The following is a 113,743-nucleotide window of genomic DNA, read 5'->3' as shown; positions in this document are numbered from 1 at the left end:
GCCTGGGGGCTTTTCGACTTGGCCGTGATGGACGCTGAACCCGCAACGACCGGAGCGGCCGGGCTGATCGCGCGGCTGCGCGGCAAGCTGACCGGCGGCTCGAGCGAGGCATCGCTGACGCGGCGGCTGGCCGGCACCATCTTCGTCATCCGCGTGATCAGCGCGGGGCTCGCCTATGTCTCGCAGGTCCTGCTCGCGCGCTGGATGGGAACGTCCGACTACGGCGTCTACGTCTATGTCTGGACCTGGGTGCTGCTGCTCGGCAGCATGATGGACTTCGGCATCTCGGCTTCCGCGCAAAAGATCATTCCGGAGTATCGCACCGGCGGCGAGCATGCGCTGCTGCGCGGCTTCCTCTCCGGCAGCCGCTGGCTGACCTTTGCCGTGTCCACGCTGGTGTCGCTCGCCCTTGCCGGCATCGTGAGACTGCTGTCGCCCTGGATCGATCCGGCCGAGGTGCTGCCGCTCTATATCGGCTGCATGACGCTGCCGGCCTTCGTCGTCGCCAACACCCAGGACGGCATCGCCCGCTCGCACGACTGGATGCAGCTCGGCCTGATGCCGCAATTCATCATCCGCCAGGCGCTGATCATCGGCATCACCGCCTGCGCCTTCCTGCTCGGCTACCATCTCGGCGCGGTCGCCGCGATGGTCGCGAGCGCCGCCGCGGTCTGGATCGCGATGACCGGGCAGATGGTGGTGCTGAACCGCAAGCTCGCCGATCACATCGAGCCGGGCCCCAAGGCCTATGACATCAGTGGCTGGCTCGCGGTGTCGCTGCCGATCCTGCTGGTGGAGAGCTTCTACCTGCTGCTGTCCTACACCGACGTCCTGGTGCTGCAGCAGTTCCGCCCGTCCGACGAGGTCGGCGTCTATTTCGCGGTGGTGAAGACGCTGGCGCTGGTCTCGTTCATCCACTACGCGATGTCGGCGACGACAGCGCATCGCTTCGCCGAATACAACGCCAGCGGCGACAAGGCGCGCCTGTCGGCTTACGTGGCGCACGCCATCAACTGGACGTTCTGGCCGTCGCTGGCGGCGACCATCGTGCTGCTCGCGCTCGGCAAGCCGCTGCTCTGGCTGTTCGGGCCGCAATTCACGGTCGGCTACGACATCATGTTCGTCGCCGCGATCGGACTCGTGGTCCGCGCCGCGATCGGTCCGGTCGAGCGGCTGCTCAACATGCTCGGCCAGCAGAAGATCTGCGCGCTGGCCTATGCGCTGGCCTTCGTGATGAACGTCGTGCTCTGCATTGCGCTGGGCCCCCGCTATGGCGGCCACGGCGCCGCGGCCGCGACCTCGATCTCGCTCACCTTCGAGACGGTGCTGCTGTTCTGGATCGTGCGGCAGCGTCTGGGGCTGCACGTGCTGGCGTTCGGACGTTAGCCGCTAGACGCGAATAGAACGAGACGCGGCGGTCCGATATGCTTCAGACCATGGCGAAGTCTGACCAGACATTCACTTCTCAAGAGGAGCCGAACGTTGGCGAGTACCATGCCACCGCGGACGAGTTGATGGCCATCGATGCCGCCATGGCTTCCATTGATCGTGGCGAAGTTGCTTCTGAGAGCGAGGTCAGAGCAGTCTTCGCAAAATTCCTCCGCGAATGAGCCTCGCCCTTCGTCTGCGCGGACGGGGCGAAACGTCCATTTCGCGCGAGAGTGGCCGCTTGGACGGAATGACTACCGTTCTCCTGTCCGCAGCATGATTTTTCTTATTCCATCCAAACAGTTGCACGCCAGGGAAAGTTTATTCTACCTCGTATTGCCCAACCGATGAGATCAACCTAAGATTCCCCGGACATGTTCGATCCCCTCTACGTCGCCTCTGGATTTGGCGTCGGCCTGCTTGTCGGGATGACCGGCGTGGGCGGCGGCTCCTTGATGACGCCGCTCCTGATCCTGCTGTTCGGCGTACATCCCTCCACGGCGGTCGGAACCGACCTGCTCTATGCCGCCGCCACCAAGACCGGCGGCAGCGTGGTGCATGGCTGGTCGCGCAGCGTGCACTGGCCGGCGGTGCTGCGGCTCGCCTGCGGCAGCATCCCGGCGAGCGCGCTGACGCTGCTGGTGCTGTGGAAGCTCGACCTCAAGAGCGACTCCGAACGCAGCCTGGTCAATCTGGTGCTGTGCTTCGCGCTGCTCTTGACCGCGACCTCGCTGATCTTCCGCAAGACGATCATGGAGCGCTACCGCAAGACGCTGGAGGGCATCGACGATCGCACCACGGCGATTGCGACCATCATCACGGGCGCCGTGCTCGGCGTGCTGGTCTCGATCTCGTCGGTCGGCGCCGGCGCGGTCGGCGTGACCGTGCTGCTGCTGCTCTATCCGCGCCTGCCGATGGCGACCATCGTCGGCTCCGACATCGCCCACGCCGTGCCGCTGACGCTGGTCGCCGGCATCGGACACTGGGCGCTTGGCGACGTGGACTGGGCCCTGATGGGCGTGCTGCTGGTGGGCTCGCTGCCCGGCATCATCGTCGGCAGCTTCAGCGCGACGCGCGTGCCCGAGACGGTGCTGCGCCTGACGCTCGCCTGCGTCCTGTTCGTGGTCGCCGGCAAGATCATGTTCGCCGAATTGAACCTGTCGTCGGCGTTCGTGACGGCGCTGGCCCGGGGGCATTGAGCGAGAAGCGACGCGCCTTTCGTAGGGTGGGCAAAGCGAAAGCGTGCCCACCGCTTTCTTCAATCGAAAAGGATTGTGGGCACGGCGCTGACGCGCCTTTGCCCACCCTACGGCATCGAGCCCCTACTCCGCGGTCCAGCCGCCGTCGATGGAGAGATTGGTGCCGGTGATCTGCGCGGCATCGTCGCTGCACAGGAACAGCGCGAGGGCTGCGACCTGCTCGGAGGTGACGAACTCCTTGGTCGGCTGTGCGTCGAGCAGCACGTCGTTGATGACCTGCTCGCGGGTCAGATTGCGCGCCTTCATCGTGTCGGGGATCTGCTTCTCCACCAGCGGCGTCCAGACGTAGCCTGGGCTGATGCAGTTGCAGGTGATCTTGTGGGTCGCAACTTCCAGCGCCACGGTCTTGGTGAGGCCGTTGATGCCGTGCTTGGCCGAGACGTAGGCCGATTTGAAGGGCGACGCCACCAGCGAGTGCGCCGACGCCGTGTTGATGATGCGGCCCCAACCCTTCTTCTTCATGCCCGGCACTGCCGCGCGGATGGCATGGAAGGCCGAGGACAGGTTGATCGCGATGATCTGGTCCCACTTCTCGATCGGGAATTCCTCGATCGGGGAGACGAACTGGATGCCGGCATTGTTGACGAGGATGTCGACCGAGCCGAAGGTCTTCTCGCCGAGCGCGATCATCCCGGCGATCTCGGCGGGCTTGGTCATGTCGGCGGGCGAGTAGATCGCCTTCACGCCGAAATCGGACTCGATCTTCGAGCGCTCCTTCTCGATGTCCTCGGGCGAGCCGAAGCCGTTGATGACGACGTTGGCGCCGGCCCCCGCGAAGCCGCGCGCGTAAGCGAGCCCGATGCCGCTGGTCGAACCGGTCACGACGGCATTCTTGCCTGACAGACTACCCATGCTATTCGCTCCTTTTTGCCGGGGGCGCAGTGACGTCCCCCGTGAGATCGTAGGCCACCATGGTCTCGCCGGACTGCGGCTGCTCGAGCCAGTCCTTGTGGCGCATCGACAGATGCACGTCGCGCACGCCGGCTTCCCAATGCTCGACCATGGCGACATGCGAGAAGTCGTAGTCCTTGGACGAGGATTCGTAGTTCTTGCTGCGATAGATCAAGTGCACCACGGTGACGGTGCTTTCGCACGCCGCCTTGGAGAGGAATTCGACGGACGGATCGTTCTTGAGGTAGTCCGGCAATTTGCTGATGAGATCGCGCACGGCCCGGCGGGCGTTGTGGATTTGCTTGTTCTTGTCCGTGTTCATCCGCGTACGGCTGGAATAGCGGATGTCCTTCTCGCGCTCGGCGGCCTCCAGCAGCGAATTCGGCAGATCGCCGCGCGCGGAAAACAGGTCGACCTGGAAGATCAGCATGTCGCGCGCGAGCTCGGCATCGAGCACGTAGTCGAGCGGCGTGTTGGAGGCGATGCCGCCGTCCCAATAATGCTCGCCATCGATCATGACGGACGGAAAGCCCGGCGGCAGCGCGCCGGAGGCCATGATGTGCTCGGGGCCGATCCTCTTGCCGAGCTTCTTGAACTCGTAATTGTCGAAATACTTGAAGTTGCCCGAGGTGACGCCGACCGCGCCGACCGACAGCCGCGTCTTCACATCGTTGATGCGGTCGAAATCGACCAGCCGCTCCAGCGTCTTCTTCAGCGGCGCGGTGTCGTAATAGCTCTCGGCTTCGGGATGGCCCGGCGGCCATAGCGGCGCGGGCGGGACACGCGGGACGAAGAAGCCGGGCACGCCGAAGGTTGCGATCAGCGCGGCACTGGTGGAGTTGAACAGCTCGCGGCTGTGGTCGCTCTTGCCGATCGGCTTCCACGGCACCGGCGCCGAGACCATCTCCCAGAACTCCTTGAGCCGCTTGACGCGGGTGTGGCCCTCGTTGCCGGCGATGATGGCGGCATTGACCGCGCCGATCGAGATGCCGGCGACCCACTCCGGCTCGAAGCCGTAGCCGCACAGCGCCTGATAGGCGCCGGCCTGATAGGAGCCGAGCGCGCCGCCGCCCTGGAGAACCAGGACGCGCTGCGCATTCGCGGGGACGCTGGCGGATTCCGGGCGATGATCTGTCATGAGGGAACAATAGCAAAAGGGAGCAATAGCAAAAGGCGAGCCACCGTGGCGACAGTCCGCCGCGGCGTCAATGCATCCCGGGATCAAGTCTGGCTTATCGGGGCTCCGTCGAAGCCAGGATCATGGTCCAGAACACCTTGTACTTGGTGCCGGGAGCATAGCCCGCTGCGATGCCCAGTTTTGTGACACCGCCCTTGAGCATGTTGGCACGGTGCGGAGGCGAGTCGCGCCAGCCGGAAAACGCTTCTGCCAGCGTATGATAGCCGGCCGAGACGTTCTCGACCGCCACGGTGGCGGGATAGCCGCCGGTTGCCAGGCGCTTGGCCAGGGGCGCGCGAACGTCATGATCCATCTTGTTGGCCGCCGCCATGGCCTGGGATTGGGATTCGGCGAGCCGCATCAGATCGGGGTCGATGACGACGGTGCCGAGGGCGTTGTTCTGGCGATATTGCGAGATCATCACCGCGGCTGCCTGGGCGTCGAGCTTGGCGCCCGGCACCGCCATGTCGGCATACATCGACGGCTGCTGGACCGGTGCCTCATTGCCCGCACAGCCGGCGAGCAGCAAAGTGATGAGTATTGCGGCCGCGGCGCGCATGAATCAGGCCCCCAAATGAGGGGCCGTTGTTGCATACCAACCGTGGCTGAAAGGTGAACTTTGAGGAAAATCTGAGCTGTCATTCCGGGGGGCAGTGCGCAGCACTGAACTCGGGTGCGCAATTGCGCACCTGAGAATCTCGGGGTTCCGGGTTCGATGCTCCGCATCGCCCCGGAATGACGGTGCCTTACCCCGCAAATATCCGGTAGCGGCGGGGCTCCAGGCCGATGGTGTCGCCGGCGCGCAGTTCCCGGTCGCGGGGGGCGTCGATCTCGATGGTCTCGCCGCCGGACAAAGCGACCTCCGCGCGCTGCACGGGACCGAAATTGCGGACATGCTGGACCGCGCCCTCGAAGGCACCGCTGCCGGGCGGGCCGACCAGCATGTCATGTCGCCGCACGAACAGTTTTGACGCGCCGGGCACAAGCCCGTCCGCGGCGAGCGGAAGCTGCCGGTCGCCGAGCCTGACCACGCCGCCGTCGACCTGGACCGGCAGCTCGATGGATTCGCCGATGAAGCCGTGGACGAACGCACTCGCGGGGCTTTCATAGACGTCATCGGGCGAGCCGATCTGCTCGATCCTGCCCTTGTCCATCACCACGACGCGGTTGGCGACTTCCAGCGCTTCCTCCTGGTCGTGGGTGACGAAGATCGAGGTGACGTTGATCTCGTGGTGCAGCGAGCGCAGCCATCTGCGCAGCTCTTTCCGCACCTTGGCATCGAGCGCGCCAAAGGGCTCGTCGAGCAAGAGGATGCGCGGCTCGATCGCGAGCGCGCGGGCGAGCGCGATGCGCTGGCGCTGGCCGCCGGAGAGCTGGCTCGGATAGCGGTCGGCGAGCCAGTCGAGCTGGACAAGGTCGAGCAGCTCTTTCACCCGCGCACGGATCGTCGCCTCGTCCTTGCGGACGGCGCGCGGCTGCACGCGCAGGCCAAAGGCGACGTTCTCGAACACCGTCATGTGGCGGAACAGCGCGTAGTGCTGGAACACGAAGCCGACATGCCGCTCGCGCGCACCCTGCGCCAGCGCATCCTCGCCGTTGAAGGAGACGTCGCCGGAATCGGGCCAGTCGAGCCCGGCGATGATGCGCAGCAGCGTGGTCTTGCCGGAGCCGGACGGGCCGAGCAGCGCCAGCAGCTCGCCATTGTCGACCTTGAGGTCGACGCCGTCGAGGGCTGCAAAACTGCCGAATTTCTTGATGAGATTCCTGACTTCAATGGTCATTGACGTCTTGTCCTTCGTCGAGGTGACGTTCGAGAACGGTCTTGGCAATCAGCGTGATCAGCGCCAGCATAGCGAGCAGCGAGGCGATCGCGAAGGCGGCGACGAACTGGTATTCGTTGTAGAGAATCTCGACCAGCAGCGGCATGGTGTTGGTCTCGCCGCGGATGTGGCCGGAGACGACCGAGACCGCGCCGAACTCGCCCATCGCGCGGGCATTGCACAGCAGGACGCCGTAGAGAACGCCCCATTTGATGTTGGGCAGCGTGACGCGGAAGAAGGTCTGGAGACCCGAGGCGCCGAGCGAGATCGCGGCCTCCTCCTCCTGCGTGCCCTGCTCCTGCATCAGCGGGATCAGGGCGCGCGCCACGAAGGGAAAGGTCACGAAGGTGGTCGCAAGCGCGATGCCGGGCACCGCGAACAGGATCTGGACGTCGTGATCCCTAAGCCAGCTGCCGAAATAGCCCTGCGCGCCGAACAGCAGCACGAAGACGAGGCCCGAGATCACCGGGCTGACCGAGAACGGCAGGTCGATCAGCGTGATCAGGAAGGTCTTGCCCTTGAAGTCGAATTTGGCGATGGCCCAGGCGGCGACGAGACCAAAGACGAGATTGAGCCCGACCGAGATCGCCGCCACCAGCAGCGTCAGCCTGATCGCGGCCAGCGCCTCCGGCTCGGCGAGCGCGGCGAGATAGGCCAATATGCCTTTCGAGAAGGCTTGGGCGAACACCACGACTAGCGGCAGCACGACGAAGACAGAGAGAAAGGTTATCGCCAGCGCGATGATCGTAATGCGCACCGCGCGCGGCTCGGTGCGGAGGCTGTCCCGCGCCGCAGCCGCGTGCGCCCTTGCGCCGGAGGCCGAAAGCGAAACCGAGTCTGCGATCTGCAGCGTCATGGTCCGCCCCTCAACGCGCCGGAATCCGGCTCTGCGCCCAGCGCTGGAGCCGGTTGACGGCAAAGATGATGAGGAAGGAGACGACGAGCATCACCACCGCGATGGCGGTCGCGTCGGCGTAGCGGAATTCCGACAGGCGGATCACGATCAGGAGCGGCGCGATCTCGGAGACGTTCGGCAAGTTGCCGGCGATGAAGATCACCGAGCCGTATTCACCGACCGCGCGGGCGAAGGCGAGCGCCAGGCCGGTGAGCAGCGCCGGCGCGAGTGAAGGCAGGATCACGCGGATGATGGTCTGCCAGCGGCTGGCGCCGAGACTGCCCGCGGCCTCCTCGATTTCGGGATCGAGATCCTGGAGCACCGGCTGCACGGTGCGCACCACGAAGGGAATGCCGATGAAGATCATGGCGACGAAGATGCCGACCGGCGTGAACGCCACCTTGATGCCGAGCGCCGCAAGCGGCGCGCCGAGCCAGCCCTTCTCGGCGAACAGCGCGGTCAGCGCAACGCCGGCGACTGCGGTGGGCAGCGCAAACGGCACGTCGACGATGGCATCGAACAGCCGCCGGCCGGGAAAGCGGTAGCGCACCAGCGCCCAGACGATGATGCTGCCCATCACCAGATTGACGCAGGCCGCCGCAAAGGCGAGGCCGAACGAGACGCGAAGCGCGTTCAGCGTGCGGCGGCTGGCGAGGATGGCCCAGAACTGTTCGGGGCTGAGCTCGAACGATTTCAGGAACAGGCCCGCAAGTGGAATCAGAATGATGACGGACAGCCAGGACAGCGTCAGTCCCATCGTGAGACCGAAGCCCGGCAATGTCCGACGTCGTGCTGCGAGTGCGCTCACCAGGCCCCCTGCTAAAGCCTCCTACGACAGCGCCCGATCAGTTCTTGTAGATCTGATCAAAGACGCCGCCGTCGGCAAAATGTTCCTTCTGCGCCTTGATCCAGCCGCCGAAAACGTCGTCAATCGTGAACAGCTCGACCTTGGCGAAGGCGTTTTCGTACTTCTTGGCGATTTCGGCGTCGCGTGGACGGTAGAAATTGCGCGCGGCGATTTCCTGACCTTCCTTGGTATACCAATATTGCAGATAGGCATCGGCGGCGTTGCGAGTGCCCTTTTTATCGGCAACCTTGTCGACGATGGCGACCGGCGGCTCGGCGAGGATCGATTGCGGCGGCGCCACGATCTCGAACTTGTTCGCGCCGAACTCCTTCAGAGCCAGGAACGCCTCGTTCTCCCAGGCCAGCAGCACGTCGCCGACGCCACGCTCGACGAAGGTCACGGTGGCGCCGCGCGCACCGGTGTCGAGCACCGGCACCTGCTGATAGAGCTTGCCGATGAAGTCTTTGGCCTTGTCGGCCGAGCCATATTTCTTCTGGGCAAAGCCCCAGGCCGCCAGGTAATTCCAGCGCGCGCCGCCCGACGTCTTCGGGTTCGGCGTGATCACGGCGACGCCCGGCTTGATCAGGTCGTCCCAGTCCTTGATGGCCTTGGGATTGCCCTTGCGCACCAGGAACACGATGGTCGAGGTGTAGGGCGATGAATTCTGCGGCAGCCGCTTCTGCCAGTCGGCCGTGGTGAGGCCCTTGTTCGCGATGGCGTCGATGTCGTAGGCGAGCGCGAGCGTCACCACATCGGCCTGCAAGCCGTCGATCACGGCACGTGCCTGCGAACCGCTGCCGCCATGCGACTGCTTGATCTCGACGCTCTTGCCGGTTTCCTTCTGATAGGCGTTCGCGAACGCCTTGTTGAACTCGGCATAGAGCTCACGCGTCGGATCGTACGACACGTTCAGCAGATTGATGTCAGCGGCGAGAGCCGAGCCTGCCCAGAAACTCGTCACGAGAAGTCCTGCAGCGAGCGGAACGATACGGCGCATCATGTCCATCTCCATTCACTTCGATGACGTCGGTGTCAGCGAAGGCGTGCAGGCATAACTCGGGTCGAAACGCTCCTAAGTCAACGGAACCGGATTTCCTTGTTCGCGGTGTCGCAGCCTGACTGTGCTACGAAATCTTCATCGTGTGAATGCCGCATTCTGTTTTGGCCCGGCCGCGCCAGCGACCGGCGCGGGAATCCTCATCTTCGGCCGTTCTGCTCGTGCAAGGCATACACCCAACCGACCGGAAACCGGAGGCAACGAGAGGATGACGCGGCAATTTGGCGCGGACGAACATCGCCTCGAGTTCCTCGCGCGTGACGTTGGCGAAGGGATTGAACTTCAACCGCGCGCCGTCGTCCTCGACGACCGGAATATCGGCGCGCGCGTTGCCCTGGAAACGCTTGCGGCCATTGAGCCAGGCCGAGAACGGCTTGAGCGCGCGCGACAGCGGTTCCACCTTGCGGATGCGGCAGCAGGCGTCGGGATCGGAGAACCAGAGGTCGCGATCGGGATCGTCGCGCGACAGCGTCTCCTCCGCCGGCTTGATCGAACGGACGTCCTTGAGACCCAGTGTGGCGATCAGCGTGTCGCGGTAGGCGAGCGTCTCCTCGAACAGCCAGCCGGTGTCGAGGAAGACCACCGGGATCGCCGGATCGACGTCCGCCATGACTTTCAGGAGCGTCGCCGATTCCGTGCCGAAGGACGACACCAGCGCGAGCTTCTCGCGGCCGACCGTCTTCAGCGCCGCGGCGATGACCTCCGCGGGCGAGGCATCGCGCAGCGCGCGGTCGAGCTCGCTCGCCGAGGGCAGCGCAGAGACGGGCGAAATCCGAGGCGCGACCGCGTTCACGTGCCGACACCTTCCGAATGGCGCAGCTGCATGCGCCGGTGCAGCGCCGTGATCCGGCCGTCGCCGGTCGGCTGGTAGAACACCGAATAGCGCTTCGCGGTCTGCATGAAGGCTTCCGCGTCGGCCTGCTTCTTGACCTCGAAGGCATCGAAGCCGGCGCGCAGCATGAACACGAACTGGTCGCGCAGCACCTGGCCGGTGGCACGCAACTCGCCGCGATAATTGTGGCGCTCGCGCAGCAGGCGCGCCTGGCTATAGGCACGGCCGTCGCGGAAGGTCGGGAACACCAGCGCGACCGTCGCGAGCTTGCCGAGATACGGCACGAGTTCGCCGATGTCGCGATTGTTCGGCCAGATCACACCGACCTTGCCGGCACGCTTGAGCAAGCCTTCCGCTTCACCGAGGAAACGTTCGGCCGGCACCAGGATGTCGCCGCCCTCGGGCAGCGGCGTATCGACGGCCAGCTTGACGAAGCCGTCGTCGACGATCTTTCCGCCGTTAACGAGTGGCATAGACGCGCTCCTTGAAGGGTTCGACGCCGAGGCGCTTCACCGTGTCCATGAACAGCTCCTCAGGCCGCTCGCGCAGCGCGAGATAAGCTTCCACGACGTCTTCGATGACATCGGCGACCTCGTCGAACTTGACACCGGGTCCGATCAGGGTCCCGAGCGCGGCGTTCTCGTCGGCACGGCCGCCAATGGTGATCTGGTAGACCTCCTCGCCGTTCTTCTCGACGCCGAGAATGCCGATATGGCCGACATGGTGATGGCCGCAGGCGTTGATGCAGCCGGAGATGTTGATGTGGAGGCGGCCGATCAGATTGGCGAGCTCGTGGTTGGCGAAGCGGCGCGTCAGCTCCTGCGCGATCGGGATCGAGCGCGCATTCGCCAGCGAGCAATAGTCGAGCCCGGGGCAAGCGATGATGTCGGTGATCAGGTTGACGTTCGGCGTCGCGAGCCCGAGCTTGTCGAGCGCCTTCCACAGCGCCGGCAGGTCGCGCTTGGCGACGTGCGGCAGCGCCAGGTTCTGCTCATGGCCAACGCGAATCTCGCCGAACGAATATCTGTCGGCGAGATCGGCCAGCGCGTCCATCTGCTCGGCGGTGGCGTCGCCCGGAGGCCCGCCGATCGGCTTCAGCGAGATCGTGACGATGGAGTAGCCCTGCACCTTGTGCGGGGCCACCGAGTTCTTGCGCCACGCCTCGAAATCGGGATCGGCCGCGGCCTGCCGCAGCTCGTCCGGCATGTGCGGTAGTTTCTCGTAGGCCGGATAGGTGAAGCGCGAGCGGATGTCCTCGATCACCTCGTCGTCGATCTGGAGCGAGGAGTTGCGGATGTGCTGCCACTCCTCCTCGACCTCGCGCGAGAACTTCTCGATGCCGAGCTCGTGCACCAGGATCTTGATGCGCGCCTTGTAGATGTTGTCGCGGCGACCGTACTGGTTGTAGACGCGGAGAATCGCCTCGATGTAGCTGAGGATGTCGCGGCCATGGACGAAGTGCTTGATGGTCTTGCCGATGAACGGCGTGCGGCCGAGACCGCCGCCGACAAGCACCTCGAATCCGGTCTCGCCCTTCTCGTTCCTGATCAGCTTCAGGCCGATGTCGTGGATCTTGATCGCGGCGCGGTCATGGTCCGACGCGGTGATCGCGATCTTGAACTTGCGCGGCAGGAACGAGAATTCCGGATGCAGCGTGGTGTGCTGGCGGATCAGTTCCGACCAGATGCGGGGATCCTCGATCTCGCCCGGCGCAACCCCGGCCCACTGGTCCGAGGTGACGTTGCGCATGTTGTTGCCGGAGGTCTGCATCGCGTGGATGCCGACATCGGCGAGATCGGCCAGCGCGTCCGGCAGCTCGGCGAGCTTGATCCAGTTGAACTGGATGTTCTGCCGCGTGGTGAAATGGCCGTAGCCGCGGTCGTATTTGCGCGCGACATGGGCCAGCGCCCGCAGCTGGTTCGTCGCCAGCGTGCCGTAGGGAATCGCGACGCGGAACATGTAGGCATGCAGCTGCAGATAGACGCCGTTCTGGAGCCGCAGGATCTTGAACTCGTCCTCGGTGAGCTCGCCGGAGAGACGGCGCTTCACCTGGTCGCGGAACTCCGAGACGCGCTCGTTGACGAGCGTGCGATCAATTTCGTCGTAAGCGTACATAAGTGCGTGCCTTAAACCTGGGCCGGCTGTCCGATGGTGACGCCGGTGCGGCGGATTTGTTCGCGCAGATTGCCGGGAACGATCTTGCCGTCCGCGCCGATCTGTACCGGCGCGATATAGGGACCGATCGCGCCGACGTCATCGGCCACGGACTCCGCAAGCAACGCTTTCGCCTCGTCGGAGTTTCGCACGATCGCGGCTTCCGAGAGGTCGGCGGACCATCCCTTGGCGGCGGTGCGGTAAACCACGATGCCGTCCCAGGTGCGGTTGGCGGTCACCACCGAGGGGCCGGCGATTTTGATCTTCTTCTGTTCAAGCGGAGAGGTCATTCGGCTGCTTCCAGGAGGTCAGAGATGATTTGCTTTGGGGTTTGGCGACGAAGCGAGCCGGCATGCCGGACCACCTCGCCGATGATGAGGATGGCGGGACCGCCTTGGGTCCGCCGCACCAGCTCGGGCAAGTTGCGCAGCGTACCGATCGCGCCTTGCGCATCGGGACGCGTGACGCGCGCGAACACGCCGACCGGCGTCTCCGGCGAGCGGCCGGCCGCGAACAGGCCGGCGCGTATGGCGGGCGCGGCGGTCATGCCCATGTAGACCACGACGGTCATCCTGGCGTCGGTCAGCGTCGACCAGTCCACGACTTCCGCATCGCGCGCCTTGTGCGCGGTGAGGAAGGTGATGCGGGTCGCTTCGTGACGATAGGTGAGCGGCACCTCGAAATCGGCGGCACCGCCGAGTCCCGCGGTGATGCCGGGAATGATCGAATAGGCAACGCCGGCTGCACGCAACGCTTCGACTTCTTCACCGCCGCGGCCGAACACGAAGGGATCGCCGCCCTTCAGCCGCACCACGCGCTGGCCAGCTTGCGCGGCTTCGATCATGCGCTTGTTGATGGCGTCCTGGCCGATGCCGGGCTTGCCGACGCGGCGGCCGACCGCAACGCGCGTGGTGTCGCGGCGGATGCGGTCGAGAATCTCGGGCGAGACCAGCTCGTCATGGAAGACGATGTCTGCATCCTGCAACGCGCGCAGCGCCTTGATGGTGAGGAGATCGGGATCGCCGGGCCCGGCGCCGACCAGCGCGACCGAGCCCTCCGGCTTGTCGGCACGCGCGAACGCGGAGGGATCGGCAATAGCCTTGAGCGATGCATCCGCCTCGCCCTTACGGCCGGCGAGCACGGCGGCGCCGATCGGGCCGTCGATGACGCGCTCCCAGAAGCGGCGGCGCAGCGGAAACTCGGCGATGCGCTCATTGATGGATTTGCGGAAGCCGCCAATGAACTCGGCGAGCTCGCCGATGCGCGCCGGCAGCAGTGCCTCGATCTTCTCGCGCACGCGCCGCGCCACCACCGGCGAGGTGCCGCCGGTGCCGACCGCGACCACGACATCGCCGCGATCGACGATCGCCGGGAAGATGAAGCTGGAATGCTCGAGATCGTCCATGACGTTGACGGGAAGGCCGAGCGCCTTGGCGCGCACCGACATCGCCACGCCGACATCGACCGCGCCGGCGCAGACGATGGCGATGACGCCTGAGAGATCGGCCGTCAGGGGATCGTCGGATGCGATTTCAACGCGCGCAGCGTCCTCGGAGCTGAGGCTCAGATCCTGATCGCCGTCGATCGCATGCACGCGGAGGCGCGCGCCGGCGGCAGTGAGCACGCGCAGCTTGGCGCGCAAAAGCTCTCCCGCGCCGATGAGGACCACCGGACCGGCCTTGAGATCGAGAAACACCGGCAAGAACCGCATGCGATACTCGCTTCCCCACAAACGGGGTTGACTGGAATTATTTTCTATATATGTCTCGTTTCGAGCGCGCAAAGAGAAAATTTTTTCTTCTCTTGCGCACTGCAACTATAGAATTTTCGCCTCCAAACGCAAAGTGGCAGAGATGCATCTTCTCAAGGACGATTCCGCTGCTGATCGGCTGAGCAATCCGGCGCTGGCCGAGCGCGTGCGCGCGCAAGAATTTTCTGCCGAGCTTGCCCCGTCGATGGACCATCTCGACCAGCTCGAGGCGCAGAGCATCTACATCTTCCGCGAGGCCTTCGCCCGGCTGAAGAAGATCGCCCTGCTGTGGTCGCTCGGCAAGGACTCCAACGTCATGATCTGGCTGGCGCGGAAAGCGTTCTTCGGACGCATGCCGTTCCCGGCCCTTCATGTCGACACCGGCAAGAAGTTTCCGGAGATGTACCGCTTCCGCGATCACTACGGCAAAGAGTGGGATCTCGATCTGCGCGTCGAGCCCTGCCCGCCGATCGATGCCGTCGACCCGACGCTGCCGCCGGCTGCGCGTTCCGCCGCACGCAAGACCGAAGGTCTGAAGTGGGCACTCGCCAAATATGGCTTTGACGGCCTGATCGCCGGCATCCGCCGCGACGAGGAGGCGACGCGCGCCAAGGAGCGCGTGTTCTCGCCGCGCGGGTTAGAAGGCAATTGGGACGTGCGCGACCAGCCGCCGGAGTTCTGGGATCATTTCAATGCGTCGCCGCCGCAAGGCGCGCATCTGCGCATCCATCCGATCCTGCATTGGACCGAGGCCGACATCTGGGCCTACACCAAACGCGAGAACATCCCGATCATCCCGCTCTATCTGTCGCAAAACGGCAAGCGCTATCGCTCGCTGGGCGATCAGGACATCACCAATCCGGTCGCATCGACAGCATCGAGCATCGACGAGATCCTGATCGAGCTCGAACAGACCAAGGTGCCGGAGCGTGCCGGACGCGCCCTCGACCACGAGACCGAAGACGCTTTCGAGCGCCTGCGCGTCGCCGGCTATCTCTGATTTCCAAGGACGCGAGCGTCGCATGAACATGATCGTCACCACGGCTTCGCCGGCCACTCCGAACGGCACCACGTCGATGCCAAATGGCACGACGCGACCGCAAGTGCGCATCGTCATCGTCGGCCATGTCGATCACGGCAAGTCGACGCTGGTCGGCCGCCTCCTGCACGAAACCGGCAGCCTGCCCGAGGGCAAGCTCGAAATGCTGAAAGCAGTCAGCGCGCGGCGCGGCATGCCGTTCGAATGGTCGTTCCTGCTCGACGCGCTCCAGACCGAGCGCGACCAGGGCATCACCATCGACACCACGCAGATCCGCTTCCGCACCAATTCGCGCGACATCGTGCTGATCGACGCGCCCGGCCACGCCGAATTCCTGCGCAACATGATCACCGGCGCCTCGCAGGCCGACGGTGCGGTGCTGATCATCGACGCGCTCGAAGGCGTACGCGACCAGACAAGGCGGCACGGCTATCTCCTGCATCTGCTCGGCGTGAAGCAGGTCGCGATCGTCGTCAACAAGATGGACCGCGTCGATTTCTCCGCCGAACGTTTCAAGGACATCAGCGACGAAATCTCGGCGCATCTGAGCGGCCTCGGCGTGACGCCGACGGCCGTGATCCCGATCTCCGCGCGTGACGGCGACGGCGTCGCCGCGCGCACCGACCGCATCTCCTGGTACAAGGGACCGACCGTGGTCGAGGCGCTCGACCAGCTCGAGCCGGCGCGGCCGCTCGAAGCGCTGGCGCTGCGGCTGCCGGTGCAGGCGATCTACAAGTTCGACGACCGCCGCATCGTGGCGGGCCGCATCGAATCCGGCAGCCTGATTGCCGGCGACGAGATCGTGATCATGCCGGCCGGCAAGATCGCGAAAATCAGGACCGTCGAAAGCTGGCCGGCGACGCCGGTCGCGGGACGGCAGGGCGCGGGCCGTTCGGTCGGCATCACGCTCGACCGCGAGCTGTTCATCGAGCGCGGCGACATCATCGCGCATGCCGGCAGCGCCCCGCGCGAGACGCGGCGGCTGCGCGCGCGGATCTTCTGGCTGCACGACAAGCCGCTCGCCAAGGGCGACCAGCTGCTGGTGCGCTGCGGGCCGAAGGAAAGCCGCGCCACCGTCGTCGCCATCGAGAAGGCGGTCGATCCCGGCGAGCTGTCGAGCACCGAGAACAAGGCGATCGGCCGCAACCATGTCGGCGAGATCGACATCTCGCTGTCGAACCCGATTGCCGTCGACCCCTATACCGAGAATCCGCGCACCGGACGCCTCGTGATCGAAGTGTCCGGGCGCATCGCCGGGGGCGGCCTGGTGCTGTCGGTCGATGCCGGCCAGCGCGCCGTGCCGGTCGACATCGTGCCGGTGGAATCGGCGCTGCGACCTGACGAGCGCTCGGCACGCTACCATCACAACGGCGCCGTGGTCTGGCTCACCGGCCTTCCCGCCTCCGGCAAGTCGACGCTGGCCAAGGCGCTGGAGCGGCGGCTGTTCACCAATGGCGGCTCGCCGATCCTGCTCGACGGCGACACGCTGCGCGCCGGACTCAACAGCGATCTCGGCTTCTCCGCCACTGATCGCAGCGAGAACATCCGCCGCCTCGCCGAGGTCGCAACGCATCTCGCCCGCAACGGCCACATCGCGATCGTTGCGGCGGTCTCGCCGGCCCGCGAGGACCGTGCCACCGCGCGCCGCATCGCCGACACCGCGTTCCGCGAGATCCATGTCGCGACGCCGGCTGAAGTGTGCGAGGAACGCGACCCCAAGGGCCACTACAAGAAGGCCCGCTCCGGCGCACTGACCTCGTTCACCGGCATCGGCGACGACTACGAGAAGCCCGAGGCCGCCGAGCTCGTGATCGACACCTCGACGCGGACGGTCGCCGAGGCGGCCGACGAGATCGAGCAGATGCTGAAGACGACCGGCGTGCTGTTCGACGAGGTCGTGGATCTCGCTGCGAATATTTGAGGCTGCCCTACTCTCCACTGTCGTCGCCCGGCTCGACCGGGCGACCCAGTATTCCAGAGACAGCGTTGGGATACGGAGAAGCCGCGGCGTACTGGATTCCCCGCTTTCGCGGGGAATGACACCGGGCGTGGGCCTCTACACCTCGTCTTGACATTTTGACAAACCCCTGGGGTCTTCTCACCGCCCCGATTTTGGGGCTAATAGGCCTCCGAAAGCCGCTCCCTTGGAGCGCATTTTGCTGCTGTCGGGTCAAAAGCAGCCAAAAACAGCCATTTCCAACAAGAAAGCCCAGCATGAAACGCGTCGACGCCCACGGATTGAAGATCGCTCCCGTCCTGTTTGACTTCATCGCCAAGGAAGCGGCCCCGAAAACGGGCATCGCGCCGGATGCATTCTGGGCCGGGCTTGCCGCCATCATCAAGGATCTGGGGCCGAAGAACCGCACGCTGCTGGCGGTGCGCGACACGCTGCAGGCCAAGATCGACGATTGGCACCGCGCCAATAAGGGCAAGGCGTTCGACCTCGACGCCTACACCGCCTTCCTGAAGGAGATCGGCTATCTCGTCCCGGAGCCGGCGACGCAGAAGGTCGAGACCGCCAATGTGGACGAGGAGATCGGCAAGATCTGCGGCCCGCAGCTCGTCGTGCCTCTCACCAATGCGCGCTACGCGCTGAACGCGGCGAATGCGCGCTGGGGCTCGCTCTACGACGCCTTCTACGGCACCGACGCAATTCCGCACGATCCGTCCGAGAGCGGCAAGGGCTACAACAAGGCGCGCGGCGACAAGGTGATCGCCAAGGCCAAGGCGTTCCTCGATGCCACCGCGCCGCTCGCGACCGGCAGCCATACCGACGTCACCGCCTACAGCGTCGTCGCAGGCCAGCTTGCGGTGAAGCTGAAGAGCGGCAACGCCACCGCGCTGAAGAACGCGGCGCAGTTCGCCGGCTTCCAGGGCGATGCCGCCGCGCCGTCCGCCGTGCTGCTCGTCAACAACGGCCTGCATGTCGAGGTGAAGATCGACCGCAACAGCGCGATCGGCAAGGACGATCCGGCCGGCGTCGCCGACATGATCATGGAGGCCGCGGTCTCGACCATCCTAGACATGGAGGATTCGGTTGCCGCGGTCGATGCCGACGACAAGGTGCTGGTCTACCGCAACACGCTTGGCCTGATGAACGGCACGCTATCCGCCGATTTCGAGAAGGGCGGCAAGACGCTGACGCGCTCGCTCAATGCCGACCGCAGCTACAAGACGCCGGACGGCAAGGGCGAGCTCAAGCTGCACGGCCGCAGCCTGCTCTTGATGCGCAATTGCGGTCACCACATGTTCACCGACGCGGTGCTGGACGACAAGGGCGAGGAAATTCCGGAGGGCCTGCTCGATGCCGCCGTCTCGGGCCTGCTCGCCATTCACGACCTCAAGGGCAATTCGAAGGTCAAGAACAGCCGCACCGGCTCTGCCTATATCGTCAAGCCGAAGATGCATGGCCCGGACGAGGTGTCGCTGACCTGCGAGATCTTCGACCGCGTCGAGAAGATGCTGGGCCTGCCGGAGAACACGCTCAAGGTCGGCATCATGGACGAGGAGCGGCGCACCACCGTCAACCTCAAGGCCTGCATCCAGCGCGCCTCCAAGCGCATCATGTTCATCAACACCGGCTTCCTCGACCGCACCGGCGATGAGATCCACACCTCGATGGAAGCGGGTCCCATGATCCGCAAGAACGAGATGAAGGCGCAGGCCTGGATCAAGGCCTATGAGGACTGGAACGTCGACATGGGCCTGATCGATGGCCTGCCCGGCCACGCCCAGATCGGCAAGGGCATGTGGGCCGCGCCCGACAAGATGGCGGACATGCTGGCCCAGAAGCTCGCCCATCCGCAGGCCGGCGCCACCACCGCCTGGGTGCCCTCGCCGACCGCGGCGACGCTGCACGCGCTGCACTACCACCAGGTCAACGTCATCGCGCGCCAGGAAGAACTGACCAAGGGCGGCCCACGCGCGAAGCTCGCAGACATCCTCACCATTCCGGTGTCGAAGTCGAACTGGGCGCCCGACGACGTCAAGCAGGAGATCGACAACAACTGCCAGGGCATCCTCGGCTATGTCGTGCGCTGGATCGACCAGGGCGTCGGCTGCTCCAAGGTGCCCGACATCCACGATGTCGGCCTGATGGAAGACCGCGCCACCTTGCGCATCTCCAGCCAGCATCTCGCCAACTGGCTGCACCAGGGCGTGATCACGGAAGCGCAGGTGATGGAGTCGCTCAAGCGCATGGCTGTCGTCGTCGACAAGCAGAACGCCGGCGATCCCATCTACAAGCCGATGGCGCCCGCCTTCGACGGCACAGCCTTCAAGGCCGCCAGCGACCTGATCTTCAAGGGCCGCGAGCAGCCGAACGGCTACACCGAATACATTCTCACCGCGCGGCGCCGCGAGGCGAAAGCGGCAGGCTGAGCCCTGTCACTCGAACGTCAAAAGCCCCGGCACCTGCCGGGGCTTTTTGCTGGATGCGCGCGTCGTCCTGTGGCTGCGGCGATCAAAACAAAGGCGGGATCTGGCCGACCTTGACGGGGCCGAGCAGCACGGCGCCGTCGACGAATTTCAGCGGGAAGCTTCTCGCCTTCTTGCCCTCGAGCGTGCTCTCGGTGCCGATCGAATTGATGCCGGCGGCAACGCCGGCATTGGCGTTCTGCTTGATGACCTTGCCGAGACCGGGAACGGCGCGATCGAGCGCGCCGAACAGATTGTTGAGGTCCTGCGACTTCACACCGGGCGCAACGCGGTCAAGCGTTGCCTGCGGCACGCCCTCCTCCAGCATCTTCTCGATGCCGAGCGCCGGGATCACGCGCTCGAGGCCGGTGACCGTCATCTGCAATTCGCCGTCGAGCCGGCCATTGGCCGACAGGCCGAGCGTGCCGGCCGCCACCGCGATCATCTCGCCCTGCTGGATCCGCGACTGCACGATCTCGATATGGCCGCCGGCGGCCTGGATCTCGCGGAAGCGCTGCGGCCACGGCTTTGGCGTGAGGTCGGAAAGGCCGGTCACCTTGGCGCGCGTGTCGGCCTCGAACGGCTCGGCGAGCAGCGGATGAACGCCCTGGATACTGCCCTGCGCGACATGAAGCACAGTCTCGATCACCGGATGATCGGACGGCGATCCATCCGCGAGGCGGGCATGCAGCTCGACCTGCCTGGCGCGCGCGAGCGGCACCTGCACGCTGCCATCGAGCCGGTTGATGGTGGGATCGTCGAACACGATGGAGGCGCGCTCCGGCACGGCCGGCAGGCCGACGACGCTGCTGCGGCCCTTGCTCCAGTTCACCACGAAGGAGTTTTGCGTGACGCCGTCGGTCAGCGTCGCGGGCGCGGAGAATTCGGCGATGACGAGCTTGGGGTCGTAGACCTGGGCAACGACCAGGATGTTGTCGAGCTTCGCCGTGAACGGCGTCTTGCTCGCGTTCTGCGAGACCAGGGCGACGCTGGCGCCGGAACACTGGACCTCGAAGCGGAACGGAAAGCCCGTGATCGAGCGCTTGGCGCAATCATAGATGCGGCCGGACTTGGCCTCCTGCGCGCGCCAGGCGTCCGCGGCGATCTCGGCCTGCGAGGCGGCATAGAACCAGAAGCAGGTCCACGCGGCGGCGAGGATCAGCAGGAGAACGGGTGCGATGAAAAGGCCCCAACGGGAGCGACGGCCTGCGGCAACGGTCATATTGGACATGCGGCGACCCTTTGACCCCGGATTTTGTCAAATGTAAGCGAGGTTCGCCCGCCCCGAAAGGCGGAGAATTCGCTTCGCTTGGGACCTCGGTTCTGGTAGCCGTGCCCGAAATGTCGGAAATCACCCTCCCCTCCGTCACCACAGCCCAAGGCGACCTCTGGGTGTTCGGCTACGGTTCGCTGATGTGGCGGCCGGGCTTCGAATTCGAGGAACGTGTCCCGGCGCGGCTGGTCGGCGAGCATCGCGCGCTTTGCGTCTATTCCTTCGTGCATCGCGGCACGCCGGAGAAGCCAGGCCTGGTGCTCGGGCTCGATCGCGGTGGCGCCTGCCGCGGCATCGCCTTCCGCGTCGCCGAGAGGAACCGTGCTGACGTGGTGGCATATTTGCGGGCGCGCGAGCAGGTCACGTCGGTCTATCGCGAGGTGATACGTTCGGTGTGGCTGGAGGACGATGCGCGCCAGCGCGTCCCCGCGCTCGCCTATGTCGTCGACCGCGGTCACGTGCAATATGCCGGCCGCCTGTCGCTCGCCGAGCAGCACCGCCACGTGCTTCAGGGTCACGGCCAGTCCGGCGCCAACCGCGACTACGTCACCGCCACGGTGAAGGCGATCGAAGCCGAAGGCTTTCGCGACACGCAGCTACATCAGCTCGCGACCATGCTGCATGGTGATGCGCATTCCCTGCGCACGCCGGCTCCCACAGAAGATCGCGAGAACCGCTAGCTCTCCGACGACTCGTAGCTCGGCGAGGAGCCGATCAATTGCTCCTGCTCCTTGCGGCCCGCTTCGACGATGCGCCCGGTCGCGTCTTCGATCGCCCTCTGCACCCGGGACAGAAACTCCTCCTTCGGCAGACCCGGCGGCAGCGGATCGAGAAATTCCACCACCAGCGTGCCGGGATAGCGCATGAAGGTGCGGCGCGGCCAGAACAGGCCGGAATTGAGTGCGATCGGCAGGCACTGCACGCCGCAGGACGAATAGATTTGCGCAAACCCGGTCTTGTAATCCGGCGGCGCACCCGGCGCACGGCGCGTGCCTTCCGGAAAGATCACGAGCTGGCTGCCGCCACGCACCGCCTCGCGCGCGCGCCGCGTCATGTCCAGCAGCGCCTTCACGCCGGCATTGCGGTCGATGGCGATCATCCCGGTCTTGATCAGGAACTGACCGAACACCGGAATCTGCATCAGCTGGCGCTTGAGGATGAAGATCGGGCGGTCGAAGAACCCCGGCAGCACGAACGTCTCCCAGAACGACTGGTGCTTGGCCACGATCACCAGCGGTCCTGCCGGAATCTTTTCGACGCCGCGGAATTCGACCCTGATGTTGCAGATCACGCGCATCAGGACCAGCGTGGCCTTGGCCCACCACTGCGCGACCGTCAGCATCGCGCGCGGCGGCAGGGCGAAGGTCGGCAGCGCCACGATCGCAAGGCACACCAGCACGGCGTAGAACAGCACGTTGAACAGGAGCGAGCGCAGGAAAATCAGAAACATCGACATCCGATCAATTGGCCTGGGCGGTGGCGGGCCGTTTCGGCGCCGGCCCGGGAGGCTGCTCCGACACTTCGGGTGAAAGGTCAATCCCGAAATTCTCCAGCCGTACCCGGAGCTCGGCCGCGATGTACTTGACATATTCCGACAGCAGGAGCCGCAACGTCGACGCCGAGGTCCACCACGGCTCCTCGCGCCATTTCTCGCCGACCACCGCGAACGGGATCAGCGTGGTCCCCGGCATCGCATGCGAGAACTCCACCAGCGCGCGCGGCATGTGGTAGTTCGAGGTCACCACGATCAGCGACTTGAAGCCGCGCCCCTCGGCCCAGCGCCGTGCTTCCGCCGCGTTGCCGCGGGTCGAGACCGCGGTCCGGTCGAGATCGACGCAGCAATGCATGAAGGACTGGTTCTCCGGCAGCGTCCGCGAGATGTCGCTCGCCGTCGAGGTCGGATGCACCCCGGAGATCAGGAGCCGCTTGCCGTAGCCGGCAGCCAGCAGCTCCATCGCATCCGACACCCGCGAGGAGCCGCCGGTGAGGACCACGATGCCGTCCGCCTTCTGACCTGGTGCGATCTCGGCGCCGCGCAATTGCGACAGAAACCCGACGAAACCCGCCGCAGCGCCGACGAAGGCGAGCGCGATCGTCGACACGATTGCCGCGCGCAGCCAGCCGCGCGGCAGATTCGGCGATCGATCGTCGGTCGGCGAGGTCATGCGATGTCGGTGATCCCTTCCCTAAGGTGATTTTAAGACGTTTTGAGGCGAAGTGGAGTCTTACGTCGGAGGTGGTGCGCTCCCTCGCCCCGCTCTTCGCGGGGAGAGGGCAGGAGTGAGGGGCTGCCTCCGCGCGTGAGCATGCCGAGAGAACTGTACCCCCTCACCCGGCTTGCATCTTCGATGCAATGATCCAATCAAGGTCCATCTACTCGACATCATTCAGCGTCGCGAACAGCGTCTGGCGCGAGGCGACTGCGGTGATGGCGCCGATCAGCACGGCCTGCACCGCGAGCACGACATAGCCCGAGGGCCGCAGCGAGAAGGTGCCGAGCAGCGCGGCGAACTGGTCGCCCACGGGCGTGCCGGAGAACCAGCCGGCGATCGACTCGGAGAAGCCGAACACCAGCATGGCGGCGCCGCCGCCGATCACGCCGCCTTCCAGGCCCAGTCTGAGGAAATGGCGCAGGAAGCGGTTGGCGATGTAGCGGTCGCCTGCGCCGACGAAATGCAGCACCTCGACGATCGGGCGGTTTGCCGCCATCGCGCCGCGGGTCGCGAACGACACCGAGATGATGGTGGCGATGATGACCAGCGCGAGGATGCCGAGGCCGGCGATCACGGTGGCGTTAGTCATCGAGCGCATGCGTTCGATCCAGGCGCGATGATCGTCGACGCTGGCGCTCGGCGCGACCTGGGTGACGCGGGCACGCAGGGCGCCGAGATCGAGCGGCGTGCCCGGCTGCACGCGCGCGATGATCATGCGCGGCACCGGCAGATCGTCCATTGCAAGGCCGGTGCCGAGCCAGGGCTCGAGCAGCTTGCCGCTCTCATCCTTGGTGAACGGCCTGACCTCGACGATGCCGGCTTGCGCGCGCATGGCCTCCGTCACCGCCGTCGTGTCGCGGTCGAGATCGCGGCCGGTCTGCGGGCGGACCTGGATGGTGATTTCGCTGGCGACGTCCGACTGCCATTCCGCGGCGGAGGCGCTGACCAGCAGCACCGTGCCCGTCGTCATCGAGGCGAGGAACGTCATGATGGCGACGACCGCGACCAGCGCGCGGCCGTGGATCGAGGCGCGCGGCACGATCGGCGACATGTTGCGCGCCTTGGCCGGAAGCTGCGGACGCTCCTGTCCGAGATCGACCAGCACGCCGCGCTCGTCGGTCCTATTCATAGATGTGCAGCCGTCCCTGGTGCAGCACCAGCCGCCGCGCCTCGTACTGGTCCATCAGGCCGATGTCGTGGGTGGCGATGATGACGGCGGTGCCGGACTTGTTGAGCTCGATGAAGAGCCGCAGCAGGCGGCGACCGAGCGTCGGGTCGACGCTGCCGGTCGGCTCGTCGGCCAGCAGCAGCTGCGGCCGCGAGATCACCGCGCGCGCGATCGCGGCGCGCTGCTTCTCGCCGCCGGACAGGATCGGCGGCAGCGCATCCATGCGGTCGCCGAGCCCGACCCAGCGCAGGAGATCGATGACCTCCTTGCGATAGCTCGACTCGCTGCGGCCCATGACGCGGAACGGAAGCGCGACATTCTCGTAGGTCGTCATGTGATCGAGCAGGCGGAAATCCTGAAGCACGATGCCGATGCGCTTGCGCAAGTCAGCGATCTCGTCCTTGCCGAGTTGCGAGATGTCGTGGCCGAACAGATTGACGAGGCCCCGCGTCGGCCGATGCGACAGGAATAACAGGCGCAACAGCGAGGTCTTGCCGGCGCCGGACGGACCGGTGAGAAACTGGAAGGAATGCGGCGGGATCTGAAAACTCAGGTCGCGCAAGATCTCCGGCCCCAGACCGTAACGCAATCCGACATTTTCGAACCGAACCAAGCTCAGCTCCGTTCGAGAGGGGGCGCGGGCTGCACGGCTGCGCCCCGCCACACGCGATCAAGGGGTTTTGCGGCCGTTATGGTTTCCGGTTCGTTAACGGTCGCGCTGTAGCATCCGGGGTGCCCGGTTCTCCCTGAGCGGGGTATCAAGACCAGTCCGTGCATCAAGGCTCGTGTCCATGCAGATCGTCTGCCCCCATTGTACGACATCCTACGCCATCAAGCTCGCGAGCCTGGGGGCGAACGGACGGACGGTCCGCTGCTCCCGCTGCAAGGAAACCTGGGTCGCCTACTCCGAGGATGCCATCGAGGAGGCCTCGGTCCCGGCCCTGGCCGCGGCCAGTCAGGCCGACGACCAGTCCGACCTCGCCGAACAGTGGAACTCCTATGCCAAGGACGACGGCGCCACGGATACGCCTGTCGTCGACAGCCCGTCGATCGCCAGCGATTGGCCTGACGAGGCCAAGGAAATCGAGGACGAATGGTCAGCGGCGGCCCGGGCCGCCGAGGACGAAGTCGCGGGCGCGCAGCACCAGTCCTGGTTCCGCGGCCTGTTCCGCCGCCGCGGCGCGCGGGTGAGCCGCCCAGCTGCCACCGCGGCTCCTCGAAAGTCCCATTTCGGCCTGCCGGTCACCTGTGCCGCGATGGGCGCGCTGGTGCTGGCGCTGGTGATCTGGCGCGGCGACATGGTGCGGCTGCTGCCGCAGACGGCGGCGTTCTACAAACTGGTTGGCTTCGAGGTGAACCTGCGCGGGCTGGCCTTCAAGGACGTCAAGCTCTCCAGCGAGACCGTGGACGGTAAGCAGGTGCTGGTGATCGAGGGCGTCATCGTCGGCGAAGGCAAGAAGCCGCTCGACATTCCGCGGCTGCGCTTTGCCGTGCGCGACGCGCAGGGGGCGGAGATCTACGCCTGGAATACCGTTCTGGAACAGACCGTGCTGCGGCCGGGCGAACGCGCCTTCTTCCGCTCGCGCCTGGCCTCGCCCCCGCCCGAGGGCCGCAATATCGACGTTCGCTTCTTCAACCGGCGAGACATTGCCGGCGGCAGCGTATAATCAGCCGCGCAGGGTCTGCGCGGGAGTTGGTCCGAGGTTGGTCCCATGCCAAGAATCTTGATCGCCGACGACGAGGATTCGATGCGCCAGCTGGTGGCGCGCGCCATCGCCATGGACGGCCACGAGATCGTCACCGCGCAGGACGGCGCCGAGGCGCTGGAGATCCTGACCCGCGAGGACGGCGCATTCGATCTCTTGCTCACCGACATCCAGATGCCGGTGATGGATGGCATCGCGCTGGCCCTCTCCGCCGCGCGCGATTTCCCCGACCTGACCATTCTCTTGATGACCGGATTTGCCGACCAGCGCGAGCGCGCCTCGAATCTGAACGCGCTGGTGCATGACGTCGTGACCAAGCCGTTCTCGGTCGCCGACATCCGCACGGCGGTAGCGGATGCGCTGGCGGCGAAGAAGGGGTAGCGGCGGAGGGCCGAACTCTCAGTTTGTAGCCCGCATGAGCGTAGCGATATGCGGGACCAGGGGCCCCGGATGTCGCTACGCTCATCCGGGCTACAAGAGGTTATCGCCTCAAAAATCCTTCAGCAGACGCTCGATATAGTCGAGCTCGATCTGCGGGCGCGTGGTGTCGCCGAGACGGCGGCGGAGCTCTTCGAGTATGCGGCGGACGCGCTGGGCATCGATCTCGCCGGGGATCTTGACCGTGTAGTCGTCGCCGAACTCGCGGCCATGAAGGGGGCGGCCGAGCGGGTCGGTCTGGTTACCGCCGCTCTGCTGACGGCCGGCCCGATTGCCGGGGCCGTCGCCCTGGCCCTCTCCGTCACCCTGCTGCATCGCCTCGGCCATCTTCTGAGCGCCCTTGCGCAAGGCATCGAGAGCCTTGCCCTGCGAGTCCACGGCACCATCGGCATTGCCCTCGCCGAGCTTCGATCCGGCATCGCCCATGGCGCCGTCGGCGGCATCCAGACCACCGTCGTCGTCGCCCTGGTCGTCCTGATCGCCATTCTGGCCGGGCTGTCCCTGATCGCCCTGCTGACCCTGCTGCCCTTTCTGGCCCTTTTGTCCCTTCTGCATCAGACCGCGCTTGGCGAGCTGGTCCTGCAACTTCTTCAAGCGGTCGCGCAGCGCCTCCTGGTCCTGCTGGAGGTCGGACATCGACTGGTCGCCCTGCGGCTTGCCGCGCGAGCGGTCGCGCCGGGAGTCCTGCCCCTGCTTGAACGTCTTGTCGCGCAATTGCTGCTGCTTGCGGATCATGTCGCTGAGCTCGTTGAGCGCCTGCTCCATGTCGCTGTCGCCGGATTGCCCGGGCTGCGCCATCTGGAGATTTTCCATGATCTGCGCGAGCTGCTCGAGCATGCGCTGGGCCGCCTCGCGATTGCCTTCGCGCGCCGCCTTCTCGATCTGCCGCAGCAAATCGTCCAGGTCCCGTTGCGTGATGACGGAACGATCGCGATTGGAGGATTGGCTTCTTTCCGTCGCGCGCTTGTATTCCTCGAGCTTCTGAATGGCGTCGGATTGATTGTTCAGGCTCCGCCCGGACTCCTTCTGCCGGAGACTGTCGCCGGAGTCCTGCATTGCCTTTTCCGCGCTGTCGAGCAGTGCATCAGGATCCTGATCCTGCTGGGCTGCGACAGGCGACAAGCCTCCCAGCAGGAAGGCGAGACAGGCGATCGACATCGCCCTCAAGACTGGCAAGCGTGCTAGCTTCCGCATTTCCGGTCCCGCGTAAACTGATTGGCCCCGTCGTTCCCCGCCTTCGCCCGGTTGCTCGCCGACTTCCGATAGGCCTGAAGCTGCTGGCGCAAGGCGTCCTGCTGCTGCGCCAGCTCTTCGAGCTGCTCGGGCGTCGCATGCTGGGTCTTCTGTCGCAGCTCGACCGCCTTGTCGAGGATGAGCTGGACCTCCGCGGGGAACGGCTGCCGAGGTCCGAGCGGATTCTGCTCGGCACGACGGGCGAGGTCACGCACCTTTCCGGCCATCGCCTCGCGAAGCTTTTGCGTCAGCACCCTGATCTCGTCCTCGCTGGCGCCGCGTTCCAGCGCCGCCTTGAGCGCGTCCTGCGCCGAGCGCAGCGCGGCGTTGACGCTGCCCGCGACACCGTCATCCTCGATGGTGACCGCGAACGCCCACATGCTCGCCACCACCTCGCGCAGCGCGTCATCGGTGCGGGCAGCCTCGAGCTGGGACGCCAGGCTGCGCAGGCCGAGATAGCAGCCGGCATCCGGCGTGAACAATTCGGGCGCGATCATCAGCGCATCGAGCGCGGCGTAGACCTCGGGATTCTTGTTCGCATCGAGCGCGAGGATGCGGCGCTGCTCGATCAGCGCACGGGCGAGCGAGTTGGTGAAGAGCCGCTCGGGCAGGCGCATGCTGAAGGGCTCGCTTTTCGCCTCGTTGCCGGCCTCGTCCTTCGCGGTCAGCGTCAGCGTGACGTCGGCGCCGGCATAGGGATCCTCGCTGAGGTCCTTCACCGTCTGTCCGACGCCGTTGCGGGTGCGCGCGTTCGGCAGCACGAGCGGGAATTGCGGCGGCTGAAACAGCGGCCGTGCGGCGCCCTTGGCGTCGGCCTCCCTGGTGCTGTCCTTGCCGCTCCCCTTGGCATTATCTTTGGCGTTATCCTTGGCGTCGGCGGGGCGCAGGGCAATGTGCGCTTCGGCGCCGGTAACGCCGTAATCGTCCTCGATCTTGTAGGAAAGCTGGAGCGCGCCGCGCGCCTGGCGCTCGGGATCCTTGGTAAGCGCGATCGTCGGCGGGTGGTCCGGCGTGGCGGCGAAGGCCCATTGCGGCTGGCCGGAGGGTGCGCGGACATGCGCGGTGCCGTCAGCGGTAATGGCGAAATGCTTCTCGTGGGTGCCCTTGGGCGTGGCCTCGGTCGGGGCGACCTCCTTGAGGCCGCCAGAGGTGGCGACATCCAGATTGCCACCCGAGGAGCGCACGATCAGGGTCGAGCCGGCAGGAACGGCGAGCGGGCCGCTGGCGGGCAGCGCCGCGGCCTCCTTGTTGGCGGCCGACAGGATGATCGGCGGCTTGCCGGTGTAGAGCGGCGGCGTGACCCAGGCGTCGACGCGAACATTGGTCGGCGCCAGCACCCCGTTCCAGTCGAAAGCGGCGCCCAGCCGCATCGCGCGCTCGTCGCCGGCAGCGAAGAAGGTCGCGACCAGCATCACCATGACGAGGGCACGCAGCGCCCAGGGGTCGTGAAGTGCGAGCCGCGGATGCGGCAGGCCGGCGCGGATGCGCTTGAGCGAGGCCAGCGTGCGCTCGCGCTGCGCCTGCCACAGCGCCTTCGCGACCGGATCCTGCGAGGTCAGCGTATCCGTGAGCGTGGTGGCGGGGCGGTGACGGATGCCGGAGCCGCGGTCGAGCCGGCTCAGAGCCTCATCGCGGCTCGGCCAGCGGAAGCGGATCAAAGGGAACAGAGCGGCAATCGCAAGGCCGGCGAAAACGACAAGACCGATGGCGCGGGCGACGAACGGCAAGGACAGCCAGAGGCCGGCCCAGGACACCACCAGGAACAGGCCGATGACGGTCAGCAGCCGCGCCAGATTCGGCCAGGCACGCTCCCACGCGATGGCATAAATGGCCCGATCAAGGGCCTGCGCCAGCTTCAGCCGCGACAGAGCGTCGCCATCGCGGATCGGGTCTGACGGGTCGGGGGTGACGCCGTTCAATCAGCTCTCCAGGTTGCCCGGTAGAGAGAAGCCTATCACAACGGCAGCACTGAGGCATCCGTTCCCGCACGGGAGAGGCCCCTTTTCCCGCATAACACGAGGACGTGACTGGCCCGGCCCGACCCCGTAATTTCCGCGACGCCATTCCAGAGGGAGACGAAGGAAACGCCATGGACAAGAAGATGCACGACAAGGGCCTGGAAGTCCGCAAAGCGGTGCTGGGCGAGGCCTATGTCAACAACGCCCTGAAGAACGTCGACGACTTCAACCGTCCGTTCCAGGAGATGCTCAACGAATATTGCTGGGGCACGGTGTGGGGCCGCGAGGAACTGCCGCGCAAGACCCGCAGCATGCTCAACATCGCAATGATCGCGATCCTCAACCGCCAGCACGAATTCCGCGCGCACCTGAAGGGCGCGCTCACCAACGGCGTCAGCCGCGACGAGATCCGCGAGATCCTGATGCAGGTCGCGATCTACGGCGGCATGCCGGCCGCAGTCGACAGTTTTCGCATCGCGCGCGAGGTGTTCGCGGAGATCGACGGGAAGGCGTGAGGGACGCGTCAATCTCCGCTGTCGTCCCGGGGCGCGCGGAGCGCGAGGACCCATAACCACAGGGAGACGTGGTTACGGGAACTCGGAGTGACCGCTCTCGCACGACGACTCCTCCCTGGGGGTATGGGTCCCGGGCTCATCGCTTCGCGATGCCCCGGGACGACGAGCGGAGATTGATCGACGCTTTCACATCCAACAACAACGAAGAAGAAAGAAGGAAACACCATGGACATCGGATTCATCGGGCTCGGAAACATGGGTTTCCCGATGGCGCGGCGGCTGATCGAGGCAGGGCACACGCTTGTCGTGTTCGACACACGCAAAGAGATTGTCGACAAGCTCGTGGCGCGCGGCGCCGCTGCTGCGACCTCACCGAAAGATGTCGCCGACCAGGTCGAGACTGTCATGGCGAGCCTGCCCTCGCTGCAAGCTTCGCTCGAGGTCGCGACAGGCGCGAACGGCGTGATCGAGGGCAAGCGCGCAAAACGCTTCGTCGATCTCTCCACCGTCGGCTCCCAGATGGCTTCGAGGATTCACGGCCTGCTCGCGGCGCGCAACATCGTGCAGATCGACTGCCCCGTCTCCGGCGGTGTCGGCGGCGCGGAAAAGGGCACGCTGGCGGTGATGGTCTCGGGACCGAAGGCCGAGTTCGAACTGCTCAAGCCCGCGCTCGACGTGATCGGAAAAGTGTTCTTCATCGGCGAGAAGCCGGGCGCGGCACAGACCATGAAGCTCGCCAACAATTTCCTGTCGGCGACCGCGATGGTGGCGACGTCGGAAGCCGTGGTGATGGGCGTGAAAGCCGGGCTCGATCCGGCCGTGATGATCGACGTCATCAACGCCGGCTCCGGCATGAACACCGCGAGCCGGGACAAGTTTCCGCGCTCGGTGCTGCCGCGGACATTCGACTTCGGCTTCGCCACCGGGCTGATGGTGAAGGACGTGCGGCTGGCGCTTGAGGAGATGAAGCAGCTCGGCCTGTCGATGGAGGTTGCCGATGCGGTGGGACGGTTGTGGGAGACAGTGATCAGCGCGGAAGGCGCCGAGTCCGATTTCACCGCGGCGATCAAGCCGATCGAAAAGAAGGCGGGCATTGTGGTTGGTGGGAAGGGTGGGTTGGCGGGGAAGTAGCGCTCCCAATCTCCACCGTCGTCCCGGGGCACGACGAAGTCGCGAGCCCGGGACCCATAACCACAGACGGCTGTGATTACGAGAACCCGGAGTTACAGCTTAGCCAAACAACTACGCCCTGCGATTATGGGTCCCCGCCTTCGCGGGGATGACAGCGAGATTGTTGAGGCGGCGCACCGCCTCAATCAATCACAGCCACGGCGCCGGCGTGTCCATCGCGATGAGCTGCTCGACCTCGATGCGCGGGCGCACCACGGCGTATTGGTCGCCCTTCACCAGCACCTCCGGCACCAGCGGCCGCGTGTTGTACGTGCCGGCCTGCACGGCGCCATAGGCACCGGCGGTCATGATGGCGAGGAGATCGCCGGGCGCAGGCGTCGGCAAGGCGCGATCCAGTGCGAGATAGTCGCCGGTCTCGCACACCGGGCCGACGATGTCGGCGGTGATCATGCCGGCATCCTTGGCCGGCTGCCTCACCGACAGGACGTCGTGATGGGCTTCATACAGCGTCGGGCGGATCAAATCGTTCATCGCCGCGTCGATGATGACGAAGTTCTTGCCGTCGCCATGCTTCACATAGATCACCTTGGCGACGAGGATGCCGGCATTGCCGACGATCATGCGGCCCGGCTCGAACATCAGCGTGCAGCCGAGATTGTGGCTGACGCGCTTGACCATGGCGGCATAGGCGTCGGGTGCCGGCGGCGCCTCGCGATCCATGTAATAGGGGATGCCGAGGCCGCCGCCGAAATCGACATGCGAAATGTCGTGGCCGTCGGAACGCAGCGTCTGCACGAATTCGGAGAGGATGCGGAACGCGGTCTCCATCTTGGAGAGATCGGTGATCTGGCTGCCGATATGCACGTCGGTGCCGGTCACCTGAATCCCCGGCAGCTTCGCTGCGCGGGCATAGACCTCGCGGGCGTGGGCGAGCGGGATGCCGAACTTGTTCTCGGACTTTCCGGTCGAGATCTTGGCATGCGTGCCGGCATCGACGTCGGGATTGACGCGCACCGAGATGCGCGCGGTCTTGCCCATCTCGGTCGCAAGCCGCGACAGCAATTCGAGCTCGGGCTCGGATTCGACGTTGAGGCAGAGGATGTCGGCGGCAAGCGCTGCGCGCAGCTCTGCCTCCGTCTTGCCGACGCCGGAGAACAGGATCTTGCTCGCCGGAATGCCGGCGGCGAGCGCGCGCTTCAATTCTCCGCCGGAGACGACATCGGCGCCGGCGCCGAGCTTGGCCAGCGTGCGCAGCACCGACTGGTTGGAGTTCGCCTTCATGGCATAGCAGACCAGCACCTTCTCGCCGGCGAAGGCCTCGGTGAAGACGCGGTAGTGGCGCTCCAGCGTCGCGGTCGAATAGCAATAGAACGGCGTGCCGACGGTCGCGGCCAGCTCGGACAGGTTCACCGCCTCGGCGTGCAGCACGCCGTTGCGATAGTCGAAATGGTTCATGGCGTTGGCTCAGTTACCCCAGCTCATCTGCTGGGCGCGTCGTCCAGCAGCGGGTCGAGAATAAACGATTTCTTCTTGCCTTTGGGCGCAGCGGGACCGGCTTCCGCACCGTAGGTGGGGTTGAAAACGCTCGGCGTCCTCTGCGCTTCGGCCTCGGTATCGGTGGGCGCGGCGACGTTGGCCGTGGACGCGTTGGAGGCGGTCGGCGGCAGATCCAGCGGGCCCTTGCGGCCGCAGCCGGCGAGCGCGAGCGCCGTCAGGCTCAAGACAATGATGGCCCACCCCGAGCCGGCCGGGCGAAACTTTGAAGTCACGACGAAATCCCCACTACGCGCGGTGCACCATACAGAGATTGGCGCGCTCTGGCGAGAGCCGGATGACCATGAAAAACAAGCGAAATTTTGCCCTCAGCCCAATTTTCGCTCTTTTTCCAGCCGCTTCGCCCAGGCCTTGGCCTGGGACGCCACGTTCTTCGGTGCGGTGCCGCCGAAACTGGTCCGGCTCTTCACCGACGATTCGACCGAGAGCACACCGAGCACGTCCTTGGTGATGTCAGGCTCGATCGCCTGCATCTCCTTGAGCGGCAGCTCGTGCAACGCCACGCCGCCCTCGGCGGCCTTGGCAACGATGCGGCCGGTGACGTGATGGGCCTCGCGGAACGGCATCTTCAGCGTCCGCACCAGCCAGTCGGCCAGATCGGTCGCGGTGGCATAGCCCTCGCCGGCGGCGGCCTTCATCTTCGCTTCATCCGGCACGAGGTCGCGGACCATGCCGGTCATGGCGCGAATTGCCAGCGACAGCGCGGCAAAGCCCTCCATGGCGCCCTGCTTGTCCTCCTGCATGTCCTTTTGATAGGCGAGCGGCAGGCCCTTCATCACGATCAACAGACCGTTGAGCGCGCCGATGACGCGGCCGGTCTTGGCGCGCACGAGCTCGGCGGCATCCGGATTGCGCTTCTGCGGCATGATCGAGGAGCCGGTGGTGAACTTGTCGCTGAGGCGGATCAGGCCGACCAGTGGCGAGGTCCAGATCACGATCTCCTCGGCAAAGCGCGACATGTGCACGGCGCAGATCGAGGCCGCCGACAGCGTCTCCAGCACGAAATCGCGGTCGGAGACCGCGTCCAGCGAGTTCGCCATCGGACGGTCGAACGCAAGCGCCTTCGCGGTGGCGTGACGATCGATCGGGAACGAGGTGCCGGCGAGCGCGGCAGCGCCGAGCGGCGACTCGTTCAGCCGCTTGCGCGCGTCCTGGAAGCGACCGCGGTCGCGCGCGGCCATCTCGACATAGGCGAGCAGGTGATGGCCGAAGGTAACGGGCTGCGCGGTCTGGAGATGCGTGAAGCCGGGCATCACGGTGCCGGCATGCTCCAGCGCGCGTTCCACCAGCGCCTGCTGGAACGAGCCAAGCGCCGCATCGGTCTCGTCGATGACGTCGCGGACGAACAGGCGGAAATCGGTGGCGACCTGGTCGTTGCGCGAGCGCGCGGTGTGCAGGCGGCCGGCGGCGGGACCGATCAGCTCGGACAGGCGGCTTTCGACATTCATGTGAATGTCCTCGAGCGCGCGCTTGAACGCGAAGCCGCCCTTGCCGATCTCTGACAAAATCGTGTCTAGACCCTTGCCGATATTTTTCGCATCAGAGGCCGTGATGATGCCCTGGCTGGCCAGCATCGCGGCGTGGGCCTTGGACGCGGCAATGTCCTGGGCAAAGAGATGACGATCGACGTCGATGGAGACGTTGATCTCTTCCATGATCTCATCGGGACGTTCCGAGAACCGGCCGCCCCACATCTTGTTGCTCATGATCCCCTGCTCGCGTCTTGCCTGCCGCTGGCGGCTGCATGTTTGCTGACGGCTGCCAGCCGTATTAAGAGGCCCCTGATAGCCATATCTGCGACCGGATGACAAACGATATGCTCGACAAGAAGCCCTCCGCCACGCGCCGGATCCCGCTCGTCATCGCCACCCTGGCGGTCGGCGGGCTGGCCGGCTTCGCCGCGCTGTACGGGCTGGGCCTGAGCCGGGCGCCGTCAGGCGACCCGGTCTGCCGGTCGGCCGTGGCAACGGCGCAGAAGATCGCTCCGCTCGCCCATGGCGAGCTGGCGGCGCTGACCATGGCGAGCGCGCCCCTGAAGCTGCCTGACCTCGCCTTCGAGGACGCCGACGGCAAGCCGAAGAAACTGTCCGATTTCCGCGGCAAGACGCTGCTGGTTAACCTCTGGGCGACCTGGTGCGTGCCCTGCCGCAAGGAAATGCCGGCGCTGGACGAACTCCAGGGCAAGCTGTCGGGCCCGAATTTCGAGGTGGTGGCGATCAATATCGACACCCGCGACGCCGAGAAGCCCAGGACGTTCCTGAGGGAGGCCAATCTGACCCGGCTCGGCTATTTCAGTGATCCGAAAGCCAAAGTTTTTCAGGATCTTAAGGCCATAGGCCGGGCGTTGGGCATGCCGACCTCGGTGCTGGTCGACCCGCAGGGCTGCGAGATCGCGACGATTGCGGGGCCGGCGGAATGGGCGAGCGAGGACGCGCTGAAGCTGATCCGGGCCGCGACCGGCAAGGCCGCCGCGTCGCTTTGATATTGGCGCATGATCTGACCGGAAAACCGGTGCCCACTTCTCCAGATCAGGCGCTCAGGCCGTCACGTTGAGATTGCCGCCGACGCCGGGGCCGACATTGGCGAGCGAGGGTTGGCCGGCGCCCAGCAGCGTCAGGACGGTGGATTTCTCCATGTCCAGGTTCTGCTTCGTCAACGTCGCCGCAATATTCTGCTGCAGCACGCCTTGCTGAGCGGCCAGCATGGTGCTGACCATTGCCATCATGTCCATTACGCGAACCCCCGTACCGGCCGTAACCTAGGCGCGAGGGGTTAACGCGAAATGAATTGTCACGGATCGCGTAGGGTGGATTAGCCGAAGGCGTAATCCACCTCTTTGCTGTCCACGCGGAGAGAGAAGTGGTGGGTTACGCCCAGCGAACCGCGCTTCGCGCAGTCGCAGGGCTAACCCACCCTACGGCACCGTCAGCGCGTCGGAACCGGCTTGGCGCCGCGGTAGTCGTAGAAGCCGCGCTGCGTCTTGCGGCCGAGCCAGCCGGCCTCGACATATTTCACCAGCAGCGGGCAGGGCCGATATTTCGAGTCGGCCAGGCCTTCATGCAGCACCTGCATGATCGACAGGCAGGTGTCGAGGCCGATGAAATCGGCAAGCTCGAGCGGACCCATCGGGTGGTGCGCGCCGAGCTTCATCGCCGCGTCGATCGCCTCGACGTTGCCGACGCCTTCATACAGTGTGTAGATCGCCTCGTTGATCATCGGCAGCAGGATGCGGTTGACGATGAAGGCCGGGAAATCCTCGGAGACCGCGACCTGCTTGCCGAGCTTGGCGACGAATTCCTTGGACGCCTCGAAGGTCGCATCGTCGGTGGCGATGCCGCGGATCAGCTCCACCAGCTCCATCAGCGGCACCGGATTCATGAAGTGAATGCCGATGAAGCGCTCGGGCCGGTCGGTGGCGGCGGCAAGGCGGGTGATCGAGATCGAGGACGTGTCGGAGGCGACGATCGCCTCCGGCTTCAGCACCGCGCAGAGCTCGTGGAAGATCTTGCGCTTGACCTCCTCCTTTTCGACCGCGGTCTCGATCACGAGGTCGCAGTCGGCGAGATCGTCGAGCTTCTCGGCGAGCGCGATGCGCGCCATCGCCGCGGTCTTGGCTTCCTCGGTGACGACTTTCTTGGAGACCTGTCGCGCCAGATTGCCGTTGATGGTCGCCATGCCCGACTTGAGGCGATCGGCCGACACGTCGTTGAGCACCACGTCGAAGCCGGCCAGCGCCGCAACATGCGCGATGCCATTGCCCATCTGACCCGCGCCGATCACGCCGACCTTCTTGATCACTGCCGCCATAATGTCATCCACCGGAACGGCGCGCTGCTGACCGCGCCTGCCTATCCCCTTGAGCCGGGAGATCCGATTTAATCAGAACCCGGGCTCGAAACCTAGATTGGATCGCTTCGAAGGCGTGCCCCACGCCAAAGAAACCGTCTCAAAAAAGAAACACCGGCCGGAGTTTATACCTCCGGCCGGTGTTTTGGGCGTATTTTACTTGCCGAGCTTGCCGAGTTCGGCGGTCAGCTCAGGAACCGCCTGATAGAGATCGGCGACCAGGCCGTAGTCGGCGACCTGGAAGATCGGCGCATCCTCGTCCTTGTTGATCGCGACGATCAACTTGGAGTCCTTCATGCCGGCCAGATGCTGGATCGCGCCGGAAATGCCGACCGCGACGTAGAGCTCGGGGGCCACGACCTTGCCGGTCTGGCCGACCTGCCAGTCGTTCGGCGCATAGCCGGCGTCCACCGCCGCGCGCGAGGCACCGACGCCGGCCCCTAACTTGTCGGCGAGCGGCTCGATGTACTTGGCGAAGTTCTCGCGGCTCTGCATGGCGCGTCCACCGGAGACGATGATCTTGGCCGAGGTCAGCTCCGGACGGTCGCTCTTGGCGACTTCCTCGCCGAGGAAGGACGACAGGCCCGGATCGGCGGCCGCCGCCACGTTCTCGACCGGCGCGCTGCCGCCTTCGCCTGCTGCAGCGAAGGTCGAGGTCCGCACCGTGATGACCTTCTTGGCGTCCTTCGACTTCACCGTCTGGATGGCGTTGCCGGCATAGATCGGACGCTCGAACGTGTCGGGGGCGACCACCTTGATGATCTCCGAGACCTGCATGACGTCGAGCAGGGCGGCGACGCGCGGCATCACGTTCTTGAAGCGCGAGGTCGCGGGGGCAACGATCGCGTCATAGCCGGGCGCCAGCGAGACGACCAGCGCGGCCAGCGGCTCGGCGAGATCGTGCGCATAGAGGTCGCCATCGGCGAGCAGCACCTTCTTGACGCCGGCGAGCTTGGCGGCGGCATCCGCCGCAGCCTTGGCGTTCTGCCCGGCCACCAGCACCTCGACATCCGCGCCGAGCGCGGCCGCCGCGGTCAGGGCCTTGTTGGTCGCATCCTTGAGCGACGCATTGTCGTGTTCGGCAATCAGAAGCGTCGTCATCAGAGCACCCCGGCTTCGTTCTTGAGTTTGGACACCAGCTCGGCGACGTCCTTGACCTTGACGCCCGCCTTGCGGCCCGCCGGCTCGGTCGTCTTGAGAACCTCGAGGCGTGCGGCAACGTCGACGCCGTAGTCGGCCACGGTCTTCTCCGCGATCGGCTTCTTCTTGGCCTTCATGATGTTGGGTAGCGAGGCATAGCGCGGCTCGTTGAGACGGAGATCGGTGGTGACGATCGCCGGTCCCTTCAGCTTCACGGTCTGGAGGCCGCCGTCGACTTCGCGCGTGACCTTGAAGTCGCTTCCTTCCACCTCGAGCTTCGAGGCAAACGTCGCCTGCGACCAGCCGAGCAGCGCGGCCAGCATCTGGCCGGTCTGATTGCTGTCGTCGTCGATCGCCTGCTTGCCGAGAATGATCAGGCCCGGCTGCTCTTCGTCCGCGACCTTCTTCAGGATCTTGGCGACCGCGAGCGGCTCGACATTGCCCTCGGCCTTCACCAGGATGCCGCGGTCGGCGCCCATCGCGAGACCGGTGCGGATCGTCTCCGACGCCTGCGCCGGTCCGATCGAGACCACCACGACCTCGGTGGCCTTGCCGCCTTCCTTCAGGCGCAGCGCTTCCTCGACCGCGATTTCATCGAACGGGTTCATGGACATTTTGACGTTGGCGAGTTCAACGCCCGATCCATCGCCCTTGACGCGGACCTTGACGTTGTAATCGACCACCCGCTTTACCGGCACTAAGACCTTCATCGATCCTCTTTCACTCAATTTGGGAGGGGGGGTTATCAACTGGCGCGGAACCTAAAGGCCTGATCAGGCCCGGTCAACGCGCGAAGGGGCCAATTTTTAGACCTTAGAAATGCGGGGGCTCAATGGGTCAGCGGTTCTGGCCCGGAACCCAGAGCACGTCGCCGGCACCGTTGTGGTTCGCGGCGCGGCTCGCCACGAACAGGAAATCAGACAGGCGGTTCATATACTGGATGCCAGCCGCGCCGACGGATTCGCCGGGCTTGGCCGCCAGTTCCACCATCACGCGTTCCGCCCTGCGGCATATTGTGCGGACGACGTGGAGGTGAGCGGCGGCCGGTGTGCCGCCCGGCAGCACGAAGGAGGTCAGCGGCGCGAGCTTGTCGTTGAGTGCGTCGATGTCGCGCTCGAGCCGCTCGACCTGGCTTGCCACCACCCGCAACCGCTCCGCCTTGCCTTCACGCTCGGGCACGGCAAGGTCAGCACCGAGATCGAACAGATCGTTCTGGATCCGGCCGAGCATCGCATCGAGCTCGGGCGCATCCTTTGTGTACAGACGAACGACGCCGATCGCGGCATTGGTCTCGTCCACCGTGCCATAGGCCGCGATGCGCAGATCGTACTTGGCCCGGCGCTCGCCGCTGCCCAGCGCCGTCGTGCCGTCGTCACCGGTTTTCGTATAGATGCGGTTGAGTACGACCATGTTTAACGCCCCATCGCCCAGACCGCGATCATGGCAATGATGATCGCCACGAACTGAAGCAGCACGCGCCAGCGCATCAGCTTCTGCGAGGTGTTGGGCGAGCCGCCGCGCATCATGTTGACGAGACCGAGCAGCAGAACCAGCGCCACGGCGCCGGCTGCCACCGGCAGGATGAAAGTGCTCAAGAGAGATGCCATTGGGGGTAGATAACACCGTGGGAGCCAGTCCGCCATGGCGTTCCCGATCTGGCTTTTAAGCCAATAATATCAGAAGCTGGCTGGATGATTTCCGATTTGCGTCCATCGGCGGCCTTCTTCGCCTCTCCCCGCAAGCGGGGAGAAGAAGCAGTACGGGGCAAACCGTGAAAGCGATCCGCTACATCTACGTCGTCGTGATGGATGCGTTCTACACATTCCTGGCCGACGACGGCTGGGCCATCGCGAGCCATATCGCGCTGTCGACGCTGATGGCGCTGTTCCCGTTCCTGATCGTGCTGACCTCGCTTGCCGGCTTCTTCGGCTCCAAGGAGCTCGCCGACCAGGCGGCGGAACTGATGCTCCAGGTCTGGCCCAGGCAAGTCGCGGATTCCATCTCGGGCGAGATCCATGACGTCCTGACCACGACCCGCACCGGCTTGCTGACCGTGGGCGCGGTGCTGGCGGTCTACTTCGCGTCGAATGGTGTCGAGGCGCTCCGCGTCGCGCTCAACCGCGCCTATGCGGTGGTGGAGATGCGGCGCTGGTATTGGTTGCGGCTGGAATCAATCGGCTACACGCTGGTCGCGGCCTTCACCGCGCTCGCGATGGCGTTTCTGATCGTGCTGGGCCCGCTCGTCATCGAGACTGCACGGCGCCACATCCCGCTGTTCGTCGAATCCAACGAGAGCATCCTGACCTGGCTGCGCTACGGCATCACCATCGGCGCGCTGGTGGTGGCGCTGTTCATCCTGCATGCCTGGCTGCCCGCGGGACGGCGCGGCTTCCTGCAAATCCTGCCCGGCATCGTCTTCACCATGGTGGCCTCGCTGATCTCGGGCGTCGTGTTCGGGCAATATCTGGCGCGGTTCGCCAACAACTACGTGACGATGTATGCGGGACTCGCCTCGGTGATTATCGCGCTGGTGTTTCTGTATTTCATCTCCGCGATCTTCGTTTATGGCGGCGAACTCAACGCCGCGATCATCAAGTCGCGGCTACCTCACGGCGTGTCGCTTCAAGCAGCGCAGTCGCTAAGGCCCGCGGAGACACAGGTTTGACCAGGAAGGCGTCGGCGCCGGCCTGGCGCGAGGCCACCTCGTCCTCGCCGCGGCCGGAGACGCCGATGATGGGGATCTGCGCGAATGGCGGCGGCATGGTGCGAATCCGCCTGATCGCCTCTACGCCGTCGATGCCCGGCAGCACCATGTCCATCAGCACCGCGTCGAACGCGCCCTGGGCGAGGCGGTCGACGGCGTCCTCGCCGCGCCCGATGAACTCGGCATGATGGCCGAGTTCGGTCAGGATGGTGTTGAGCACGACGCGGCCGAACGGATTGTCCTCGACGCTGAGCACGCGCAGCGCCGCCATTGCATCCGGATATTCGCTGCCCGACCTGCGGGATTGGCCTGACCCTGCCTTGTCCAGGGACACCGTCAGCGTGAAGGTGGCGCCGCCGCCGCGCCGCGGCGCGACGGTGATGTCGCCGCCCATTGCGCGCGCCAATTGCTTCACCGACGACAGCCCGAGTCCGGCGCCACCGAAGCGGGAGGCAATGGTGACGTTGGCCTGGGTGAAGGGGCGGAACAGCCGCTTGATCTCGGCCATGGTCAGGCCGATGCCGCTGTCGGACACCGCGAAGGCGACGCCCACCCTGCCCTCGCCCTTTGCCTTGCCTTTTGCCTGGTCCTTGCCCTTGACGGGACGCCACGGCGCGACCGCGAGCGCCACGGCGCCATGCTCGGTGAACTTCACGGCATTGTCGATCAGGTTTTCGAGGGCGGCGCGCAGGCGGACGGAATCGCCGACCACCAGCCCGGGCAGCTTGTCGGAGATGTCGACCTGGGCCTGGAGACCCTTGGCGGCGGCGCGCCCGGCCAGCGAATCGCCGGCGCTGCGGGCCAGTGCCCGCAGATCGAACAGGTCCTGCCGCAAGGCGCTCCCGCTCTTACCCGTTCTCGCAGCATCCACGAACAGGGTGGCGAGGCTCGCCAGATGCTCGGCGCCGGCCTTGATGGTGTCGGCCCAGCGCCGTTCGCGCTCGCCGAGATCGGAGGTCGCGAGCAAGTCGCTGATTGCCAGGATTCCGGTCAGCGGCGTGCGGACCTCGTGGGCAAAAGCGGCGAGCGCCGCCTGGACCACGTCCGACGCCGTGGCGCTGCGCTTGCGCGCCTTGCCGGCCGCCCCGGATTGCCTCCGAGGCGGTCGTCGCGTGGACGACCTTCCGCTGCGCGCCGAGCGCGTTCCTGCCGCCATAAATCCTCTTCGAAGTGTCCCCTTCGACCCCCGGACTCTCAGGCGAGCATGGCACGGCGGAACACCTGGAGTCACGGCAGCGTTGGGCTAAACCCCAGAGAAACTTAATCTAATCCCACCAACCGGCGGATACTGGCAGGGGTAGCACCGGCGTTGCGCAACTCGCGCAGGCCGGTCGAACCGGTTGATTTGGACAGCTTCCGGCCGCCATCGTCGCGAATCAGAGGATGGTGGCGATAGGCGGGCGCAGGCAGGCCGAGCAGGACTTGCAGCAGCCGGTGGACCGAAGTGGCGTGAAACAGGTCCTGGCCCCGCACGATCTCGCTGACGCCCTGGAGCGCATCATCGACGACAACAGACAGATGGTAGCTGGTCGGCGTCTCCTTGCGGGCCAGGATGACGTCGCCCCAGGCCTCCGGTCGCGCCGGGACCATGCCGCACTCGCCATCGGGCCCTTCGCCCAGCTCATGCCAGGCCAGCGTGGCGGCCCGGCGGCAGGCGGTCGCCATGTCGAGCCGGAGCGCATAAGGCATGCCGGACTGGATCAGCCGGGCGCGCTCGTCGGCAGACAGCGATTTGCCGTTGCCGGGATAAAGCGGCGCGCCGTCGGGATCGCGCGGCCAAGCCGCATCGACCTCACGTTCCGCCACCAGCCTTGCGATCTCGGCGCGGCTTTCGAAGGCGTGATAGACAAGACCCAGCGCGACGAGCTTCTCCAGCGCAGCATGATAATCGGCAAGATGTTCCGACTGCCGCCGCACCGGCGTCTCCCATGCAATCCCGAGCCAGGCGAGGTCCTCGTAGATAGCCGTCTCGTATTCCGGCCGGCAGCGCGTCACGTCGATGTCCTCGATCCGCAGCAGCAGCCGGCCGCCGGTCTCGCGCGCGCGGTCGACGTTCAGCAGCGCCGAATAGGCGTGGCCGAGATGCAGGAGGCCGTTGGGGCTGGGGGCAAATCGGAAAACGGGTGGCGCCATATGCAAAGATCTCGTCATGGCCGGGCTTGACCCGGCCATCCATCTTCCAGGACTCTGTTACGATAGGAGATGGATGCGCGGGTCAAGCCCGCGCATGACAAGTTGAGCACGCAATGACCATCCACCTCGAAACCCAGTCCGATCTCGAAGACGCCGTCCACGCGCTGATCAAGCGCGATTCCCGCCTCAAGCCCGTGCTGGCGATCGCCGGCATGCCCGCCTTGCGGCGGCGCGAGCCCGGCTTCGTTGGCCTCGCGCACATCGTCTGCGGCCAGCAGCTCTCGACCGCGAGCGCGGCGGCGATCTGGGGGCGGCTGTCAGCCGCCTTCGATCCTTTCGACCACGAGGCGGTGCGCCGCGCCCGCACCGACCGGCTGGGGCGCCTCGGCCTCTCCGCCGCCAAGATCAAGACATTGAAGCATCTCGCGCGCGAAATCGACGCGCAGCGGCTGAACCTCGACGTGCTCGCGGAGGAAGATGCCGACGCCGCGCATCACACGCTGATCTCGCTGCCCGGCATCGGGCCATGGACGGCGGACGTCTACCTGCTGTTTTGTCTCGGCCATGGCGATGCCTGGCCGGCCGGCGACCTCGCCGTTCAGGAGGGCATCCGCATCGGGCTGGGCTTGCAGGCACGGCCGACGGAGAAGCAGATGGCGCCGCTCGCCGAGCCATGGCGTCCCCTGCGCGGCGCGGCGGCGCATCTGTGGTGGAGTTACTACCGCGCGGTGAAGAAGCGCGAGGGCGTGCTCGCCGGCCAGGCCTAGATAAGGCCCTAACCGCGCAGCCTCGCGCGATCTCTCCGGGCGCACTCCGCGACGAAGTCGACGACCGCGCGCACCGCCGGCAGGTCGACGAGATCGGGATGGGCGAGCAGCCAGAGATCGGCGACGCTGGCGAGCTTCTGCGGCGCGACGCGCAGAAGATCGGGATAGGATTCGGCGACGAAGCAGGACAGCGCCGATATACCTATACCGGCACGGACCGCCGCCAGCATGTCGCCCTGCGACGAGCAGCGCATCACGATCGTTCCCTGACGCGTGACGGCATCGCTCCAGCGCGCGAGCTGTGCGTTGGAGGCCCGATCGGCAAAGCCGATGACGCTGTGCCCCTTCCACGCGGCTGGTTTCTCCGGCAGCGGCCGTCCCGCCGCGTAGCGCGGCGAAGCGTAGAAGCCGGTGCCGAGCCGGCCGATCTTGCGGCCAACCAGGTTCTCCTCGCCACTGTCGAAGGGACGCAGCACGACGTCGGCCTCGCGCCGGCGGACGCTGGCAGGATACGGATAGGTGATGATCTCCAGCTCGATGTGGTCATGCGCCCGCAGAAAGGCGGGGAGATGCGGCATCAGCCAATGCGAGGCGAGCGTTGCGCCGATCGAGAGCTTGACCGTGCCGCGCGCCTTTCGTCCGCGGGCGGAGACCGCCGTTTCGGCCCGCAGCGCCGCGGCCGCCATCGCCTCGGCGTGCTCGCGAAAGGCCCGTCCCTGGGCCGTCAGGGCGAGACCATCCGCGGCACGCGCCAGCAGCTTGGTGCCGAGCTGGCTTTCGAGCGCCGCAATCTTCCGGCTCACGGTCGGGTGACTGCTGCGCAGCCGGCGCGCGGCGCCGGTGAAGCTGCCGGTCTCGGCCACTGCGACGAAGGTCCGGCAAAGGTCCCAGTCCATGCCATCCGCCCTGTACGTTTCTGGTAGATGTCCGGTTCAATATTGAACGTCCCCGGCTCCGCTGTCCAACCCTATAGTGCACGGCAACCAAGGATGAAGAGTTGGCTGCCGGCAACCGACCGGGTTCACGCCACTCTCGACGACAGGGAGCGCGCGGGTTCAGTGCTCCCGGGAGGACATGATGGCACTGCCTGCCGCTCTCAAGGATGCACTCGAATTGCCGGTTGTCGGCTCGCCCCTGTTCATCGTGTCCGGGCCGGAACTCGTCATCGCGCAGTGCAAGGCGGGCGTGGTCGGCTCGTTTCCCGCGCTCAATGCCCGGCCCGCCGACAAGCTCGGCGAGTGGCTGGATCGGATCGACGACGAACTCGGCGAATACAAGTCGCGCCATCCCGGCAGGAAGGTCGCGCCCTATGCGGTGAACCAGATCTGCCACGCCTCCAACGACCGGCTGATGCAGGACATGGAAACCTGCGTGAAGCACCGCGTGCCCATCATCATCACCTCGCTTCGCCCGCCCGCCGAGATCGTCGAGGCCGCGCATTCCTATGGCGGGTTGGTGTTCCACGACGTCATCAACGTCAAGCATGCGCGCAAGGCGGCCGAGCAGGGCGTCGACGGGCTGATCCTGGTGTGCGCCGGTGCCGGCGGGCATGCCGGCACGCTGTCGCCGTTCGCGCTGGTGCGCGAGGTCAAGCAGTGGTTCAAGGGCACCATCCTGCTGTCGGGTGCGATCAGCGACGGCTTCGGCATCGCCTCGGCGATGACGCTGGGTGCCGACCTCGCCTATATGGGCACGCGGTTCATCGCGACGAAGGAAGCCAATGCCGCAGAGGCCTACAAATCTGCGCTGACGCAGCATGCCGCGCACGACATCGTCTACACCAACCTGTTCACCGGCGTGCACGGCAACTATCTCGGCCCTTCCATCGCCGCCGCGGGGCTCGATCCGGACAACCTGCCCGTCGCTGACAAGACGAAGATGAATTTCGGCTCCGGCGGCAACATGAAGTCCAAGGCCTGGCGCGACATCTGGGGCTCGGGCCAGGGCATCGGCCAGATCACCGATTGCCCGCCGGTGGCGGAACTCGTCGACCGGATGAAGGCGGAATTCGATCAGGCGCGACAGGATTTCCTGATGCGCGCCAGCGCCTGACGTATCGAACCGACGAGGAAAACGGAGGACATCATGAAGCTGGCAGCCGCACTGATCGGCATGTCGTTGCTGGCGCTCGCCGGCGGCAGCGCCCATGCCGAAGGCAGCGACGAGATCCGGATCGGCCAGACCCTCCCCTATAGCGGCCCCGCCTCCGGCTTCGGCGCGATCGGCCGCACCCAGGAGGCGTTTTTCGAGAAGATCAATGCGGAGGGCGGGATCGGCGGCCGCAAGGTGAAGTTCATCACGCTCGACGACGCCTACTCGCCGCCGAAGACGGTCGAGCACACGCGCAAGCTGGTCGAACAGGACGAGGTGCTGATGATGTTCGGCTCGCTCGGCACCGCCACCAACAGCGCCGTGCAGCGCTACCTCAACGCCAAGAAGGTGCCGCAGCTCTTCGTGCTCTCGGGCGCCAGCAAATGGGCCGAGCCGGCGAAATATCCGTGGACCATGCCGGGCATGGCCGCCTACGAATCCGAAGGCGTGGTCTATGCCAAGCACATCCTCAAAGCCAAGCCCGACGCGAAGATCGCCATCCTGTCGCAGAACGACGATTTCGGCCGCGACTATGTCGCCGGGTTCAAGCGCGCGCTCGGCACCAGGGCCGCGAGCATGATCATCGCGGAAGCGACCTACGAGACCAGCGCGCCGACGATCAGCTCGCAGCTGTCGACGCTGAAATCGTCCGGCGCCGACGTGCTGTTCGGCGTCGTGCTGGGAAAATTCACCTCCCAGATGATCAAGGGCGTGGCCGAGATCGGCTGGAAGCCGGAGCTGTTCTTCGTGCCGACCTCGGCCTCCTCGATCTCGTTCCTGGAGCCGGCCGGGCTCGACAACGCGGTCGGCCTGATCTCGTCGAGCAACCAGAAGGACACGATGGACCCGCAATGGGCCGACGATCCCGGCGTGAAGGAGTATTTCGCCTTCATGAAGCGATACATGCCGAATGCCGACCTCGCGAATTCGAACTACGCGGCCGGCTATCACTACGCCACGCTGCTGATGACCGTGCTGCGGGCCTGCAACGACGATTTCAGCCGCGACAACATCATGCGGCAGGCGGCCTCGCTCAAGGACGTCAGGCTTCCGCTGCTGCTCCCCGGCATGGCGGTGTCGACGGGCACCGAGGACTATCTGCCGTTCCAGCAATTGCAGTTGCGCCGCTTCAACGGCAAGAGCTGGGTCCAGTTCGGCGACGTTCTTGACGACCGCTAGGCCAGACGAGTGCGAAGGGATCCGAGGGCGTGACATGATCATCAGTGGTGAGCGCCGGATCGGCTATGACGAGATGCAGGCCCGCATCAGGCGGGCGGCGAGCGGATTTCGCACGCTTGGCCCTGCCGACGGCACGCCGATCGCGATGATGCTGCGCAACGACTTCGCGCTGCTCGAGGTGGTCGCGGCGTCCTCGGCGCTGGGCAGCCCGGTCGTGCCGATCAATTGGCACCTCAAGGCGGAGGAGGTCCGCTACATCCTGGCCGACAGCGGCGCCAGGATCCTAGTCTGTCATGCCGACCTGTTGCCGCAAATCCGTCCCGGGCTGCCGGATGACATCCGCCTCCTGATCGTCGAGACGCCGCCGGAGATCGCGTCGGCGTTCGAGATCGCACCGGAGCTGGCGCAGGCGCCCGCCGGATCGATCAACTGGGACCGCTGGCGCGACAGCCACCCCGAATCGCAGGAGCCGCCGCGGCGCAGCGCCGCGATGATCTACACCTCCGGAACCACGGGCATGCCCAAGGGCGTCCGGCGCATGCCGATGCAGCCCGAGCAGGCCGCCGCCTCCGAGCGGGTCGGGGCGATCGCCTATGGCATCAGCCCGCGGCAGGACCAGGTCGTGCTGATCAACGGGCCGATGTACCATTCGGCCCCGCATTCCTACGGCATGCTGGCGTTCCGCAGCGGCTGCACCATCGTCCTGCAGCCGCGCTTCGACGCCGAGGAGCTGCTCGCGCTGATCGAGCGCCACCGCGTCACGCACATCCACATGGTGCCGACCATGTTCGTCCGCCTGCTGCGGCTGCCCGAGGCGGCGCGGCGGCGCTACGACCTGTCGTCGTTGCGCTTCGTCGTCCATGGCGCCGCGCCCTGCGCGGTCGAGGTCAAGCGCGCCATGATCGAATGGTGGGGGCCGGTCATCAACGAATATTTCGGCTCGACCGAGACCGGCATTCCGGTCTGGCATTCGGCCGAGGAAGCGCTGAAGAAGCCCGGCACGGTCGGCCGCGCCATCGAGGGCGGCATCGTCAGGATCTTCCGCGCCGATGGCACCCCGTGCGCCGTCAACGAGGTCGGCGAGATCTACATGCGCCAGACCGCGGTCCCCGATTTCGACTATCACGGCAAGACCGAGGCGCGCACTGAGGCCGGCCGCGACGGCCTCGTCAGCGTCGGCGACGTCGGCTATCTCGACGAGGACGGCTACCTCTTCCTGTGCGACCGCAAGCGCGACATGGTGATATCGGGCGGCGTCAACATCTATCCCGCGGAGATCGAGAAGGTGCTGATCACCATGTCCGGCGTGCGCGACTGCGCGGTGTTCGGCATTCCCGATCCGGAATATGGCGAGCGGCTCTGCGCCTATGTCGAGCCCGAACCCGGGACTGCGTTGTCGTCGAGCGCAGTCCAGGCCTTCCTGCGCGAGCATCTCGCCAACTTCAAGGTGCCGAAGGATATCGAATTCATCGACGCGCTGCCGCGGGAAGCGACCGGAAAGATCTTCAAGCGCAAGCTGCGGGATCCCTACTGGGCCGGCCCGCTCCACCCCGGGTCTGAGACTTGAGAAAGCGAACGCCGTTTCAAACAATGTTGCTGTTGCAAAGCGTTCGTCCCTGAACCAGAACATGCGACCACGGACAAATACCGGGCCGATGTCATGACAGCCACCGACTTCATCGTCGCGCGAAGCGACCTCGAAACCTGCAAGACGATCGCAACGACGCTGCCTTCGGCCGATGCGCTGCCAAGGGACGCGCTGCTCGTGAAGGTCGACCGCTTCGCCTTCACCGCCAATAACATCACCTACGCAATGATGGGCGACGCGCTGAAATACTGGCAGCTCTTTCCCGCACCGGACGGCTTCGGCAACATTCCGGTATGGGGTTTTGGCGAGGTGATCGCCTCGACGCATCCTGGTGTCGCCGTGGGCGAACGCCTGTTCGGCTATTTTCCGATGGCGACGCATCTCGTCATCGAGGCCACCGACGTCAGCAAGCGCGGCCTGCGCGATGGCGCGGCACACCGGCAGGGCGTGGCGCCGGTGTACAACGCCTACGCGCGCGTCAGCGGCGATCCCGCCTATGCCGGGCGACAGGGCGATTACCAGGCGTTGCTGCGTCCGCTGTTCATGCTGTCCTTCCTGGTCGACGATTTCCTGGCCGAGAACGAGGATTTCGGCGCAGGCACCGTGCTCCTCTCGAGCGCGTCGAGCAAGACCGCGTTCGGGCTCGCCCATCTCCTGCACAGCCGGGGGCGCAAGACGATCGGGCTGACATCGGCCGGCAATGCCGGCTTCGTCGCCTCACTCGGCTGCTATGACGAGGTCGTCACCTATGACCGCGTGACGTCGCTGCCACCGGACATGCCGGCCGCGTTCGTCGACATGGCCGGCAACAGCGCGCTGCGCATCGGGCTGCACCGGCATTTCGGCGACCAGATGAAATGCTCGATACGCGTCGGATTGACGCATCGTGCCACCGAGCCCGATGAGGGCGCGCTCCCCGGCGCCAAGCCGCGCTGGTTCTTCGCCCCCGACCAGATCCGCAAGCGCGCCAAGGAGTGGGGTCCCGGCGGTATCGAGCAGCGCCTCGGCGCAGCATGGTCCGGCTTTGCACCGCTGCTGGAGAGATGCCTGACCGTGGTCGAGAGCCGCGGGCCGGAGGCTGTGCAGCGCGTCTATCTCGATACGCTGAGGGGGCGTATTCCGCCCGAGCAGGGCCACATGCTCTCGCTGCTCGGGTAAAGCGCTTTTGGCTCCTGCCGAACCGGTATAGCGTCGATCTCCAGGTTGGAGCATGATCGGTTCGGAAAACCGCTCCGCACTTTTCGCTTACGCGGCCCTTCGGGTCCGGATCATGCTCGCGAGGAAACGCCGCGAAGACGGCCACGAGGTCGCGCATGCTGGACAGGACGAAGGATATTTCCGTCGCCGCGCAGGCCTGGCTCGACGAATTCGAGCGCGTCCTGGGCAAGTCCGATCCGACCGTGCTCGACCGGCTCTTTCTCGCCGACAGTTTTTGGCGCGATGTGCTGGCGCTGAGCTGGAACCTGCAGACGATCGCCGGCCGCGATGCGATCGCACGGGAGCTGACCGCGCTTGCACCGAAGGCGGCGCCGATCAGTTTCAAGATCGCCTCCGGCCGCGCGCCGCCACGCTGGGTGACGCGCGCCGGCACCAGCACCATCGAAGCGATCTTTGATTTCGAGACCGCAATGGGTCGCGGCAGCGGCATTGTCCGGCTTGTTCCCGATGGCCCTGACGACCGGCCGAGAGCGTGGACGCTGCTCACTGCCCTCGACGAGCTCAAGGGGTTCGAGGAACAGCTCGGCAGCTCGCGCCCGCGCGGCCAGGCCTATTCGCGCGACTTTCGCGGGCCGAACTGGCTCGACCAGCGCAACACTTCGCGCGACTATGCCGATCGCGATCCGGCCGTATTGATCGTCGGTGGCGGCCAGGCCGGGCTCGCCATCGCGGCCCGGCTGAAGCAGCTGAAGGTCGACACGCTGATTGTCGATCGCGAAGCCCGCATCGGCGACAACTGGCGCAAGCGCTACCATGCGCTGACGCTGCACAACCAGGTGCAGGTCAATCACCTGCCCTACATGCCGTTCCCGCCGAGCTGGCCGGTCTATATCCCCAAGGACAAGCTCGCCAACTGGTTCGAGTCTTACGTCGATGCCATGGAGCTGAACTTCTGGACCGGCACCGAGTTCGAAGGCGGCACCTATGACGAGGCCAACGGCCAGTGGACGGTGACGCTGCGCAGTGCCGACGGCAGCAAGCGCACAATGCATCCGCGCCACGTGGTGATGGCGACCGGTGTCAGCGGCATCGCCAACGTGCCGGATATTCCGACCCTCGGCAATTTCACGGGCACGCTGGTCCATTCCAGCCGCTATGAGGACGGCGAGAGCTGGACAGGCAAGCGCGCCATCGTCATCGGCACCGGCAATAGCGGCCACGACATCGCGCAGGATCTCCATTCCAGCGGCGCCGCGGTGACGCTGGTGCAGCGCTCGCCGACGCTCGTCACCAATATCGAACCGTCGGCCCAGCTCGCCTACGCGACCTACAATGAGGGCACGCTCGAGGACAACGATCTGATCGCCGCCTCGATGCCGACGCCGCTTGCGAAGAAGACGCATGTGATGCTGACGGAGCAGTCGAAGGCACTCGACAAGGAGCTGCTCGACGGCCTCGCCCGCGTCGGCTTCAAGCTCGATTTCGGCGAGGCCGGCACCGGCTGGCAGTTCAAGTACCTCACCCGCGGTGGCGGCTATTATTTCAACGTCGGTTGCTCCAACCTGATCGTCGAGTGCGCAATCAAGCTCAGGCAGTTCGACGACATCGAGGCGTTCGTCGCCGCCGGCGCGCGGATGAAGGACGGCACGCTCCTCCCGGCCGACCTCATCGTGCTCTCCACTGGCTACAAGCCGCAAGGCTATCTGGTGCGGAAGCTGTTCGGCGATGCCGTCGCCGACCGCATCGGCCCGATCTGGGGCTTTGGCGACGGCTTCGAGCTCCGCAACATGTATGCGCGGACGCGGCAGCCGGGCCTCTGGTTCATCGCCGGCAGCCTGGCGCAATGCCGCATCAACTCGAAATATCTCGCGCTGCAGATCAAGGCGATCGAGGAAGGGATTTTGGGGCGACTGTAACCACAGTCGTCATTCCGGGGCGCGCGCAGCGCGAGCCCGGAATCCATGGAAACTCCGGGACGCGCTGCCTAATGGATTCCGGGCTCGCGACTTCGGCGCGCCCCGGAATGACAGGAGGAGAGAACATCGATGCCAGCCATTCTCGGCACCGGCGAGCACCGCTACCGCGTCGTCGAAAACTTCGCAAAGCTGCCGGACGGCTGCCAGCTCACCGACGTCGCCTCCGTCGCGGTCGACAGCCGCGACCGCGTCTACGTGTTCAACCGCGGCGCCCATCCGATGGTGGTGCTGGACCGCGAGGGCAATTTCCTGCGGAGCTGGGGCGAAGGCCTGTTCTCGCGCGCGCACGGTCTGCACATCGACGCCGACGATAACCTCTATTGCACCGACGACGGCGACCACACCGTGCGCAAATGCACCACCGAAGGCAAGGTGCTGCTGACGATCGGCATCCCCGAGAAGCCGTCCCCGTTCATGAGCGGCGATCCCTTCCATCGCTGCACCCACACCGCGCTGTCGCCGAAGGGCGAGATCTACGTCTCCGACGGCTATGGCAACGCGCGGGTGCACAAATTCACCCCCGACGGCAAGCTGATGAGGAGCTGGGGCGAGCCCGGCACCGATCCCGGACAGTTCAACATCGTGCACAATATTGTCACCGATGCCGACGGCTGGGTCTACGTTGCCGACCGCGAGAACCACCGCGTGCAGGTGTTCGATGGTGACGGCAAGTATGAGACGCAGTGGAACAATCTGCACCGGCCTTGCGCGCTGTGCTGCTGCGGTGGCGGCAGGAGCCCGACCTTCGTCATCGGCGAGCTCGGCCCCGGCATGGCCGTCAACCGCAAGGTGCCCAATCTCGGCCCGCGGCTTTCGATCGTGGACGCCAAGGGCAAGCGCATCGCCCGGCTCGGTGGCGAGGAAGGCCCGGGCGTCGCCAGCGGCAAGTTTCTGGCGCCGCACGGCATCGCGCTGGATTCGAAGGGCGACATCTATGTCGGCGAGGTCGGTGTCACCGACTGGAAGACCAGCTTTCCGGACGAGGACATGCCGGCCGCGGTGCGCACGACGCGCTGCTTGCAGAAGCTGGAGCGGGTGCGGGAGTAGCGGCAGGCCGCCACGCGCCAGCGAAGCTCGGCCGATCGCCCAATATCGTCCCGACGAAGGTCGGCCCGACTGAGGCGGTGGAGCGACGCCGTTCAAACGTCGACGAATCGAAGCATCGTCCGGCTACCTCGCGCCGCGCCCTGATCGCACAGGCGGTTCCGCGCCGGCCGCCCGAGGCCCCCTCCCAAATCGCGGCCTTTTTGCGCGCTTTGCCACCCCGCCGCCGCATTGCTCGCAGCTGAATAAGTCGCTCAGCGGGCTTCACAATCCCGTCACGCTGCATGTAGTATGTCAGTACATGCTGCTTCGCAGCGTACATTGGAGGCCGGGAGCGTTACTTGAACGCACATGTCTCGCAAGGCAGTTGGCCGGTGTTGGTGCTGAATGCGGACTTCCGGCCGCTGAGTTACTACCCACTGTCGTTGTGGTCGTGGCAGGACGCGATCAAGGCGGTGTTCCTCGACCGCGTCAACATCGTCGCGCATTACGATCAGGCGGTTCGAAGTCCCACGCTCGAGATGCAATTGCCGAGCGTCGTCTCGCTCAAGTCCTTCGTCAAGCCGACCACCCATCCCGCCTTCACCCGTTTCAACGTCTTCCTGCGCGATCGCTTCAACTGCCAGTATTGCGGCTCGCCCGAAGACCTCACCTTCGATCACATCATCCCGCGCAGCAAGGGCGGCCAGACCACCTGGGAGAACGTGGTCGCGGCGTGCTCGCCCTGTAACCTGCGCAAGGGCAATCTCACCCCGGCGCAGGCCAAGATGTTTCCGCGCCAGACCGCGTTCGCGCCGACCGTGCACCAGCTCCACCGCAACGGGCGCCTGTTCCCGCCGAACTATCTGCACGACAGCTGGCTGGACTATCTCTACTGGGATACGGAGCTGGATCCGTAGGGGCGACGCCCGGCCTCAGTCGACACGCGCCCCCGACAAACACCGATGCGCACGCGACACCCAAAAATGCAGAGATCGCGGGCCGATGCCCGACCCATTCACTGCTCGAAGGTCAAGGGGTTGTTGATCTCGGCATCGGTGAACGAAGCCGCCATCGGACGACGCACGCCCGGCAGCACCGCGACATCGTAAAGTTCCGTCACCGCGCCTTCGATGCGGATCCATTGCACGATGTCGCCGGAGGCGAGGTTCACGACCTGGAGGCCGCACCAGCCGTCGGCGTCACGCCGCTTCATCTCGTCGTCGAGCGGCAGCCCCGAGAACGACCCGTCGCGGGACAGCGACAGGCCGACCACGGCGTGACCGTTGTGGAACGCCAGCCCGCGCAGGAAGCCCGGACAGAACGCGCGCGGCGCGAAGCTGCCGTTCGCGAGATCGACCGTGCCGAGCTGTCCGGTGCCGGAGTTCAACACCCAGAGCTGGTCACCGTACCAGCGCGGCGAATGCGGCATCGAAAGCTTTTCAGTGACGACTGCGCCGCTCGCCACGTCGATCACGATGCCGCCTTCGGCCCGCCGCGCCCGCCAGCCATTGACCACGTCGCTGCGGCTGGTCGCGGTCACGAAGGCCGCCTCGCCGTCCCTGACCGCAAGGCCGTTGAGATGGCAGCGATCCTCGGCCGCCAGTTTCGAGATGAAAGGCGGCTTCCAGAACACGCGAAAGGCGTGCACCGGCGACAACAGCGACAGGCACGAATAGAGCGTGTTCACGAATACGATACGGCCATCGCCGAGCACGCTGACATCGTGAATGTCGAGCTCGCCCGTGGTGTGCGCGACGCGCGGCACATAATAGCGGTCGGCGCCGCCGGCAGTCTGGTCGGAGCTGAGGATGTTCTCGAAACGCCAGACCTGGAATGGGGTCGCCAGCACCAGGCGCTGGGGATCGGCCCACACCCCCATCGCGCGGCCGGTGCCGACCTCGTGGATGGCAAGCCCTCCACCATCGTCGACGCCCACGAGATAGAGCCGACCGGTCTGATAGGAGGTGAAGACGAGGCTGACCTGATTGGCTTGCAGCCAGCCCGCCATGCCCCGCGAACAGGTGATGTGCGCCGCCGTCAGTTGCGGCAGCGTGGCGGCTGATGATGTGGGGCTGGGCGCAGCGTCGCTCAATGATTCAGGTCCTTGATTCTCGGGAACGCGCCGTTCGTTGCAGCAACATCGGGCGGCGTCTCGCTCAGGCAAGCCTTGTTCCGGCAAGTCTCGCTATGCGGCATCTCTTGCTGCGAAGCAAGTCTCGCGATCGGACTCGTCCTGCTGTGTGGCACGGCCTGGAAGCGCGATTCATCTGACCATTTCTGGGTGTCGGACGATCGCGTCGGTGATCGGCATCGAGGCGCGGCAACGTCCCCGCAGCCCTTTCCAAAGGCGGTTGGAAAACCGTGGTGGTAGTCGCCTGCTCATGGCAGTGCTTCTTTGTGCTTGCGTCAGAGCCATTGACGAGAATACTAACCTTCGGCCGACATTTGGTTGATTGATTTTTTGGGGCCGGGAAGTGGAGAAGGCACAGGATCTTCGTTTCGGGGACATGATCCTTGACGAAACATGCCTTTTCGCGCACCGCAACGGGCGGAAGATTCAATTCACCAGAAACGAGCGCGCGCTGCTGCTGGCTCTGACGCGCAACCCTCGTCGCCTGATGCCCCGCGACCGTCTGCTCGACGAGATCGCGTCGGAATCCAACGTATCCGACCGCAACATCGATTTTCTGGTCAACAGGTTGCGGGTCAAGCTCGGCGATAGCGCCAAATCGCCGAATTTTATCGCCACACAATATGGCGAGGGTTACGTCTGGATCGCCGTTCCATCTTCGGTAGCGCCAATAGACGCTCTCCTGGTCATCGCACCGGCTTTCGGGCTGCCCGGATCTCCCTTCAGCCGGCAGGCGTCTTCGCTAATCGATCAGCTACGCGAGATGATCGCTGAGGGTGTTGGCGATGGCCACAACGTCATCGTTGCCGAGGACTGGACCCCCACCGACAGGCTGCGTTATTTCCTGCAAGTGAGCTTTTTTGCCCGCAACGGGCACCTCGATTGCGCGGCCACCTTGAGGGAAATGCCGTCGAGGCGGATCGCAAAAGCATTGCGGCTCCAACTCGACATGGCCGACGCCGCATCGATCACGAATGAGGCCAGCCGGGTTTCGAATGGCGTCATCGAGGTGCTGCGCAAGGCGCTCGGCCACGCCTCGACAGGGCTCGGTATCCGCGCCGAGGAACCAGCTGAAACGCGCCTTCAAAAGGCTTCGAGCGTGTTGCTGTCGACCAATCCGAGGTGGGTGGAAGGTGGCGAGCAACTGGGGAGGGACCGCAAGCAGGATCCTGACAATGCGGATATCGCCCTGCAATGGTGCCTGCATCTGTTCACGCGCCTCACGACGACCAATCCGTTCGGCGAGATGAGCCTTGAAGAACGCTACCGCATGGAAAGCGAGATCGACGCCACGGTGCTGGACTGCCTGCCAGCCATCGAGGCGAACCCGCTGCTGATGCTGGCAGCCGCCAAGCTGCTGTACTTCATCAATCGAGGTCATCTCGAACTGGCGGAAGATATCCTCGAACGCGCCTTCGCCCAAACAACGGACTTTGCCGGGGCCTTGCCGGTCATGGGACAATTGCGCTATGCGCGCGGCCAATTCGACGAAGCTGTCCAATACTTCGACCGCGGCATCGCGATGGTCGAACTGAACCCTCTGTACCACATACATATCCGGGTCCTGAAATGCCTCGCCCTCCTTGCTGCCGGCAACCATGCGGCGCTTGAAGGCGCCGTCCCCACGATCGATCCGGACATCCCTTGCCCTCCTGAAATCGCATGGATGATTGCCTGGACGTTCGCGCCGGCCGATCAGGAATTGCCGCAGGCGTCGGCGGATGCGCTTGCCGCGATCGGCCCCGAGGGCGCGATCGGCGCGGTCGAATATCTCTATTTCACGTCGGCACGTCACCTCGTTTCGGAGCAGGCTCGCGCCAACCTCATGCATAACCTGATCGCGCATGTGACGAGATTCCATGGCGAGCGGGTGGTCCCGGCCTTCATTCTCCGGAGCATCGGCAAGGTCTCTCCGGCTGAACACACTCACGGACAAACGGCGCTCGAAGCGGGCATTGGCGCACGCCTCAAATATTGAGCAAACAATTGGTTGCTAGAGCGTGTCTGGAGGCGGCTCGATGTTTCTTCGGTCGCAATGCGGATATCGTGGTGGGCTGAAGCATGAAGCGTCGGGGCAGACTTAATCCCAGTCGAGGTTGGGATCGCTTCATGAGCCCAATTGAATTGGTCGGGCACCTCAAAAAACGACCTGAGAATCCCGCGCCAGCGAGATTCGATCGCGGTGTCGACACGCCGACGCTGCGGCTCGTGCGCTGGCCCGGCGCGAGCTGGCGCGCGGCGCTGCTCGGCAGCGCTGCCGCCGGCGCGCTCAGCTTCGCGGTCGGCGACCCGGCTGCGGCGGCGCCGACGCCCTGCGTGATCAATGGCGCGGTCGCGACCTGCAGCGGCGATCAATCCGCCGGCATCGCCGCCGGGACCGATTTTCCGGTCCCGGCGGTCACCACGCTGAACGTCAACAATCTCACCACGGCCATCGCGCCCGCCAGTGGAACCCGCGGCATCAGCTTCAGCTCCACCACCACCGACGTCACCATCGGCAGCGACACCGGTGCCTTCGGCATCACCACGACGGGCGACAATGCGCACGGCATTTATGCTTTCAGCGACGACACGGCTTACGGCCCCGTAGGCAGGGTAACGGTGACCTCGACCGGCAGCATCACCACGACGGGCAACAGGGCGCAGGGCATTGCAGCTTTCGGCTACCACGGCGCGGTGGTGACCTCAACCGGCAGCATCACCACCGGGGGCGCCTACGCGAGCGGGATTGAGATCAGCAGCATGCGCGGGATAACGCTGACCTCGGCCGGCAGCATCACCACCGGGGGCGACGACGCGTCTGGGATTCTGGCCAACGGCACCACCTTTGTAACGCTGACCTTGACCGGCGACATCAGCACCGCGGGCAAACGCGCCCACGGGATTGATGCTTTCTCCTCACAAGATGTCACGGTGACCTCGACCGGCAACATCACCACCCGGGGCGACGACGCGGTGGGGATTCTTGCCGTGGCCAGCCCCTTCGGCTCCGGCGTGGCGACGGTGACCTCGATCGGCAACATCACCACGACGGGCGCCGGGATTTTTGCCCAGGGCGGCCCCAGGGCGGTGGTGACCTCGACCGGCGACATCACCACCACGGGCGACCTCTCGCGGGGGATTTTTGCCGTGAGCAACTCCGACGTGACGGTGACCTCGACCGGTAACATCACCACGACGGGCGTCAACGCGGGTGGGATTGAGGCCAGCGGCCACAACAGTGCGTATGTGACGTCGACCGGCAACATCACCACCACGGGCGCCCGCTCGAACGGGATTTTTGCCCAGAGCACCAGCGGCAGCAGGGTGGTGGTGACCTCGACCGGCAACATCACCACGACGGGCGCCTACGCGAGGGGGATTTATGCTGTTGGCGCCAGCTATGTCATGCTGAACTCGACCGGCAAGATCACCACGACGGGCGACAACGCGAGCGGGATTGTTGTCGCCGCCAGTGGCGGCACGGTGACGGTGACCTCGGTCGGCGACATCACCACCGCGGGCAACGCCGCCTACGGGATCAAGGCCGAGAGCAACGCGCGCTACGGCGCGTTGACGGTGACTTCGACCGGCAACATCCGCAGCAACGCGACCGGGATTCAGGCCAGCGGCTACGAGGCGGCGTCGGTGACATCGACCGGCAGCATCGCCACCACGGGCGCCGGCGCGAACGGGATTTTTGCCCAGAGCAACGGCGCGGTGACGGTGACCTCGACCGGCGACGTCACCGCTACGGGCTCCGACGCGAGCGGGATGTCCGCCCGAAGCGTGGGCGGGCCGATCGCGGTCACCATCAATTCAGGCACGGTGTCCGGCGGCACCGGTTCCGGAACGGGTGTCTCCTTCATCGGCGGCACCGACAACACGCTGGTCAACCGAGGCACCGTGATGGCCTTGTCGGGGATGGCGATCGCGGCCAGCACGGGCAATGACGCCGTCAGCAATTTCGGCACCGTGATTGGCAATGTCGATCTTGGCGCCGGCACCAACGTCTTCAACAACACGGCGGGCGGCCTGTTCAATGCCGGCGCCAGCGTCAGTCTCGGCGCGGGCAACACGCTGACCAACGCCGGCACGCTGTCGCCGGGCGGCGCCGGGACGATCCAGGCCACGGCTTTGACCGGCAACCTGGTGCAGACCGCGACCGGGCGGCTGGTCTTCGATTTCAACATGGCCGGCGGCAGCGCTGACCGGGTCAACGTGTCGGGAACCGCCAACCTGGCGGGCACCGTGCAGCTGCGCCTGTTGAACCCGCAGCCTGGCGTGTACCAGCAGATCATCGTGTCGGCGGCGGGCGGCGTCACAAACAGCGGCTTGTCGCTGCAGGCGCTGCAGGGGTTGAGCCCGGCCCTGCACGCCGAACTGGTCTATCCCAACGCCAATGACGTTGCGATCAGGAGCTCCATCAACTTCGTGACCTCCGGCCTCACCGGCAACCAGACATCGCTCGCCAACGGGCTCAACGGGGCGGGGCAGGGCTCGGGCCTCGGCGGGCCAATCTTCAACCTGCTGCTCAACGGCCCGACATCGCTCGACGGCTACCGCGGCATGCTCAACCAGCTCTCCGGCGAAACCGCCACCGGCGCCCAGCAGGTCACCTTCGATGCAATGGGCCAGTTCGTCGGCGTGATGCTCGATCCCTTCAATCGCGGCACCGTCACACCGGCTGGCAGCGGCGTCAGCGGCTACGCCTCCGAAGGCGAGGCCGGCGCCTATGCCTCGGCCGGACGGCAACGCACCGCGGCCGAGCGCGAGGCCTATGCGATGGTCACCAAGGCGCCTATGCAACAGGACTTCGCGGCACGCTGGAACGTCTGGGCCGCGGGCTTCGGCGGCTCGCAGACCACCGACGGCAACGCCGCAGTCGGCAGCAATTCGACCACCAGTCGCATCGCGGGCGGCGCGGTCGGCGCTGACTATCTGATCGCGCCCAACACGATCGCCGGCTTCGCGCTCGCCGGCGGCGGCACCAGTTTCACTGTTGCTGGCGGTCTCGGCAGCGGCCGCTCCGACCTGTTCCAGGCCGGCGCCTATGCGAGGCATACGATGGGGGCGGCCTATGTCGCGGCCGCGCTCGCCTATGGCTGGCAGGATATCACCACCAACCGCACCGTGGCCGGCCTCGACCAGTTGCAGGCCCGGTTCAAGGCCAACGCCTGGTCGGGCCGGCTCGAAGGCGGCTATCGCGTCGTCAGTCCCTGGATGGGCGTCGCCATCACGCCCTATGCGGCCGGCCAGTTCACTACCTTCAACCTGCCGGCCTACACTGAGGCGGCCGTCATCGGCAGCAACGCCTTTGCGCTGCGCTATGGCGCCAGAGACGTCACGGCACCGCGCTCGGAACTCGGCTTCCGCACCGACAGATCCTGGATCCTGGTCGGCACGCTGCCGGGGACGACGCTGACCCTGCGCAGCCGTTTCGCCTGGGCGCACGATTATTCCACCGACCGCTCCGTCGGCGCCACCTTCCAGTCGCTGCCGGGCGCCTCCTTCGTCGTGAGCGGCGCGGCCCAATTGCCGGACAAGGCGCTGACGACCCTGGCCGCCGAACTCGTCTGGCGCAACGGTTTCTCGCTCGCCGGCACCTTCGACGGCGAGTTCTCCGGCAATTCCAGCAGCTACGCCGGCAAGGCCGTCGCAAGATATCAGTGGTGACGGCGGCCGACGGCTGTGATGCAGCGCGTCGGCGCGGTCGATCCCGTCAGCTTTCGACGACCCGCACGGGATCGTCCTGTCGCGCCGCGCAAGATCCATGGAGAGCGCTTAGCAGGCGAATACTGGCCACCGCGGCTGGCGCATGCGGGCCATCGCGGGGAAGGAACCGGACGGGCGGGCGCCCGTTCAGATGAAGCACACGCAGCGGCAGGAGCCGCAACGCAACCGAGGGAGGCCCGCGATGCCCGCAGCCGAAAGCGATCACGTCTACAAGATCCTGGAACTGGTCGGATCGTCAGAGACCTCGATCGAGGATGCGATCAAGAACGCGATCAGCCGCGCGGCCAAGACCGTTCGCGAGATGAAATGGTTCGAGGTGGTGCAGACGCGTGGCCACATCGAGAACGGCGCCGTGCGACACTACCAGGTGACGCTGCGGGTCGGGTTCACGCTGGAAGGATGACGCGACGGACGCCGGCTGAAACGCAACGCTGCGGCGCCATGGTTAACGGCCGCCAGTGGGGGACCAGGATATCGGCACCTCTCTCCGGCAGACCACGGACCCGAAAAATCATCGCAGAAGTTGCAAGAGGCCGTTAAGGTCAAAGTGAGAGGTTTGCTCCGATTTGGAGCAAGCCTGATGGTCACGAGCCGCGAACTCGGCAAGACGCGCCTTCCGCTCTGGGCGGCGGGCTTCGTCGTGCTGATTTGCGTCGCAATCCTCGGCTTGAGCGCCTGGCGCGAATGGGAAGCGCGCAATGCCGATCTCAGGAATGCCGAAGTCGACGTCACCAATCTGGCACATTCGCTGGTTCAGCACGCAGACGATACGTTCGAACTCGCCGATACGATCCTGGTCGGGCTGGTGCATCGGCTCGAAATCGACGGGACGGGGCCGGAAGCGATTGCAAAGCTCCAGGTCTATCTGCCGACACGCAAATCATCGGACCGCATCCGCGGCATCTTCGTCTACGACGCGACCGGCCGGTGGCTTGCCACGACCGAGCGCATCGATTTCTCCAAGCTCAACAACAGTGACCGTGAATATTTCCGGCGCCATCGCGACTCGCCGGAGAGGGGCACGCTGATCGGACCGCCCGTCAAAAGCAGATCCGGAGGCCAGTGGATCATCACCGCGTCCCGCCGTATCAACGATACCGACGGCGGCTTCGCCGGCGTTGCCCTGCTCACGATCGACGTCAGCTATTTCGTCAAGTTCTACGAGCGGTTCAACATCGGCCCGAACGGCTCGGCGTCGCTGCTCAACAACAGCGGCATCATGCTGGCGCGCAGCCGCGACGAGAGCGGCGCCTTCGTCGGACGCGACCTGTCCAATGCGCCCTTGTTCAAGGGGTGGAACAGCCGGCCTGCCGCGGCGGTCTACTATTTCAAGTCGCCGCTCGATGGCGTGCAGCGGCTTAGCTACTACCAGCGCAGCAACCGTTATCCCCTGATGGTGCTGGCGAGCAAATCGCAGGACGACGTGCTGGCGCCCTGGCGCCGCGCGGCGGCCGCGCGCATGGCCTTCGTGCTCGGCCTCGTGCTGCTGATCGCGATGATCGGCTTCTACCTGGTCCGTCAGCTGGTGCAGGGGCAGCGCATGGCACAGGCCCTGGTCGCCAAGGAAGCAAATTTCCGCCTGCTCGCCGAGCAATCCAGCGACATGGTGACCCGGATCGGGCTGGATAACCGGTTGCTCTACGTGTCGCCCTCGTGCGTGCGCATCACCGGCTGGTCGGCCGAAGAACTGCTGGAGACGTCGGCCCTGGCCGGCATTCACCCGGACGACCTGGAACGGGTCGAGCAGGCCATCGCTGCGCTGAAGAATGGCGAGGCCGAGGAGGCGCGGTTCATCTATCGCCAGCGTCATCGCGACAAGGGCGAGATCTGGGCCGAGGCGGCGCTGCACGTGACCCTGGCCTCGGACAGCGGCGCGATCGACGGCGTCGTCGCGGTCGTGCGCGACATGACCGAGCAGAAGGATCTTCAGGACAAGCTCGCCTCGCTTGCAACGACCGACGGCCTGACCGGTCTTGCCAACCGGCGCGCGTTCGACGAACGCCTTGCCGACGAATGGGCGCGTGCCCGGCGCGACGGCACGCAGCTTTCGCTCCTGCTGATCGACGTCGATCATTTCAAGAAATTCAACGACCATTACGGACACCTGGCAGGCGACGGCTGCCTGCGTGCGCTGGGCCGGATTCTGTCCGCCCATGCGAGGCGCCCGGGCGACCTCGCGGCGCGCTACGGCGGCGAGGAATTCGCCATGCTGTTGCCGAACACCGGCCCGGATGGCTGCGCCGAGGTCGGAGAGGGGATTCGCCAGGCACTGCAGGATCTCGCCATGCTGCATGCGCAAAATCCGCCCTCCCGTCTGGTGACTGCAAGCATCGGCGCCGCGACCAGCTTTCCATCCCAGGCCACGACGGACTGTAGCACGCTGGTCGCTGCCGCCGACCGCGCGCTCTACGCCGCCAAGGACAGCGGCCGCGACCGGCTGGTGATGTCGGGACAGGTCGTGCCCTGGCCCGCGAAGACCGCGTAACGGTGATGGCCTTCAGGCCAGGTGACACGCCACGAGATGTCCACCCGCCCCCTCCTTCAGCTCGGGCGCGACTTCGGCACAGCGCGGCTGGGCGATCGGGCAGCGGGTGTGGAAGTGGCAGCCAGACGGCGGCTTCATCGGGCTCGGCACGTCGCCCTTCAGACGAATGCGATCGCGCTTGAGCTTGGGATCGGGCACCGGCACCGCGGACAGCAGCGCCCTGGTGTAGGGATGCTGGGGGTTGCGGTAGAGGTCGCTGGCCTTGGCGAGCTCGACAATGCGACCGAGATACATCACCGCGACGCGGTCGGAGATGTGCTCGACCACCGAGAGGTCGTGCGCGACGAACAGATAAGTGAGGTTCAACTCGGCCTGGAGGTCTTCCAGCAGGTTGATGACCTGCGCCTGGATCGACACGTCGAGCGCGGAGACCGGCTCGTCGCAGACGATCAACTTCGGCTCGACCGCGAGCGCGCGCGCGATCACGATGCGCTGGCGCTGGCCGCCGGAGAATTCGTGCGGATAGCGGCGCATGTGCTCGGCCTTGAGGCCGACCTTCACCAGAAGGCCCGCTACGCGCTCCTCGCGCTCCTTGGCGGAGGACGCGAGATTGTGGATGGTGAAGGCTTCGCCAAGGATGGCGCCGACCGTCATGCGCGGATTGAGCGAGGCGAACGGATCCTGGAACACCAGCTGCATGTTCCGCCGCATCGCGCGCAGATCGTTGCCGCCGAGCTTGCGCACGTCCTGGCCGTCGAAGGTGACCTCGCCGTCGGTGGGCTCGATCAGGCGCAGCACGCAGCGACCCGTCGTCGACTTGCCGCAGCCGGATTCGCCGACTAGGCCCAGCGTCTCGCCGCGGTTGACCGAGAACGACACGCCGTCGACGGCGTAGACGGTCCCGACCTGGCGCGACAACAGGCCGCCAAGCACCGGGAAATGTTTCTTCAGGCCGCTGACGCGCAGCAACGGTTCGCTCATGCCGCGCCTCCCAGACTGGTATCTCCCAAATGACAGGCCATGCGATGGCCGGGCGAGACCTCGCGCAAGCGCGGCTCCTTCTCGGTGCAGATGCTCATGGCGTAGCGGCAGCGCGGCGCGAAGCGGCAGCCGACCGGCGGGTTGATCAGGATCGGCACCGAGCCGCCGATCGCCTCCAGCCGCGTCTTGTGCTCGGCGTCGAGATCGATGCGCGGGATCGAGCGGATCAGCCCTTGCGTGTAGGGATGGCGCGGATCGCCGAAGAGTTCGTCGACTGGCGCTTCCTCCACCACCTTGCCGGCATACATCACGACGACGCGCTGGGCGGTCTCGGCGACGACGCCCATGGCATGGGTGATCAGCATCACCGCCATGCCGAAACGCTCCTTCATGTCCTGCAAGAGGTCGAGGATCTGCGCCTGGATGGTGACGTCGAGCGCGGTGGTGGGCTCGTCCGCGATGATCAGCTTGGGCTTGCAGGCGAGCGCCATCGCGATCATCACCCGCTGGCGCATGCCGCCGGAGAACTGGTGCGGATAATTGTGCACGCGCCCTTCGGCGTTCGGGATCTGCACCAGCTTCAGCATCTCGATGGTGCGCTCGAGCGCCTGCTTCCTGGTCACCGCCTCGTGGCGGCGCAGGCTCTCGGCGATCTGCTCGCCGACGGTGAGCACCGGATTGAGCGAGGTCATCGGCTCCTGGAAGATGAAGCCGATCTCCTTGGCCCTGATCTCGTCGAGCTCGTTGCTGGTCAGCGGCACGAGATCGCGGCCCTCGAAGATGATCTGGCCCGCCGCGATCCGGCCCGGCGGCATCGCGATGAGCTTCAGGATCGACATCGCGGTCACGGTCTTGCCGCAGCCGGATTCGCCGACGACGCAGAGCGTCTCGCCCTTGTTGATGGAGATGTCGACGCCGTCGACGGCCTGGAGAATGCCGTCGTCGGTGGAGAAATGGGTCTTCAGGCCCTTGATCTCGAGCAGCGGCGCCATCAGATCACCCGTCGCGCATCGAGCGCGTCACGCAGACCGTCGCCGATGAAGTTGATGGCGACCACGGCGATGAAGATCGCGCCGCCCGGAAACAGCGCCCAGTGCGGGCCGATATCGAGGAAATCTTTGGCGTCGAACAGAAGCCGTCCCCAAGTCGGGGTATCCGGCGGGAAGCCGAGGCCGAGGAAGGACAGTGTCGATTCCGCAATGATGGCAGCGGCGACGTCGATGGTGCCGGCGATAATCACGGGACCCACCGCATTGGGCAGGATGTGCCGGACCACCTGCCGCACCGGGCTCGCGCCGAGCGCGCGCGCCGCCTCGACGAACTCCTTCTCGCGGATCGACAGGAACTGCGCGCGCACGAGGCGCGCCACCGGCATCCAGCGCAAGCCGCCGATCACGAGCACGATCAGGATGAAGATGCCGCCCTCGGGGCCGAACATCTGCTTCAGCCCGTCGCGGAAGAGATAGATCAGCAGCAGGAGCAGCGGCAGTTGCGGCAGCGACAGGAAGAGGTCGGTGAGCCACATCAGGCCGTGGCCAAGCGCGCCGCGCGACATGCCTGCGAGCGATCCGATCAGGGTGCCGACGACCACGGACACCAGCATCGCGGCAAGGCCCACGGCGAGCGAGATGCGGCCGCCATAGATCATGCGCGCCAGGATGTCCTGGCCGAGATCGTCGGTGCCGAAGGGATGGGCGAGCGAAGGCCCCTGCAAACCCGCCACGATGTCGATGTCGTTGATCTTGAGGCGCCAAAGGAAGGGGCCGACCACCACGGCCAGGACCAGAACAAGCAACAGGAATGCACTGATCACGGCGAGGCGGTGGCGGCGATAGCGCCGCCACGTCTCGCGCCAGGGCGAATAGACGCCCCGCTCAGCGGAGGGAGATGCGAGGGTCAAGCCAGCCATAGAGAACGTCCGCGATGAGATTGAACAGCACGACGAGGCACGCGAAGACGAAGGTGACGGCCATCACCACCGGCGTGTCGTTGGCGAGAATGGAGGAGATCAGGAGCGAGCCGATGCCGGGGATGCGGAAGATCTGCTCGGTGACGATGGCGCCGCCGAACACCGCCGGCATCTGCAGCGCAATGAGCGTGACGACCGGGATCATGGCGTTGCGCATGACGTGCTTGACGATGACCTTGGCTTGCCCAAGGCCCTTGGCGCGGGCCGTGGTGACGTAGTCGAGCCGGATCACGTCGAGCATCGCCGAGCGCACGAAGCGCGTCATCGACGCCGCCTGGAAAAGGCCGAGCACCGCCACCGGCATGATCGCCTGCCGGATCATCTCGAGCACCCAGCGGATGCCGGTCCCCTTGACGTCGGTCGTGTAGACCAGAGGCAGCCAGTCCAGCGTGACCGAGAAGATCAGGATGAACAGGATGCCGGTGAAGAAGGTCGGCAGCGAGAAGCCGACGAAGGCAAGCGTATTGGCGATCTGGTCGAACAGCGAGTAGGGCTTCGTCGCCGCGTAGACGCCGACGGGAATCGCGATCAGGAGCGCCAGGATCTGCGCCGAGCCGATCACATAGAGCGTCGCCGGCAGGCGCTGAAGGATGAGCTGGTCGACGTCCATCCGGCTGACGAAGGAGAAGCCCCAATCGCCATGCGCCATGGCGGAGAGCCAGTGCAGGTAACGAAGGTGGATCGGATCGTCGAGGCCGAACTTCGCCCGAAGCGCGGCAGCGACTTCGGGCGGCACGTTCGGATTGGTCGCCAGTTCCGCGAACGGGTCGCCCGGGGCCATCGCCAGCACCACAAACAGCACCAGCGAAATGCCAAGCAGGCTCGGAATGGCGATCAGCAGACGACGCAGGACATACTGACTCATGCGGAAGAATCCCGTTTACGTCCGCGCGATCATGCCTCCCGGTACCAGTCGAACAAATTGTCGGTTTCGTTGGCCCAGCCGCTGATGATGCAGACCAGGTTGTTGGCGGCGGCTTCCACCTTGAGGCGGTGCTGCACCGGGATGAACACGGTGTCCCCGATCAGGATGTCGTTGGCCTTGATGTAGAGCGCGACGCGCTTGAGGGGATCCATCTCGCCCTCTGCGGCTTCGATGACCGCGTCATACTCCTTGTTGACGTAGCGAGGATAATTCTGCCCCTGCCACTTGTTCTCCTTGGTCGCCACATTCGCCGAGATGTAGCGGCGCATGTGCTGGGCCGGATCCGGCTGGGTCATGGGAATCTGGAACATCTCCATATCCGCATAGAACTTCGGATAGGTGTCGGGATTGCCGACGTCCGAGGAGAAGAACACGGAAGCGACCACCGATTTGAGCTCGACATCGATACCGGCCTTCTGGCACGCCTGCTTGACGATGGCCTGGGTCTTCTGGCGCGGGCCGTTGATCGAGGTCTGGTAGAGAAGCTTCAGCTTCTTGCCGTCCTTCTCGCGGATGCCGTCCGCGCCCGGCTTCCAGCCGGCGTCATCGAGAAGCTTCGATGCCTTCTCGATGCTGAATTCCCAGCTCGTGTTCTTGGAGACGAACTTTTCGGGACCGTTGAGGAAGTTGGCAGTGGTGCGGCCGGCGCGGCCGTAGATCGCCTTCTTGACGGATTCGCGATCGACCAGCATCGACAGCGCCTTGCGCACCGCGGGATCGGAGAACAGCGGATGCTTGGTCTTGATCGAGGAGCGCTCGCCGTCGACCTCGGTGTTGGGATCGGTGGAGTTCAGCGCGATGAACTCGGTATCGCCGCCGACGGCATAGATGGCCTTGCCCTTGCCGCCCTTCTCCAGCCGCAGGAGGATGTCGTCCTCCACCTGGATATTGTAGCCGAAATCGTATTCGCCGGTCTGGATCACGGCGCGCGCCGCGGAGACGGCATCGCCGCCGCCCTTCATCTCGAGCGTATCGAAATAGGGCCGGTTGGGCATGTGATAGTTGGGATTGAGTTCGCCGCGGACGAGATCGCCCGGCTTGAACTCGACAAACTTGTAGGGGCCGGTGCCGACCGGCGAGAGATTGTTCGGTGCCTCGCGGGACTTGGCGCCCTTGTAGTCGGCAAACAGATGCTTGGGGATGATGGCGTTCGGCGCCCCGACGAACGGGTCGGCCCAGAACGGCGTCGGCTTGGTGAAGAGGATCCGGACCGTGAGGTCGTCCACCTTCTCGACGGTGATGTCGCGATAGGTCGCGATCGTCAGCGCCGAGGTCGCGGGGTCCTTGGCGTATTCCCAGTTGAACACGACGTCGTCGGCCGTGAACGGCTTGCCGTCGTGCCACTTGACCCCGGGCTTGAGCTTCCAGGTCACCGACTTGCCGTCGGCGGCAAGGCCGCCGTTCTGGATCGACGGAATCTCCGCGGCCAGCACCAGCTTCATGTTGCCGTCCGGATCCCAACAGGCGAGCGGTTCATAGAACAGGCGCGAGCCGTCCTGGTCCTTGGTGCCGGTGGCGAAATGCGGGTTGAGCAGAGTCGGCCCCTGCCACCACAGCAGCTTCAGCGCGCCGCCGCCGCCGCGCTTGGTCGGCTTGTAGGTCGAGACTCCTTCCGCCATGGCGACGCCGCCAAGCGCGAGAATCTGGTTGGCCAGGGGCGCGGTCAGGCCGACGGCGGCCATGCGCTGGATGAAGGCGCGGCGATCCATCCTGCCGTCCGCCACCTTGTCGATCATCGAACGCAGTTTTTTGTCCAGCATGGTTGTCCCCCTCTGGTTCTCGGTAGATGCAGGCGGCCGCAACAGGGCCGCCGGGTTTGGCTGGCGGTAGATGGCACACCGAATAGGGCGCGCGTCAACTGGGACCGTGTGTATGCAAACGGTCTTCTGGCTGTCCCTTGGGCAAAACGGTGTTCCGCAGCTCAACTGTTTGGCAATCCGGCCTCAAAACGCGCCGGAAGCCACGTTGCACTGCGGAAAATTTGTTCGCGGGATCAGACGAAGTATCGAGACGGAATTTTACACCACGGACATGTCGAGCGGCGGCGCGACGTGATCCGGCAGCGGGCAGACATAGGGAGTCTTGGCCGTCCGCTTCGCAAGGTCGGCCTTCGCAGCCTTGATCAGCTCCGGTTCCGTCAATGCCTTGAGACCGAGACCTGCCATCGCCTTGGCCGCCTGCACCATGGCCTTGTGGGCATGCGCGCTCTTGCCCTGCGCCACCACCTGCCAGGTGTGGAACGGCGTCCCGATTGCAACCGTCGGTGCGTGGACCTGCACGGTCGGCACCACCCAGCTCACGTCGCCGACATCGGTCGAGCCGACCAGCGGGTTGCGCTTGGCGTCGAGCGGCACCAGGAAGTCGGCGAGCGGCCGATCGGTCGGCTCCATGCCGATCGCGTAGTAGACCGAGGAGATGTCCTTGTCGCTCAGCGTCGCGCGGATCTGGCTGGCAAAGCTCTTGTCCGCATCGTCGAAATGCGGCGGCCCGAGCTCTTCCATGACCCGGTGCAGCGCCAGCTCCAGCGGCGCGTTCGGCAGGATGTTGGAGACCGCGGAGATGATCTTCATCTCGACCTTGGTCTCGGTCATCAGCGCAGCGCCCTGCGCGATCTTGGACACGCGCTCCACCAGCTCGTTCATGCCGGGGAGATCGCGGGCGCGGATCGAATAGCGCACGCGCGCATGCGCCTGCACCACGTTCGGCGCGATGCCGCCGGTGTCGAGCAGCGCGTAGTGCACGCGCGCATCGCTCGGCATGTGCTCGCGCATGTAGTTCACGCCGACATTCATCAATTCCACCGCATCGAGCGCGGAGCGACCGAGATGCGGCGAGGCCGCCGCATGCGAGGTGCGGCCGGTGAAGATGAAATCCGCGCGCGTATTGGCGAGCGAGGGCGTCACCGCCACTTCCCAGAAGCTGTGCGGATGCCAGGTGATGGCGATATCGGCGTCTTCGAAAGCGCCGGAGCGCACCATGAAGGCTTTCGCCGCGCCGCCTTCCTCCGCCGGGCAGCCGTAATAGCGCACACGCCCGGGCACCTTGTTCTCGGCGAGCCAGTCCTTCACGGCGGTGGCGGCGAGCAGCGCGGCGGAACCAAGCAGATTGTGACCGCAGCCATGGCCGTGGCCGCCGGCCTCGATCGGGCGGTGCTCGGCGACGCCCGCCTCCTGGCTGAGGCCCGGCAGCGCATCATATTCACCCATGAAGGCGATGACAGGTCCGCCCTCGCCCCATTCGCCCATCACCGCGGTCGGGATGCCGGCGACGTTCTCGGTGATGCGAAACCCCTGATGCCGCAACTCGGCGAGATGCTCGGCGGCGGACCGCGCCTCGGTGTAGCACACCTCCGGCATGCCCCAGACCTTGTCGCTGAGGTCGATGAAACGCGCCTTGATCGTGTCGACGCCACGCCAGATGTCGCTGCGGTTATCCATTGCTTCGGTCCGTGATCCCTGGTCAAACGAAGCGGAAATGGTTAGCAGCTTCGTTGCACGGCGCCTAGCACCTCGCCGGACAGCAGCCATGCGGCGGGTGCCATTTGGAGCGGCCGCCCACCAACTGTGCACGGACCGTTCCCGTGCCTTTCGAAGATTTCACACGGCGTTCTCTGGAATAGTTGGGAACGAGGCTTTCAAGACGGCCCTCTCCGGCCTAAATTATGTGAGCTTCGCGCATCGCTCCGCTGCAATCGCGGAGCAATGCTCTCTGCCAGGAGAACTCCATGCCCGCTCTGACCGAATGGAGAGTGCCGCCGGCCAATCAGCCGCGGACGAGCGACTACGGCTTCGATCTCGATCGCGCGCTCGCTTCCGTCGTCGGCCTGCACGCCATCATCCCGCCGGATGCCTTCAGCGCCGAGACGCTGGGCACCGAGCGCGCCGGCAACGGCGTCGTGATCGACGACGGGCTGGTGTTGACCATCGGCTATCTCATCACCGAAGCGGAATCCGTATGGCTGCACCTCGCCGACGGTCGCGTGGTCGAAGGACATGCGCTCGGCTTCGATTCCGTCACCGGCTTCGGCCTCGTTCAGGCGCTCGGCCAGCTCGATATCGAACCCTTGCCGCTCGGCTCGTCGGCACAAGCCCAGATCGGCGATCGCGTCGTGGTCGGCGGCGCCGGCGGACGCACGCGCTCGGTCGCGAGCCAGATCGTGGCCAAGCAGGAATTCGCCGGCTACTGGGAGTATCTGCTGGATGAGGCCCTCTTCACCTATCCCGCGCACCCGAACTGGGGCGGCACGGCGCTCCTCAACGAGCGCGGCGAGCTGATCGGCATCGGCTCGCTCCAGCTCGAGCGCGAACGCGACGGCAAGGCCGAGCACGTCAACATGATCGTGCCTATCGATCTGTTGAAGCCGATCCTCGACGACCTGCGCAAGTTCGGCCGCGTCAACAAGCCGGCGCGGCCCTGGCTCGGACTCTTTTCGACCGAGATCGACAACCGCGTGGTGGTGATCGGAATCTCCGCCAATGGTCCGGCTGCGCTCGCCGAGCTCAAGACCGGCGACGTCATCCTCGCCGTGGACGGCGAGAAGGTGACGAGCCAGACCGGCTTCTACAAGAAGATGTGGGCGCTCGGTGCCGCCGGCGTCGACGTGCCGCTGACCGTGCATCACGAAGGCGTCACCTTCGACGTCACCGTGACGTCGACCGACCGCTTCAAGCTCTTGAAGGCGCCGAAGCTGCACTGACCCCAAGCCAGGGAAGCGACAATGACCGAGGCCGTTGTCGACGACATCGTGGCCGTGCTGCCGCCGCTGCTCAACGCGCTGGAGGCGCTCGGCTTCTTCGGACGGCATCTGCACCCGCCCGCCTTTGCCTCGGTGATGAACGCGATCGGCTCGCCGGACGAGGTGCTGCTAGCGGCACGCGCAGCGATCGGGGAATGGCCGGAACAGTTCGCCGGCTTGCGTGAGCGGCTCGATCGCGCCTGTGACGAGACGCTAGCGGCCTTTGCCGGCATACGCGAGGTCGAGCGCGGCAATGGCGATCTGGTCGCGGTTTTCCGCGCGCTGCGCCACCTGCCCCGTGCGCAGGAAGCGCTTTATCCGCTGGCGATACAGTTTCCGCCGGTGAGCAACTTCTTCCTCAACGCCGCCAATCGCGGCAACGACGACCTGCTGGCGCGGCTGGAAGTCGGTACGAGCGAGCACACCGGCATCTTCCACGATCACAACGAGCCCGGCAGCCGCGGCGGCTTCTCGGTCTACGTGCCCGAATATTACACGCCCGACCGGGCCATGCCGCTGGTGATGGCGCTGCATGGCGGCAGCGGCAACGGACGCGGCTTTCTGTGGAGCTGGCTGCGCGATGCGCGCAGTCTTGGCGCGATCCTGGTTGCGCCGACCGCAACCGGCCCGACCTGGGCGCTGATGGGCGACGACACCGACACGCCGAACCTCATGCGGATCGTCGAGACTGTGCGCAGCCGCTGGACGGTCGATGCCTCGCGCATGCTGCTGACCGGCATGAGCGACGGCGGCACCTTCTGCTACGTCACTGGTCTCGACGGCGCATCGCTCTTCACGCATCTTGCGCCGGTGTCGGCGACCTTCCATCCGCTGATGGCGGAGATGGCGGACGCCACGCGCCTCCAGCGCCTGCCGATCTTCATCACCCACGGCAAGCTTGACTGGATGTTTCCGGTGCAAACCGCGCGACAGACGCAGGCGGCACTCTCGGCCGCCGGCGCCGACGTCACCTATCGCGAGATCGACGACCTCAGCCACACCTACCCGCGCGAGATCAACGCGGAGCTGCTGGATTGGCTGAATGGGAGATGAATGATCCGTCCTTACCCGCGCCGTACTGCCGCGGAACCATCACTCCGGGCCGACGTTATCGCCCGTCACCGGAGGGTTCACCATGCAGACTTTTTTCGGAATGATCCTGGGCGCGCTGCTGCTTGCGGGCGGCGTTTACGTCTATGATTCCATGCAGACGTCGTCAGTCGCCAATGGCGAGGTCGCGATCACCAATCGCACCATCGTGAACTGGGATGTCGCCAAGGCCGATTGGGACGCGCTGCGCGATCGCGCGCACAAGGATTGGGTCCGGATCTCCTCGAAGTAACTGTCGCCCGGATATGAACGAGGCGCCGTCGCGGCCTGCGGCGGCGCCTTTGTGTTGACTGCAATTGGCTTGTTGACTGCAATTGGCAGTCGCGCGTCAGTTCATCTTGGCCTTGCGGGCGTCCGCAATGACCTGCTCGAACTCGGTCATGCTGAGCACGCCGGGCACGCGGTACTTGCCGACGATGAAGGACGGGGTGCCGCGGAAGCCGAAGGCTTCGGCCTGCTCGTTGTTGCGCTTGAGAATGGCGTCGATGTCCTTGCCGTGGTCGGTAAGATCGCGCTTCAGGCGGTCCATGTCGACGCCGGCGCCAGCCAGCAGCTCGTTGATGCGCGGCTCGGTCAGGCGCGAGCTGACACCCATCATGGCGTCATGGGCCTGATGGTACTTGCCCTGGAATTTCGCCGCGAGCGCGATCCGTGCCGCGGTCACCGAGATCGGTCCGAGGATCGGCCAGTCCTTCATCACCAGTCTCACCTTGCCGTCGTCCTGGACGACCTGGCGCAGCTCGGGCTCGAGCTTGCGGCAATAGGGACAATTGTAGTCGGACCATTCGACGATGGTGATGTTGCCATCGGGATTGCCGGCGACCGGCGTGTCGGGATCGCGCAGCACCTTGGCTTCGGTCAGCACCTCGTCATCGTCGGCCGCCGCACGCGCGAAGGTGATTCCGCCCGCAGCCAGGGCGCCTGCCCCAATCAGCGTCAGCGCCGCGCGCCGTGTCGGCACGAGGCCGCTGCTCCTGAATTTAGCCATATCTCGTCCCGTTTCGGTCCCATCGCCGTTGATACGGTTCGGGACCGGGAAATGTTACGCTCCATATAGAGTGTCGCGGCGGTAATGTCACCGCACCGCCGATGTCACCGCCCTGGGGACCAGCGAAAGCTTCCACGCAACGCCGATGCGGCCGGCACGAACCGCAGCGAAAGATGGCCGCGCTATGCGGGGGCCGTGTTCGCTGCTTCGCGAGGCAGCATCGCCATCAATGTGCCGGTCATGGCGGCAATCAGCGTGGTCTTGCCCTCGTGCTCGGCAAACGCCCTGGCCTCGCAGAAAGTCAGCGTGCGGCCGGGCTTGACCACCTCGGCCTTGAAGATGAAGCGCTCGCCGCGGGCGGGCGCGAGCAGCGAGGTCTTGAACTCGACGGTGAGGATGTCGGCCTCGCACGGCATCAAGGTGAAGGCGGCCACGCCGCAGGCATTGTCGAGCCCCGCCGTGATGATGCCCGCATGGATGAAACCGTTCTGCTGGGTGAAGGCGGGCGAATGCAGCATCGCCAGCTCGACCTCCCCCGGCGCAAGGCGGACGATCACGACGCCAAGCGTACGCATTGCCGGCTGGCCCTCGAACATGGCAATGGCAGCCGCACGATAGCCAGGATTTCTCGGCTCGAACGCGGTCATGGCTCAGGCCTCGGCCGATTCGGCAAGATGCCTCGAGGCGCTTGGCGGATGGCATCCACGAACGGCACTGACTTTCGCAGCCCGCGATCCATGTGCACGCCCGTGATCTCGCAGGAAGCGGCGATCTCGCCGGTCTCGGCGTTCGTCATGTCGTGCCGGAAGCGGATCGACTTGTCGCCAAGCTCGAGCAGATGGCTGCGGATCTCGACGATGTCGCCGGCGAGCAGTTCACGCCTGTAGGCGATGTTCTGCTGCACCGCCGCCATGCCGCGGCCGGAACTGCGCAGATAGCTCGGCGTCAGCCCGAGGCGGGCGAACAGATTCCAGTTGGCCTCGTCGAACTTGCCGACATACCACATGATGTTCATGTGGCCGACATGATCGCATTGCCACGGATAGACCGTGCCGCGATAGGTCGCCTCCTGCTCCATCGCCATTCCCTGCCCTTTGATTGATCGTTGATACGGTAGCGTATCAGGCAGGGGACGGGTTAGCAATACGGCACCGTATCAAGAACCGGTGAGGCTTCCTTCATGAGCGACGGCAAGGGCGATGTCTGGGTCGAGGCGGGATTCACCGAGCTCGCCCGCTCGGGGGTCGAGGGGGTACGGGTCGAGGTGCTCGCCAAGAATCTCGGCGTCACCAAGGGCGGCTTCTACCGCCGCTTCGCCGACCGCGCCGCGCTGCTCGAGGCCATGCTGGAACGCTGGCGCGAGGGGCGCGCCGCGGCGATCGCGCAGCAGACGAGTCTCGACGGGCAAGAGCCCCGCGAGCGGCTGAAGGCGATGATCCAGCTTTATTCCGAGCGGCTGAACCCGGAAGGCATGGCGATCGAGCTCGCGATCCGGCAATGGGCCCGCACGGACGACGGCGCCGCGGCGGCGGCGGCGAGCGTGGATGCGGCGCGGCTCAAGCACGTCGCCGAGCTCTACCGCGCGACCGGCCTCGCGGCCGAGGAGGCCGAGGCACAGGCTTTCCTGTTCTACTGCTTCATCTTCGGCCAGAGCCTGCTGTTCGTCGAGCGCGGTCCGCGCAAGCGGTCGCAACTCGTGGCGAAATCGGCCGAGAAGCTGCTCGACTGAGCAAAATGGCCGGAGCGTTGCTCCGGCCATCGCATTGCCGCATCACGTCAAAGCTCAGGCAGCGCCCTTCAGCTTCTTGGTGCATTCGCTGTAATAGCCGCCGCCCTTCTGGATCCACTTCAAGCCGCCATTGGCGTTGGTCGCCTTGTTGGCATTGTACTGGTCGACGCAGGTGTGGAGGCGCGCCTTGCCGGCGGTCTCCTTGGCATATTTCGGATCGACCGCGTTCGGATAGATCGCAGGTCCAGCCGGCAGCGTCGGCGCGGCGGCGGGGGCCGCCTCCTTCTTCGCCTGCTTCGGCTCGGCGGGAGCGGCGGGCGCAGCCGGAGCAGCCGCGCTCGGCGCAGCGGCAGGCGTTGCGTCCGCACCGCACTGGGCCTTGCGGAAGTCATTCCACTTCATGGTGCCGAGCGAGCCGTCCTTCTTGGCCGCCTGATATTTCGCGCTGCACTCCTGCGATGTCAGTGCCTGCGCCGGTGCGACGGCCACCAATGCCACGACACCCGACGCTGCAATCGCACACAACAATTTTGCCTGAATGGTCATCCCTGGGTCTCCTCCTTGGTCTTCCCCGGCGAAAGTGAAACGAGGATTGCTATCCTAGCGTGCCGGCCGCTTGCGACAAGGATGCGATGGCTTTCGCCGCCAAAATATAGTGATCCCGCCGCTTGGCTCATTCATGTCGCGTTCAGCAACGCAGGCCGACGTTCTCACTCCTTCGCAATTCTCGAAAGAAGAGCTCAGCACATGACCCTCGCCTCTCGCCTCGCAGCCGTCGCCCTCGCCTCCCTGCTCGCCACCGGCACCGCCTTCGCTCAGGCCGCCGCGCCGGCCGCCAAATCTGATACCAAGACCGATGCCGCCACCACCACCGAGAAGAAAGCGCCGAAGGAGCGCTCGGCGGAATCGCTCGAATGCTCCAAGCAGGCGGACGCCAAGGGATTGAAGGGCAAGGAGCGCAAGAAATTCCGCCGCGAGTGCATGAAGGAAGCGAAGGCCGGCACCGCCGCACCCGCCGCCGACAAGAAGTAAATCCGTCACAATACGGCTTGCGAGCATCAGTGAGAGGCGTGCGCATTGCGGCATGACGAGCCTGCAATTGTGCGCCTCTCGCCGATTTGCGATAAGGTGGCGTGAAGCAAATCACCGCCTCCCTGCCGTTCGAATGGCCGAGCCGTGCCAAGATCTTGAGCACGGTGGAGACGCTTGTCATCGGTACCGCCGGCGGCCTGGTGTTTCTGGTCGCCGGCCTTCCCGGTGGGCTGATCTCGGGTTCGATGATCGCGGTCGGGATCGCCGCGATCGCCGGCCGCCAGCTGACGCTGCCGCCGATCCTGACCCAGACCGTGCTGGTTCTGCTCGGCATTTCGCTGGGCTCGGTCGTCTCGCGCCATTTGATCCAGCAGGTCAGCGCCTATCCCCTCACCATCGGCCTGCTTGCGCTCGCGACCTTCTGCTCGACCTTCGGATCGAGCTATTACCTCCAGCGCATCCATGGCTGGGACCGCACCTCGGCCTTCCTTGCCGGCAGCCCCGGCGCGCTGTCGCAGATCACGATCCTGGCGGTGGAGCGCGGCGCTGACCTGCCGGGCATCGCGGTGGTGCAGACCATGCGCGTCATCATCCTCACTGCGGCACTGCCGATGGTGCTGGCGATCGCGGGCGTCGCGCCGTCGGCCGCACCGGTGTTGACGACGACGACCGCCTCGCCACTCGAGCTCCTGGAGCTGGTCGCCGCATCGCTGGCGATGGCGCTCGTGCTGCGACTGATCAAATTTCCAGCGAGCTGGATGTTCGGCGCGATGATCGCCTCCAACGCGCTGCATGGCGTGGGCTGGGTCGAGGGGGGCCTGCCGGACTGGGGGCGCGGCGTGGCGCTGGTCGGCATCGGCGCGCTGATCGGCAGCCGCTTCGCGCGGATGCGGATCAAGACCCTCGCCGGCCACATCAATGCGGCGCTGGGCTCATTTGCCGTGGCGATCGCCGTCTCCGCCATCTTCGTCGGCATCGTCGCGCTCACCACGCAGGTGAAGTTCTCCGATGTCGTCGTCGCCTTCGCGCCGGGCGCGATGGACGCCATGCTGGCGCTGGCCCTGACGCTGCACATCGACCCGATCTTCGTCGGCGCCCATCATCTGTCACGCTTCGTCTTCGTGACGATCGCAACGCCCGGCATCGTGCACCTGTTCGGCCGCACGCAGGACGACGTGGATGATTGACGGGGCGCAGCCCCCGTAGCGGAGCTCCGCTCTCGTAGGGTGGGCAAAGGCGCACCAGCGCCGTGCCCACCATGCTCCCGCAATGTCGCTAAAAATGGTGGGCACGCTGCGCTTTGCCCACCCTATGGCGGTTACGAACGCTTCGCCGTCCGCACAAATCCCCACGCCGCGATCGCGGCCATCAGCAGCGAGATCAGCACGTTGTAGCCGGCGAGCGAGAGGCCGAGGAAGCGCCACTGCACCTCGTCGCAGCGCACCACCTTCACGGTGTCGAGCCGCGAGAACAGGTCGCCGGCATTGCCGAGATTGACGACGGGACCGGAGCAATCGGTCGGTCCCTTCCAGAACCCCCATTCGACGCCGGAGTGGTAGGCGCCGAGACCGGCATTGGCGAGCGTCGCGAGCGCGAGGATCGCAAGGCCGGCGAGCAGTAGCGGCCGCGGCGCGCCGCTCCGCGCCGCAAGGGCGGTGAGCGCACCGAGCGGGATCGCGAGGTAGTAGGCGTAGCGCTGCTCCAGGCAAAGCGGACAGGGCAGGATCTCCAGCACCAGCTGAAAGAACCAGGCGCCCGCGATCGTGGCCGCGGCGATCAACGTGACGAGCAGCGAGGCGGTCAGCGCAGGACCGGCCTTGGCCTGCTTGAATGCAGGTATTGCGGCACTCGGGGTCGTCACAGCAGCCTCTCTCGCATCTCTTGCGCCCCCAAGCCTCTAGCCCCGGCCCATGCGGCTGTCGAGAACGGCCTGGATCACTTTGGCGCGGGTTGACCCCGTCCTGTCCATGGCTATAGTCCGCCGGCTTCGCGACGCCCTCATCCGAGGGGCCGACCGAGGGCCCCTGTGGCGGAACTGGTAGACGCGCTCGACTCAAAATCGAGTTCCGCAAGGAGTGCTGGTTCGATTCCGGCCAGGGGCACCATTATACGCTTGAGCACGATTTTGTACGATTGCGTTCGCTGGATGATCGCCGCGAAGGGCGCTCGCGGATTTCTCTCCGTAGCAGGGCTCGCTAAATTTACGCACCTTCAAATCCAGGCCCGCAGCCACCGATTCTAGCGATATCGGCGCAGACGACCCGGAAGGGTTGGCGACCATTTCGCAGAGATCGGGTGTTGCGGCTCCCGCAACCAAGGTCTTTCGGAGGGAAGCGCCGGGGAACACGCGCGCCACGTCGAAGCGCGCAACATCATCCGTCAGCGAAGCACGCGGTTCGTCCGTAGCGAATGCACGAAATCGATCACCGCCAGGATCATCACGCCAATAACAATGACGATGAGGGGAATGGCCTTGATCCAAAACACCAGGATTCCGAGAAATGTCATCACGAGCGCGAGACCGATGATTCCGGTGATCAGATTGGTCATCGCACTTTCCTTCTCTCCGCACCGGGAGCCGATTTCGCCCCGGCGCTCGGGACTTTGCGCCGAGTGCCACGACCGGTCCACCCGATAGTCCTGACAAGCCAGTGCGCCGTGCGCAAGAGGCGGGCATCGTTGCCGCGGCGACCGACAAGCTGAACGCCCAGCGGAAGGCCAGTTTCGGAGCTCATCAACGGCAGGCTGATGGCGGGCACGCCGAGATAGGTCCAGAGCGTGCAGAAAATGGGGTTGCCGGTCGTCTCAATTCCGGGCGCCTCGCCCGGCGCTGCGGGCGTCAGGACGGCGTCGAATTCGTCAAAGATATGGTCCAGCGCCTGGTTGAGCGGCGCAATCCCAGCCAGTGCGTTGCAATAATCCACCGCGAGATGCGTGCGGCCGCGCTCGATCGCCTGCCGCAGCCGTGTGCTCAGTCTGTCGCCGCCTCGCTGGTAGTCGCGCCGTAGATTGTGCGCCATATCAACCTCCATGATGATACGGTGCATATCGACGACCTTATCGAAGCTGGGCCCAAGCTCGACTTCGTTCGACGCATCGCCCAATGCCTCGACGAGTTCGGCAAAGGCATCACGCGTCACCGGCTCGGCCTGACCCCAGACCGGAGAGCGCGCGAAGGCAAATCGCGGCGGTAACGGCGGCTCGCTCGCCGCTACGGTGGAGAATGGCGGACACGCAACAGGCCGGGTGTCCGGATCCTCCTGGTCGAAGCCGACCAGGATCTCGGCCAGCAGGGCCACATCCTCGACGCTCCGCCCAAACACGCCGACATGATCGAGCGTGCGCGACAGTTCGAGCGCGCCGCTACGCGGAATGAGGCCATGCGTGGGCTTGAAGCCGACCACGCCGCAGAAGGCGGCAGGACGGATCACCGAGCCGTTGGTCTGCGAGCCGATGGCACCTGGCGCCATCAGCGCCGCAACGGCCGCGGCGGAGCCCGAGGACGATCCGCCGGGCGTATGGTCCGGGTTGTGCGGATTTCGGGTCTTGCCAGGATTGTAGTACGCATACTCGGTGGTCACTGTCTTGCCGAGGATCACAGCTCCTGCCGCCCTCAGACGCGCCACGGCCGCCGCATCGCGGCGCGGCGTGCGTCCGGTCCACAGATCTGATCCGAATTCCGTCGGCATGTCGCCGGTGTCAAAGATGTCCTTGATACCGACAGGCACGCCGTGCAGCGGCCCCGTCGCCTTGCCCTGCTTGCGATGATCATCGGCGGCCAGGGCCTGCCGCATCGCGTGCTCGCGATCGAGGAACGCCCAGGCCTCGACCTCGCGATCGACCTCGTCGATGCGCTTGAGGCAATCGGCGACGAGCTCGACGGAGCTGAAGCGGCCGTCGCGAATGCCGGCCGCGGCTTCAGTGAGGCCCAGCGCAGCGAGACTCATGTTCGGCCTTTCGGCAGTTTACCGGGTCCGCTCATCGCGATCCATAGAGATAGCCGGGTAACCACAATGCAATGCCCGGGAAGATGTAGACCAGTGCCATGGTTAGGAAGACCAGGCCGACAAAGGGAAGTGCGCCGGAGAAGATGTCGGTTAGCTTCACCTGCGGCGGTGCCACACCCTTCAGATAGAAGGCGGCCATCGCGACGGGCGGCGTATTGAACGCCGTCTGCGTGTTCAGCGCCACCAGGATGCCGAAGAAGATCGGATCGATGCCGTACTGGGGAAGCAGCGGCAGGAAGATCGGCACGAAGATGATGATGATCTCGGTCCATTCCAGCGGCCAGCCGAGAAGAAAGATGATCAACTGGGTCAATAGCAGGAACTGGACCGGCGAAAGGTTCATCGAGGTAAAGAACTGCTCAACCACGGCCTGTCCCCCAAGGACGGCAAACACCGCGGAAAACGTCCAGGATCCGATGAACAGGTAGCAAACCATCGCTGTGGCGCGCACCGTCAGATACACCGATTCGCGTAGCATCTCGTAGTTGAGCGAACGATAGGCGGCCGCCAGAACGATGCTCATGAGGGCTCCTACCGCGGCCGCCTCAGAAGGCGTCGCCAGGCCAAACAGGATCGCGCCGAGCACAGAAATGATGAGCAACGCAAGCGGCAGGAATGACGTGGCCAGCGCCCAGAGTACCTTGGTGATCGGCACGTTGGTCTGCTCGGGTGGCAGCTTCGGCGCAAGCGCGGGATTGATGATCGCGCGAGCCATCGCATAGAGGACGTAGAATCCAGCCAGCAAGAACCCCGGAAAGAACGCAGCCGCATAAAGCTTGACTGCCGAAACGCCGGCGGTCGCCGCATAGACGATCAGGAGAATGCTCGGCGGAATCAATATGCCGAGGCAGCCACCGGCGCAGACTACGCCTGCCGACAGCTTGGTGTCGTAGCCGGCTCGCAACATCGCGGGCAAGGCCAGCAGGCCCATCAGCGTGACAACGGCGCCGACAATACCGGTGGCGGTCGCGAACATCGCGCAGGTGACCAGCGTGGCCACCGCAAGCGCGCCCGGCACGTTCTTCATCGACAGCTGCAGCGAGTAGAACAGGCGGTCGAGAATGTTGGCACGCTCGATCAAATAGCCCATGAACAGGAACAGCGGAACCGCGACCAGAACGTCGCTGGAGGTGACCTCAAACGTCTTCTGCACCAGAAGCGTGAAGATGCGATTCTGGAAGAAGTCCTGACCGGGGGTGTAGTAGGCATAGTAGCCGAACGAAACGCCCATCGCCATCAGCGTGAAGGCTATCGGGAAGCCGAGCATGATGATGAAGATGAAGAGGCCCAACATCAGCATGCCGAGTTGAGGATCGGTCATGCGCCTGGTCCCTTCTCGCTCCGCGGCTCAACCGCCTGCTGCTGATGTTCGCGGATGACGAGGCTCTCGGTTTCCTCCACGTCGTGCAGGCGTTGCGGCCATCGGCCGGTGCGGATGCACAGCACACAGCGAGTGATTTCAGCCAACCCTTGCAGAAACAGGAGGAAACCGGTGACCGGAATCAGCGCTTTCAGCGGAAACACCGGCACGCCAGCCGGGCTGAAGATGCTTACCTCGCGGAAGCGCACCGACATTTGGGCGTAATTCCAGCCCGAATACATCAGCGCGGCGATCGCCGGCAGGAAGAACAGAATATAGAGGAGGAGGTCTATCGTCGCCTGGGTACGCGGCGACCACAGACGGTAGACCACATCGGCGCGCACGTGGCCGTTGCGCGAGAGGGTATATGCGCCGGCCATCAGGAACATCGCGCCATAGGTGATGTAGCTGATGTCGAAAGCCCAGGTGGTCGGCGCACGCAGCACGTAGCGCACGAACACCTCGTAGCTGACACTAAGCGTAAGGACAAGAATCAGCCAGGCGAACGCTTTGCCGACCCAGGTGCTGAGCTCATCAATGAAGAAGAGAAATTTCGTCATGCGAGCTGAACTCGCTGCGCGCAGCACATCCGTCCCCCTCCCAAATCGTAATTGGGCAACGCATCTTTTGTGCCGTCCGTCATCTTACAGCGTCAGCGATGCCCCACGTCATCAAACCTTAAGCACTCCCGGGAAGTGATGCTCGAAGGCGCCGCGGTAATCCGTCGCGTTATACATGTTGTAGTAAACCACGCGGCGCACCCATGCCTTCTGCGAGTCCATCACCTTCTTCATGAACGGATCCGAACTGAGCTGGGCGATCAGATTGTCCCATGCCTTGATCTGCGCGTCGAACACCGACTTCGGCGTCCGCAGGACGTTGACCTTGTCCTTACTGATCAGTTCCTGCAGGTCCTTGGAATAGTAGTCCATGCCCTTCCATTCGTTGGCGGAGGAAGCGGCCTCGGCGGCGTATTGCAGGATCGCCTGCTGTTCTTTCGGCAGAGCGTTGAACTTGGTCCGGTTGAACATGATCTCGAAATATTCTGTCGCCTGATGGTGGCTGCCCATCATGTAGTTCTTGGCAACATCCTGCGCACCGAAGCGCCGGTCCGACGTCGGATTGTTGAACTCGAACCCATCGATCACGCCGCGCTCCATCGCGGGCACGATCTCGCCGCCGGGAAGTTGCGCGACGGATGCACCCATCGCCTGGAAGAGATCGGCAGCAAGTCCCACTGTGCGATACTTCAAACCCTTGAGATCGCCGTCGCTGGTGATGGGCTTCTTGAACCAGCCGAGCGGCTGGGTCGGCATCGGCATGGCGAAGAAGCTCTTGATGTTGACCTGCATGATCTGGGTCTGGAGCTCCTCAAACAACTCCTTGCCGCCGCCGTTGTGGATCCAGCCGAGGCCTTCGTTGGCGTTGAAGCCGAACACGGGACCTGTGCCGAACAGCGATGCCGCCTTGTGCTTGCCATACCAATACACGGTCACGGTATGCGCGGCGTCGATCTGGCCGCCATGAACGCCGTCGAACACCTGGAACGGATGCACGACCGAGCCGCCTACCAGATAGTCTATGCGCAGCCGGCCCCCGGCCATATCGTTGACGCGCTTCACATAATCTTCCGCCATCTCGTTGAAGACATCGGCCTTGCCCCACGAGCCCTGCATCTTCAGGGTCACCGTCTGCGCCCGGCTGACTTGCGGCATGGCGATGGTAGCAGCGCCGGTCGCGCCGGCGGCCAGCAGGAATTTGCGACGAGTCGATCTGGTCTTTTCAGACTTAGCGGTCATGGACGTCCTCCCGACGGCCTTGTTGTTTGAACGCGCTTCGATGCGCTTTTCGTTTTTAACCGCTGGAGATATGCCGCATTCCAGCGACTTTGATCGCAAGTTTGAACGCATTGCCGGCGTCCGACAAGCCGCCCGATGTCGCATATTGGATTTAGGCGAGCCCTTTCGGGCTTTCAGTAGCCGGATACTCACGCGCCTGTCGCGGCGCAGCAAACGGATCACCGCGAAGTCGTGGCCGACTTTGCCGCTGTCCTGGAGCTGAAGAGAGGGCCTCGAGCTGACCGAGGACGATGACGCCCAAGGGCTTTCCTGTGGCCGGATGCTGCATCCGCGGCCGCCTCTCGTCGTAGTCACGAATGGATCGGCAACAGCAGGTTGCTTCGCCAGTTCGCAGTGCTCACCAGATCATCCGCCGATTTCGCAACGCTGTTCATCGAGACGGATGGCAGCGGGCCGGGGATACTGCAGAACCCGCAGCCCTCCTAGGAGACGAGTTGGGGTCGCTCGGCCTCGACCGCAAAGCAGACATCTACCCCTCTTAAGCAGTAGCCTGTCTAGGATTAGACAAGAATTTCAATAACATAAGAGTTCGCGATTCTATTCTGAATGGCGCACCGTCAGATCAAGCCGGCGCCTCCTGCGCCAGACCATGGCCCTGCATTCCCTTCCGTCGCGCCCTAAGCCCTGACGAGGTCTCCCAGCAAATTGGCTGCCACCGTCAGCTTGGCGAGCGTCAGGCCGCTGGCCGCGATCTCCTCGACCGCGCGGCGGACGCGCGTCGCCTCAGGATGAGCCGCAAGCCAGTCGCCGGCGGCCTGTTGGCCGGATTCGCCGTTTGCCAGCATGTTGGCGACCAGTGCTCTTTCCGCAGTCGCGATCTGATCAACGGCACGATCGATGGCGAGACGTTCGTAATTGTCGTTGGCCGGCACGCTGCGCGCGGCGGCGATGATGCGATCGAGCCTGAAATCGGCCTCGGCGGCGAAGAAGGTCGTGGCGGCGTCACCGATGGCCCGGCTGGTGCGCTCTGCGACGGTGACGATATCCGGCGCGGAGACGAGCGCGTCGAGATCGGCGAGTTCTGCGGCAAGGTCCGCCGGGATGCCGGCATCGATCAGATCTCGCCGGCGCTTGGTGCGCCCAGCCTGCAAGTCCTGCGGCAGGGTCCTGTCGAGCCCGGCGGCGACCTCCCGGATTCCGGGACCAAAGCGCGCGATCACGGCGTCCAGACCGGCCTTGAGATCAGCATTGCGTACATACCAGACCATGCGTGAGAGCAGGAGATCCTGAAGCGACGCGTAGAGGCCGAGCTGAAATTGCCCGTCGATGCGGGTGTCGAGCGCATCGATCGCGGCATTGAGCCGCTTGAGGCCGTAGGATTCATCCACCACCACGAAGGCCGTAACGATGGTGGCGATATCGGCATCAGTCTCGTCGGTCAGACGCACGACACAAGCCGGGCCGCCGCGGTTGATCACGGCATTGGCGAGACTGGTGGCGATGATCTCCCGCCGAAGTCGATGCGATTGCACTGCTGCCGGGAATTTCTCCTGCACCTGGCGCGGAAAATACTGGGACAGCTCGCGGGCGAGATAGGGATCGTCGGGTACGCCAGTCGCGAGCAGGTCGTCGTAGAGCGTCAGCTTGGCGTACGCGAGCAACACGGCAAGCTCGGGCCGCGTCAGGAGCTGGCTGCGTCTCGTGCGCTCGGTGATCGCCGCATCGTCGGGCAGGAACTCCACGGCGCGGCTGAGCAGGCCGCGCTGCTCGAGCGATTGCATCAGGCGGGTGAGGAAGCCGATCTCGGCCACGCCCTTCCGTTCGGCCAGCGAGAGCGCCAGCGTCTGAAGATAATTGTTGCGCAGCACCAGCGCGCCGACCTCCTCGGTCATCGCGGCGAGCAGGTTGTTGCGGTCGCCAGGACTGAGGCGTCCCTCCCGCTCGAGGCGCGCCAGCGCGATCTTGATGTTGACCTCGACGTCGGACGTGTTCACGCCGGCCGAATTGTCGATGGCGTCCGTGTTGAGCTTTACGCCCTTCTGCGCTGCTTCGATACGGCCGCGCTGGGTGACGCCGAGATTGGCGCCCTCGCCGATCACCCGGGCGCGGACATCGGCACCCGCGATGCGGATCGGATCATTGGCGCGGTCGCCGGCCTGATCATCGCTTTCCGAGGACGAGCGAATGTACGTGCCGATGCCGCCAAACCACAATAGGTCCACGCGAGCCTTCAGGATCGCAGTCATCACCTCGAAAGGCGTGGCCTGCGGCTTGTCGAGATCAAGCAGCGCGCGCACTTCCGCTGCAAGCGGGATCGCCTTGAGCGAGCGCGAGAACACGCCGCCGCCTTGCGAGATCAGCGACTTGTCGTAGTCCTGCCAGCTCGATCGTGGCAGGTCGAACAGGCGCTTGCGCTCAGTGAGACTGATCGTCGGATCGGGCGAGGGGTCGATGAAGATGTCACGGTGATCGAACGCCGCGACGAGCTTCGTCGCCGGCGAGAGCAGCATGCCATTGCCGAAGACATCGCCCGACATGTCGCCGACGCCGGCAGCCGTGAACGGCTTGGTCTGGATGTCGGTGCCAAGCTCGCGGAAGTGACGCTTGACCGCCTCCCACGCGCCTCGCGCCGTGATCCCCATCTTCTTGTGGTCATAGCCCTGGCTGCCGCCGGAGGCGAAGGCATCGCCGAGCCAATGGTGCTTCTCGGTCGAGATCGCATTGGCGATGTCGGAGAAGGTGGCGGTGCCCTTGTCGGCGGCGACGACCAGGTAGGGATCGTCGGCGTCGTGCCGCACGGTCGAGTCGGGCGGCACAATGTCGTCGCCGTCAAGATTGTCGGTGAGTTCGAGCAGCGTGCGAACGAAGATACGATAGGCTTCGGTGCCTTCCGCCATGAAGTGGTCACGACTGGAGGGCGAGGGCAGGCGCTTGGGCACGAAGCCGCCCTTGGCGCCGACCGGCACGATCACGGCGTTCTTCACCTGTTGTGCCTTCACGAGGCCCAATATCTCGGTACGGAAATCCTGCGGTCGATCGGACCAGCGCAGACCGCCGCGCGCGACCTTGCCGAAGCGCAGATGAATGCCTTCGACGCGGGGCGAGTAGACGAAAATCTCGTACAGTGGTCGCGGAGCCGGCAGGGCCTCGATCTTGCGGGCGTCGAACTTGAAGGAGATCACCGGATGCGGATGTCCATCCTGACCGACCTGCCACAAATTAGTGCGGATGGTTGCCTGCACCAGATTGGTGAAGCGGCGCAGGATGCGATCTTCATCGAGCGAGGCGACGGATTTGAGCTGCTCCTCGATCTCGGCGACGAGGGCCATCTCGCGCGCCGAGCGCTCCGCAACCGTGAGTCCGAGGCGCGGATCGAGGCGGCCCTGGAACAGGGCGACGATGTTGGCGGTAATCGCGGCGTTCTTGCGCAGGGTCTCCCACATATAGTCCTGGGTGAACGGAGCGCGGATCTGATGGAGGTAGCGCGAGAGCGCGCGGATCGTCGATACTTCGCGCCAGCTCAGGGCTGTGCGCAGGATCAGTGCGTTGAACCCGTCGGATTCGGCACGATCGCGGACCACGGCCATGATCGAGGCCTCCAGACGGTGGTTTAATTCATGGCTGATTGCGATCGGCTTGCCGTCGCTGGTCTCAATTGTCATATCGTGCAGCCATACCGGCGCCTGCCGGTAGCGCGGCACGACCTGATAGGTGCGTTCGTTGACCACGTTCAAGCCGTGATTTTCAATCACCGGCACGCGATAGGATAGCGACAGCGGTGCGGCATCTGAGAAAACCTTCAGGCCGAATCGCCTGGGATCGTCGTCGCCCTCGAGGCGGTAAACCGAAATCGTCACCGGTCGGGCTGAGGTGAGCTTTTCGATGGTGGTGATGTCGGCGATCGCCTGTTCGGCGCTGAATAGCTCGGTGTAGCCGCCGGAAAACGCCTGGGCATAGCGGCTTGCGAGCATGCGCGCCCGCATGCCGTCGGCAGACGCAGCGAGCGCGACCTTCAACTTGTCGCCCCAGGTCTCGGCAATGGCGCTGATCCCGGCTTCGAGTGTCTCGCGCGCGACGACCGGGGTCTTACCTTCATATCGCCCGATGATGTAGTGAACGCGCGCCAGTGATCCTTCGGGGAAGGACGCGTAGGAGGCCGACAGGGTCCCCTTGTAGACTTGCGAGAGGAAGGCGCCGACGCGCGTGCGCACGTCGGTGTCGTATTTGTCGCGCGGAATGAAGCAGAGGATGGAGACGAAGCGATCGAACTTGTCCACGCGTGCCAGCGCCCGGACACGGGGGCGCTCATAGAGGATCAGGATCTCCATGACGAAATTGTAGAGCGTGTCGACGTCGATCTGGAACAGATCGTCGCGCGGATAATCTTCGAGAATATGCGTCAGCGCCTTGCCCGAATGGCTGTTCGGGTCGAAGCCGGCGCGCTGCAGCACCTGCGCCACCTTGTGGCGTGCATAAGGGATTTGCTTGACCGAGCGAGTATAGGCGCCGGAGGTGAACAGACCGACGAGGCGCAATTCCCCTTCGAGCCGTCCGTCAGGCGTATAGAGCTTGATGCCCACATAATCCATCCGGATGCGGCGATGAACGCGGCTGGAGACGTTGGCCTTGATGACGATGAGGAGGCTCGGCTCCCGCATGAACTCGCGAATTTCCGACGTCATCACCACCATTTCGTGACCGCGGCGCAGGACCTTCACCTCGGGATCGCGCAGGATGCCGAGGCCCTCACCGGTCGTGATCTGGTCCGACGCATCGCTGTCGGGCGAGAAGCGATATTCGCGCACGCCCAGAAAGGTGAAATTGTCCAAGCACAGCCAATGCAGGAACTGGCTGGCTTCGGCGATCTCGTCGATCGGCAGCGGCGGCGGATTGGTCGAGAAGATCTTGATCGCCTCCTCGATGCGGGAACGCATGGGCTTCCAGTCGGTGACGCAGGCGCGCGCGTCATTCAACGTCATGGTCAACCCATCGACCAGCTTTTGGCGGTCGGCGTCGACGTCGATGCGGGTGATGTGGAGATGGATGAGGCTTTCGCGCGCGCCCCTTGTTCCCTCCGGCAGGGCTTCGCCATGGAAGCGCATCAGCTTGCCTTGCTCGTCGCGCTCCACCGCGATGATCGGATGAGCGACCAGGGTGACCTCGATGCCCTGCTCGGCGAGCTCTGCCAGCGTGGAATCGAACAGGAAGGGCATGTTGTCGTTGAGAATTTCGAGTACGGAGATCTCGCGGCCATCCGGCATCATCGGATTGACGATGCGGATATCGGCGCGACCTGCCGTGCGCCGCTGTACATGTTCCCAGGCCTGCTCGGCCAGGAAGGCCAGCGAAGCGGCGTCGTGGTTGGCGAGATCCTCGCTATTGGTGTGGCCGAACAAGAGTTCGGCAAAAGTCCGGGGCGTGTTGCCTAGCTGCACGCTTCCCGCTGCATCGCGAATCAGGGTCGACCGAGCCTTGTCGTCACGCCACGCTTCCATAACGTCCTCCATCTCTCGCATCGTCCGATCGCAATCGCGATCATCAGCTTGCTTCTGGAGTTCATCGCTTCGGGCGCCGTTATCTTGACCGCGATCCGGCGCTGCGAAATCTGCCCTCGGCACCTGATCTTACCACTCCGAGCGGCCAAGGCGCGCGGAGTCGTGGCGAAAAGCCCTACGACCCCCGGGTCGTCGGCATCATGAGAAATCATAAATACATTCAATGACATACGAGTTCGCGATTTTGTTCGGAGTGGCGCAGCCACGCTGAACCGAAGGGCAAAACGTGTCCGGCGGAGCCTGTTGGCGAAGACGGACTGGCAAAACGAAGCCCCGCTTCGCCCTCCACTAGCAACCGTCACATCCCCACTGTATAAGCCCTTAGCTTCTTCACTTGACCGAAGAGGCTCACATGAACGACCTGCACACGTGGCTTTCGCAGCAGCACCACGGCCTGCGCACCTTCCGGACATTTCAGCAGAAGCTCGAGACGCTCGGCCGGGACGATCCCGCCCAGCGCGGCCTTTGCCGCCTGTTGAGCGGTCTTGTCGGCAGTTACGTCGAGGCTTTTGACGAGGCGCCGCTGCCGGTCGAAATCGCCGACAATGCCTATCATCGCCTGCTGGCGCTGGTCGCAAGCCTTGATCTTCACGGCGACGCCGACCGCCGCCTTGCCGACATCAACCGCGTGGCGGAGAGCCGGATCTGGCAGTGACGCCGAAGTGCCGCGCACGCGGCTGGCGCCGGCATCCGCACATCCTCTCCCCCGATAGAGCTGCGTGCTGACCGGCGCAACCGGTGGTCAGGGCGTTCGACTTCGCCGCGCCAGTACCTATATCGTGCGGCAACGCGTACCGATGCAGTGAGCAGCTTTGATGGCCAGGAGACGCACGAGCGAAGCGGATGCCGACGACCTGCCCCGCTTCTTCGTCTGGGTTCGGGGCCTCGAGGGTCCGGAGCCGCAGAAGTGGTCGACGATGGATTTCGGCATCGGCGACTGGAAACGGCCGCAGGTGCTGGCATATCTGGAGCTGCCGGAGGACGAGCGGCGTCTGTCGCTGTCGATGCTGGCGCGGCGCTATCCACCGCCAAGGGTGGACGTTCTGTAGGACAGATCAGAGGCCGGCGGGGCACGGCACGCCATAGCTTCCGCCTGACGGTCGTCGCCCCCATGATTATGGGTGTCACGGTCTCCGCGCTGAGGCTAAGCTTGGCCTTGCGGCGCGGGGGACACGCGGTGCGGGACGATGACCATGACCGAACAGGGCGAGACGGGTGAGGCCATCACCATCCTCCTCGTCGAGGACGACGCGCCGACCTGCTGGCGGCTTCAGGACGCGCTGGTCAAGGCCGGTTACCAGGTCCGCACCGCCGGCACGCTGGGGGAGGCCCGCTCCGCACTCGGCAATGCCGCGCCGCGCGTGCTGCTCACCGATCTGCGGCTGCCCGACGGCCATGGCGTCGAGCTGATCCGCGAGACCAGGCTGCGCTTTCCCGACACCGAGATCATGGTGATCTCGGCGCTCGGCGACGAGGAAAGCGTGATCACGGCGATCACGGTCGGCGCCACCGGCTATCTCCTCAAGGACGCCTTTCCGACCGACATCGCCACCACGGTGCGCGACCTCGTCGCGGGACATTCGCCGATCTCGGCCTCGATCGCCCGCTTCATCGTCCGCAGAACGCAAGGTACCGCGCAAGGCGCGGCCGAGCCGCCGCCCGGGCCCGTGCTCAACACAGCAAGGCTCACCCCGCGCGAGATCGACATCCTCTGGGGCATCGCCAAGGGTTTCAGCTACGCCGAGATCGCAAGCCATCTCGGCCTGTCACGCCAAACCGTGCCCGGCCACATCAAGAACATCTATCGCAAGCTCGAGGTGCACACGCGCAGCGAGGCCGTGTTCGAAGCGGTGCAACAGGGCCTGATCAAGCTGTGAGCGAGATTGCGGCGAAGGCGGTGGTTACGCGCGCGCGGCGCCGGCTGTGGCGCTCGCGCATCCTGCCCTATCTTCTGCTCCAGGCGTTGATCGTGACCGCCACCATCCTCGGGCTGCAACTGCTCCACCCGAACGACCCCGAGGATTTTGCCGTGAGCGCGTTCACCCTGCGAGAGGACGGGACGACGCGCCCCGTCACGCTGCCCCATTTCACCGCCTCGCGCTATTCGCTCGCCGACCCGCCGCTCTACACCAGCGCCTTCACTTTCCGGCCCGCCGATGCCGGCTCGGGATGGTCGGTGTATCTGCCGCGCTTCAGCAACGCGGTGGAGGTCGCCATCAACGACGTCATCGTGCTCGATTCCCGGCGCGACGCCGTCGCCAACCGGCCGGACCGCAACACGCCGGAGATCGCGACGATCCCGTCGTCCCTTCTGCACGACGGAGCCAACCGGATCACCGTGCGCCTGCTGGTCTGGGGGCCGCTCAAGGGATTTCTCGACACGATCTACATCGGACCGGACGAGGCAGTGCGGCCGGCCTACGAGACGCGCACGTTGCTCTTCGTCACGCTGCCGGTGGTGTTTTCCGCCTGGCAGTCGCTGCTTGCGGTGATCCTCGCGATCATGTGGCTGATGCGGCGCCGTGAGCCGGTCTATGGCGTGCTGGCGCTCGGCATGCTGGTCGGCGCCGTGCAGGCTTTCGTACCGCCGCCGATACCGCCTGCGCCTTATCCGCGACTGGCCGCCATCCTGCTCGCCTCGGCGCCGATCGAGAGCGCGCTCGTCGTGGCGTTCGCGGTGCTGTTCTTTGGCTGGCGCTGGCCCCGCTACGGGCTGCTGCTGTTCGTGCCGGGATTCGCCATCCTGCTGGTCGGGCTGCTTGCGAGCCAGCCGATTCCGCGCATCATCTTCCTGTTCCTCGGCGTGCCCACCGTCGGCATCTGCCTGATGCTGCTGGCGGTGATCGTGACGCGGGCGGTGATCAAGCGGCAGGACGCGGCGAGCTTCACCTTCGGCTGCGCCGTCACCATCGTGCTGGTCTGCTGGTTTCACGACATGTTCTCGGTCTTCGAGATCATCCCGGAGGAGCGTATCTTCGTCACGCGCCTGTCCTATTCGGCCATGCTGGTCGCGATCGGCGCGGGACTGACCTGGCGCTTTGCGCGGGCGCTGAACCAGGTCGACAGTTTTGCCGGCCAGCTCGTCGCACGCGTGCGCGAGGCCGAGGAGCGGCTGACAGCGAGCTTTGCCCGCGAGGAAGCGCGCGCCCGCGCCGCGGCGCTCGCCAACGAGCGCACGCGCCTGATGCGCGACCTGCATGACGGACTCGGCGGTCAGCTCGTCAGCATCGTCGCGCTCTCCGAGCGCGGCCATGAGGGTGCGACCATCACGGACGCGGCACGCGCCGCGCTGAAGGATCTGCGTCTCGTCATCGATTCCATGGACGACATCGGCGGCGACCTGATGCTCGCGCTCGGCTCCTGGCGCGAGCGCGCGACGGCGCAATTGCGGCCGCACGACATCGCGCTCGACTGGCGCGTGGCGACGCCGCAGGGCCTGCCGCTGCATCCTGAACTGAGGCCATGGCACGTCATCCAGATCGTGCGCATCCTTGACGAGGCCGTGACCAACGCGGTCAAGCACGCGGAGGCGCGCCACATCGCGGTCAGCATCGAGACGCTCGACGGCGCCCATGGGCCGTATGGCGTCATCAGCGTCACGGACGACGGCAAGGGCTTTGCACTCGCCGTCAATGGCGCGAGCGCGAGCGCCGGCCAGACCGCGCGGGGCTTGCGCAACATGAGGAGCCGCGCCGCACGCTGCGGCGCGGTGCTCGATCTGACCTCGGATGCATCGGGCACGTGCGTGCGGCTGCAATTGCCGCAACGTTTTCCCGACAGCGACGCCGCCGCCGGCTGAAAAGCCCCCTCCCCGGGCGCGTGGGACGCACGGAGAGAGGGCACGGGCCGGATTATTTGCCTGCGGAGGACGGGGGGTTCGTCCGCAGGGCTCCGTTGGCCCGAAGCGATACGATCAAATCAATCGAATGGAATATCAGCGCACGCCGACGCGATTGACCGGGCCGCCGCGATTCATCGGCGTCCCGGCGCGCACGCCGACGCCGGGCGCGCCGACACCGGGAGTCGCGACCGCAGCACGTGCGACCGGAGCTCCCGGCGCGACCACCACCGCCGCAGTCGGCCGCACCACGCACCCCTTGGGCACGCCCACCGTCTTGCAATAGACCACGGCCTGCGCGGGACTCGTTCCCAGCGACACCATCGCCGACCCCGCCAGAGCCATGATCGTCAGCCCGGCGCTCAACGCTCCCATTCTCTTCGACATCTTGCTCTCCTGCTTCCCGTTCGGCGCTCCGATGCAATTCACCGGATTCCGCAGCCGACGTGCAGCCTGAATGACAAAAGACGGCACGCCGATACATGCCATGAAGATGGGGGGAGGCCACGGCGGCGCGGAAGCGGAGCCCGATGCCATGAACATGGCATGGACCGCCGGCCGGCCGCCGCGAGATGGTCCGCCCCGCTTGATCCCCGGCGGGATCAACGACAATTCCAACAGAGGTGCTTCATGAAGATTTCGGTTATTGCCGCGCTGCTGCTCGCCACCGCCACCCTGCCCGCCGCCGCGCAATCGGGTCCGACGCTGCAGGAGCAGATGGCCTGCCGCGGCGACGCCAGCAAGTTCTGCGCCGAACATGTCGGCAAGCCGCCGCAGATGAATGCCTGCCTGCGCGAGAACAAGACGAAGCTCTCCGATGCCTGCCGCAAGGTCGTGGAGTCGCGCGGCGGCTGAGCCTCGTCTGCCGTCGTGGGAGAACGTGCCTAGACGCTACCGGCCGCCGTTCCGCCGAACGCACGGCGGTGAATGCTAGTCGTCGTCCGGCCCGAACAGCCTGATCTGCGGGAAGCCGCCGCGCGGACGGCCCGCGTAGTCGCGCGCATCGGAATCTTCGCGGATGTTGCGCGCGACGTCGTCCCAATCGGTGCGGTCGCGCATGCCGCGCGGGTCGCGGGCGTCATAACGGTGACGTTCCGCCCAGCGCTCGCGGCGGTCGATCCGGCGCCGTTCGAACGCGGCGCGCTTCATGTCGGATTCCCTGGCTTTGGCATAGGCGTTGTCGGGTGAGGCGGATGGCTCCGTCGCTGCCTGCTGCTCGGCGGGTTTTGCGGCTTGCGACGGTGAAGCTGGTGCCGGCTTGGGCGGCTCGACCGCAGCCGCTTGCGAAGGCGGCGGTGCCGATGGTTCAGCGTTCGTCTGAGTGGTCTGTGTCTCGGACTTTGCGGCCGCGGGCTTGACTTCGGCCTGCGCCGGCGCGGCGATCATTGCGCCGAAGGCTTGCGAGCCGGTGAGATATTGCACGCGTTCGGACGGGACGTTCGTCGTGGCAGGTGTGTTGGCCGATGCGGCGGCGCCAGCGCGCCGCTCCATCTTGCTGGTATCGAGGCCCTGCTTGGGCGCGACCGGATTCATGATGTTGCCGGCAACGATGCCGCCGCCGAGACCAATGGCAATGGCCGCGATGATGGTTCCGGCACCGACGAAATAGGCTGTCGAGGCGCGCATTGGTCCACTCCCTCTTTGGGGCGAGCAACGCACGTTGATTGCCGGATGTTCCTGATGAAGGAGCAGTTCCCAGAGGAACTTACGCCTCAGATCTGCTGTGCGACCTTCTCGAGCCCGATGATGCGGGCGAGCTTGCGCACTTCCTCTTTCTGGTCGTCGCGCAGCTGGAACAGCAGCGGCATCGCCGCCGACTTCAATTGCTGGACCTCGTCGCAGTTCGGATCAATCGGCACGCCCTGCACGTTCGGATTGGAGAGCTTGTTCGCCTGGATCTTGCGGGCGACGTTGCGCAGCGCGGTCTCGACCGAGGGCCAGTAATATTCCTGCGACGACGACAGCTTCAGGCGATCCTTGATGCCTGAAATCTGCACGTCGGAGAGCAGCGAATAGGATTTCTGCGGCTGCGGCTTGGCCACGACCTTCGGCTTGGCCGGGACTTCGACGGCAGGAACCTCCGCCGCGGCAGGCGCTTCGTGCCCACTTGCTTTCGTCATCGGGAAATCGCTCGGCGTTGCGGCGGCAAAGGCCTGACGCAGCGGCTCGGTCAACATGGGGGCCTGGGCGAGCCTGTCGGCCGGCACCTGAACCGGCTCGATTGCGGCCGAGGCCAGCGCCAGCGTCGGGACCAGGCGATCGGCCTTGGCGGCGCGGTTGGTCGCAAGCGGCTTGGCCGGGGGCGTCTGCGAAATCATTTCGGCACTGACGCTGGGTACGCTGTCGCGGCCGAGGATGGCGGTGGTCGCGGCGCCGAGGACGAGGAAACAGGTCAGCGCGATGATGGTGATGGCTTTGGACAAACGTCTCTCCGCGTCCGACTTCAAGTCCACGTGATCCCTGCCCGGAAACTGGGCGATAATTAAGGCTTAACCGTGCCGGCGCGGCGACAATCGCGCGGACTGCGGCGACACGGCCTAGAAAACTCAAGAGAATCAGGCGGCTGCGGCCAGATCGTAGGCGTCCTGGATGTCGGCGACGATCTCGGAGGCTTCCCAGACCGCGCGCGGCTCGACCGATTGCAGAGTCACCGTCCAGTTGCCGCCCCGGCGCGTGCGGGGGACGCTGACGATGTCGAAGCGGACGTTGCGGCACAGCGGGTGGCGGGTCAGCGCGTGAGCCACGCGCACGCGGATTTCGTCCAGCGTCGCGGCTGTCTTGCTGTTGAGAAAATCAAAATCCATCGCCTGTCCCTCTCGTCCTGATTGGCGGCCGTGAGGAGGATTCTTGGCGGGCGATGGTTAATCTGCCGTTAAGTGAGGCGGGTCGGAGCCATGCAGGATTAACTGTGCGGGTCGCACCACTCCCCCACCCGCGAGCGGGAGAGGAAAGACATCCGCGCTACCGTTTCTCGATCACGAGGCTCTGCACCGCGCGGCCGAAGTATCCCCGCCTATCCGCCAGCCGCGACATCGCGAGCCCGGCACCGTCGGGGCCGATCCAGGATTCACCGTCGAGCAGGATCCACTCGCCGACCGGCTGGCGCGAAAAGTTCACCGTGAGATCGGCGTTGATGTAGGTCCAGGCGCGAAAGTCGAGCGTCGAGGCGGTGCCATTGGAGAAGTCGGCGGCGACCACGGCGCGCATCGCCTGCGAGACCGCTTCGCCTTCAATCAGCGGATGGTCGACGCGAAACCAGATCGCGCCGGCGGCGGCCTGGCCGAAGCGGCCGCGGGCGGCCCGCATCGAGACCGAGCGCACGAACGGGCTGGTGGCGGCGTGACCGTCCTCGAGCAGCGAGTCCTCCGGCGACGGCAGCGTGACCGGCAGCTCCTTGACGTCATCGGGCAGCGTCAGCGCCTGGCGCCTGACCTTGAGCACGGTGGCGCCGACCACCTGCACGCCGTCCGCGAGCAGCTTGATCCCGCAGAGCTGGATCTTGCGGCCCTCGCGCAGGACTTCGGTCGCAATCGTCAGCGGCGCCACCGGAACGGGGCGCATCAGATCGATGGTGACGCGCGCGATGTCCATGGCGACCGGCGTCGGAATGCGCTCGGCCGCCCAAGTCACCAGCGAAGCCGGCGCCGAGCCGTGCTGCATGCGCCGGTCCCAGGGGCCGGCGGCATCCGGGCTGGTGACGACACTGTTGCCGTCGACGCGGTAGATGGCTGTCATCGCTCAAAATCTCCGTTGGCCTAGACTGTCGGAGCTCAGCAATAGCTGTCGTCCCCGCGAACGCGGGGACTCATAACCCCAGGAAGGAGTTGTGGCGCGAGATGCCCACTCCGAGTCTTCGCCAAACTACTCCCTGTGGGTATCGCGACGAGCGCAAGCGCTCGCGCGGGGGTCCCGGATCGGCGCTCCGCTTCGCTGCGCTTGTCCGGGACGACGGATGAGAGAGATGCGGGACCACAGCCTTCATCACAGCGGCGGATCGATTGCCTCGTCGTATTCCTTCTTGAAGCGCGCGATCAGGTCGGCGGCGGGCACGATGCCTTCGATGCTGCCGATGCCCTGACCACTGCCCCAGATCTCCTTCCAGGCCTTCGGCTTGGCGCGTTCGCCGGAGGCGTCGGTGCCGAAATTCATCTTGGACGGATCGGACGTCGGCAGGTTCTCGGGGTCCATGCCCGCGGCGAGGATCGAGGGCTTCAGGTAGTTGCCGTGCACGCCGGTGAAGAGGTTGGAATAGATGATGTCGTCGGCGCTCGAGCCCGCGATCATCTCCTTGTAGTTCTCGACCGCGTTCGCTTCCTTGGTGGCGATGAACGCCGAGCCGATATAGGCAAAGTCTGCACCGAGGATGCGCGCGGCGCGGATCGCCTTGCCGTTGCCGATCGCGCCCGACAGCGCGATCGGACCGTCGAACCACTTTCGCGTCTCGGCGACGAAGGCGAGCGGCGAGATGGTGCCGGCATGGCCGCCGGCGCCGGCCGCGACCAGGATCAGGCCGTCGGCGCCCTTCTCGATCGCCTTGTGCGCGAATTTCTGGTTGATCACGTCGTGGAAGACGATGCCGCCCCAGCCGTGCACGGCCTGGTTCAGCTCCTCGCGCGCCCCGAGCGAGGAGATGATCATCGGCACCTTGTACTTGGCGCAGAGTTGCATGTCGTGGTCGAGCCGGTTGTTCGACTTGTGCACGATCTGGTTGACAGCGAACGGCGCCGACGGCCGCTCGGGATGCGCGCGATCGTAGGCTGCGAGCTCCTCGGTGATCCGCGCCAGCCACTCGTCGAGCAGCTCCGGCGGCCGCGCGTTCAGCGCCGGAAACGAGCCGACCACACCCGCCTTGCACTGCGCGATCACGAGATCGGGCACCGAGATGATGAAGAGCGGCGAACCGATCACGGGGATCGAGAGACGTCCCTTGAACAAGGCAGGCATGGACATTGCGGAACGATCCTCTATTGGCGGTCAAATCGAAGGTTGGGATCATACCAACAAGGCAATCTTTCCACTGTCAAGTATTGCGTTTTGACGCCGCGGCGGATGCCGCTACCGCAATTCCAAGCCGCGGAATTCGCGGCCCGCCCTCACCGTCATTGCGAGCGCAGCGAAGCAATCCAGACTGTCTCCGCAGAGGGACGCTGGATTGCTTCGTCGCAAGGGCTCCTCGCAATGACGAGGCGAGGGCGACGGATGACAGCTCCTACCCGATCAACTCCGGATTGATCAGCCGCTCGAACGAGAACATCTCGTCCCACTTCTCCTGCGTCAGCAGCTTGCGCTCGACCACGACGATCTGGTGCAGCGACTTGCCGCTCTTGTAGCCCTCTCGCGCAATCTCGGCGCATTGCTTGTAGCCCAGCAGCGGCTTCAGCACCGTAACGATACCCAACGAATTCAGCACCATGTTGCGGGTGTGCTCCTCGTTGGCGGTGATGCCGACGACGCAATTCTCGCGCAGGCTGTTGACCGCGCGCTCCATGGTGCGGATCGAGAAGAAAAGCGCGAACGAGATCACCGGCTCCATCACGTTGAGCTGGAGCTGGCCGGCGGAGGCGGCGAGCGTCACCGTGGTGTCGAGACCGATGACGAGGAAGCTGGTCTGGTTGACGACCTCGGGGATGACGGGATTGACCTTGCCGGGCATGATCGAGGAGCCCGGCTGGAGCTGCGGCAGGTTGATCTCGTTCAACCCCGCACGCGGACCGGAGGCGAGCAGGCGGATGTCGTTGCAGATCTTCGTCAGCTTGCTCGCAGTGCGCTTCAGGACGCCCGAGAGCTGCACATAGGCGCCGGTGTCGGACGTCGCCTCGACGAGATCGCCTGCGAGGATGAAGTCGACGCCGGTGAGCGCGCTCAAATGCCGGACCGCGAGCTTGGGATAGCCGACCGCCGCAGTGACCGAGGTGCCGATCGCAGTGGCGCCGAGATTGATCTCGCGCAGCAGTGCGCGGGCTTCCGAGATGCGCTCGACCTCCTCGCCGATCGTGGTGCCCCATCCCCGGAATTCGGCGCCGAGCGACATCGGCACCGCGTCCTGGAGATGTGTGCGGCCCATCTTCAGCACGCGGTCGAACTCGCGGCCCTTGGCGAAGAATGCTTCCTGGAGCTGACGCAGGGCCGTCATATAGCTCTCGAGGCGCAGGATCAGGGCGAGTCGAAAGGCGGTCGGGTAGGTGTCGTTGGTCGACTGGCCGTAATTGACGTGGTCATTTGGGCTGACGTGCTGATAATCGCCTTTCGCAAAACCGAGCGATTCCAGAGCGAGGTTGGCGATCACCTCGTTGGCGTTCATGTTGGTGGAGGTGCCGGCGCCGCCCTGGATGAAGTCGGTGACGAACTGATCCATCATGTCGCCGGCGATGACGCGGTCGCAGCCCAGGATGATCGCATCCGCAACCTTTGCCTCGATCGCGCCGAGATCACGGTTGGCCATGGCGGCGGCTTTCTTCACGTAACCAAGCGCCTTCACGAAGTAAGGCTCCTGGTTCATCGGAATGCCGGTGATGTGGAAGTTCTCCTTCCCGCGGATGGTCTGAACGCCATAGTAGATGTCGTCAGCGATCTCACGCTGTCCGAGGAAGTCCTGCTCCGTGCGGGTCATGGGCGCTCCTTTGCTCGCGCGACGTCCTCAGTTCTGGCACAGCGCGCTGGTGACGAACGTATCGGTGCGGCAGTCATCCGGTTTGCGTTGCCGGCCCGGAATGAGAACCTTGGCCGAGCATTTTTCCGCAGAGTCGGCGTTCAGGCTCTTGCCTTCCCTGTAGCCCTTGCTCTGGCAGAGCTGGTCGGCCGCCTGCTTGCAGTCGGGCGCGCCGTTCGAGGAGACCGGGCAGGCCGCGCGTCCCGACACCATGGTGGAGGGCTTGGTCAGCCGCGACAGATCGTTCATGGTCTCGCTGGGGCTTTTGATCGGCGGCAGGATCGAGGGCAGCTTGTCGAACAGCTTGCCCATTTCATTGATCAGCCCGGGATTCTCCTCGCGCGCCGGCGGCGCCGATGGAGCCGGCGTCGACGGCGGCGGCACGGACTGCGGCCCCTGCTCCTGCATCCCGAGCGCCGGCGGTGCGGACTGCGGCCATCCGGTCCCGCCACCAGCAAGCAGGAGCGAAAGCACCGCAAATATCAGCGTCCCCAGCCGCAGGACCGGATTGCCGGATCGAACCATCATGGCGGCAACCGTAGCCGAACCCGCCGCGGCGGCAAAGCGCTGCGGTGGTTCTATCGATCGCGCAGGATCTTCTCGGACAACCGCGTCACACTATGCGCGAGCGCGCCGTTCGGGTCCGGATCATGCTCTAGATCAACTTGATCGCCACCACGAACCCGAGCACCAGGACGACGGCGCCGATCGTCACCCACAAGGCGAGATGCCGCTCGATCCTGACCCGGATCCAGTCGCCATAGCGGTTGAGCAGGATCGCGACGACGAAGAAGCGTCCGCCGCGCGCGACGATCGAGCACAGGATGAACAACAGGATGTTGTAGCCGGCAAAGCCCGACGTGATGGTGACGAGCTTGTAGGGGATCGGCGTCAGCCCCTTGAGCAGGATGATCACCGCCCCCCATTCCGCATAGGAGGCGCGGAAGGCATCGACCTTGTCGCCGAGGCCATAGATCTGGATCAGCCACTGGCCGACCGAGTCGAACAGCAGCGCCCCGATGGCGTAGCCAAGGATACCGCCGAGCACCGAGGTCAGGGTGCAGATCGCCGCATAGACCCAGGCGCGCTGCGGGCGCGCCAGCGACATCGGGATCAACATCACATCCGGCGGAACCGGAAAGAAGGAGCTTTCCGCGAAGGACACGGCTCCCATGATCCAGAGCGCGTAAGGCTTGTGGGCGGCGTCGATGCACCAGTCGTAGATACGTTTCAGCATGGCGCCGCGATGAAGCACCATGGGACGGATTTGTCCATCGCGAGTTTTGTGACGATCTAGTGGCGCTTGCGCGCTGCGCGCCCTTCGAGCGCGACAATTGGCCGCCGCGCAGAGATGCGGGGTGACGCGACTTTGGGCAGTTTCATCGGGGATTTCGGCAGCTTCTCGGCAATGCCGAGCAGGTCTTCCCGCCGCGCCATCTCGCGCCAGACGTCTTCCGGGCGCACCCCGGCCGAGGCCCAGAGCACGGTGAGGTTATAGAGCAGATCGGCGCTCTCCCGGATCACGGCTTCGCTATCGCCGTTGACCGCGTCGATGACGACCTCGATGGCCTCCTCGGCGAGCTTCTTCGCCATTTTGGAAGGTCCGCGCTGAAACAGGCGCGCGGTGCGCGATGTTGCCGGATCAAGGTCCTTGGCCGCGAGCACAGCCAGATATAGCCGCTCAAGCGAATCACTCATGGCACCCAAACTACTCGAAACACATGGCGAGCGTGTTAACGCTCGACAATATAAGCAAAAAAACAAGCCGCCGCGGCAAGCGCGACGGCCTGTTGGTCAATGACATATTACCGATCAGTCAGTAGCAACCGTAGCCGGACCAGCCGTGGGCGCAGACCTTGTCGTAGCCGCCATAGCGCTCTTGGTAGTGCGAGCCGTAATAATAGGGACCATAGCCGGGGCCGCTGTAGTAGACCGGGCCGCTGTCGTAATAGTAACCCGGACCCGGACCATAGGCGTAGGCGTCACGGGACGCTGCGATCGCGAGCCCGGTGCCGATGGCGGCAAAGGCTGCCGCTGCGGCCGCTCCGCCCCCGCCATGCCAGTGGCGGCCGCCCGCGTACGACGCCGTAGGCGCAACGGCGGTCAAGGCCAGCGCCGCCGCGCTGGCAAGAACGGCCTTGCGGCCCGCGAATTTCGATAATCGGTCAAACATGATTCGGACCCTCCTTGGGACCTTCCATTGGTGCCTGTCGACAGGCTCGTGTCTGTCAAACACCCGCATCCCATGTTGGGTTCCCGAAACCCAACACAAGCTGAACGGGGTTGCGTGATCATGACGCAACCGCTGCTCATCCGCCGTTCATGTTGGCGCGGACAGACTACCCGCCAGCCGGCGCTGCGAGCGTCACGAAACCACAACAATGCGGGACCGGCGCAACTGATGTCAGGATTCAAGACGATCGTCCTTCGCTGCCTGCTGGCTCTCGCGATCCCGCTGGCCGCACTGGCCGCACGCGACGTCGGCGCGGCCGAGACCGCTGCACCGTCCGTCGCGATCCACTTCACCTTCGACCGCCCGATCGATGCGAGCATGGCGCCGCTCTTTCTTGCCGCGAAGGACGGCAAATTCAGCGCCGAGAATCTCAATGTGTCCTTCAGCACCGCGCCTGGATCGGCCGAAGCGCTCGCGCGCGTCGCCAAAGGCGACAGCGAGCTTGCACTCGTCGACATCAACGAGCTGATCCGTTTTCGCGACAAGGACAACGCGGCGCCGGTCAAGGCGATATTCGTGCTGTTCAACCGCGCGCCCTACGCGATCGTCGCCCGCAGAAGCCGCGGCGTCCACCTCCTGCCCGATCTCGACGGCAAAACCGTCGGCGTCGCAGACAGCGATCTGTCGATGCGGCTGTGGCCGGCGCTGGCACAGCAGAACGGCATCAACGCATCGCGCGTGAAATTCCACAAGATCAGCGCAGCCGTGCGCGAGCCGATCCTGTCCGCGGGGCAGGTCGATGCGGTCGCCGGCTTCAGCTATCTGTCGGCGGTGAACCTGCGCGACCGCGGCGTGCCCGCTGGCGATCTCGTCGTGCTGCGCTATGCGGATTACGGCTGCGAGGCCTACGGCTTTGCCGTGGTGGTCAATCCGGCCTTCGCTGCAGCGAAGCCAGATGCGGTGAAGGGATTCGTCCGTGCCTTGATCGCCGGCATCAACGCGACCGTCAGGGAGCCGGCGCGCGCGACCGACGAGGCCGCGAGCCGCATCGACGATGCCGATCGCGACCTCGAGCTGGAACGCCTGCGCACCGTGCTCGTCGACAACATCCTTACCGACGAGGTCAGGCGCAACGGCCTCGGCGGCGTCGACCCGGCACGCCTGGAGCGCTCGCTCGACCAGATCGCGCAGGATTTCAAATTCCGCAAGCGGCCGGCGGCGGGCGATATCTTCGACGACCGGTTCCTGCCACCGGTCGAAAGCCGGTTGATCAATTGAGCAAAACCGGCAGCTTCCGCTGTATCTCGTCGGCGATCCCTGCTTAGAATATGGGCTTACTTCCCCGGCTACCGCCCGAGCTCCTGGCCCGCATGTCCATCCTCCGCCTCTATACCCGCGTACTCGAGCTGCTCGGCAAGGAGGCGCGGCTGGGCTGGCTGCTGGCGGTCGCCAATCTCCTGCTGGCAGGCTCGCAGTTCGCCGAGCCGGTGCTGTTTGGCCGGATCGTCGACGTGCTCTCCGGCAAGTCGGTGGCCGGCTCGAATTCGGCGTGGCCGTTCCTGGCCGCCTGGGTGGCGTTCGGGCTGTTCACCATCGCGTGCAGCGCGCTCGTGGCGCTGCAAGCCGACCGGCTCTCCCACCGCCAGCGCCAGGCCGTGTTGACGGACTATTTCGAGCACATTCTGCAACTGCCGCTGACCTTCCACTCCGGTACCCATTCGGGTCGGCTGATGAAGGTGATGCTCAACGGCACGGATGCGCTGTGGCGGCTCTGGCTCGGCTTCTTCCGCGAGCATTTTGCCGCCATCCTCTCGGTCGTGGTGCTGCTGCCGCTGTCGCTCTATCTGAACTGGCGGCTCGCCATCCTGCTGTTCGTGCTCTGCGTCGTCTTCACCGCGCTGACGACCTTCGTGGTGCGCAGGACCTTCGGCATGCAGATGGAGGTCGAGGAGCACTACAGCGAGCTCTCCGCGCGCGCCTCGGACGCGCTCGGCAACGTCGCACTGGTGCAGAGCTTCGTCCGCGTCGAAGCCGAGGTGAAGGGCCTGCGCTCCGTCGCCGACGAGCTGCTGGCCGCGCAGATGCCGGTGCTGTCGTGGTGGGCGCTCGTCACCGTCATCACGCGCGCCTCCACCACCATCACGGTGCTGGCGATCTTCACCCTCGGCATCGCGCTGCACGACCAGGGGCTCACTTCGGTCGGCGAGATCGTGATGTTCGTGAGCTTCGCGACGATGCTGATCCAGAAGCTCGAGCAGGTCGTGAGCTTCATCAACAGCGTGTTCATGGAAGCCCCGCGCCTGCGCGAGTTCTTCAACGTGCTCGACGCCGTGCCCGCCGTGCACGACCGGCCCGATGCGATCGATGCCGGCCGGCTCTCGGGCCTCGTCGAGTTCCACGACGTCACCTTCTCCTATGACGGCAAGCGCCCGGCGATCGAGGACCTCTCCTTCACGGCGCTGCCGGGCCAGACCATCGCGCTGGTCGGCCCGACCGGCGCGGGCAAGTCCACCGCGATCGCGCTGTTGCATCGCGCCTTCGACCCGCAGTCCGGCTTCATCCGGATCGACGGCATGGACGTGCGCGGCGTCACGCTGACCTCGCTGCGGCGAAACATCGGCGTCGTGTTCCAGGAAGCGCTGCTGTTCAATCGCTCGATCGAGGAGAATTTGCGCGTCGGCAAACCTGATGCAACCGAGGCCGAGATGCGCAAGGCGGCGGAGCGCGCGCAGGCGCTCGATTTCATCGAGCGCAGCGGCGGCTTCGAGACCAATGCCGGCGAGCGCGGCCGCATGCTGTCCGGCGGCGAACGGCAGCGGCTGTCCATCGCTCGTGCGCTGCTGAAGGATCCACCGATCCTGATCCTGGACGAGGCGACCAGCGCGCTCGACGCCGTCACCGAGGCCAAGGTGAATGCCGCTCTCGATGAAGTGATGAAGGGCCGCACCACCTTCGTGATTGCCCACCGCCTCTCCACCATCCGCAACGCCACGCGGATCCTGGTGTTCGAGAACGGCCGGGTGATCGAAAGCGGAACTTTCGATGAACTCGTGGCCAAAGGCGGCCATTTCGCCGAGCTGGCCAGGGCCCAGTTCATGGTTCAGGAAAGCGCACGGGCCAGCGTGACGGCGGCCGAGACTGCCGCGACTGCGGTCAAATCCCCGTAGCAAGTCCCCACAGGACCGTCGAATTTCGGCCTATTTCGTTGCGGAATACCGCGCTGATCCCCCTATTCTCGACGCATCAGCCGGTATAGGTTTGCGACGCCGCAAGCGGCGGCGCTGGATTTCAAAACCGAACATCAGATCACGAGAGCCGACCGGAACCGGCGGGTCTCCAAGGACCGGAATCGGATAGTGCACGCCCTTCGCCCGCTGCTTCGCAAGTCCCTGTTCAACCTGGTCGCTGCGACCCTCGCTTGCGCCGCATTGCTTGCGCCGCGCGCGGCGAGCGCCGAGGCGCTGCTCCTGATCGAGGCCGACAGCGGCAAGGTGTTGCAGGCGGACAACGCCACCATTCCCTGGTATCCGGCCTCCGTCACCAAGATCATGACCGCCTATGTGACGCTGAAGGCGGTCAAGGACGGCAGGCTCACGCTGGACACGCTGCTCACGGTCTCGCCGACGGCGGCTTCGCAGTCACCATCGAAGATGGGGTTCCGCCCCGGAACACAGCTGACCGTCGACAACGCGCTGAAGATGATGATGGTCAAGTCGGCGAACGACATGGCCGTCGTGCTCGCCGAAGGCGTCGGCGGTTCGGTCGACGGCTTCTCCGCGATGATGAACGATACCGCGAGGAAGCTCGGCATGACGCAGACGAGCTACGTCAATCCGAACGGCCTGCCCGCCGATGGCCAGATCACGTCCGCGCGCGATCTCGGAATCCTGGCGCGCTCGTTCCTGCGCGACCTGCCGGAATACGAATACTTCGTGCACATCCCGGCGATCCGCTTTGGCAAGCGCACCACCGGCAATTTCAACAAGCTGATCGGTCGCTATCCCGGCGCCGACGGCTTCAAGACCGGCTTCATCTGCGCCTCCGGCTATAATCTCGTGGCCTCGGCCTCGCGCAACGGCCGTCGGCTGATTGCCGTCGTGCTCGGCGCCAATTCCGGCACCGCGCGCGCGGTGAAGGCGGCGCAGCTGCTCGAGCGCGGCTTCAGCCAGGACAATCTGTCGTGGCTGCGTCCCTCGCTCGGTACCGTCGACAACCTCGTGCCGGTCGACGCCTCGCCGCCGAACCTGCGCGACGAGATGTGCGGGCCCAACCGCAAGCGCCCGGCGAGCGACGATGACGATGCGCTGATTGCGGCCAATGGCGGCACGTCCGGATCGGCCACGGGCGGCGAAGCCCAGGTCACCTTCTTCACCGCGGGCCTCCAGCCGCCCCTGATGAAGGCTTCCGAACTGATGGCGTCCGCCCCGACCGCCGCCGAGCCCGTGCTGGTCTATACCGGCCCGACCCGCACCGGCACCGCCCTGATCGCCGCGGTCGCGGCCGATGCCGACCAGCAGACGGTGGCAAAGCCGCGTGGCAAGAAGTCGCGCGTCGCCAAGAAGCCCGACGCGGCTGACAAGCCCAAGGACGGTAACAAGGACGGTAACAAGGACGCGGGCGCCAAGACGGCGGCGGCAAAGCCGGGTGCCAAGCAGGGTGATGCCAAGAGCGATGGCAAGACCGCGGCCAAGCCGGCCGGGACCAAGCACGCCGCGGCCAAGCCCGATGCGTCGGCAAAACCTGCGGCGACCGGCGATCAGGCCCCCAAGCCCGTCAAGCCCAAGGCCGTGACCAAGCCCGCCGCCACCAAGCCGGCCAACAACAGTTAACAGCCCCCCGGGAGCGAGACGGCGCCGGCACTTCGCACCTGCGGCACGCGGTTTGCGATGATTCCAGTAGCTCCTCCCCGACCTTTGCCCTAAGCCTCGACGGCTTGCCACCCGTTCCGGCAGGCTCGATACTGTCGGCAATGAGGTAAGCCCGAGACACAACGGGCTCCGGTCAAGAGAGGGGAGTTTCCATGGAGCGCATCTGGCTCAAGCAATATCCGCCCGGCGTGCCCGCCGATATCGAGCCGACGCAATACGCATCGCTGGTCGACCTCCTGGAGGAGAGCTTCACCAAGTTCGCCGACCGCAAGGCGTTCATTTGCATGGACAAGTCGATCAGCTATCGCGACCTCGACCAGATGTCGGTCGCGCTCGCCGCCTATTTGCAGGGACGCGGGCTCCAGCGCGGCGCGCGCGTCGCCATCATGATGCCGAACGTGCTGCAATATCCGGTCGCCACCGCCGCCGTGCTGCGCGCCGGTTTCGCGGTGGTGAACGTCAATCCGCTCTATACCCCGCGCGAGCTCGAGCACCAGCTCAAGGACTCCGGTGCCGAAGCCATCATCGTGCTGGAGAATTTTGCCCACACCGTCGAACAGGTGATCGCGAAGACGTCGGTGAAGCACATCATTGTCGCCAGCATGGGCGACCTGCTCGGCTTCAAGGGCGTGATCGTCAATCTCGTCGTCCGCCGCGTCAAGAAGATGGTACCGGCCTGGTCGCTGCCGGGCGCGGTGTCCTTCAACGACGCTCTCTCGGCCGGCCGCGGCATGACCTTCAACAAGCCGAAGCTCTCGCCCGGCGACGTCGCCTTCCTGCAATATACCGGCGGCACCACCGGCGTCTCCAAGGGCGCCACCCTGCTTCATCGCAACATCGTCGCCAACGTCTTGCAGAACGACGCCTGGCTCCAGCCGGCACTGGCCGCGCCTCCGCATGTCGATCAGCTCATGATCGTCTGCGCGCTGCCGCTCTATCATATCTTCGCGCTGACGGCCTGCTACCTGCTCGCGGTGCGCGCCGGTGGCTGCAATCTCTTGATCCCCAATCCGCGCGACATCGCCGGCTTCGTCAAGGAGCTGGCGAAATACCAGGTCAACAGCTTCCCGGCCGTGAACACGCTCTACAACGGGCTGATGCATCATCCCGACTTCAAGAAGCTCGACTTCTCCAAGCTGAAGATCTCCAACGGTGGCGGCATGGCGGTGCAGCGCCCCGTCGCGGAGCAGTGGAAGGCGGTGACCGGCTGCTTCATCGCCGAAGGCTACGGCCTGTCGGAGACCTCGCCGACGCTGACCTGCAATCCCGCGACGACGACCGAATTCTCGGGATCGATCGGCATTCCCGTACCCTCGACTTACATCTCGATCCGCGATGACGACGGCAACGAGCTGCCGCTCGGCCAGGCTGGCGAGATCTGCGCCAAGGGCCCGCAGGTGATGTCGGGCTACTGGAACAGGCCGGAAGAGACCGCGAAGGTGATGACCGCGGACGGCTATTTCCGCACCGGCGACATCGGCGTGATGGACGAGAAGGGCTACACCAAGATCGTCGATCGCAAGAAGGACATGATCCTGGTCTCCGGCTTCAACGTCTATCCCAACGAGATCGAGGAAGTGATCGCGAGCCATCCGGGCGTGCTCGAATGCGCCGTGATCGGCATCCCCGATTCCAAGTCGGGCGAAGCGGTGAAGGCGTTCGTGGTGAAGAAGGACCCGAACCTCACGGCCGAGGCCGTGATCAAGTTCTGTCAGGAGCAGCTCACCGGCTACAAGGTGCCCAAGCACATCGAATTCCGCACAGATCTGCCGAAGACCAATGTCGGCAAGATCCTGCGCCGGCAGCTCCGCGACGAGAAGAAGGCGGAGGCGGCGTAAGGCCGCTTTCCATTCATGCTGGAAGTCGGCGACATCAGCCCGGCCGGCATTCTCGCCTTCTGGCGCGAGGCCGGCCGCGAGCGTTGGTACGAGCCCAGCGACGCATTCGACGCGGAGGTCAGGCGCCGCTTTCTCGCGCTCTGGCAAAAGGCGGCCGCTGGCGAGCTTGCATCATGGGAGGCAAGCGACGACGGCGCACTCGCGCTCGTCATCGTGCTCGACCAGTTTCCCCGCAACATGTTTCGCGGCACGTCCCAGGCCTTTGCCAGCGACGCGCTGGCACGCGACGTTGCACGCCGTGCCATCGACCGGGGCACCGATCGCAGGATCGATCCCGTCCTGCTCGAATTCCTCTACCTGCCCTTCATGCACTCCGAGCACCTGGCCGACCAGCTGCATTGCGTCGCGCTGTTTCAGAACACGGACAATGCCGAGAACCTGAAATACGCCCATGTGCACGCCGACATCATCCGCCGGTTCGGCCGCTTCCCCCACCGCAACCGCCTCCTCGGCCGCGACACCACCGCAGAAGAGCAGGCCTTCCTCGACGGCGGCGGCTTTTCCGGCTGATGACATCAAGGTGAGGGGGCGACACCCTTCGCCGCTTTCGCCGCCGGCAATATTGTGCAGGCCGGCCGCCCGGTCTAAAAAGCGGGACCGATTTTCAGGGAGACTGACGATGGCGATCCAGACTGGCGACAAGCTGCCCGAGGCGAAATTCCGCGTGATGACGGCGGAAGGCCCGCAGGTGAAGACCACCGACGATATCTTCAAGGGCAAGAAGGTGGCGCTGTTCGCGGTGCCCGGCGCCTATACCGGCACCTGCCACAAGATGCATCTGCCGAGCATCTTCCTCAACGCCTACGCCATGAAGGACAAGGGCGTCGACACCATCGCGATCGTCTCGGTCAACGACGCCTTCGTCATGAACGCCTGGAAGCGCGACACCGACCAGCGCGACGAGGCGATCTTCCTCGCCGACGGCAATGCCGATTTCACCAAGGCGATCGGCATGGAGCTGGACGCCTCCGCCAACGGCCTCGGCATCCGCTCCAAGCGCTATTCGATGCTGATCGAAGACGGCGTCGTGAAGAAGCTGAACCTCGAGGCGATGCCCGGCAAGGTCGAGGTCTCCGGCGGCGATACGCTGCTCGGGCAGCTGTAAGTTTCGCAACACTTCAACCACGACGTCATGCCCGGGCTTGTCCCGGGCATCCACGTTCTTGGTTGTGCGCAGGAAGGCGTGGATGGCCGGGTCAAGCCCGGCCATGACGCGCGGAGAGAGCGAGCGGCGGCCCTACTCCCTCACCCTCTGCTGCAACCTCGCCATCGCGATCCCGTCTCGCGCCAGTTGATCGGCGCGTTCGTTCTCGGGATGGCCGGCGTGGCCCTTGACCCAGTGCCAGCGAACCTCGTGCTGCTTCAGCGCGGCATCCAGGCGCTGCCATAGCTCGACGTTCTTCACCGGCTTCTTGTCGGCGGTGCGCCAGCCGTTGCGCTTCCAGCCGAAGATCCAGCCCGTGATGCCCTGCCGCACATACTGGCTGTCGGTGTAGAGATCGACCGTGCACGGCTTCTTCAGCGCTTCTAGCGCGGAGATCGCCGCCATCAACTCCATCTGGTTGTTGGTGGTGTGGGGCTCGCCGCCGTTCAGCTCCTTCTCCTTGTCACCGAACTTCAGGATCGCGCCCCAGCCGCCGGGCCCGGGATTTCCCGAGCAGGCGCCGTCGGTATAGATCGTGACATTGGGAAGCTCGCTCACGTGACCAGCCCTGACGGCATCAGCCCGTAATCGCGCACGCTGGTCACGCTCTGGTGGAAGCGCAGCTTGCGGACATATTCCAGCGGATCCTTCGGCTTGACCAGCGCGCCCGGCGGGACGTTGAGCCAGTCGACCAGGCGCGTCAGCAGGAAGCGGATCGCGGCGCCGCGCGCCAGCAGCGGCAGCGCGGCCTCTTCCGCTGTGGTGAGCTTTCGCGCGCGGCCATAGGCATTGAGAAAGGCGCGTGCCTTGGTGACGTTGAAGGAATGATCCGGCTCGAAGCACCAGGCGTTGAGGCAGATCGCGACGTCATAGGACAGCATGTCGTTGCAGGCGAAGGTGAAATCGATGATGCCCGAGAGCTTGTCGCCGAGGAAGAAGACGTTGTCGTTGAAGAGATCGGCGTGGATGACGCCCTCGGGCAGATTGGACGGCCACACCCCGTTCGAGAGATGATCGAGCTCGGCGGCGAGAAAGTCGCGCAGGCCCGGTTGCACCTCGTCGGCACGGTTCGAGGCCGCCTCGAACAGCGGCCGCCATCCGGAGACCGAGAGCGCGTTCGCACGCTTGATCGCAAAGTTGGCGCCGGCCAGGTGCATCTTCGCCAGAGCCTCGCCGACACCGGCGCAATGGGCCACGTTCGGCCTGCGCGGCCACATGCCTTCGAGGAAGGTGATGATCGCGGCGGGCCGGCCCGCCAGCTCGCGCAGCGCCTCGCCATCCCTGGCCTTCACCGGCAGCGGGCAGTTGATGCCGTGCTCGGCGAGATGCGTCATCAGCGCGAGGAAGAACGGCAGGTCGTTCTTCGCCACGCGCTTCTCGTAGAGCGTGAGGATGAACGCTCCCTTACTGGTATGCAGCAGGAAGTTGGAGTTCTCGACACCCTCGGCGATGCCCTTGTAGGAGAGCAGTTCGCCGAGATCGTATTGCTTCAGGAAATCCGCAAGCTCGTCGGCGGCAACGTCGGTGTAGACCGCCATGCAGATTTACTCTGCGGCGGCTTCGGGGCGCACCGAGCGCGGCAGCGGGAAGAACTCGTTCTCTTCCGCGGCCGAGACCGTCTCCACATGCAGCGTGTACCGCTCGGCGAACGCGTCCATGATCTCCTCGACGATCACTTCCGGCGCCGATGCGCCCGCAGTGATGCCGAGACTGGTGATGTTGCCGAACTTGTCCCAGTCGATGTCGGCGGCGCGCTGCGCCAGCACCGCGATCCTGCAGCCCTCGCGCTCGGCGACCTCGCGCAGGCGCTGCGAGTTCGACGAGTTCGGTGCACCGACCACGATCAGGGCGTCCACCACCGGCGCCACCTTCTTCACCGCGAGCTGGCGGTTGGTGGTGGCGTAGCAGATGTCTTCCTTGTGCGGGCCGTTGATGTTCGGGAAGCGCTCCTTGAGCAGCGCCACGATCTCCGCAGTGTCGTCGATCGACAATGTGGTCTGGGTCACGAAGGCGAGGTTGTTGGGGTCCTTCGGAGCGATGGTCTTGGCGTCCTCGGCGGTCTCGATCAGCGTGACGGCGCCGGCCGGAAGCTGGCCGAGCGTGCCGACCACTTCAGGATGATGGGAGTGGCCGATCAGGAAGATCTCGCGGCCGCGCTTGAAGTGGATCGCGGCCTCGCGGTGCACCTTGGTCACCAGCGGGCAGGTCGCATCCAGCGAGAACAGGTTGCGGGACTGGGCGTCGGCCGGAACCGACTTCGGCACGCCATGGGCCGAGAACACCACCGGGGCGGTGGTGTTTTCCGGGATTTCGGCGAGCTCTTCGACGAAGATGGCGCCCTTCTTCTTCAACCCGTCGACGACATATTTGTTGTGCACAATCTCATGGCGAACATAGACGGGGGCGCCGTACTTATCGAGCGCCCGTTCCACGGTGTCGATCGCCCGGACCACCCCGGCACAGAAGCCACGGGGAGAACAAAGCACGATCTTGAGGTCTGGTTTGGCTGACATTGAGCGATCTCGGGACCGAATCACCCGTTTCGCCTTCTGGCGGGGGCGGTCGATGGATGGAATAGGGATTAAAACGGTCTGCTTGGGTCTTCAAGGGAATTGGGCCCCCTTTCGGGCGCTGTCAAGGCACTATCTATAGCAGAACCATTGCGTGGCTAGCCCCTCCGGGCTTATATAGCGCGAATTCCCTGTCATCGCTGATGACCACCGGTTTCGCCTCCAGAGGGGTGGGCGAAGCACAAAGGAGATTTGCCATGAGCAACGCACCTCTGATGCCCAAGGCGACCGCCGTCTGGCTGCTCGACAACACCGCGCTGACCTTCGACCAGGTCGCCGATTTCACCAAGATGCACCCCCTCGAGGTGCGTGCGATCGCCGACGGCGACGCCGCCCAGGGCATCAAGGGCATGGATCCCCTCTCCAATGGCCAGCTGACCCGCGAGGAGATCGAGAAGGGCGAGAAGAACCCGGACTACCGGCTCCGCCTCCAGGAGAGCAAGGTGGTGCTGCCGCCGCAGCCCAAGCGCAAGGGCCCGCGCTACACCCCGGTCTCGCGCCGCCACGAGCGCCCGAGCGCCATCCTCTGGCTGCTGCGCAACCATGCCGAGCTGAAGGATGCGCAGATCATGCGCCTAGTCGGCACCACCAAGAGCACGATCGCGAGCGTGCGCGACCGCACCCACTGGAACACCTCGTCGCTGACCCCGATCGACCCCGTCACGCTCGGCCTGTGCTCGCAGATCGAGCTCGATTTCGAAGTGCAGCGCGCCGCCAAGGAAAAGCCGATCGACGCAGCCTATGGCGGCGCGACCCTGCTGCCGGCCTCCGAGACCACCCGCAAGGACGAGTACGAGCCCGCGGAGAAGTCCAGCGACGACCTCAACGTCGACGCCGTGTTCGCCAAGCTGAAGACGCTCGGCGGCAAGAAGCACGAGGACGAGGAGGAGTAAGGCTCCGCTCAGTGCCGGAACGATCTGAACGCGGCGGGCCAGTCCTCGCCGCGTTTTTGTTTGCGGCTTTTATCGAGCCCTATTTCTCGATCTCATGCCCCGCCACCGGGTCTCGCCTTCGGCGAGCCCGATGACAGGCTCCGGCGGGGCATCCTGTACACCGCGGCTTCTCCGCATAACTCAGCGCCTCTGCAACTGGATCGCCCGGTCGAGTCGAGCGATGACGGCGAGTGTGTGGCAGGAGGTTCAACAACCTCGTCATTGCGAGCGCAGCGAAGCAATCCAGACTGTCTCCGCGGAGGGATACTGGATTGCTTCGCTGCGCTCGCAATGACGGATCGAGCGGAAAGCGATGCGCCGCTTACGACCGCTCGGGGAGGTTCAGCATGTATTCGCCGAGATCGCGCTGGCGGCGGTTTGGCATGCGAGCCGTCAACGTGCGGTTCACGCGAACGGCAAATCAGCCCAGCTCGATCGTGTCATTGACCTCGTGGACGAGTCCGACGTTGTCGATCGTCAGCACCATTTTCGCGTTGAGCTTCTCATGGCTCTTGATCCGGCCCGCCGCGATCGCATCGCGCACGGCCTTCTCGATCTCACGCTGCGACGTGACGCCGACTTGCTTCAGGAATTTGCGCAGGCTGGTGTTGAACTGGTCCTCGTTCATAACGGCCTCCGTAGAGCGGGGCGGCCTACGGCCGCTCGGGATGGTTCAGCATGTATTCGCCGAGGTCGCGTTGGCGGCGGTCGGCGCGGGCGGTGGCGGCGCTGCGCTGGACGTCACGGTCCTTGCGGCAGGCCACATATTCCGGCGAGCCCGGCGCATA

Annotated in this window: 107 protein-coding genes, 1 tRNA gene and 1 pseudogene (1 of these 109 cut by a window edge); 44 read left to right on the top strand and 65 right to left on the bottom strand. The window is 65.2% G+C overall.

The window, feature by feature from the left end; genetic code table 11:
- The first annotated feature begins 18 nt into the window (after positions 1-18).
- From GPL20_RS21210 to GPL20_RS21200, 3 genes are all read left to right on the top strand, one after another.
- On the top strand, positions 19-1,386 hold the full coding sequence (locus GPL20_RS21210) for a lipopolysaccharide biosynthesis protein (RefSeq protein ID WP_430641769.1): 1,368 nt from the start codon (positions 19-21) through the stop codon (positions 1,384-1,386).
- A gap of 38 nt (positions 1,387-1,424) precedes the next feature.
- Positions 1,425-1,610 carry a hypothetical protein gene (locus GPL20_RS21205; protein WP_157331429.1) on the top strand — a complete coding sequence of 62 codons (186 nt, stop codon included), beginning with the start codon at positions 1,425-1,427 and terminating at the stop codon, positions 1,608-1,610.
- 192 nt (positions 1,611-1,802) lie between these two features.
- Positions 1,803-2,627: a sulfite exporter TauE/SafE family protein gene (locus tag GPL20_RS21200; RefSeq protein ID WP_157331428.1), complete on the top strand. Its 825-nt coding sequence runs from the start codon at positions 1,803-1,805 to the stop codon at positions 2,625-2,627.
- Between the two features lie 123 nt (positions 2,628-2,750).
- Here GPL20_RS21200 and GPL20_RS21195 read toward each other — a convergent pair whose 3' ends face one another.
- The 12 genes from GPL20_RS21195 to cysG all read right to left on the bottom strand — a co-directional run bounded on the left by GPL20_RS21195 (position 2,751) and on the right by cysG (position 14,071).
- Positions 2,751-3,539, bottom strand: coding sequence for a 3-hydroxybutyrate dehydrogenase (locus GPL20_RS21195; protein ID WP_157331427.1), 789 nt, complete (start codon positions 3,537-3,539; stop codon positions 2,751-2,753).
- A gap of 1 nt (position 3,540) precedes the next feature.
- Entirely contained in the window at positions 3,541-4,716 is a 1,176-nt protein-coding gene (locus GPL20_RS21190; protein ID WP_157331426.1) for a DUF3734 domain-containing protein, read from the bottom strand.
- A 94-nt stretch (positions 4,717-4,810) separates the two neighbouring features.
- Entirely contained in the window at positions 4,811-5,314 is a 504-nt protein-coding gene (locus GPL20_RS21185; RefSeq protein WP_157331425.1) for a CAP domain-containing protein, read from the bottom strand.
- Between the two features lie 187 nt (positions 5,315-5,501).
- On the bottom strand, positions 5,502-6,536 hold the full coding sequence (locus tag GPL20_RS21180) for a sulfate/molybdate ABC transporter ATP-binding protein (protein WP_157331424.1): 1,035 nt from the start codon (positions 6,534-6,536) through the stop codon (positions 5,502-5,504).
- A complete protein-coding gene (gene cysW, locus GPL20_RS21175; protein WP_157331423.1) occupies positions 6,526-7,431 on the bottom strand; it encodes a sulfate ABC transporter permease subunit CysW in 906 nt (301 codons plus the stop codon). Before cysW ends, GPL20_RS21180 begins: the two co-directional genes overlap by 11 nt.
- Before the next feature lie 10 nt (positions 7,432-7,441).
- Positions 7,442-8,278 carry a sulfate ABC transporter permease subunit CysT gene (gene cysT / locus GPL20_RS21170; RefSeq protein WP_309143224.1) on the bottom strand — a complete coding sequence of 279 codons (837 nt, stop codon included), beginning with the start codon at positions 8,276-8,278 and terminating at the stop codon, positions 7,442-7,444.
- Positions 8,279-8,315: 37 nt separating this feature from the next.
- Positions 8,316-9,329, bottom strand: a complete 1,014-nt coding sequence (locus tag GPL20_RS21165) for a sulfate ABC transporter substrate-binding protein (RefSeq protein ID WP_157331422.1) — start codon at positions 9,327-9,329, stop codon at positions 8,316-8,318.
- Between the two features lie 112 nt (positions 9,330-9,441).
- Complete coding sequence (locus GPL20_RS21160) at positions 9,442-10,167, bottom strand: phosphoadenylyl-sulfate reductase (protein WP_254125549.1); 726 nt, start codon at positions 10,165-10,167, stop codon at positions 9,442-9,444.
- Positions 10,164-10,679 (bottom strand): DUF934 domain-containing protein, encoded by a 516-nt coding sequence (locus GPL20_RS21155; RefSeq protein ID WP_157331421.1) that lies wholly within the window; start codon positions 10,677-10,679, stop codon positions 10,164-10,166. Before GPL20_RS21155 ends, GPL20_RS21160 begins: the two co-directional genes overlap by 4 nt.
- A complete protein-coding gene (locus GPL20_RS21150; protein ID WP_157331420.1) occupies positions 10,666-12,321 on the bottom strand; it encodes a nitrite/sulfite reductase in 1,656 nt (551 codons plus the stop codon). The genes GPL20_RS21155 and GPL20_RS21150 overlap by 14 nt, the downstream gene beginning before the upstream one ends.
- 11 nt (positions 12,322-12,332) lie before the next feature.
- Entirely contained in the window at positions 12,333-12,650 is a 318-nt protein-coding gene (locus GPL20_RS21145) for a DUF2849 domain-containing protein (RefSeq protein WP_008546782.1), read from the bottom strand.
- A complete protein-coding gene (gene cysG, locus GPL20_RS21140) occupies positions 12,647-14,071 on the bottom strand; it encodes a siroheme synthase CysG (RefSeq protein WP_157331419.1) in 1,425 nt (474 codons plus the stop codon). Before cysG ends, GPL20_RS21145 begins: the two co-directional genes overlap by 4 nt.
- Before the next feature lie 244 nt (positions 14,072-14,315).
- Here cysG and cysD point away from each other — a divergent pair, with 244 nt between their 5' ends.
- From cysD to GPL20_RS21125, 3 genes are all read left to right on the top strand, one after another.
- Positions 14,316-15,110: a sulfate adenylyltransferase subunit CysD gene (gene cysD / locus GPL20_RS21135; protein ID WP_157331452.1), complete on the top strand. Its 795-nt coding sequence runs from the start codon at positions 14,316-14,318 to the stop codon at positions 15,108-15,110.
- 22 nt (positions 15,111-15,132) lie between these two features.
- Positions 15,133-17,070, top strand: coding sequence for an adenylyl-sulfate kinase (gene cysC / locus GPL20_RS21130; RefSeq protein ID WP_157331418.1), 1,938 nt, complete (start codon positions 15,133-15,135; stop codon positions 17,068-17,070).
- A gap of 293 nt (positions 17,071-17,363) precedes the next feature.
- A complete protein-coding gene (locus GPL20_RS21125; protein WP_157331417.1) occupies positions 17,364-19,529 on the top strand; it encodes a malate synthase G in 2,166 nt (721 codons plus the stop codon).
- Positions 19,530-19,611: 82 nt separating this feature from the next.
- Here the strand turns inward: GPL20_RS21125 and GPL20_RS21120 are convergent, their stop codons facing one another.
- The gene (locus GPL20_RS21120) at positions 19,612-20,796 is read right to left on the bottom strand and encodes a DUF2125 domain-containing protein (RefSeq protein WP_157331416.1); all 1,185 of its coding nucleotides are present in this window, start codon (positions 20,794-20,796) and stop codon (positions 19,612-19,614) included.
- 110 nt (positions 20,797-20,906) lie between these two features.
- On the opposite strand from GPL20_RS21120, the gene GPL20_RS21115 reads away from it, so the two are divergent.
- Positions 20,907-21,518: a gamma-glutamylcyclotransferase gene (locus GPL20_RS21115; RefSeq protein WP_157331415.1), complete on the top strand. Its 612-nt coding sequence runs from the start codon at positions 20,907-20,909 to the stop codon at positions 21,516-21,518.
- Here the strand turns inward: GPL20_RS21115 and GPL20_RS21110 are convergent.
- The 4 genes from GPL20_RS21110 to ftsE form a co-directional block, all read right to left on the bottom strand.
- Entirely contained in the window at positions 21,515-22,288 is a 774-nt protein-coding gene (locus GPL20_RS21110) for a lysophospholipid acyltransferase family protein (RefSeq protein WP_157331414.1), read from the bottom strand. The two genes, GPL20_RS21115 and GPL20_RS21110, sit on opposite strands and share 4 nt — an antisense overlap.
- Positions 22,289-22,298: 10 nt before the next feature.
- Complete coding sequence (locus GPL20_RS21105; protein WP_157331413.1) at positions 22,299-23,003, bottom strand: YdcF family protein; 705 nt, start codon at positions 23,001-23,003, stop codon at positions 22,299-22,301.
- A 208-nt stretch (positions 23,004-23,211) separates the two neighbouring features.
- On the bottom strand, positions 23,212-24,180 hold the full coding sequence (locus tag GPL20_RS21100; protein ID WP_157331412.1) for a cell division protein FtsX: 969 nt from the start codon (positions 24,178-24,180) through the stop codon (positions 23,212-23,214).
- The gene (gene ftsE / locus GPL20_RS21095; protein ID WP_157331411.1) at positions 24,173-24,832 is read right to left on the bottom strand and encodes a cell division ATP-binding protein FtsE; all 660 of its coding nucleotides are present in this window, start codon (positions 24,830-24,832) and stop codon (positions 24,173-24,175) included. The genes GPL20_RS21100 and ftsE overlap by 8 nt, the downstream gene beginning before the upstream one ends.
- Positions 24,833-25,010: 178 nt before the next feature.
- On the opposite strand from ftsE, the gene GPL20_RS21090 reads away from it, so the two are divergent.
- Both GPL20_RS21090 and GPL20_RS21085 read left to right on the top strand, forming a co-directional pair.
- Positions 25,011-25,886 carry an MJ0042-type zinc finger domain-containing protein gene (locus GPL20_RS21090; protein WP_157331410.1) on the top strand — a complete coding sequence of 292 codons (876 nt, stop codon included), beginning with the start codon at positions 25,011-25,013 and terminating at the stop codon, positions 25,884-25,886.
- A 45-nt stretch (positions 25,887-25,931) separates the two neighbouring features.
- Positions 25,932-26,306, top strand: a complete 375-nt coding sequence (locus tag GPL20_RS21085) for a response regulator (RefSeq protein ID WP_157331409.1) — start codon at positions 25,932-25,934, stop codon at positions 26,304-26,306.
- A 108-nt stretch (positions 26,307-26,414) separates the two neighbouring features.
- Here GPL20_RS21085 and GPL20_RS21080 read toward each other — a convergent pair whose 3' ends face one another.
- On the bottom strand, positions 26,415-27,557 hold the full coding sequence (locus tag GPL20_RS21080) for a DUF4175 family protein (RefSeq protein ID WP_157331408.1): 1,143 nt from the start codon (positions 27,555-27,557) through the stop codon (positions 26,415-26,417).
- Positions 27,545-29,515 carry a TIGR02302 family protein gene (locus tag GPL20_RS21075; protein ID WP_157331407.1) on the bottom strand — a complete coding sequence of 657 codons (1,971 nt, stop codon included), beginning with the start codon at positions 29,513-29,515 and terminating at the stop codon, positions 27,545-27,547. The genes GPL20_RS21080 and GPL20_RS21075 overlap by 13 nt, the downstream gene beginning before the upstream one ends.
- A gap of 170 nt (positions 29,516-29,685) precedes the next feature.
- Here GPL20_RS21075 and GPL20_RS21070 point away from each other — a divergent pair, with 170 nt between their 5' ends.
- Positions 29,686-30,069, top strand: a complete 384-nt coding sequence (locus GPL20_RS21070; protein ID WP_014491654.1) for a carboxymuconolactone decarboxylase family protein — start codon at positions 29,686-29,688, stop codon at positions 30,067-30,069.
- A 225-nt stretch (positions 30,070-30,294) separates the two neighbouring features.
- A complete protein-coding gene (locus tag GPL20_RS21065; protein ID WP_157331406.1) occupies positions 30,295-31,200 on the top strand; it encodes an NAD(P)-dependent oxidoreductase in 906 nt (301 codons plus the stop codon).
- A 189-nt stretch (positions 31,201-31,389) separates the two neighbouring features.
- Here the strand turns inward: GPL20_RS21065 and lysA are convergent, their stop codons facing one another.
- From lysA to argH, 3 genes are all read right to left on the bottom strand, one after another.
- A complete protein-coding gene (gene lysA, locus GPL20_RS21060; protein ID WP_157331405.1) occupies positions 31,390-32,655 on the bottom strand; it encodes a diaminopimelate decarboxylase in 1,266 nt (421 codons plus the stop codon).
- A gap of 23 nt (positions 32,656-32,678) precedes the next feature.
- Positions 32,679-32,969, bottom strand: coding sequence for an LPS translocon maturation chaperone LptM (lptM, locus tag GPL20_RS21055; protein WP_254125545.1), 291 nt, complete (start codon positions 32,967-32,969; stop codon positions 32,679-32,681).
- 93 nt (positions 32,970-33,062) lie between these two features.
- Entirely contained in the window at positions 33,063-34,460 is a 1,398-nt protein-coding gene (argH, locus tag GPL20_RS21050; RefSeq protein ID WP_157331403.1) for an argininosuccinate lyase, read from the bottom strand.
- 110 nt (positions 34,461-34,570) lie between these two features.
- Here argH and tlpA point away from each other — a divergent pair, with 110 nt between their 5' ends.
- On the top strand, positions 34,571-35,236 hold the full coding sequence (gene tlpA / locus GPL20_RS21045; protein WP_157331402.1) for a thiol:disulfide interchange protein TlpA: 666 nt from the start codon (positions 34,571-34,573) through the stop codon (positions 35,234-35,236).
- A gap of 54 nt (positions 35,237-35,290) precedes the next feature.
- Here the strand turns inward: tlpA and GPL20_RS21040 are convergent, their stop codons facing one another.
- From GPL20_RS21040 to GPL20_RS21015, 6 genes are all read right to left on the bottom strand, one after another.
- Positions 35,291-35,485, bottom strand: coding sequence for a putative motility protein (locus tag GPL20_RS21040; protein WP_157331401.1), 195 nt, complete (start codon positions 35,483-35,485; stop codon positions 35,291-35,293).
- Positions 35,486-35,679: 194 nt separating this feature from the next.
- Positions 35,680-36,561, bottom strand: a complete 882-nt coding sequence (locus GPL20_RS21035) for a 3-hydroxybutyryl-CoA dehydrogenase (protein WP_157331400.1) — start codon at positions 36,559-36,561, stop codon at positions 35,680-35,682.
- A gap of 195 nt (positions 36,562-36,756) precedes the next feature.
- A complete protein-coding gene (locus GPL20_RS21030) occupies positions 36,757-37,701 on the bottom strand; it encodes an electron transfer flavoprotein subunit alpha/FixB family protein (RefSeq protein WP_157331399.1) in 945 nt (314 codons plus the stop codon).
- Positions 37,701-38,450: an electron transfer flavoprotein subunit beta/FixA family protein gene (locus GPL20_RS21025; protein ID WP_157331398.1), complete on the bottom strand. Its 750-nt coding sequence runs from the start codon at positions 38,448-38,450 to the stop codon at positions 37,701-37,703. The genes GPL20_RS21030 and GPL20_RS21025 overlap by 1 nt, the downstream gene beginning before the upstream one ends.
- A gap of 127 nt (positions 38,451-38,577) precedes the next feature.
- Positions 38,578-39,150, bottom strand: a complete 573-nt coding sequence (locus GPL20_RS21020; RefSeq protein ID WP_157331397.1) for a cob(I)yrinic acid a,c-diamide adenosyltransferase — start codon at positions 39,148-39,150, stop codon at positions 38,578-38,580.
- Positions 39,151-39,152: 2 nt separating this feature from the next.
- Positions 39,153-39,347 carry a twin transmembrane helix small protein gene (locus tag GPL20_RS21015; RefSeq protein ID WP_157331396.1) on the bottom strand — a complete coding sequence of 65 codons (195 nt, stop codon included), beginning with the start codon at positions 39,345-39,347 and terminating at the stop codon, positions 39,153-39,155.
- Positions 39,348-39,511: 164 nt separating this feature from the next.
- On the opposite strand from GPL20_RS21015, the gene GPL20_RS21010 reads away from it, so the two are divergent.
- Positions 39,512-40,405: a YihY/virulence factor BrkB family protein gene (locus tag GPL20_RS21010; protein ID WP_254125543.1), complete on the top strand. Its 894-nt coding sequence runs from the start codon at positions 39,512-39,514 to the stop codon at positions 40,403-40,405.
- Here the strand turns inward: GPL20_RS21010 and GPL20_RS21005 are convergent.
- Positions 40,332-41,600, bottom strand: a complete 1,269-nt coding sequence (locus GPL20_RS21005) for an ATP-binding protein (protein WP_157331395.1) — start codon at positions 41,598-41,600, stop codon at positions 40,332-40,334. The genes GPL20_RS21010 and GPL20_RS21005 overlap by 74 nt on opposite strands.
- 104 nt (positions 41,601-41,704) lie before the next feature.
- Entirely contained in the window at positions 41,705-42,577 is an 873-nt protein-coding gene (gene gluQRS, locus GPL20_RS21000) for a tRNA glutamyl-Q(34) synthetase GluQRS (protein WP_157331394.1), read from the bottom strand.
- A gap of 113 nt (positions 42,578-42,690) precedes the next feature.
- Here gluQRS and GPL20_RS20995 point away from each other — a divergent pair, with 113 nt between their 5' ends.
- On the top strand, positions 42,691-43,344 hold the full coding sequence (locus GPL20_RS20995) for a DNA-3-methyladenine glycosylase family protein (protein ID WP_157331393.1): 654 nt from the start codon (positions 42,691-42,693) through the stop codon (positions 43,342-43,344).
- 8 nt (positions 43,345-43,352) lie between these two features.
- On the opposite strand, the gene GPL20_RS20990 is transcribed toward GPL20_RS20995, so the two are convergent.
- A complete protein-coding gene (locus tag GPL20_RS20990) occupies positions 43,353-44,240 on the bottom strand; it encodes a LysR family transcriptional regulator (protein WP_157331392.1) in 888 nt (295 codons plus the stop codon).
- Positions 44,241-44,421: 181 nt separating this feature from the next.
- Here GPL20_RS20990 and GPL20_RS20985 point away from each other — a divergent pair, with 181 nt between their 5' ends.
- The 7 genes from GPL20_RS20985 to GPL20_RS20955 all read left to right on the top strand — a co-directional run bounded on the left by GPL20_RS20985 (position 44,422) and on the right by GPL20_RS20955 (position 53,279).
- Complete coding sequence (locus GPL20_RS20985; protein ID WP_157331450.1) at positions 44,422-45,396, top strand: NAD(P)H-dependent flavin oxidoreductase; 975 nt, start codon at positions 44,422-44,424, stop codon at positions 45,394-45,396.
- 33 nt (positions 45,397-45,429) lie between these two features.
- The gene (locus tag GPL20_RS20980; RefSeq protein ID WP_157331391.1) at positions 45,430-46,614 is read left to right on the top strand and encodes an ABC transporter substrate-binding protein; all 1,185 of its coding nucleotides are present in this window, start codon (positions 45,430-45,432) and stop codon (positions 46,612-46,614) included.
- Positions 46,615-46,648: 34 nt separating this feature from the next.
- Entirely contained in the window at positions 46,649-48,181 is a 1,533-nt protein-coding gene (locus GPL20_RS20975; RefSeq protein WP_157331390.1) for an acyl-CoA synthetase, read from the top strand.
- 93 nt (positions 48,182-48,274) lie between these two features.
- Positions 48,275-49,360, top strand: coding sequence for a DUF2855 family protein (locus GPL20_RS20970; RefSeq protein WP_157331389.1), 1,086 nt, complete (start codon positions 48,275-48,277; stop codon positions 49,358-49,360).
- Between the two features lie 155 nt (positions 49,361-49,515).
- On the top strand, positions 49,516-51,276 hold the full coding sequence (locus GPL20_RS20965; protein WP_157331388.1) for a flavin-containing monooxygenase: 1,761 nt from the start codon (positions 49,516-49,518) through the stop codon (positions 51,274-51,276).
- A gap of 129 nt (positions 51,277-51,405) precedes the next feature.
- A complete protein-coding gene (locus GPL20_RS20960; protein ID WP_157331387.1) occupies positions 51,406-52,383 on the top strand; it encodes a peptidyl-alpha-hydroxyglycine alpha-amidating lyase family protein in 978 nt (325 codons plus the stop codon).
- 338 nt (positions 52,384-52,721) lie between these two features.
- Positions 52,722-53,279, top strand: coding sequence for an HNH endonuclease (locus tag GPL20_RS20955; RefSeq protein ID WP_027522133.1), 558 nt, complete (start codon positions 52,722-52,724; stop codon positions 53,277-53,279).
- A gap of 98 nt (positions 53,280-53,377) precedes the next feature.
- Here the strand turns inward: GPL20_RS20955 and GPL20_RS20950 are convergent, their stop codons facing one another.
- Positions 53,378-54,454, bottom strand: a complete 1,077-nt coding sequence (locus tag GPL20_RS20950) for a TIGR03032 family protein (protein WP_157331386.1) — start codon at positions 54,452-54,454, stop codon at positions 53,378-53,380.
- A 382-nt stretch (positions 54,455-54,836) separates the two neighbouring features.
- Here GPL20_RS20950 and GPL20_RS20945 point away from each other — a divergent pair, with 382 nt between their 5' ends.
- From GPL20_RS20945 to GPL20_RS20930, 4 genes are all read left to right on the top strand, one after another.
- Positions 54,837-56,471, top strand: coding sequence for a winged helix-turn-helix domain-containing protein (locus GPL20_RS20945; RefSeq protein WP_157331385.1), 1,635 nt, complete (start codon positions 54,837-54,839; stop codon positions 56,469-56,471).
- A gap of 131 nt (positions 56,472-56,602) precedes the next feature.
- Complete coding sequence (locus GPL20_RS20940) at positions 56,603-60,148, top strand: autotransporter domain-containing protein (RefSeq protein ID WP_157331384.1); 3,546 nt, start codon at positions 56,603-56,605, stop codon at positions 60,146-60,148.
- Positions 60,149-60,389: 241 nt separating this feature from the next.
- On the top strand, positions 60,390-60,611 hold the full coding sequence (locus GPL20_RS20935) for a dodecin (RefSeq protein WP_157331383.1): 222 nt from the start codon (positions 60,390-60,392) through the stop codon (positions 60,609-60,611).
- Between the two features lie 177 nt (positions 60,612-60,788).
- The gene (locus tag GPL20_RS20930; protein WP_157331382.1) at positions 60,789-62,693 is read left to right on the top strand and encodes a sensor domain-containing diguanylate cyclase; all 1,905 of its coding nucleotides are present in this window, start codon (positions 60,789-60,791) and stop codon (positions 62,691-62,693) included.
- 12 nt (positions 62,694-62,705) lie between these two features.
- Here the strand turns inward: GPL20_RS20930 and GPL20_RS20925 are convergent, their stop codons facing one another.
- The 6 genes from GPL20_RS20925 to GPL20_RS20900 all read right to left on the bottom strand — a co-directional run bounded on the left by GPL20_RS20925 (position 62,706) and on the right by GPL20_RS20900 (position 70,005).
- Complete coding sequence (locus GPL20_RS20925; RefSeq protein WP_157331381.1) at positions 62,706-63,674, bottom strand: ABC transporter ATP-binding protein; 969 nt, start codon at positions 63,672-63,674, stop codon at positions 62,706-62,708.
- Complete coding sequence (locus tag GPL20_RS20920; RefSeq protein ID WP_157331380.1) at positions 63,671-64,666, bottom strand: ABC transporter ATP-binding protein; 996 nt, start codon at positions 64,664-64,666, stop codon at positions 63,671-63,673. Before GPL20_RS20920 ends, GPL20_RS20925 begins: the two co-directional genes overlap by 4 nt.
- Positions 64,666-65,583, bottom strand: a complete 918-nt coding sequence (locus tag GPL20_RS20915; RefSeq protein ID WP_157331379.1) for an ABC transporter permease — start codon at positions 65,581-65,583, stop codon at positions 64,666-64,668. Before GPL20_RS20915 ends, GPL20_RS20920 begins: the two co-directional genes overlap by 1 nt.
- Complete coding sequence (locus GPL20_RS20910) at positions 65,549-66,508, bottom strand: ABC transporter permease (RefSeq protein WP_157331378.1); 960 nt, start codon at positions 66,506-66,508, stop codon at positions 65,549-65,551. Before GPL20_RS20910 ends, GPL20_RS20915 begins: the two co-directional genes overlap by 35 nt.
- A 29-nt stretch (positions 66,509-66,537) precedes the next feature.
- Positions 66,538-68,328: a peptide ABC transporter substrate-binding protein gene (locus tag GPL20_RS20905; RefSeq protein ID WP_167533138.1), complete on the bottom strand. Its 1,791-nt coding sequence runs from the start codon at positions 68,326-68,328 to the stop codon at positions 66,538-66,540.
- A 258-nt stretch (positions 68,329-68,586) separates the two neighbouring features.
- Positions 68,587-70,005 (bottom strand): M20 family metallopeptidase, encoded by a 1,419-nt coding sequence (locus GPL20_RS20900; protein ID WP_167533137.1) that lies wholly within the window; start codon positions 70,003-70,005, stop codon positions 68,587-68,589.
- Positions 70,006-70,292: 287 nt separating this feature from the next.
- Between GPL20_RS20900 and GPL20_RS20895 the strand changes: the two genes are divergently transcribed.
- The 3 genes from GPL20_RS20895 to GPL20_RS20885 all read left to right on the top strand — a co-directional run bounded on the left by GPL20_RS20895 (position 70,293) and on the right by GPL20_RS20885 (position 72,645).
- Positions 70,293-71,264 (top strand): S1C family serine protease, encoded by a 972-nt coding sequence (locus tag GPL20_RS20895; RefSeq protein ID WP_157331376.1) that lies wholly within the window; start codon positions 70,293-70,295, stop codon positions 71,262-71,264.
- A 21-nt stretch (positions 71,265-71,285) separates the two neighbouring features.
- Positions 71,286-72,356 carry a carboxylesterase family protein gene (locus GPL20_RS20890; RefSeq protein ID WP_157331375.1) on the top strand — a complete coding sequence of 357 codons (1,071 nt, stop codon included), beginning with the start codon at positions 71,286-71,288 and terminating at the stop codon, positions 72,354-72,356.
- Positions 72,357-72,438: 82 nt separating this feature from the next.
- The gene (locus tag GPL20_RS20885) at positions 72,439-72,645 is read left to right on the top strand and encodes a hypothetical protein (RefSeq protein WP_027573305.1); all 207 of its coding nucleotides are present in this window, start codon (positions 72,439-72,441) and stop codon (positions 72,643-72,645) included.
- 96 nt (positions 72,646-72,741) lie between these two features.
- Here GPL20_RS20885 and GPL20_RS20880 read toward each other — a convergent pair whose 3' ends face one another.
- The 3 genes and pseudogenes from GPL20_RS20880 to GPL20_RS20870 all read right to left on the bottom strand — a co-directional run bounded on the left by GPL20_RS20880 (position 72,742) and on the right by GPL20_RS20870 (position 74,479).
- Positions 72,742-73,401: a DsbA family protein gene (locus GPL20_RS20880; protein ID WP_157331374.1), complete on the bottom strand. Its 660-nt coding sequence runs from the start codon at positions 73,399-73,401 to the stop codon at positions 72,742-72,744.
- Positions 73,402-73,583: 182 nt separating this feature from the next.
- On the bottom strand, positions 73,584-74,048 hold the full coding sequence (locus GPL20_RS20875) for a PaaI family thioesterase (RefSeq protein ID WP_157331373.1): 465 nt from the start codon (positions 74,046-74,048) through the stop codon (positions 73,584-73,586).
- Between the two features lie 3 nt (positions 74,049-74,051).
- Positions 74,052-74,479: pseudogene (locus tag GPL20_RS20870) on the bottom strand (acyl-CoA thioesterase).
- Between the two features lie 102 nt (positions 74,480-74,581).
- Between GPL20_RS20870 and GPL20_RS20865 the strand changes: the two are divergent.
- Positions 74,582-75,130 carry a TetR/AcrR family transcriptional regulator gene (locus GPL20_RS20865; RefSeq protein ID WP_157331372.1) on the top strand — a complete coding sequence of 183 codons (549 nt, stop codon included), beginning with the start codon at positions 74,582-74,584 and terminating at the stop codon, positions 75,128-75,130.
- 54 nt (positions 75,131-75,184) lie between these two features.
- Here the strand turns inward: GPL20_RS20865 and GPL20_RS20860 are convergent, their stop codons facing one another.
- The gene (locus GPL20_RS20860; protein ID WP_157331371.1) at positions 75,185-75,676 is read right to left on the bottom strand and encodes a hypothetical protein; all 492 of its coding nucleotides are present in this window, start codon (positions 75,674-75,676) and stop codon (positions 75,185-75,187) included.
- Positions 75,677-75,877: 201 nt separating this feature from the next.
- Here GPL20_RS20860 and GPL20_RS20855 point away from each other — a divergent pair, with 201 nt between their 5' ends.
- On the top strand, positions 75,878-76,162 hold the full coding sequence (locus GPL20_RS20855) for a PsiF family protein (protein WP_167533136.1): 285 nt from the start codon (positions 75,878-75,880) through the stop codon (positions 76,160-76,162).
- A gap of 101 nt (positions 76,163-76,263) precedes the next feature.
- Entirely contained in the window at positions 76,264-77,349 is a 1,086-nt protein-coding gene (locus tag GPL20_RS20850) for an AbrB family transcriptional regulator (protein ID WP_254125539.1), read from the top strand.
- Between the two features lie 131 nt (positions 77,350-77,480).
- Here the strand turns inward: GPL20_RS20850 and GPL20_RS20845 are convergent, their stop codons facing one another.
- On the bottom strand, positions 77,481-78,023 hold the full coding sequence (locus tag GPL20_RS20845; RefSeq protein ID WP_254125537.1) for a disulfide bond formation protein B: 543 nt from the start codon (positions 78,021-78,023) through the stop codon (positions 77,481-77,483).
- A gap of 159 nt (positions 78,024-78,182) precedes the next feature.
- Here GPL20_RS20845 and GPL20_RS20840 point away from each other — a divergent pair.
- A tRNA-Leu gene (locus GPL20_RS20840) sits at positions 78,183-78,267 on the top strand.
- Positions 78,268-78,541: 274 nt separating this feature from the next.
- Here the strand turns inward: GPL20_RS20840 and GPL20_RS20835 are convergent.
- From GPL20_RS20835 to GPL20_RS20810, 6 genes are all read right to left on the bottom strand, one after another.
- Positions 78,542-78,712 carry a hypothetical protein gene (locus GPL20_RS20835; protein WP_157331369.1) on the bottom strand — a complete coding sequence of 57 codons (171 nt, stop codon included), beginning with the start codon at positions 78,710-78,712 and terminating at the stop codon, positions 78,542-78,544.
- Complete coding sequence (locus GPL20_RS20830) at positions 78,709-80,109, bottom strand: amidase (protein WP_157331368.1); 1,401 nt, start codon at positions 80,107-80,109, stop codon at positions 78,709-78,711. Before GPL20_RS20830 ends, GPL20_RS20835 begins: the two co-directional genes overlap by 4 nt.
- Before the next feature lie 31 nt (positions 80,110-80,140).
- Positions 80,141-81,490 (bottom strand): TRAP transporter large permease, encoded by a 1,350-nt coding sequence (locus GPL20_RS20825; protein WP_157331367.1) that lies wholly within the window; start codon positions 81,488-81,490, stop codon positions 80,141-80,143.
- On the bottom strand, positions 81,487-82,089 hold the full coding sequence (locus GPL20_RS20820; protein WP_157331366.1) for a TRAP transporter small permease subunit: 603 nt from the start codon (positions 82,087-82,089) through the stop codon (positions 81,487-81,489). The genes GPL20_RS20825 and GPL20_RS20820 overlap by 4 nt, the downstream gene beginning before the upstream one ends.
- Before the next feature lie 111 nt (positions 82,090-82,200).
- A complete protein-coding gene (locus GPL20_RS20815) occupies positions 82,201-83,328 on the bottom strand; it encodes a TRAP transporter substrate-binding protein (protein WP_157331445.1) in 1,128 nt (375 codons plus the stop codon).
- 677 nt (positions 83,329-84,005) lie between these two features.
- Positions 84,006-88,835, bottom strand: coding sequence for an NAD-glutamate dehydrogenase (locus tag GPL20_RS20810; RefSeq protein ID WP_157331365.1), 4,830 nt, complete (start codon positions 88,833-88,835; stop codon positions 84,006-84,008).
- 400 nt (positions 88,836-89,235) lie between these two features.
- Here GPL20_RS20810 and GPL20_RS20805 point away from each other — a divergent pair, with 400 nt between their 5' ends.
- From GPL20_RS20805 to GPL20_RS20790, 4 genes are all read left to right on the top strand, one after another.
- Entirely contained in the window at positions 89,236-89,538 is a 303-nt protein-coding gene (locus GPL20_RS20805) for a hypothetical protein (protein WP_157331364.1), read from the top strand.
- A 160-nt stretch (positions 89,539-89,698) separates the two neighbouring features.
- Positions 89,699-89,932: a hypothetical protein gene (locus GPL20_RS20800; protein ID WP_157331363.1), complete on the top strand. Its 234-nt coding sequence runs from the start codon at positions 89,699-89,701 to the stop codon at positions 89,930-89,932.
- A 144-nt stretch (positions 89,933-90,076) separates the two neighbouring features.
- Complete coding sequence (locus GPL20_RS20795; RefSeq protein WP_167533141.1) at positions 90,077-90,760, top strand: response regulator; 684 nt, start codon at positions 90,077-90,079, stop codon at positions 90,758-90,760.
- Positions 90,757-92,682 carry a sensor histidine kinase gene (locus GPL20_RS20790; RefSeq protein WP_347340040.1) on the top strand — a complete coding sequence of 642 codons (1,926 nt, stop codon included), beginning with the start codon at positions 90,757-90,759 and terminating at the stop codon, positions 92,680-92,682. The genes GPL20_RS20795 and GPL20_RS20790 overlap by 4 nt, the downstream gene beginning before the upstream one ends.
- A gap of 135 nt (positions 92,683-92,817) precedes the next feature.
- Here the strand turns inward: GPL20_RS20790 and GPL20_RS20785 are convergent, their stop codons facing one another.
- The gene (locus GPL20_RS20785) at positions 92,818-93,108 is read right to left on the bottom strand and encodes a hypothetical protein (RefSeq protein WP_157331361.1); all 291 of its coding nucleotides are present in this window, start codon (positions 93,106-93,108) and stop codon (positions 92,818-92,820) included.
- A gap of 243 nt (positions 93,109-93,351) precedes the next feature.
- On the opposite strand from GPL20_RS20785, the gene GPL20_RS20780 reads away from it, so the two are divergent.
- Positions 93,352-93,576, top strand: a complete 225-nt coding sequence (locus GPL20_RS20780) for a cysteine rich repeat-containing protein (protein WP_157331360.1) — start codon at positions 93,352-93,354, stop codon at positions 93,574-93,576.
- 75 nt (positions 93,577-93,651) lie between these two features.
- On the opposite strand, the gene GPL20_RS20775 is transcribed toward GPL20_RS20780, so the two are convergent.
- From GPL20_RS20775 to GPL20_RS20730, 10 genes are all read right to left on the bottom strand, one after another.
- Positions 93,652-94,347 carry a hypothetical protein gene (locus GPL20_RS20775; RefSeq protein WP_157331359.1) on the bottom strand — a complete coding sequence of 232 codons (696 nt, stop codon included), beginning with the start codon at positions 94,345-94,347 and terminating at the stop codon, positions 93,652-93,654.
- An 86-nt stretch (positions 94,348-94,433) separates the two neighbouring features.
- Positions 94,434-95,144, bottom strand: a complete 711-nt coding sequence (locus GPL20_RS20770) for a hypothetical protein (RefSeq protein WP_167533135.1) — start codon at positions 95,142-95,144, stop codon at positions 94,434-94,436.
- A gap of 132 nt (positions 95,145-95,276) precedes the next feature.
- Positions 95,277-95,525 carry a hypothetical protein gene (locus GPL20_RS20765; protein WP_157331358.1) on the bottom strand — a complete coding sequence of 83 codons (249 nt, stop codon included), beginning with the start codon at positions 95,523-95,525 and terminating at the stop codon, positions 95,277-95,279.
- Positions 95,526-95,682: 157 nt separating this feature from the next.
- Positions 95,683-96,456 carry a thioesterase family protein gene (locus tag GPL20_RS20760; protein ID WP_157331357.1) on the bottom strand — a complete coding sequence of 258 codons (774 nt, stop codon included), beginning with the start codon at positions 96,454-96,456 and terminating at the stop codon, positions 95,683-95,685.
- Positions 96,457-96,702: 246 nt separating this feature from the next.
- A complete protein-coding gene (locus GPL20_RS20755) occupies positions 96,703-97,671 on the bottom strand; it encodes an NAD(P)H-dependent flavin oxidoreductase (protein ID WP_157331356.1) in 969 nt (322 codons plus the stop codon).
- A 259-nt stretch (positions 97,672-97,930) separates the two neighbouring features.
- Positions 97,931-99,331, bottom strand: a complete 1,401-nt coding sequence (locus GPL20_RS20750) for an aspartate ammonia-lyase (protein WP_157331355.1) — start codon at positions 99,329-99,331, stop codon at positions 97,931-97,933.
- A gap of 27 nt (positions 99,332-99,358) precedes the next feature.
- The gene (locus GPL20_RS20745; protein ID WP_157331354.1) at positions 99,359-99,898 is read right to left on the bottom strand and encodes a hypothetical protein; all 540 of its coding nucleotides are present in this window, start codon (positions 99,896-99,898) and stop codon (positions 99,359-99,361) included.
- 127 nt (positions 99,899-100,025) lie between these two features.
- Positions 100,026-100,628 (bottom strand): YqaA family protein, encoded by a 603-nt coding sequence (locus GPL20_RS20740; RefSeq protein ID WP_205751185.1) that lies wholly within the window; start codon positions 100,626-100,628, stop codon positions 100,026-100,028.
- A gap of 35 nt (positions 100,629-100,663) precedes the next feature.
- Entirely contained in the window at positions 100,664-101,068 is a 405-nt protein-coding gene (hisE, locus tag GPL20_RS20735) for a phosphoribosyl-ATP diphosphatase (RefSeq protein ID WP_157331353.1), read from the bottom strand.
- A 118-nt stretch (positions 101,069-101,186) separates the two neighbouring features.
- The gene (locus GPL20_RS20730) at positions 101,187-101,543 is read right to left on the bottom strand and encodes a hypothetical protein (RefSeq protein ID WP_157331352.1); all 357 of its coding nucleotides are present in this window, start codon (positions 101,541-101,543) and stop codon (positions 101,187-101,189) included.
- A gap of 228 nt (positions 101,544-101,771) precedes the next feature.
- Between GPL20_RS20730 and GPL20_RS20725 the strand changes: the two genes are divergently transcribed.
- The 6 genes from GPL20_RS20725 (at position 101,772) to GPL20_RS20700 (ending at position 109,414) form a co-directional block, all read left to right on the top strand.
- The gene (locus tag GPL20_RS20725; RefSeq protein ID WP_167533134.1) at positions 101,772-102,821 is read left to right on the top strand and encodes an ABC transporter substrate-binding protein; all 1,050 of its coding nucleotides are present in this window, start codon (positions 101,772-101,774) and stop codon (positions 102,819-102,821) included.
- A 92-nt stretch (positions 102,822-102,913) separates the two neighbouring features.
- Positions 102,914-104,710 (top strand): glucan ABC transporter ATP-binding protein/ permease, encoded by a 1,797-nt coding sequence (locus GPL20_RS20720; RefSeq protein WP_157331350.1) that lies wholly within the window; start codon positions 102,914-102,916, stop codon positions 104,708-104,710.
- Positions 104,711-104,899: 189 nt separating this feature from the next.
- A complete protein-coding gene (locus tag GPL20_RS20715; RefSeq protein WP_254125534.1) occupies positions 104,900-106,372 on the top strand; it encodes a D-alanyl-D-alanine carboxypeptidase family protein in 1,473 nt (490 codons plus the stop codon).
- A 191-nt stretch (positions 106,373-106,563) separates the two neighbouring features.
- Positions 106,564-108,249, top strand: a complete 1,686-nt coding sequence (locus tag GPL20_RS20710; RefSeq protein WP_157331349.1) for a long-chain fatty acid--CoA ligase — start codon at positions 106,564-106,566, stop codon at positions 108,247-108,249.
- A 15-nt stretch (positions 108,250-108,264) separates the two neighbouring features.
- Positions 108,265-108,819, top strand: coding sequence for a DUF924 family protein (locus GPL20_RS20705; protein ID WP_157331348.1), 555 nt, complete (start codon positions 108,265-108,267; stop codon positions 108,817-108,819).
- 109 nt (positions 108,820-108,928) lie between these two features.
- Positions 108,929-109,414 (top strand): peroxiredoxin, encoded by a 486-nt coding sequence (locus tag GPL20_RS20700; protein WP_157331347.1) that lies wholly within the window; start codon positions 108,929-108,931, stop codon positions 109,412-109,414.
- A 132-nt stretch (positions 109,415-109,546) separates the two neighbouring features.
- Here GPL20_RS20700 and rnhA read toward each other — a convergent pair whose 3' ends face one another.
- From rnhA to ispH, 3 genes are read right to left on the bottom strand one after another with little or no spacing between them, the layout of a single operon-like run.
- On the bottom strand, positions 109,547-110,011 hold the full coding sequence (gene rnhA, locus GPL20_RS20695) for a ribonuclease HI (RefSeq protein WP_254125532.1): 465 nt from the start codon (positions 110,009-110,011) through the stop codon (positions 109,547-109,549).
- Positions 110,008-110,991, bottom strand: a complete 984-nt coding sequence (locus GPL20_RS20690) for a homoserine kinase (protein ID WP_157331346.1) — start codon at positions 110,989-110,991, stop codon at positions 110,008-110,010. The genes rnhA and GPL20_RS20690 overlap by 4 nt, the downstream gene beginning before the upstream one ends.
- A 6-nt stretch (positions 110,992-110,997) precedes the next feature.
- Entirely contained in the window at positions 110,998-111,966 is a 969-nt protein-coding gene (gene ispH / locus GPL20_RS20685) for a 4-hydroxy-3-methylbut-2-enyl diphosphate reductase (protein WP_157331345.1), read from the bottom strand.
- Positions 111,967-112,220: 254 nt separating this feature from the next.
- Between ispH and GPL20_RS20680 the strand changes: the two genes are divergently transcribed.
- Positions 112,221-112,916 carry a DUF1013 domain-containing protein gene (locus tag GPL20_RS20680; protein ID WP_167533133.1) on the top strand — a complete coding sequence of 232 codons (696 nt, stop codon included), beginning with the start codon at positions 112,221-112,223 and terminating at the stop codon, positions 112,914-112,916.
- Between the two features lie 460 nt (positions 112,917-113,376).
- Here the strand turns inward: GPL20_RS20680 and GPL20_RS20675 are convergent, their stop codons facing one another.
- Together GPL20_RS20675 and GPL20_RS20670 are read right to left on the bottom strand one after the other, a co-directional pair.
- Positions 113,377-113,583 carry a DUF6494 family protein gene (locus tag GPL20_RS20675; RefSeq protein ID WP_157331343.1) on the bottom strand — a complete coding sequence of 69 codons (207 nt, stop codon included), beginning with the start codon at positions 113,581-113,583 and terminating at the stop codon, positions 113,377-113,379.
- 25 nt (positions 113,584-113,608) lie between these two features.
- On the bottom strand, positions 113,609-113,743 hold the end of the coding sequence (locus tag GPL20_RS20670) for a hypothetical protein (protein WP_157331342.1). 135 nt of this gene lie beyond the right edge of the window; 135 of the gene's 270 nt are visible here — the last part of the coding sequence; its start codon lies beyond the right edge, outside the window; it ends in the stop codon at positions 113,609-113,611.

This window comes from Bradyrhizobium cajani, from assembly GCF_009759665.1.
Taxonomy (GTDB): Bacteria; Pseudomonadota; Alphaproteobacteria; order Rhizobiales; family Xanthobacteraceae; genus Bradyrhizobium; species Bradyrhizobium cajani.
The sequence above is the reverse complement of the archived record's forward strand: the minus strand, read 5'-3'. Positions and strand labels throughout refer to the sequence as shown.

Bases quoted from the DNA above. Each gene is read 5' to 3' on its own strand.
- GPL20_RS20940 (WP_157331384.1), top strand. From the start codon at position 56,603: ATGAGCCCAATTGAATTGGTCGGGCACCTCAAAAAACGACCTGAGAAT.
- GPL20_RS21105 (WP_157331413.1), bottom strand. From the start codon at position 23,003: ATGACCTCGCCGACCGACGATCGATCGCCGAATCTGCCGCGCGGCTGG.
- GPL20_RS20785 (WP_157331361.1), bottom strand. From the start codon at position 93,108: ATGTCGAAGAGAATGGGAGCGTTGAGCGCCGGGCTGACGATCATGGCT.
- GPL20_RS20705 (WP_157331348.1), top strand. From the start codon at position 108,265: ATGCTGGAAGTCGGCGACATCAGCCCGGCCGGCATTCTCGCCTTCTGG.
- ispH (WP_157331345.1), bottom strand. From the start codon at position 111,966: ATGTCAGCCAAACCAGACCTCAAGATCGTGCTTTGTTCTCCCCGTGGC.
- cysC (WP_157331418.1), top strand. From the start codon at position 15,133: ATGAACATGATCGTCACCACGGCTTCGCCGGCCACTCCGAACGGCACC.
- GPL20_RS21025 (WP_157331398.1), bottom strand. From the start codon at position 38,450: ATGAAGGTCTTAGTGCCGGTAAAGCGGGTGGTCGATTACAACGTCAAG.
- argH (WP_157331403.1), bottom strand. From the start codon at position 34,460: ATGAGCAACAAGATGTGGGGCGGCCGGTTCTCGGAACGTCCCGATGAG.
- GPL20_RS20895 (WP_157331376.1), top strand. From the start codon at position 70,293: ATGCCCGCTCTGACCGAATGGAGAGTGCCGCCGGCCAATCAGCCGCGG.
- GPL20_RS20795 (WP_167533141.1), top strand. From the start codon at position 90,077: ATGACCGAACAGGGCGAGACGGGTGAGGCCATCACCATCCTCCTCGTC.
- GPL20_RS21030 (WP_157331399.1), bottom strand. From the start codon at position 37,701: ATGACGACGCTTCTGATTGCCGAACACGACAATGCGTCGCTCAAGGAT.
- GPL20_RS20885 (WP_027573305.1), top strand. From the start codon at position 72,439: ATGCAGACTTTTTTCGGAATGATCCTGGGCGCGCTGCTGCTTGCGGGC.
- GPL20_RS20775 (WP_157331359.1), bottom strand. From the start codon at position 94,347: ATGCGCGCCTCGACAGCCTATTTCGTCGGTGCCGGAACCATCATCGCG.
- GPL20_RS20970 (WP_157331389.1), top strand. From the start codon at position 48,275: ATGACAGCCACCGACTTCATCGTCGCGCGAAGCGACCTCGAAACCTGC.
- GPL20_RS20765 (WP_157331358.1), bottom strand. From the start codon at position 95,525: ATGGATTTTGATTTTCTCAACAGCAAGACAGCCGCGACGCTGGACGAA.
- GPL20_RS20980 (WP_157331391.1), top strand. From the start codon at position 45,430: ATGAAGCTGGCAGCCGCACTGATCGGCATGTCGTTGCTGGCGCTCGCC.
- GPL20_RS21125 (WP_157331417.1), top strand. From the start codon at position 17,364: ATGAAACGCGTCGACGCCCACGGATTGAAGATCGCTCCCGTCCTGTTT.
- lysA (WP_157331405.1), bottom strand. From the start codon at position 32,655: ATGAACCATTTCGACTATCGCAACGGCGTGCTGCACGCCGAGGCGGTG.
- GPL20_RS20880 (WP_157331374.1), bottom strand. From the start codon at position 73,401: ATGGCTAAATTCAGGAGCAGCGGCCTCGTGCCGACACGGCGCGCGGCG.
- GPL20_RS20710 (WP_157331349.1), top strand. From the start codon at position 106,564: ATGGAGCGCATCTGGCTCAAGCAATATCCGCCCGGCGTGCCCGCCGAT.
- GPL20_RS20820 (WP_157331366.1), bottom strand. From the start codon at position 82,089: ATGACGAAATTTCTCTTCTTCATTGATGAGCTCAGCACCTGGGTCGGC.
- GPL20_RS20905 (WP_167533138.1), bottom strand. From the start codon at position 68,328: ATGCTGGACAAAAAACTGCGTTCGATGATCGACAAGGTGGCGGACGGC.
- GPL20_RS20745 (WP_157331354.1), bottom strand. From the start codon at position 99,898: ATGATGGTTCGATCCGGCAATCCGGTCCTGCGGCTGGGGACGCTGATA.
- GPL20_RS20700 (WP_157331347.1), top strand. From the start codon at position 108,929: ATGGCGATCCAGACTGGCGACAAGCTGCCCGAGGCGAAATTCCGCGTG.
- gluQRS (WP_157331394.1), bottom strand. From the start codon at position 42,577: ATGGCGCCACCCGTTTTCCGATTTGCCCCCAGCCCCAACGGCCTCCTG.
- GPL20_RS20690 (WP_157331346.1), bottom strand. From the start codon at position 110,991: ATGGCGGTCTACACCGACGTTGCCGCCGACGAGCTTGCGGATTTCCTG.
- GPL20_RS20805 (WP_157331364.1), top strand. From the start codon at position 89,236: ATGAACGACCTGCACACGTGGCTTTCGCAGCAGCACCACGGCCTGCGC.
- hisE (WP_157331353.1), bottom strand. From the start codon at position 101,068: ATGAGTGATTCGCTTGAGCGGCTATATCTGGCTGTGCTCGCGGCCAAG.
- GPL20_RS20760 (WP_157331357.1), bottom strand. From the start codon at position 96,456: ATGACAGCCATCTACCGCGTCGACGGCAACAGTGTCGTCACCAGCCCG.
- GPL20_RS20730 (WP_157331352.1), bottom strand. From the start codon at position 101,543: ATGTTTGACCGATTATCGAAATTCGCGGGCCGCAAGGCCGTTCTTGCC.
- GPL20_RS20800 (WP_157331363.1), top strand. From the start codon at position 89,699: ATGGCCAGGAGACGCACGAGCGAAGCGGATGCCGACGACCTGCCCCGC.
- GPL20_RS20975 (WP_157331390.1), top strand. From the start codon at position 46,649: ATGATCATCAGTGGTGAGCGCCGGATCGGCTATGACGAGATGCAGGCC.
- GPL20_RS20890 (WP_157331375.1), top strand. From the start codon at position 71,286: ATGACCGAGGCCGTTGTCGACGACATCGTGGCCGTGCTGCCGCCGCTG.
- GPL20_RS20865 (WP_157331372.1), top strand. From the start codon at position 74,582: ATGAGCGACGGCAAGGGCGATGTCTGGGTCGAGGCGGGATTCACCGAG.
- GPL20_RS20855 (WP_167533136.1), top strand. From the start codon at position 75,878: ATGACCCTCGCCTCTCGCCTCGCAGCCGTCGCCCTCGCCTCCCTGCTC.
- GPL20_RS21180 (WP_157331424.1), bottom strand. From the start codon at position 6,536: ATGACCATTGAAGTCAGGAATCTCATCAAGAAATTCGGCAGTTTTGCA.
- GPL20_RS21150 (WP_157331420.1), bottom strand. From the start codon at position 12,321: ATGTACGCTTACGACGAAATTGATCGCACGCTCGTCAACGAGCGCGTC.
- GPL20_RS20995 (WP_157331393.1), top strand. From the start codon at position 42,691: ATGACCATCCACCTCGAAACCCAGTCCGATCTCGAAGACGCCGTCCAC.
- GPL20_RS21115 (WP_157331415.1), top strand. From the start codon at position 20,907: ATGTCGGAAATCACCCTCCCCTCCGTCACCACAGCCCAAGGCGACCTC.
- GPL20_RS21080 (WP_157331408.1), bottom strand. From the start codon at position 27,557: ATGCGGAAGCTAGCACGCTTGCCAGTCTTGAGGGCGATGTCGATCGCC.
- GPL20_RS21085 (WP_157331409.1), top strand. From the start codon at position 25,932: ATGCCAAGAATCTTGATCGCCGACGACGAGGATTCGATGCGCCAGCTG.
- GPL20_RS20810 (WP_157331365.1), bottom strand. From the start codon at position 88,835: ATGGAGGACGTTATGGAAGCGTGGCGTGACGACAAGGCTCGGTCGACC.
- GPL20_RS20910 (WP_157331378.1), bottom strand. From the start codon at position 66,508: ATGAGTCAGTATGTCCTGCGTCGTCTGCTGATCGCCATTCCGAGCCTG.
- GPL20_RS20925 (WP_157331381.1), bottom strand. From the start codon at position 63,674: ATGAGCGAACCGTTGCTGCGCGTCAGCGGCCTGAAGAAACATTTCCCG.
- GPL20_RS21145 (WP_008546782.1), bottom strand. From the start codon at position 12,650: ATGACCTCTCCGCTTGAACAGAAGAAGATCAAAATCGCCGGCCCCTCG.
- GPL20_RS20815 (WP_157331445.1), bottom strand. From the start codon at position 83,328: ATGACCGCTAAGTCTGAAAAGACCAGATCGACTCGTCGCAAATTCCTG.
- GPL20_RS21120 (WP_157331416.1), bottom strand. From the start codon at position 20,796: ATGTCCAATATGACCGTTGCCGCAGGCCGTCGCTCCCGTTGGGGCCTT.
- GPL20_RS21090 (WP_157331410.1), top strand. From the start codon at position 25,011: ATGCAGATCGTCTGCCCCCATTGTACGACATCCTACGCCATCAAGCTC.
- GPL20_RS20825 (WP_157331367.1), bottom strand. From the start codon at position 81,490: ATGACCGATCCTCAACTCGGCATGCTGATGTTGGGCCTCTTCATCTTC.
- GPL20_RS20680 (WP_167533133.1), top strand. From the start codon at position 112,221: ATGAGCAACGCACCTCTGATGCCCAAGGCGACCGCCGTCTGGCTGCTC.
- GPL20_RS20965 (WP_157331388.1), top strand. From the start codon at position 49,516: ATGCTGGACAGGACGAAGGATATTTCCGTCGCCGCGCAGGCCTGGCTC.
- GPL20_RS21110 (WP_157331414.1), bottom strand. From the start codon at position 22,288: ATGTTTCTGATTTTCCTGCGCTCGCTCCTGTTCAACGTGCTGTTCTAC.
- GPL20_RS20750 (WP_157331355.1), bottom strand. From the start codon at position 99,331: ATGACCCGCACGGAGCAGGACTTCCTCGGACAGCGTGAGATCGCTGAC.
- GPL20_RS21020 (WP_157331397.1), bottom strand. From the start codon at position 39,150: ATGGTCGTACTCAACCGCATCTATACGAAAACCGGTGACGACGGCACG.
- GPL20_RS20860 (WP_157331371.1), bottom strand. From the start codon at position 75,676: ATGACCATTCAGGCAAAATTGTTGTGTGCGATTGCAGCGTCGGGTGTC.
- GPL20_RS21040 (WP_157331401.1), bottom strand. From the start codon at position 35,485: ATGGACATGATGGCAATGGTCAGCACCATGCTGGCCGCTCAGCAAGGC.
- GPL20_RS21205 (WP_157331429.1), top strand. From the start codon at position 1,425: ATGCTTCAGACCATGGCGAAGTCTGACCAGACATTCACTTCTCAAGAG.
- GPL20_RS20755 (WP_157331356.1), bottom strand. From the start codon at position 97,671: ATGTCCATGCCTGCCTTGTTCAAGGGACGTCTCTCGATCCCCGTGATC.
- cysG (WP_157331419.1), bottom strand. From the start codon at position 14,071: ATGCGGTTCTTGCCGGTGTTTCTCGATCTCAAGGCCGGTCCGGTGGTC.
- GPL20_RS20985 (WP_157331450.1), top strand. From the start codon at position 44,422: ATGGCACTGCCTGCCGCTCTCAAGGATGCACTCGAATTGCCGGTTGTC.
- GPL20_RS21165 (WP_157331422.1), bottom strand. From the start codon at position 9,329: ATGGAGATGGACATGATGCGCCGTATCGTTCCGCTCGCTGCAGGACTT.
- GPL20_RS20720 (WP_157331350.1), top strand. From the start codon at position 102,914: ATGTCCATCCTCCGCCTCTATACCCGCGTACTCGAGCTGCTCGGCAAG.
- GPL20_RS20875 (WP_157331373.1), bottom strand. From the start codon at position 74,048: ATGACCGCGTTCGAGCCGAGAAATCCTGGCTATCGTGCGGCTGCCATT.
- GPL20_RS20835 (WP_157331369.1), bottom strand. From the start codon at position 78,712: ATGACCAATCTGATCACCGGAATCATCGGTCTCGCGCTCGTGATGACA.
- GPL20_RS20725 (WP_167533134.1), top strand. From the start codon at position 101,772: ATGTCAGGATTCAAGACGATCGTCCTTCGCTGCCTGCTGGCTCTCGCG.
- GPL20_RS21195 (WP_157331427.1), bottom strand. From the start codon at position 3,539: ATGGGTAGTCTGTCAGGCAAGAATGCCGTCGTGACCGGTTCGACCAGC.
- GPL20_RS20740 (WP_205751185.1), bottom strand. From the start codon at position 100,628: ATGGTGCTTCATCGCGGCGCCATGCTGAAACGTATCTACGACTGGTGC.
- cysD (WP_157331452.1), top strand. From the start codon at position 14,316: ATGGACCATCTCGACCAGCTCGAGGCGCAGAGCATCTACATCTTCCGC.
- cysW (WP_157331423.1), bottom strand. From the start codon at position 7,431: ATGACGCTGCAGATCGCAGACTCGGTTTCGCTTTCGGCCTCCGGCGCA.
- GPL20_RS21185 (WP_157331425.1), bottom strand. From the start codon at position 5,314: ATGCGCGCCGCGGCCGCAATACTCATCACTTTGCTGCTCGCCGGCTGT.
- tlpA (WP_157331402.1), top strand. From the start codon at position 34,571: ATGCTCGACAAGAAGCCCTCCGCCACGCGCCGGATCCCGCTCGTCATC.
- GPL20_RS21065 (WP_157331406.1), top strand. From the start codon at position 30,295: ATGGACATCGGATTCATCGGGCTCGGAAACATGGGTTTCCCGATGGCG.
- GPL20_RS20960 (WP_157331387.1), top strand. From the start codon at position 51,406: ATGCCAGCCATTCTCGGCACCGGCGAGCACCGCTACCGCGTCGTCGAA.
- GPL20_RS20920 (WP_157331380.1), bottom strand. From the start codon at position 64,666: ATGGCGCCGCTGCTCGAGATCAAGGGCCTGAAGACCCATTTCTCCACC.
- GPL20_RS20830 (WP_157331368.1), bottom strand. From the start codon at position 80,109: ATGAGTCTCGCTGCGCTGGGCCTCACTGAAGCCGCGGCCGGCATTCGC.
- GPL20_RS20990 (WP_157331392.1), bottom strand. From the start codon at position 44,240: ATGGACTGGGACCTTTGCCGGACCTTCGTCGCAGTGGCCGAGACCGGC.
- GPL20_RS21100 (WP_157331412.1), bottom strand. From the start codon at position 24,180: ATGAATAGGACCGACGAGCGCGGCGTGCTGGTCGATCTCGGACAGGAG.
- GPL20_RS20915 (WP_157331379.1), bottom strand. From the start codon at position 65,583: ATGGCTGGCTTGACCCTCGCATCTCCCTCCGCTGAGCGGGGCGTCTAT.
- GPL20_RS21070 (WP_014491654.1), top strand. From the start codon at position 29,686: ATGGACAAGAAGATGCACGACAAGGGCCTGGAAGTCCGCAAAGCGGTG.
- GPL20_RS21015 (WP_157331396.1), bottom strand. From the start codon at position 39,347: ATGGCATCTCTCTTGAGCACTTTCATCCTGCCGGTGGCAGCCGGCGCC.
- GPL20_RS21035 (WP_157331400.1), bottom strand. From the start codon at position 36,561: ATGGCGGCAGTGATCAAGAAGGTCGGCGTGATCGGCGCGGGTCAGATG.
- GPL20_RS21005 (WP_157331395.1), bottom strand. From the start codon at position 41,600: ATGGCGGCAGGAACGCGCTCGGCGCGCAGCGGAAGGTCGTCCACGCGA.
- GPL20_RS20900 (WP_167533137.1), bottom strand. From the start codon at position 70,005: ATGGATAACCGCAGCGACATCTGGCGTGGCGTCGACACGATCAAGGCG.
- GPL20_RS21190 (WP_157331426.1), bottom strand. From the start codon at position 4,716: ATGACAGATCATCGCCCGGAATCCGCCAGCGTCCCCGCGAATGCGCAG.
- GPL20_RS20930 (WP_157331382.1), top strand. From the start codon at position 60,789: ATGGTCACGAGCCGCGAACTCGGCAAGACGCGCCTTCCGCTCTGGGCG.
- GPL20_RS20675 (WP_157331343.1), bottom strand. From the start codon at position 113,583: ATGAACGAGGACCAGTTCAACACCAGCCTGCGCAAATTCCTGAAGCAA.
- GPL20_RS20935 (WP_157331383.1), top strand. From the start codon at position 60,390: ATGCCCGCAGCCGAAAGCGATCACGTCTACAAGATCCTGGAACTGGTC.
- GPL20_RS21155 (WP_157331421.1), bottom strand. From the start codon at position 10,679: ATGCCACTCGTTAACGGCGGAAAGATCGTCGACGACGGCTTCGTCAAG.
- GPL20_RS21200 (WP_157331428.1), top strand. From the start codon at position 1,803: ATGTTCGATCCCCTCTACGTCGCCTCTGGATTTGGCGTCGGCCTGCTT.
- GPL20_RS20780 (WP_157331360.1), top strand. From the start codon at position 93,352: ATGAAGATTTCGGTTATTGCCGCGCTGCTGCTCGCCACCGCCACCCTG.